This window comes from Pradoshia sp. Z6_59, assembly GCF_058267515.1.
Window position 1 is genome coordinate 1 of sequence record NZ_JBZCPP010000014.1, and the last position, 92285, is coordinate 92285.

The 92285-nt window shown below is 35.5% G+C and carries 83 protein-coding genes, 3 tRNA genes and 2 pseudogenes; 22 read left to right on the forward strand and 66 right to left on the reverse strand.

What is annotated here, in order from left to right; genetic code table 11:
- Positions 1-29 precede the first annotated feature (29 nt).
- The 6 genes and pseudogenes from AC4D4B_RS13950 to AC4D4B_RS13975 all read right to left on the reverse strand — a co-directional run bounded on the left by AC4D4B_RS13950 (position 30) and on the right by AC4D4B_RS13975 (position 2853).
- The gene (locus tag AC4D4B_RS13950; RefSeq protein ID WP_491000282.1) at positions 30-371 is read right to left on the reverse strand and encodes a hypothetical protein; all 342 of its coding nucleotides are present in this window, start codon (positions 369-371) and stop codon (positions 30-32) included.
- A gap of 139 nt (positions 372-510) precedes the next feature.
- Positions 511-861, reverse strand: a complete 351-nt coding sequence (locus tag AC4D4B_RS13955) for an immunity protein CdiI family protein (protein ID WP_491000283.1) — start codon at positions 859-861, stop codon at positions 511-513.
- A 118-nt stretch (positions 862-979) separates the two neighbouring features.
- Complete coding sequence (locus AC4D4B_RS13960) at positions 980-1651, reverse strand: hypothetical protein (RefSeq protein ID WP_491000284.1); 672 nt, start codon at positions 1649-1651, stop codon at positions 980-982.
- 86 nt (positions 1652-1737) lie between these two features.
- Positions 1738-1887: a hypothetical protein gene (locus AC4D4B_RS13965; protein ID WP_491000285.1), complete on the reverse strand. Its 150-nt coding sequence runs from the start codon at positions 1885-1887 to the stop codon at positions 1738-1740.
- 233 nt (positions 1888-2120) lie between these two features.
- A pseudogene (locus tag AC4D4B_RS13970) lies at positions 2121-2415 on the reverse strand (GNAT family N-acetyltransferase); the annotation flags it as partial.
- Between the two features lie 285 nt (positions 2416-2700).
- Positions 2701-2853: a hypothetical protein gene (locus AC4D4B_RS13975; RefSeq protein WP_491000286.1), complete on the reverse strand. Its 153-nt coding sequence runs from the start codon at positions 2851-2853 to the stop codon at positions 2701-2703.
- A 470-nt stretch (positions 2854-3323) separates the two neighbouring features.
- On the opposite strand from AC4D4B_RS13975, the gene AC4D4B_RS13980 reads away from it, so the two are divergent.
- Positions 3324-3935, forward strand: a complete 612-nt coding sequence (locus AC4D4B_RS13980) for a hypothetical protein (protein WP_491000287.1) — start codon at positions 3324-3326, stop codon at positions 3933-3935.
- A 77-nt stretch (positions 3936-4012) separates the two neighbouring features.
- On the opposite strand, the gene AC4D4B_RS13985 is transcribed toward AC4D4B_RS13980, so the two are convergent.
- The gene (locus AC4D4B_RS13985; protein ID WP_491000288.1) at positions 4013-4513 is read right to left on the reverse strand and encodes an NUDIX domain-containing protein; all 501 of its coding nucleotides are present in this window, start codon (positions 4511-4513) and stop codon (positions 4013-4015) included.
- A gap of 241 nt (positions 4514-4754) precedes the next feature.
- On the opposite strand from AC4D4B_RS13985, the gene AC4D4B_RS13990 reads away from it, so the two are divergent.
- Positions 4755-5321, forward strand: a complete 567-nt coding sequence (locus AC4D4B_RS13990; RefSeq protein WP_490994593.1) for an HD domain-containing protein — start codon at positions 4755-4757, stop codon at positions 5319-5321.
- An 85-nt stretch (positions 5322-5406) separates the two neighbouring features.
- Here AC4D4B_RS13990 and AC4D4B_RS13995 read toward each other — a convergent pair whose 3' ends face one another.
- Complete coding sequence (locus AC4D4B_RS13995; RefSeq protein ID WP_490994594.1) at positions 5407-5838, reverse strand: DUF2621 domain-containing protein; 432 nt, start codon at positions 5836-5838, stop codon at positions 5407-5409.
- Between the two features lie 134 nt (positions 5839-5972).
- On the opposite strand from AC4D4B_RS13995, the gene AC4D4B_RS14000 reads away from it, so the two are divergent.
- From AC4D4B_RS14000 to AC4D4B_RS14015, 4 genes are all read left to right on the forward strand, one after another.
- Positions 5973-6095, forward strand: coding sequence for a hypothetical protein (locus tag AC4D4B_RS14000; protein WP_491000289.1), 123 nt, complete (start codon positions 5973-5975; stop codon positions 6093-6095).
- Positions 6096-6744: 649 nt separating this feature from the next.
- On the forward strand, positions 6745-7587 hold the full coding sequence (locus tag AC4D4B_RS14005; protein WP_490994596.1) for a manganese catalase: 843 nt from the start codon (positions 6745-6747) through the stop codon (positions 7585-7587).
- A gap of 457 nt (positions 7588-8044) precedes the next feature.
- Positions 8045-10657, forward strand: a complete 2613-nt coding sequence (locus AC4D4B_RS14010) for a calcium-translocating P-type ATPase, PMCA-type (RefSeq protein WP_491000290.1) — start codon at positions 8045-8047, stop codon at positions 10655-10657.
- An 84-nt stretch (positions 10658-10741) separates the two neighbouring features.
- A protein-coding gene (locus tag AC4D4B_RS14015; protein WP_491000291.1) for an IS3 family transposase occupies positions 10742-12099 on the forward strand; the annotation gives its coding sequence in 2 pieces (ribosomal slippage) (positions 10742-11210 and positions 11210-12099; 1359 coding nt in all).
- A 24-nt stretch (positions 12100-12123) separates the two neighbouring features.
- Here the strand turns inward: AC4D4B_RS14015 and AC4D4B_RS14020 are convergent.
- From AC4D4B_RS14020 to AC4D4B_RS14040, 5 genes are all read right to left on the reverse strand, one after another.
- Positions 12124-12612, reverse strand: coding sequence for a CBS domain-containing protein (locus AC4D4B_RS14020; protein WP_491000292.1), 489 nt, complete (start codon positions 12610-12612; stop codon positions 12124-12126).
- Between the two features lie 40 nt (positions 12613-12652).
- Positions 12653-12808, reverse strand: a complete 156-nt coding sequence (locus tag AC4D4B_RS14025; RefSeq protein WP_490994599.1) for a hypothetical protein — start codon at positions 12806-12808, stop codon at positions 12653-12655.
- 299 nt (positions 12809-13107) lie between these two features.
- Complete coding sequence (locus AC4D4B_RS14030; protein WP_491000293.1) at positions 13108-13605, reverse strand: CcdC family protein; 498 nt, start codon at positions 13603-13605, stop codon at positions 13108-13110.
- Positions 13606-13659: 54 nt separating this feature from the next.
- Positions 13660-14019: a response regulator gene (locus tag AC4D4B_RS14035; protein WP_490994601.1), complete on the reverse strand. Its 360-nt coding sequence runs from the start codon at positions 14017-14019 to the stop codon at positions 13660-13662.
- A 62-nt stretch (positions 14020-14081) separates the two neighbouring features.
- Positions 14082-14789 (reverse strand): cytochrome c biogenesis CcdA family protein, encoded by a 708-nt coding sequence (locus tag AC4D4B_RS14040; protein WP_066103982.1) that lies wholly within the window; start codon positions 14787-14789, stop codon positions 14082-14084.
- Positions 14790-15012: 223 nt separating this feature from the next.
- On the opposite strand from AC4D4B_RS14040, the gene AC4D4B_RS14045 reads away from it, so the two are divergent.
- On the forward strand, positions 15013-15189 hold the full coding sequence (locus tag AC4D4B_RS14045; RefSeq protein ID WP_490994603.1) for a Spo0E family sporulation regulatory protein-aspartic acid phosphatase: 177 nt from the start codon (positions 15013-15015) through the stop codon (positions 15187-15189).
- A 172-nt stretch (positions 15190-15361) separates the two neighbouring features.
- On the opposite strand, the gene AC4D4B_RS14050 is transcribed toward AC4D4B_RS14045, so the two are convergent.
- Both AC4D4B_RS14050 and AC4D4B_RS14055 read right to left on the reverse strand, forming a co-directional pair.
- Complete coding sequence (locus tag AC4D4B_RS14050; RefSeq protein WP_491000294.1) at positions 15362-17155, reverse strand: ABC transporter ATP-binding protein; 1794 nt, start codon at positions 17153-17155, stop codon at positions 15362-15364.
- Positions 17156-17158: 3 nt separating this feature from the next.
- Positions 17159-18904, reverse strand: a complete 1746-nt coding sequence (locus AC4D4B_RS14055; RefSeq protein ID WP_491000295.1) for an ABC transporter ATP-binding protein — start codon at positions 18902-18904, stop codon at positions 17159-17161.
- Positions 18905-19127: 223 nt separating this feature from the next.
- On the opposite strand from AC4D4B_RS14055, the gene AC4D4B_RS14060 reads away from it, so the two are divergent.
- The gene (locus tag AC4D4B_RS14060) at positions 19128-19973 is read left to right on the forward strand and encodes an SPFH domain-containing protein (protein WP_491000296.1); all 846 of its coding nucleotides are present in this window, start codon (positions 19128-19130) and stop codon (positions 19971-19973) included.
- A gap of 9 nt (positions 19974-19982) precedes the next feature.
- Positions 19983-20153 (forward strand): type II toxin-antitoxin system antitoxin, encoded by a 171-nt coding sequence (locus AC4D4B_RS14065; protein WP_490994607.1) that lies wholly within the window; start codon positions 19983-19985, stop codon positions 20151-20153.
- 970 nt (positions 20154-21123) lie between these two features.
- On the opposite strand, the gene AC4D4B_RS14070 is transcribed toward AC4D4B_RS14065, so the two are convergent.
- The 12 genes and pseudogenes from AC4D4B_RS14070 to yneA all read right to left on the reverse strand — a co-directional run bounded on the left by AC4D4B_RS14070 (position 21124) and on the right by yneA (position 30333).
- Positions 21124-21789, reverse strand: coding sequence for a nucleotidyltransferase domain-containing protein (locus AC4D4B_RS14070; RefSeq protein WP_491000297.1), 666 nt, complete (start codon positions 21787-21789; stop codon positions 21124-21126).
- 248 nt (positions 21790-22037) lie between these two features.
- Positions 22038-22538, reverse strand: coding sequence for a GNAT family N-acetyltransferase (locus AC4D4B_RS14075; protein WP_491000298.1), 501 nt, complete (start codon positions 22536-22538; stop codon positions 22038-22040).
- A gap of 91 nt (positions 22539-22629) precedes the next feature.
- Positions 22630-22731 (reverse strand): annotated as a pseudogene (locus AC4D4B_RS14080) (DinB family protein); the annotation flags it as partial.
- A 258-nt stretch (positions 22732-22989) separates the two neighbouring features.
- Positions 22990-23205, reverse strand: a complete 216-nt coding sequence (locus AC4D4B_RS14085; protein ID WP_490994610.1) for a YneF family protein — start codon at positions 23203-23205, stop codon at positions 22990-22992.
- Positions 23206-23371: 166 nt separating this feature from the next.
- Positions 23372-23815 (reverse strand): sporulation inhibitor of replication protein SirA, encoded by a 444-nt coding sequence (sirA, locus tag AC4D4B_RS14090; protein WP_490994611.1) that lies wholly within the window; start codon positions 23813-23815, stop codon positions 23372-23374.
- Between the two features lie 362 nt (positions 23816-24177).
- Positions 24178-25662 (reverse strand): DUF4153 domain-containing protein, encoded by a 1485-nt coding sequence (locus AC4D4B_RS14095; protein ID WP_491000299.1) that lies wholly within the window; start codon positions 25660-25662, stop codon positions 24178-24180.
- An 82-nt stretch (positions 25663-25744) separates the two neighbouring features.
- Complete coding sequence (locus AC4D4B_RS14100; RefSeq protein WP_490994613.1) at positions 25745-26386, reverse strand: HAAS signaling domain-containing protein; 642 nt, start codon at positions 26384-26386, stop codon at positions 25745-25747.
- On the reverse strand, positions 26383-26715 hold the full coding sequence (locus tag AC4D4B_RS14105; protein ID WP_491000300.1) for a PadR family transcriptional regulator: 333 nt from the start codon (positions 26713-26715) through the stop codon (positions 26383-26385). The genes AC4D4B_RS14100 and AC4D4B_RS14105 overlap by 4 nt, the downstream gene beginning before the upstream one ends.
- Positions 26716-26838: 123 nt before the next feature.
- Entirely contained in the window at positions 26839-28845 is a 2007-nt protein-coding gene (tkt, locus tag AC4D4B_RS14110) for a transketolase (protein WP_490994615.1), read from the reverse strand.
- 137 nt (positions 28846-28982) lie between these two features.
- Positions 28983-29213: a DUF896 domain-containing protein gene (locus tag AC4D4B_RS14115; protein WP_139891586.1), complete on the reverse strand. Its 231-nt coding sequence runs from the start codon at positions 29211-29213 to the stop codon at positions 28983-28985.
- A gap of 79 nt (positions 29214-29292) precedes the next feature.
- The gene (locus tag AC4D4B_RS14120; protein ID WP_490994616.1) at positions 29293-29940 is read right to left on the reverse strand and encodes a YneB family resolvase-like protein; all 648 of its coding nucleotides are present in this window, start codon (positions 29938-29940) and stop codon (positions 29293-29295) included.
- A 69-nt stretch (positions 29941-30009) separates the two neighbouring features.
- Positions 30010-30333 (reverse strand): cell division suppressor protein YneA, encoded by a 324-nt coding sequence (yneA, locus tag AC4D4B_RS14125; RefSeq protein WP_491000301.1) that lies wholly within the window; start codon positions 30331-30333, stop codon positions 30010-30012.
- 154 nt (positions 30334-30487) lie between these two features.
- Here yneA and lexA point away from each other — a divergent pair, with 154 nt between their 5' ends.
- Positions 30488-31114 carry a transcriptional repressor LexA gene (lexA, locus tag AC4D4B_RS14130; protein ID WP_066104026.1) on the forward strand — a complete coding sequence of 209 codons (627 nt, stop codon included), beginning with the start codon at positions 30488-30490 and terminating at the stop codon, positions 31112-31114.
- Positions 31115-31317: 203 nt separating this feature from the next.
- Here lexA and AC4D4B_RS14135 read toward each other — a convergent pair whose 3' ends face one another.
- Together AC4D4B_RS14135 and AC4D4B_RS14140 are read right to left on the reverse strand one after the other, a co-directional pair.
- Positions 31318-33789, reverse strand: coding sequence for a helicase-related protein (locus AC4D4B_RS14135; RefSeq protein ID WP_491000302.1), 2472 nt, complete (start codon positions 33787-33789; stop codon positions 31318-31320).
- Positions 33790-34344: 555 nt separating this feature from the next.
- On the reverse strand, positions 34345-34686 hold the full coding sequence (locus AC4D4B_RS14140; RefSeq protein WP_491000303.1) for a winged helix-turn-helix transcriptional regulator: 342 nt from the start codon (positions 34684-34686) through the stop codon (positions 34345-34347).
- Positions 34687-34885: 199 nt separating this feature from the next.
- Here AC4D4B_RS14140 and AC4D4B_RS14145 point away from each other — a divergent pair, with 199 nt between their 5' ends.
- Complete coding sequence (locus AC4D4B_RS14145; protein WP_491000304.1) at positions 34886-35668, forward strand: SDR family NAD(P)-dependent oxidoreductase; 783 nt, start codon at positions 34886-34888, stop codon at positions 35666-35668.
- 207 nt (positions 35669-35875) lie between these two features.
- On the opposite strand, the gene AC4D4B_RS14150 is transcribed toward AC4D4B_RS14145, so the two are convergent.
- Both AC4D4B_RS14150 and AC4D4B_RS14155 read right to left on the reverse strand, forming a co-directional pair.
- Positions 35876-36418: a ribonuclease FAU-1 family protein gene (locus AC4D4B_RS14150; RefSeq protein ID WP_491000305.1), complete on the reverse strand. Its 543-nt coding sequence runs from the start codon at positions 36416-36418 to the stop codon at positions 35876-35878.
- Positions 36419-36665: 247 nt separating this feature from the next.
- Positions 36666-37115, reverse strand: coding sequence for a hypothetical protein (locus AC4D4B_RS14155; RefSeq protein ID WP_491000306.1), 450 nt, complete (start codon positions 37113-37115; stop codon positions 36666-36668).
- 238 nt (positions 37116-37353) lie between these two features.
- On the opposite strand from AC4D4B_RS14155, the gene AC4D4B_RS14160 reads away from it, so the two are divergent.
- A complete protein-coding gene (locus tag AC4D4B_RS14160; RefSeq protein WP_491000307.1) occupies positions 37354-38004 on the forward strand; it encodes a 2OG-Fe(II) oxygenase in 651 nt (216 codons plus the stop codon).
- Positions 38005-38229: 225 nt separating this feature from the next.
- On the opposite strand, the gene AC4D4B_RS14165 is transcribed toward AC4D4B_RS14160, so the two are convergent.
- From AC4D4B_RS14165 to AC4D4B_RS14240, 16 genes are all read right to left on the reverse strand, one after another.
- The gene (locus AC4D4B_RS14165) at positions 38230-40140 is read right to left on the reverse strand and encodes an AMP-binding protein (RefSeq protein ID WP_491000308.1); all 1911 of its coding nucleotides are present in this window, start codon (positions 40138-40140) and stop codon (positions 38230-38232) included.
- A gap of 19 nt (positions 40141-40159) precedes the next feature.
- Positions 40160-41692: an acyl-CoA carboxylase subunit beta gene (locus AC4D4B_RS14170; RefSeq protein ID WP_491000309.1), complete on the reverse strand. Its 1533-nt coding sequence runs from the start codon at positions 41690-41692 to the stop codon at positions 40160-40162.
- A gap of 25 nt (positions 41693-41717) precedes the next feature.
- Positions 41718-42491 (reverse strand): enoyl-CoA hydratase, encoded by a 774-nt coding sequence (locus tag AC4D4B_RS14175; protein WP_491000310.1) that lies wholly within the window; start codon positions 42489-42491, stop codon positions 41718-41720.
- On the reverse strand, positions 42491-43408 hold the full coding sequence (locus AC4D4B_RS14180) for a hydroxymethylglutaryl-CoA lyase (RefSeq protein WP_491000311.1): 918 nt from the start codon (positions 43406-43408) through the stop codon (positions 42491-42493). Before AC4D4B_RS14180 ends, AC4D4B_RS14175 begins: the two co-directional genes overlap by 1 nt.
- Before the next feature lie 16 nt (positions 43409-43424).
- Positions 43425-43640 carry an acetyl-CoA carboxylase biotin carboxyl carrier protein subunit gene (locus AC4D4B_RS14185; RefSeq protein WP_066104050.1) on the reverse strand — a complete coding sequence of 72 codons (216 nt, stop codon included), beginning with the start codon at positions 43638-43640 and terminating at the stop codon, positions 43425-43427.
- An 11-nt stretch (positions 43641-43651) separates the two neighbouring features.
- Positions 43652-45004, reverse strand: coding sequence for an acetyl-CoA carboxylase biotin carboxylase subunit (locus AC4D4B_RS14190; protein WP_491000312.1), 1353 nt, complete (start codon positions 45002-45004; stop codon positions 43652-43654).
- 12 nt (positions 45005-45016) lie between these two features.
- Positions 45017-46645 carry an AMP-binding protein gene (locus AC4D4B_RS14195; RefSeq protein WP_491000338.1) on the reverse strand — a complete coding sequence of 543 codons (1629 nt, stop codon included), beginning with the start codon at positions 46643-46645 and terminating at the stop codon, positions 45017-45019.
- A 43-nt stretch (positions 46646-46688) separates the two neighbouring features.
- A complete protein-coding gene (locus tag AC4D4B_RS14200) occupies positions 46689-47831 on the reverse strand; it encodes an acyl-CoA dehydrogenase family protein (RefSeq protein ID WP_490994631.1) in 1143 nt (380 codons plus the stop codon).
- 67 nt (positions 47832-47898) lie between these two features.
- Complete coding sequence (locus AC4D4B_RS14205; RefSeq protein WP_066104057.1) at positions 47899-48513, reverse strand: TetR/AcrR family transcriptional regulator; 615 nt, start codon at positions 48511-48513, stop codon at positions 47899-47901.
- Positions 48514-48812: 299 nt separating this feature from the next.
- On the reverse strand, positions 48813-50405 hold the full coding sequence (locus AC4D4B_RS14210) for a long-chain-fatty-acid--CoA ligase (protein WP_491000313.1): 1593 nt from the start codon (positions 50403-50405) through the stop codon (positions 48813-48815).
- A gap of 526 nt (positions 50406-50931) precedes the next feature.
- Entirely contained in the window at positions 50932-51648 is a 717-nt protein-coding gene (locus AC4D4B_RS14215; protein ID WP_491000339.1) for a site-specific integrase, read from the reverse strand.
- 5 nt (positions 51649-51653) lie between these two features.
- Positions 51654-52040, reverse strand: coding sequence for an Arm DNA-binding domain-containing protein (locus AC4D4B_RS14220; RefSeq protein ID WP_491000314.1), 387 nt, complete (start codon positions 52038-52040; stop codon positions 51654-51656).
- 362 nt (positions 52041-52402) lie between these two features.
- Complete coding sequence (locus AC4D4B_RS14225; protein WP_491000315.1) at positions 52403-56641, reverse strand: NACHT domain-containing protein; 4239 nt, start codon at positions 56639-56641, stop codon at positions 52403-52405.
- A gap of 872 nt (positions 56642-57513) precedes the next feature.
- On the reverse strand, positions 57514-58245 hold the full coding sequence (locus AC4D4B_RS14230) for a tyrosine-type recombinase/integrase (RefSeq protein ID WP_491000316.1): 732 nt from the start codon (positions 58243-58245) through the stop codon (positions 57514-57516).
- Positions 58238-58624 carry an Arm DNA-binding domain-containing protein gene (locus AC4D4B_RS14235; protein ID WP_491000317.1) on the reverse strand — a complete coding sequence of 129 codons (387 nt, stop codon included), beginning with the start codon at positions 58622-58624 and terminating at the stop codon, positions 58238-58240. The genes AC4D4B_RS14230 and AC4D4B_RS14235 overlap by 8 nt, the downstream gene beginning before the upstream one ends.
- Positions 58625-58636: 12 nt before the next feature.
- The gene (locus AC4D4B_RS14240) at positions 58637-58822 is read right to left on the reverse strand and encodes a helix-turn-helix domain-containing protein (protein WP_491000318.1); all 186 of its coding nucleotides are present in this window, start codon (positions 58820-58822) and stop codon (positions 58637-58639) included.
- Positions 58823-59222: 400 nt separating this feature from the next.
- Here AC4D4B_RS14240 and AC4D4B_RS14245 point away from each other — a divergent pair, with 400 nt between their 5' ends.
- The 5 genes from AC4D4B_RS14245 to AC4D4B_RS14265 all read left to right on the forward strand — a co-directional run bounded on the left by AC4D4B_RS14245 (position 59223) and on the right by AC4D4B_RS14265 (position 62522).
- Positions 59223-59423, forward strand: a complete 201-nt coding sequence (locus AC4D4B_RS14245; RefSeq protein ID WP_491000319.1) for a hypothetical protein — start codon at positions 59223-59225, stop codon at positions 59421-59423.
- Positions 59424-59552 carry a hypothetical protein gene (locus tag AC4D4B_RS14250; protein WP_491000320.1) on the forward strand — a complete coding sequence of 43 codons (129 nt, stop codon included), beginning with the start codon at positions 59424-59426 and terminating at the stop codon, positions 59550-59552.
- 61 nt (positions 59553-59613) lie between these two features.
- Positions 59614-59799, forward strand: a complete 186-nt coding sequence (locus AC4D4B_RS14255; protein WP_491000321.1) for a hypothetical protein — start codon at positions 59614-59616, stop codon at positions 59797-59799.
- The gene (locus AC4D4B_RS14260) at positions 59780-61210 is read left to right on the forward strand and encodes a recombinase family protein (RefSeq protein WP_491000322.1); all 1431 of its coding nucleotides are present in this window, start codon (positions 59780-59782) and stop codon (positions 61208-61210) included. Before AC4D4B_RS14255 ends, AC4D4B_RS14260 begins: the two co-directional genes overlap by 20 nt.
- Positions 61200-62522: a recombinase family protein gene (locus AC4D4B_RS14265; RefSeq protein WP_491000323.1), complete on the forward strand. Its 1323-nt coding sequence runs from the start codon at positions 61200-61202 to the stop codon at positions 62520-62522. The genes AC4D4B_RS14260 and AC4D4B_RS14265 overlap by 11 nt, the downstream gene beginning before the upstream one ends.
- Before the next feature lie 1124 nt (positions 62523-63646).
- Here the strand turns inward: AC4D4B_RS14265 and AC4D4B_RS14270 are convergent.
- From AC4D4B_RS14270 to AC4D4B_RS14280, 3 genes are all read right to left on the reverse strand, one after another.
- Positions 63647-63967, reverse strand: a complete 321-nt coding sequence (locus tag AC4D4B_RS14270; protein WP_491000324.1) for a ribonuclease E inhibitor RraB — start codon at positions 63965-63967, stop codon at positions 63647-63649.
- 84 nt (positions 63968-64051) lie between these two features.
- Positions 64052-64912, reverse strand: a complete 861-nt coding sequence (locus tag AC4D4B_RS14275) for a leucine-rich repeat domain-containing protein (protein WP_491000325.1) — start codon at positions 64910-64912, stop codon at positions 64052-64054.
- An 18-nt stretch (positions 64913-64930) separates the two neighbouring features.
- Positions 64931-71131, reverse strand: coding sequence for a DNRLRE domain-containing protein (locus AC4D4B_RS14280; RefSeq protein WP_491000340.1), 6201 nt, complete (start codon positions 71129-71131; stop codon positions 64931-64933).
- A gap of 1797 nt (positions 71132-72928) precedes the next feature.
- On the opposite strand from AC4D4B_RS14280, the gene AC4D4B_RS14285 reads away from it, so the two are divergent.
- A complete protein-coding gene (locus AC4D4B_RS14285; protein WP_491000326.1) occupies positions 72929-74449 on the forward strand; it encodes a DUF3696 domain-containing protein in 1521 nt (506 codons plus the stop codon).
- The gene (locus AC4D4B_RS14290) at positions 74434-75255 is read left to right on the forward strand and encodes a hypothetical protein (protein WP_491000327.1); all 822 of its coding nucleotides are present in this window, start codon (positions 74434-74436) and stop codon (positions 75253-75255) included. Before AC4D4B_RS14285 ends, AC4D4B_RS14290 begins: the two co-directional genes overlap by 16 nt.
- 763 nt (positions 75256-76018) lie before the next feature.
- Here the strand turns inward: AC4D4B_RS14290 and AC4D4B_RS14295 are convergent.
- The 3 genes from AC4D4B_RS14295 to AC4D4B_RS14305 form a co-directional block, all read right to left on the reverse strand.
- A complete protein-coding gene (locus tag AC4D4B_RS14295; protein ID WP_491000328.1) occupies positions 76019-76741 on the reverse strand; it encodes an NADPH-dependent F420 reductase in 723 nt (240 codons plus the stop codon).
- A gap of 271 nt (positions 76742-77012) precedes the next feature.
- Positions 77013-77783 (reverse strand): SDR family NAD(P)-dependent oxidoreductase, encoded by a 771-nt coding sequence (locus tag AC4D4B_RS14300; protein WP_491000329.1) that lies wholly within the window; start codon positions 77781-77783, stop codon positions 77013-77015.
- Between the two features lie 106 nt (positions 77784-77889).
- Positions 77890-78648 carry an SDR family NAD(P)-dependent oxidoreductase gene (locus AC4D4B_RS14305; RefSeq protein WP_491000330.1) on the reverse strand — a complete coding sequence of 253 codons (759 nt, stop codon included), beginning with the start codon at positions 78646-78648 and terminating at the stop codon, positions 77890-77892.
- 189 nt (positions 78649-78837) lie between these two features.
- Here AC4D4B_RS14305 and AC4D4B_RS14310 point away from each other — a divergent pair, with 189 nt between their 5' ends.
- Positions 78838-79452, forward strand: coding sequence for a TetR/AcrR family transcriptional regulator (locus AC4D4B_RS14310; protein ID WP_491000331.1), 615 nt, complete (start codon positions 78838-78840; stop codon positions 79450-79452).
- A 287-nt stretch (positions 79453-79739) separates the two neighbouring features.
- Here the strand turns inward: AC4D4B_RS14310 and AC4D4B_RS14315 are convergent, their stop codons facing one another.
- The 9 genes from AC4D4B_RS14315 to AC4D4B_RS14355 form a co-directional block, all read right to left on the reverse strand.
- The gene (locus AC4D4B_RS14315; RefSeq protein ID WP_491000332.1) at positions 79740-80111 is read right to left on the reverse strand and encodes a hypothetical protein; all 372 of its coding nucleotides are present in this window, start codon (positions 80109-80111) and stop codon (positions 79740-79742) included.
- Between the two features lie 963 nt (positions 80112-81074).
- The gene (locus AC4D4B_RS14320) at positions 81075-81863 is read right to left on the reverse strand and encodes a 2-keto-4-pentenoate hydratase (RefSeq protein WP_491000333.1); all 789 of its coding nucleotides are present in this window, start codon (positions 81861-81863) and stop codon (positions 81075-81077) included.
- A 19-nt stretch (positions 81864-81882) separates the two neighbouring features.
- Complete coding sequence (locus AC4D4B_RS14325; RefSeq protein WP_066104075.1) at positions 81883-82692, reverse strand: FAD synthase; 810 nt, start codon at positions 82690-82692, stop codon at positions 81883-81885.
- A 45-nt stretch (positions 82693-82737) separates the two neighbouring features.
- Positions 82738-83208, reverse strand: a complete 471-nt coding sequence (locus tag AC4D4B_RS14330) for a flavin reductase family protein (protein ID WP_066104078.1) — start codon at positions 83206-83208, stop codon at positions 82738-82740.
- A gap of 102 nt (positions 83209-83310) precedes the next feature.
- On the reverse strand, positions 83311-84324 hold the full coding sequence (gene dmpG / locus AC4D4B_RS14335) for a 4-hydroxy-2-oxovalerate aldolase (RefSeq protein WP_491000334.1): 1014 nt from the start codon (positions 84322-84324) through the stop codon (positions 83311-83313).
- Positions 84325-84336: 12 nt separating this feature from the next.
- Positions 84337-85212, reverse strand: coding sequence for an acetaldehyde dehydrogenase (acetylating) (locus AC4D4B_RS14340; RefSeq protein WP_140461398.1), 876 nt, complete (start codon positions 85210-85212; stop codon positions 84337-84339).
- 72 nt (positions 85213-85284) lie between these two features.
- Positions 85285-86475 carry an acyl-CoA dehydrogenase family protein gene (locus tag AC4D4B_RS14345; RefSeq protein WP_066104087.1) on the reverse strand — a complete coding sequence of 397 codons (1191 nt, stop codon included), beginning with the start codon at positions 86473-86475 and terminating at the stop codon, positions 85285-85287.
- Positions 86476-86622: 147 nt separating this feature from the next.
- Positions 86623-87450, reverse strand: coding sequence for an alpha/beta fold hydrolase (locus tag AC4D4B_RS14350; protein ID WP_225983690.1), 828 nt, complete (start codon positions 87448-87450; stop codon positions 86623-86625).
- A gap of 11 nt (positions 87451-87461) precedes the next feature.
- Entirely contained in the window at positions 87462-88406 is a 945-nt protein-coding gene (locus AC4D4B_RS14355) for a VOC family protein (protein ID WP_066104092.1), read from the reverse strand.
- 206 nt (positions 88407-88612) lie between these two features.
- Here AC4D4B_RS14355 and AC4D4B_RS14360 point away from each other — a divergent pair, with 206 nt between their 5' ends.
- Entirely contained in the window at positions 88613-90463 is a 1851-nt protein-coding gene (locus AC4D4B_RS14360) for a V4R domain-containing protein (RefSeq protein ID WP_491000335.1), read from the forward strand.
- An 80-nt stretch (positions 90464-90543) separates the two neighbouring features.
- Positions 90544-90846: a hypothetical protein gene (locus AC4D4B_RS14365; protein ID WP_491000336.1), complete on the forward strand. Its 303-nt coding sequence runs from the start codon at positions 90544-90546 to the stop codon at positions 90844-90846.
- A 642-nt stretch (positions 90847-91488) separates the two neighbouring features.
- Here AC4D4B_RS14365 and AC4D4B_RS14370 read toward each other — a convergent pair.
- The 4 genes from AC4D4B_RS14370 to AC4D4B_RS14385 form a co-directional block, all read right to left on the reverse strand.
- Positions 91489-91704 carry a hypothetical protein gene (locus tag AC4D4B_RS14370; protein WP_491000337.1) on the reverse strand — a complete coding sequence of 72 codons (216 nt, stop codon included), beginning with the start codon at positions 91702-91704 and terminating at the stop codon, positions 91489-91491.
- Positions 91705-91817: 113 nt separating this feature from the next.
- Positions 91818-91889, reverse strand: a tRNA-Glu gene (locus AC4D4B_RS14375).
- 3 nt (positions 91890-91892) lie between these two features.
- Positions 91893-91967: transfer RNA gene (locus AC4D4B_RS14380), tRNA-Asn, on the reverse strand.
- 95 nt (positions 91968-92062) lie between these two features.
- Positions 92063-92136 (reverse strand) — tRNA-Gly (locus tag AC4D4B_RS14385).
- Positions 92137-92285: the final 149 nt, after the last annotated feature.

Consider the following 92285-nt stretch of genomic DNA (forward strand, 5'->3'; position numbering starts at 1 on the left):
ACAGGTTCTTTCTGGTTACAACTTAGTTGTTACTGTATTTGCTGGACTTCTTCTGTATTAAAATCAACTGTATATTTCTTTATAACTTTTTCGTTACCATTTACCGTTTCATACACTCTAATGAAATATTTTGTTCCCTCTTCTTTATAATAGTCAATTGTAAGTTTCTTCTTTTCTTCATTATTTAGTTGTTTATATACAAGAACTTCCGCATCATCCTTAGATAATATGTTTTTTTCTTCTGCAATTTGGTCATCAAGCGTATTGTCGCTGTCTATTTCACCGTTATTAGTTGTTGAACCGTTAGAACAAGCTAATAAAATAGTGGTCATAACAATCATTTCTAATAAAAGAATTAAACTTCTATTCAAAAAATCACCCCTGATACTATTCTTTGTTAAAATTCTTAACTCTTATTAAACAATCCTGCCCCTTTAGCGAAAAAAGAAGTCCTATAAAATTGAAACTAATAGAATTTTTTATCAAACTTTATTGAGCCATATTAGAAATTCAATCAGTTTCTAAATCTCTATACATTTGTGCAGAATTGGATGGAACAAATACGATTGGATATCTTTCACCTAATTGTTTTTTTACTTCTTGGAATAATCGCAACCCCTTTTCATTATGCCATTCCTCTAGCTTTACACCATTTTCCTTTAATAAATCAGTTTCTAAATCAATCCATTTACCATATTCCGATACCCATTCTAATAGCTCTTCCTGTATTTTATCTGATATAGGAAATTCATCTATCTCAAGGTTTTCTCCACAATCATTACACCAGAATGGGTCAGCCATAAAATCAGCTTCAAATTTATATGAATTATGTTTGCAATTTCTTTTTTGCTTCCAAAACATTAGGTAATCCCCATTTCAAATTTATAAGTGAACATTGCAAATATGCGATATTACAATCATACTTTTTATATCCATCTTCTTCCACTAACCTGCCCCGTTAGTTCTATAAACAACTGAGTTAATAAATATACCTAAAAGTCTCATACTTTCCCAACCTGATAATAGTCTTAAATTCTTCTCCACCATTTTTATCTTCTAACAAAACATTCACTTTATCATATTTCATATTGTAATGTCTCTTATCCAGAAAGTATGATTTTCTAATCGTTGGATGGTCAATAATTGGTGATAAGTCGCCATCTATCACATTTGTATCTACAAATGAAAATTCAATTAGGTTAGGAAAATTAGTTAAAAAATTCAGATTCTCAAGATTACCACAAGAATGAAGGATTAAAACTCGAAGATTTTTCAAACAGAATAACTCACCACTTGGTACAAACTTCTTAGATTGTTGAATATGTAGATGTTCTAGAGTATCTGCTAATACAGATATACCATCATCACTTTGTAATTTTGTACAATAGTGTAATTCTAACCGTTTTAATTTCTTCATTTTTTCTATACCGAGGAAATTTTGTATATTAGATAAATTCATTTCTAAATAGAGGAGATTTTCTGGAAACCCTATAAAGTTGCCTAATTTATTTTTTCTATGATCCCACAGGGTTAAATACTCAATTTTTTCAAGTTGAATCTCACTAAGCTTATCTTCTTTTAACTTTAAGTAAGCTTGCAGATGATCTGGTATTTGTTCAAACCAAATCGTACTATTTTTCCAGTTATCCAATATGAATCACCTCAAATATTCCAGTTCTCTTTTATTTTATCTTTTGACCTTCTTCAACTAACCTGCCCCGTTAGTAAAAAGACATATTAATGTTTATCACGATTTTCCTTTAAAAGTTCTATGACTATAGCATTTTGTTTTTCAATCGACTTTAAGCTCTTTTCAATTGTACTTGTAGAGATAACTATCACAATTGGAATTGCAATTCCAACAAAGACCAATCCAATCTCCTCCATCCCAACCCACTTTGTAATAGTTTACCATTTAAATCCCTTATAGAGCTAAACTGCCCCGTTTGTTGAACAAGCCATCTTAATTCGACTGTACCACAAATTGGATATTTATATCCTTTTATTCAAGAACAACAATCTATACAAAAACAGCCTTTTTAAATCACTCGTATTTTCTATATCTAAGGGACGTAAAGTGTTCGTTTGTACTTGTGTTTTTTTTATATCTGCAACGTTTAATGAAAAGCTGCTTTCCTGTACTTTTTCAAATCCAAACTTTGGATAAAAATCCAAAACGGTTTCATTGGCAAATAAGTAGATAAAGTCCGTTTCATTTTCATATTTTTCAATGATATGGTCCATCAATTTCTTAGATAATCCATGATTTCGATAATCAGGATGTGTCATAACGGTACCAACTTGAATAGCTTTATAATCTTTACCATTACATACAATTGTCATTTTGCTGATAGAGGTATTAGCAATTACTTGCTCTCCATAAACGTATGAATAACAAATATAATCATCCTCAAACTGCTTCATAAGACCATAAAAAAAGTTACCCAGTAAAATAGTCTTAGCCTTTGATTTATTTAATTTAAATTATATTTTACAAAAGCTGTAAGAAAAACCTTATACTTTATTCATAAATAAAAATAAGCCAATGCGATAACGAAAACGCATTGGCTTACTTTTATCTATTATTCTTTTTTTCATTTAATACGATTCTTTGAATACTCTTTACAGATAAATAATAGTTAGCACTTAATATATTCATATCAATACCAGCTAGATAATCGCTATATATTTTTTTATTCCTTAAATCCAATTCTGTTCTTGTACTTGTGTTGGTTCCCCAGCTTTTTTATTACTTTCTTCCCTTGGGATATAGATGTATTCACCATCGACATATTTTTGAATTTCCTTCAACAGTTCAGACGGTAAAAGATCAATAGCATTAGTATAGCTCATTTTCGCACTCCTAATAATTTATTTAGTTTTATTAGAAAGAGCAAAAGCTATATTATTCATTATCACATAGCCTTTGCTATGCAGCAAAAATATACTTTCTCATACTATATCCTCCCCTTTGGGGAATATATCCTAATCAATCTTTAATAAATCATAACATAAAATAACAGCTATAAATATTAGTAAAACTATAAATCTCGGTATACTTTTGAACTTACCATCACCATTTTTTCAGAAGTTAACTACACATCAATGTACAGGCAAATGGATAAGCAATCCTATGTTATATAAAAGCCATAAACTATACATAAACAGCCTATTAATGACTTGCCCTATTCTCTCCCTGATTGGTTAAAATGGAAGGTTACTCAGTTTTCCGCCTAGTTAACCTACCCTAGGTTCATGTGTAATTATTCCCTTTTGTGGTACGTATATCTATATAGATTATTATTAGGAGGAATTATACAACAATGGATTATGTTTGGTACGCAAGTTACGGATCCAATTTACTAGAGAGCCGCTTTCATTGCTATATAAGCGGAGGGACACCTGAGGGTTCTACAAAAAATGAACGTGGGTGTACGAATCCTGCTTATCCAGCAAAAGTAGCCCCAATTTCACTTCCCTATGAGATGTACTTTGCAGAATATTCAGGTCGCTGGGATGGCGGTGTCGCTTTTATCAATACCGATAAGGATACGAATACGCGAACATACGGCAAGAAATACCTAATTACAAGTGAACAGTTCAAACAAATTGTACAGCAGGAGAATAACAATTATAAGATGGAGATAAATCTTGAATTGGCCAAAAGTGTTCATACCTATTCCTTTAACGATTCTTGGTATGGTAATATTCTCTACTTGGGCGAGGCTGAAGGTTATCCGATTTTCACCTTTACCGATAGTCGAAATATCTCTGAAAAGGTTATAACCTCTCCATCCCTTCCCTATTTAAAAAATATTTATTATGGACTGGCTGATTTGTACAAGGATGATAAAAATTTAATTCATTATTTATATTCCAGAAAAGGTGTATCAGATGCCTATTCTATAGCTGACTTAGAAAACTATTTTAACTAGACCTAAAAAAGCACTCCAATTGTCAATTAAGTGTATAACAATTGGAGTGCAGCATTTAAATGGTGACTTATATTATTTTAAATCAGTTCGTCAGCTTTTAATAAAAATTCCAGATCTCTTTGTTGAATAAATTGTCCTGCATAATTAGAGGGTATGTCTTGCTTCAAAATTTCAATCGCTATTTTGATTGGCACCCATCTTAATACAAATCCGTCGTTAATCTCATCATCTGTATACATTGGGTCTTTAAGTTCACCTGTAGTTTTTGCAATATATCCATAAGATATCTGAAGAAGCTCTTCATTATTACGGTATTCAATAGTAAGTCCCAGTTCCTTAATATCTTCTATTAAGGTTCCTACTTCCTCTTCTACCTCTCTTTTTAATGCATCATAAATAGTTTCATTGCTTTTAATGCCTCCACCAGGCAATTTATGATAGTTTCCATTTGTAACGAACAAGAGAGCAATCTCATCACGGTCGTTAATGACTACAGCTCTGGATGCCTTTCTAATACGGTATGCTTGATCCGTATACTGTTCTGACGCATCATCATAAATTTCCTTGATAAGTTCCATGGTTTATGACCCCTTTTAAATCTTTCTAATAATCCACAGTATGATTATATATAATTTTAGCTTTCTGTGTAATATATATTATACATATTCATAAATAAAACGCATGAGACCTGCCTCAAAGCTAAATATGATATAATACCCATAATTATATGTATATTATATATATTCTTAATGCACAGAATTATTTATTTATAATAAGATAGTAAAATTTTAGTAAATATAGATAAGGTGGCTAAAATGAATGACATTAAAGGAAAAAGCAGTACAATTTGCAACACATGCACATTCCGGACAAGTACGTAAGCTGTCAAATGAACCTTATATTATACATCCTTTGCAGGTGGCTAAAACTCTTGAAGAGGCTGGTTTTTGTGAAGAATTGGTGATTGCGGCATTATTGCACGATACTGTGGAGGACACAGATACAACGATTGAACAGATTGAAAAGGAGTTTGGATCTAAAGTTGCACATTATGTTTCTGCTCATACAGAGGACAAAACAAAAACATGGGAAGAACGTAAGCAACATACACTTGAGCTTGTTAAAGAAGCGCCTCTTGAGGTAAAGGCTCTTATTGTTGCTGATAAATGGGATAATTTAAAATCCATGACTGCCGGACATGAATTATTGGGAAATCAAATTTGGAACTGTTTTAAAAGAGGACTAGATTCTCAGGAATGGTATATCAGAGGGGTTGCAATGAATAGCTTTTATGGTTTAGACGATAAAGAGATCCCAGAGTTTTTCCATCAATACGTAAAAGACGTAAATAGCTTTTTTGATTCTATAAAAGATAACAACAATTAATTTGTCAAACAAGGACCTATCTTAAGGTCCTATTTTCAATCAAACGCTCTCCCATAAAAGAAAACCTCTTCATAAAAAGAAGAGGTCAAACAGAGAAATATTTTTCATACGGACTGACATCTATTTTTTCGATTTCTAATTTTTTTCGAAGAAATTTGTGATCGCGTTTTGGTGTTGCCAGAATATACCCTTTAATAATGAGATCAATCGTTATCTTATTAGCCTTTTCTTTAAGAGCAAGTTCACCGATTCTCCCGGCAATTTTATGCCTCGCTACATCTCGAAATAATTCAGGAACCGGGCTTACTAGTTCTTCTAAAAAATCTTTTTCTTCTTGATTCCATAGATGCCTTGTCTGATTAACAAATTCCACTTCCCAGTCCATATCTGATTTTCCATCTTCTTTCGGCAGTTTTTTTAAGAACTTCCGAAACATAAAAAATCCACCGATAGCCATAAAACCAATCATAAAGACAACCCAAAATAGGATGAACCATAAAAACCATCCTTCTAACATAGTTTATTCACCCCAGTTAAGTAATACACAATTTCCTAATCTAACAATCATTTTCCATATATTATTATAACAAACAGATGGAAACCTTCAACTAAATTGACTGATAATTACTAATCGAAGGATACAAATTTAGTATGAGTGATGCATTATTTCCAACCATGATTTTGAAGAAAAATGAAGAGATTTGCAGAAAAAAGGGGGTATTGCGTAAATATATTAAAGATTTTGGCGTTTTCTCTACTGTTTTCCCTTATTAATCAAAATTATTTTGAATTGTCAGAATTATTAATTTCTGATATAACTAAAGATAACAATCTGACTGTATTAAAGAAGTAATGAATATATTGTATAGTTTCCTCATATCATTCAATCTAGATATTTCTTTAATCTAATCAGGGTTTGTGGTTCAACTGCCTATTTTTGTTAAGGGTCAGATTGGTTTGTTGCATTTCCACTACTTTAAGGAGGTCTTTACTTAATGGGAAAAAAAGTACACAGACGCAGGGAAGTCAGACGATTACTTCGAGAAGAATTAAAGAAGATGGAATCAATAACCAAGCAACAGCCTAATGAACAATTAACGCCAATCGGAAAATGAGAAAATTAATTTAGCGCTATCGCCTATCGAACAAAGGCACCCAAAATACATGTATTCTGGGTGCTTTTCTTATTATGACATTTTTTATGTATAGACCATAAATTTTCGACAACCAAGAAAAAAACATGTAAAAATACACTTGAAAATAAAATTTATTTCTTACTTTCTAAGTCAATATTCCCATAGCATTTCACACCTCTATTACCTAATTTTATATAATTTCTATGTTTCTTCCTAAAAACGCTGGGTATGTAATAGATTGTACGAGCAATCGCTCAAAAAATACTATTATATACGGAGGTATGAATATGTTTTTCCATAAAAAAGAACTTCAATTTGAAGCTAAACCAACTAGACCAGATCCATTGATGGCAAAGAAAATTCAAGAACTGATTGGTGGACAATATGGTGAAATGTCCGTTATGATGCAATATTTGTTCCAAGGCTGGAGCGTACGCGGCAACGAAAAATATAAAGACCTTTTACTTGATATCGGTACTGAAGAAATTGGTCACGTTGAAATGTTAGCAACTATGGTCGCACGTCTTCTTGATGACGCACCACTTAAAGATCAGGAAAAAGCAATGGCTGACCCAGCAATCGCTGCTGTACTAAGCGGTATGAATCCACAACATGCTATTGTTTCCGGATTAGGTCCTCGTCCACAGGACAGTGTTGGTAACCCTTGGATGGGAAGCTATGTAACAGCAAGCGGCAACTTATTGGCTGACTTCCGCTCTAACCTGAACGCTGAATCACAAGGTCGATTAGCAGCAGTACGTATTTATGAAATGACAGATGACCCAGGAATTAAAGATATGCTTGCCGTTCTTATTGCACGTGATTCTTATCACCAAAATCTTTGGGCGAAAGCAATCGCTGAATTAGAAGAACAAGAAGGATTACTTGTTCCAAGCACATTCCCACGTGAAAAAGAACGCTTAGATATCGCTTACTCTTTATATAATTTCTCTGAAGGCGAAGAAAGCAGCATGGGAAGCTGGGCAAGCGGTGAAGCTCCGGATGGACAAGGTGAATTCCGTTATGAGGCTGTGGTTCCACCTGCAGAAGGCGCAAAACCAATGTTAAAACCAGCTCCACTTGAAACACATAACACATTGCCAATGGACACAGATAAATCAATCTTATAAACTTAAATATATTAGATTGGCGTATAAAGGATTTCAGAATAGCAATTATTCTGAAATCCTTTTTTATTCTTTGAATCCCCTGCTCTTCTTATCCTTATTTTCCTACTGCATCCCCTATTATTTATAATCCTACAAATCCTTCGTTGCTCTGTATTAGTTAAAAGTATTTCAAATATTGAAATGTCCATAATTCCGGTGGACAATAGGCGCTCATTCAACTGCCTATCCCCTTCTCCCCATTAAACGCTACTATTTTCTCATCGTATTTATGGAATAAAACAATACTTGTTCAATTGACATCTCAATTCTATCTGCAAATTCTTTGATTGAATAGTCCGATATCAGAAGGAGATTTTGAGAATGGCTGCCCTTCTTTATTAATTTATTATCTAAAGAATCCTTCGCTCTCTTTTGGTTATGCTAAAGGCATATTTAGTGAAAGAATGGAGGTTTCTTCATGAATAATCCACATGTGAAAAAACTTGATGATATCGAAAAGGAATTCAGGACAAATAGTAAGCTTGGCTTAAGCGATGCACAAGTCGCGGAACATCAAGCGAAATACGGACTTAATCAATTGAAAGGTAAAAAACAGAAGTCGCTCGTCCAACGTTTCTTTGAACAATTTAAGGATATCATGGTCTTGATTCTAATCATCGCAGCTGCGGTTTCCTTTTTCGTCGCCCTTAAAGGCCATGATACAAAGGAATATATAGAACCAGTTGTTATCCTAAGTATTGTTATCCTGAATGCGATACTTGGAGTTGTACAGGAGAATAAGGCAGAAAAATCACTAGAGGCACTACAGAACCTTTCCTCTCCACGGGCAAAAGTCATCCGTAATGGAAAATTAACCGAAATTGAAGCAAGCCAGATTGTGCCTGGTGATCTAATCGAATTTGAAGCTGGTGATTTTATACCGGCAGATGGAAGATTAGTTGATGCAGCTTCCTTAAAAATTGAGGAATCAGCTTTAACTGGAGAGTCCGTTCCAGTTGAAAAGGATCAGGATGCTACGGTTAATGAGGATGCACCTCTTGGAGATCGGGTGAATATGGTTTTCTCAGGGAGCAGTGTTTCCTATGGTCGGGGAAAAGCAATTATAACTGGAACCGGAATGGATACACAAATGGGCAAGATTGCCGAATTACTTGAATCTGCAGACCAAGGTCAGACACCGCTGCAGCAAAAACTAGGAAAACTAGGAAAGTACCTCGGCTTACTGGCACTTGCCATCAGTATTGTAATCTTTGCTATCGGATTCTTCTCAGGAATGCCGATACTCGAAATTTTCATGACTGCAGTATCCTTAGCCGTCGCTGCTATTCCAGAAGGTTTGCCAGCAATTGTCACAGTTGTTTTAGCACTCGGCGTCCAGCGCATGGTCAAACGAAATGCTATCATCCGCAGGCTTCCAGCAGTTGAAACCCTAGGAAGTGCCTCTGTTATTTGTTCTGATAAAACAGGTACACTTACACAGAATAAAATGACAGTCATCAAAGCCTGGGTTAAGGATGAACCAGAAGATATAACTGACCATGTTTCCGGTCCAATCAAATCCTTGCTTCGTCTTGGTTCACTTGCATCAAATGGGACCGTTGAAATCGTAGACGGAGAAGAAAAGCACATCGGCGATCCAACAGAGACTGCTATTCTTTCAGCAGCACTTAAAAATCAGATGACAAAGGAAAGCCTTCATGAAGCAGCACCCCGTGTTGGTGAGATTCCTTTTGATTCCGACAGAAAGCTAATGACAACCATCCATGTAATAGAAGGAAAACCTTATGCTCTTACAAAAGGTGCTTTTGATGTATTGATGAACCGCTGTAAGACTGGGGATTTTGAAGCGGCCAAGAGAATAAACAATCAAATGACGGACGAGGCTATGCGTGTTATTGCTGTTGCTTACAAGGAACTTGACAGTGTTCCTCATCACCCAAATAGTGATGAGATTGAGTATGATTTGCACTTTGTCGGCTTGCTTGGAATGATTGATCCTCCACGTGCAGAAGCTAAGGATGCCGTACAGGTTTGTAAAAGAGCTGGTATCCGCCCGGTTATGATTACAGGTGACCATATTGGGACGGCAAATGCTATTGCCAGAGAACTCGGTATCTTAAATGCTGGACAAAAATCTCTTAGTGGAGCAGAACTTGAAAAAATGAGCGATCAAGCATTAAATGACTCAATCGATGAATACTCTGTATATGCACGTGTGTCACCGGAAGATAAAATAAGGATTGTCCGCGCCTGGCAGCAAAAAGGTGCAATCGTTTCAATGACAGGTGACGGAGTTAATGATGCTCCTGCCTTGAAGGCAGCTGATATCGGCTGCGCAATGGGCATAACTGGCACGGATGTCGCAAAAGGAGCATCTGATATGATTTTGACGGATGATAATTTCGCGACAATTGTCGATGCAGTAAAAGAAGGTCGCGGTACCTATGATAATATTCGCAAAGCCATTCAATTCCTGCTTGGCACCAATATGGGTGAGATATTTATTGTTTTCATTGCCATGATTATTTGGCAACAAACACCGCTCCTTGCCATCCATCTTTTGTGGCTGAACTTGGTGACAGACGGACTTCCTGCACTCGCTCTTGGAATGGAACCTGTTGAAGAAGATATTATGAAGAGGAGACCAAAGCCGAAAGCTGAAGGAATTTTTGCAGGCGGACTCCTTTACCGGATCGTCCTTCAGGGGTTGATGTTTGCTGTCCTATCCTTAATCGGTTTCTATCTGGCAGGAGTCAATCTAAACTCGTTAGGCGCGGCCCAAACAATGGCTTTTCTTGTTTTATCACTTTCGCAGCTCTTTCATGTACTAAATGTGAGAACAACTAAATCTATTTTCCAATCCGACATTCGTGAAAATAAATATATGATTCTTGCCCTGCTTGCTTCACTTTTACTTATAGTTGCGATTGTATTTATACCACCGCTTGCTTATATTTTCGAGGTTACTCCTCTTCCTTCTGAATACTATCTGATTGCGCTTGGACTTGGATTTGTACCGATCATTGTAATTGAGATTGAAAAAATGATCAGAAGAACTAAGACAGCATAATTACAGCAGTTAAAAAGCACCCAACTCAATGAACTGCCCCGTAAAAGTTAGACACTAATCTAATTTTTACGGGGGGTTTTTTTTATGGCAAAATTAACTGTTGAACAAAGGATCCAAGCAGTTCAACGTTATGTAAATGGATATGAAACCATGAATGCAATTGCGAAAGATATTAGTGTTACAACACGGGTTATCGGTGACTGGGTTCGCCTTTATCAAGCGAACGGTATAGAGGCATTCTTAAAACCCTATACAAACTATTCTGCTGAGTATAAAATGAGTGTACTAAATTATATGAACGAAACAGGTACATCTTCAATTGACACAGCTGCGATATTTAACATTTCATCTCCAGGCATGATTCGAAATTGGAAGAAGAAGTTTGAAATTGGCGGTTATGAAGCCCTTGTTTCTAAGAAAAAGGGGCAATCATCCATGAAAAAGAACACGAAAAAAACAATGAAGCCTGTACCGGCTGAAGGATCTGTAGAAGAACTTGAAGCACGTATAAAGCAACTGGAAATGGAGAATGCATATTTAAAAAAGTTAAACACTTTAGTTCAAATGCAAGAAAAATTACCAACCAAATCAAAGTGCAAGTAATTTATGAACTAAAGGAAATCTATGAAGTGGTGGAATTAATCAAAGTCGCTGATATTCCACGCAGCACTTATTATTATTGGGAAAAGTGTTTGAGTCGTGCTGATAAATACGCCAGCGTGAAAGCCGCCATTCATTCCATTTATCACGAACATAAAGGGCGTTATGGGTATCGTCGAATTACTAAAGAATTAAAGAAATATGGTTTCCATCATGATCCAAAAACAATTAATAGATTGATGAATGCAATGGGCATTAAATGCGAAGTTCGAATGAAAAAATACCGATCTTATAAGGGGAACGTCGGGAAAATTGCACCAAACATTTTACAACGGGATTTTAAAGCAGAAAACATGAATGAGAAATGGGTAACAGACGTGACAGAATTTCATCTGTTTGGTGAGAAACGTTATTTATCGCCAGTACTAGATTTGTGTAACGGTGAAATTATTGCCTATTCGGTGATGAGCCGACCGGTGTATAAATTAGTTGACGATATGTTAAAACAAGCAATAGCTCGTCTTCAACCTGGTGATGAAGTCATTCTTCATTCGGACCAAGGGTGGCACTATCAAATGAAACAATATCAACGAACATTAAAGCAACATAAGATCACACAGAGTATGTCCCGTAAGGGCAACTGTTTAGATAATGCAGTCATAGAAAATTTCTTTGGCTTATTAAAATCCGAGCTGCTTTATCTACAAGAATTCGACAGTATGGAGCATTTTGAGAAAGAGCTGGCAGAATATGTTTACTATTATAATAACAAACGAATGAAATCAAAATTAAAAGACCTAAGCCCGGTGGAATACCGAACTCAGGTCCTTGAAGTAGCCTAAATACATATGTCTAACTTTCTTGGGTCAGATCAACTGGGTGCTTTTTTCAGTCCTTTTCCCCCTAGGTGTTATTAAAACAGCCTCTAGTCTATTTTTATTTTTATGATCTTCCTCAAAAATATCCTCAATTTCAAATACAGTTGTATTTTTTGAAACAAATTCAACACGATTAACATGCTTCGGGTTATATAAGTCCTTGATTTTAACCTGATCTAAGTTTATTTTGGGATTATCGAATTGACTTGCAAGCCATATGATTATTTCTTTGGTGGTTAGCAGCCATCTGAATTCTTCTTTATCACTATATATGGGGAATCTTGTATGAGATTTTTTCTTAATACAGGCCAATATATCCTTCAATTTGTCTTCTTCGTAAAAATAAAAGACCTCTTTTGATGATATGGATAAGCCTGTTTTTGGTTGTTCAAATTCATCAGCTATCCTCTCAATATCTTCAACAATGTCCTTATGAGGCTCAGCAATATAAAAATCACTGTCTATCTTTTCATGCACCAATGCATTTCTCAGTTTTGCATATTGGCACAAGTCTTTTTCATAATAACGAAGCAGAATGTGGCTTCCCCTTACTCACCAGTTCTGAAAATTTATCTGTATTTGCTTGTTTGACAATATCTTTTAACACTTTATGAATACGGTTAAATGCAGTTTCATAGCGTTCAGCTAATGTTAATTCTGTCTTTGTAACCATGTACTAATTCTCCTCATCATTTTTATATTATGTATTTACCCATTTTTCTTAGTTATGTGCATTTTAACCCTAAAATTCCACAAATTATTCGTTTTTTAAAGTGTTCTTAGATTCATCGAAGAACTCAATACTTTATTGTGTAATAAGAATTTAAAGTTGCTCTACGTCTCTACATTTTACTTTGTTTCGTAACTCTTTAATTTACGTTCTCCTGCTATAAGGTTATTTTTCATAAATAAACTGCAATTTCTTAATAAAACAGACAAAAAAAACCGACCATTCAGTCGATTTTTAATCATTTATACAGAAGTAACCGTATTATTACCTGCCTGTGTATCATTTAGTATGTTTTCAAACTTTTTATATTGGAAGTACATCGCTATTCTCCATGGCACAATCATTGAAAAAGCCAACAGCCAGAACATTCCTCCTGTTTCACCCAAATCAATCGATGAACTTAAGAATACCTTCAGAATGGTTCTGATTAAAATAAGTCCTATAAGAACAATTCCAAATGCTTTAGACCGTTTCATATATATTTGATTATCTTTAATTTCAAATTTGGATGTCTTTATTAAAAATATGGAAAAAAACATGCCCAGTATAATTGCCTCGAGTATTTCCATTCCTGTTAACCGAAAATACGGGAAAATATACATAAGTGCACCAGTACTCATAAAAAACGGTGGCAATATAATCTTTTTGATTGAGGCCGGTTTTTGGGATGCCTTCATCCTAACTGCAAAAACTAAAAGTCCCATTATTACTGCAAGTATAGTAGATACTGCAAACATCATATATCATCATTCCTTTTAGCATACATAAATTTCAACTGTTTATTACGATTTATGTTAATCCAAGACACGATTGATCGCATCTATTACCCTTATCTCTTCAAAGGGTTTTATGATAAAGTCTTTTGCACCCGCTTCTATAGATTCTCTGACAATCTTTTGCTGGCCCATTGCCGAACACATAATGATTTTGGCATCCGGATATTTACTCTTAATTACTTTGGTTGCCTCTAATCCACTCATTAATGGCATCGTTACATCCATAGTAACCAAATCAGGCTTATGCTTTTCATATAGATCAATTGCCTCTATACCTGATTCTGCTTCTCCAACAATGTGATGATTTCCTTTTTTAAGGATAGCTGCCAACGTCAACCGCATAAACTTTGCATCATCCACTATTAGAATATTAGCCATCTTTAGTTCCCCCTGTTACAAAATAAAAGTATAAATTCTGTGTTGAATATGATTAAAACTATTTAAAAACCACTCCACCCTCCGAATAAAGCAATAAAATAGGAGCTTATTTTGGTCATCCAATCAAAAAACAAGACGATTCCCATTAGAATCATTAACATTCCGCCTGCCTTCATAACTTTATCCGAGTTACGCTTGATCCAGCTTAATTTTCCAATAAAAAAAGACATAATAAAAAACGGAATAGCAAATCCTAAAATATATGCTAACATGTAGAACATACCAGATTCCGGGTTGGTCCCGGTCATCCCTATGACAACCATTAAAATAGGTCCAGTACATGGAGTCCAGCCTGCTGCAAAAGCAATACCAATTAAAATTGATCCTATATAACCACCCGGACGATTTTTAAATTCAAAACGGTGTTCTTTCATAAGAAACTTGGGTTGAAAGAACCCAATTATAATTAATCCAAAAAAGACTATAAGAATAGCGCCTAATTGCCGGATAATGTCTCCATAGTTTTCAAAAAAGGTTCCAATATAAGATGCACTGAATCCAAGAGCTATAAAAATAATGGAAAACCCAATTAAGAAAAAGAAAGTATGTAATAGGCTCCTTTTATGCATCATCGCGTTATCATTTTTTAATTCTCCAACCGACATTCCTGTTATATAAGAAAGAAAGGCCGGATAAAGCGGAAGACAGCATGGAGAAATAAAGCTGAGGAAACCTGCTCCAAATGCCAAAAAAATATTTATATCACCCAAATGAAATTACCCCCACTGTTTCTAATTCATTCCATCTTACATTGTACCAAATTACTCCATATAAAGTAACTGTCTGAGCAGATGATAAAGAGTATAGTTTTTATTTTTAAATATATTTTACATTTTTAGTAAAATTTATGTATAATAGTTTTATTCTAATTCTTTTATGTAAAAATATTGTAAAATTAAACATTATCAACTAAACGAGGAAGGATCTGCAACCATGGATAATCAAGAGTTGTTAGATAAAATAGAAATCAAGCGTGCAGAACTAGTTGCTGTCGTCTCTCAGAACGGATTATCATCTCAAACAACCATTCAATATAGCCAGGAACTCGATAATCTGTTAAACAACTATCAACCTGAAAAAACATATAATAGATCAAAAATATCGTGTTAAGCGAAAAGATAAGGTAAACCCAAACAGTTAAGGGTAGAGCCATGAAACCACTCTTTATACACTAACACACTTTTAAAACAGGTTCAGGGATCGACTAAAAGTATATATCGGTAAATTCAATAAATCGCACCCGATGAATCGGATGCGATTTATTTAGTTAGATATCCTTATTTTAGCTTACATCTTTGTTGAAACTTGAGCGGATACCATTTTGGAGTAAATACATTTTATAATAAAGCCCTTGCTTAACCAGCAGTTCCTGATGTGTTCCCTGTTCAACAATTTGGCCTTGATGTAATACAAGTATAAGGTTAGCATCCTGGATCGTAGAAAGACGGTGGGCAATTGCAATGGTCGTTCTGCCCTTTCTCATTTTTGCCAGGCTTTTTTGAATAGCCTCTTCTGTTTCTGAGTCAATATTGGCTGTCGCTTCATCGAGAATAAGAATTTTAGGATCCCTTACGATTGTTCGTGCGAAGCCAATCAACTGCCTTTGACCGCTCGAAAATGTTGCTCCCCGTTCCACTACTAAATGATTGTATTGATCCGGTAACTTTTCAATGAAGGATTCCGCCTGAACAAATTTTGCTGCTTCTTCTATTTCATTGTCCGTTATTGTTTGATCATGCAAACTAATATTATCTTTAACAGACCCATAGAATAAGAAAGCATCCTGTAATACAAGTCCCATCTTCACCCGCAGTTCTTCATTTGAATAACCTTTTATGGATTTCCCATCAATTAAAATATCTCCTCTATTAAATTCATAGAAACGCATAATCAAATTTATAATGGAACTTTTTCCGCTACCCGTATGTCCTACAAGCGCAACTGTTTCACCCTCATTGACTTTAAAGGAGATGTTTTTTAGTACATCTCTCTTTCCATCATAAGAAAAACTAACATTTTTAAATTCAACGACACCCTGCTCGATTTTATACGTTTGAATGCTATCTGCCCCGGGGGCTAACTCTTCTTCATCCAAAACAGCAAATACTCTTGATCCAGCCACAATTGCCTGCTGATATAAGGATAATCTTTGCATCACTTGGTTAACTGGTTCAAAAAAACGATCAATATAGTTTACAAACGCATACAGAACACCTATTTCAACTACTGAATTCATCGAATTGATCCCAAAGTAACTGAGCACAAGAACGATTGCAAATATATAAACTAGATCTATGGCTGGCCTTAGCAATAACCCATCTATCTTAATACTCCTCATTCCTGCTTCATAATGTTTTTGATTAATCTTCTCAAACTCATCCTTTAAGCGTTTCTGCTGTCGAAACACCTGAATAATAGACATCCCTTGGAGAGATTCATTTAAATTGGCATTCAACTGACTTAGTCTTTCCCTGAGTTCTTGATAAAAAACACTGCTGAATTTACGATAAAATCTCATAAGCAAATATAAAATGGGCAGGATGAATAAACAAAACACAGCAAGCCTGACATTTAAAATAAACATCGCAACAACCGTCCCTATCACGAAAAATCCACTCGATATAAAAGCTGCAATCACAGTCACAAACATATCCTTAATTGCTTCTGTATCATTAGTAACCCTGGATACAATCGCTCCTGCAGGTGTTTTATCAAAATATCTCAATCCAAGGCTCTGTACTTTACTGAATACATCAACCCTAAGCTGCTGAATAATTTTTAAAGCGACAAGCTGGAACGAGAATTCTTGAAAATAAGTGATAAACATTTTGGCAAACAGGAGTATCAAATACCCGATTGCCAATATAGCTATTGGCTTATACTCCATATTCATAGGTGTTAAATAATCATCAATGAATATCTTCACTAAAATAGGACCTGTGATGTCAGCCACTGTCGCAAGAAATAATAAGAAAAATGCTCCTATTAATCTCTTTTTATATGGTTTGGCATAGGATAAGAGTCGGAAGAGAATGGCTCGCTGTTCTTTTCCTGTTATTGATTTAAGTTCATCCATCCCTTATCCCCCCTGTTCCACTAATTCTTCTAATTGTTGCTGTTGGTACATCTCTTTATACCAGCCTTCCAAGTCCATTAACTCCCTATGCGTACCTCTTTGAATGATTTTACCCTCCTTGAGAACAATGATTAGATTGGCATGCTGGATAGCACTCAACCGATGGGATGTGATAATCGTTGTTTTGTGTACTCTGTTTTCCTTTAAATTCTGGAGGATCGTTGCCTCTGTTTTGGCATCGACTGCCGATAGTGAGTCATCCAAAATTAAGATTTCAGGATCAAGCATCAATGCCCTTGCTATACTGATTCTTTGCTTTTGACCGCCAGAAAGTGAGACTCCACGCTCACCTACAACCGTATGATATCCTTCCGTAAAGGCTTCAATATCAGAGTGAATATATGAAAGTATTGCTGCCTCTTCAATTTCTTCTTGTGTAGCATTCGGTCTAGCAAAAGCGATATTCTCACCTACCGTTGCTGAAAATAAAAAAGGATCCTGCGGTACATATCCAATTGCTTCTCGTAAGGATCTCAACGTATAACTTTGGTTTTCATGTCCTCCAATCCTTATACACCCTTCTGTTGTCTCAAATTCCCTAATCAACAATTTTAATAAGGTCGTTTTACCTGCACCCGTTTTCCCAACTATTCCAAGAGTTTCACCTTTTTTTATTGTAAATGAGAGATCCTCCAGTACAGGATTCTTTTCATCAGGATAAGTAAAGGATGAAATCTCAAATTCTATATCACCACTGGCTCGTTCGTTAAGAGCACCAACTTTATCTAAAACATCAGTTTTCTCAGCTAGGAGTTCAGCAATCCTATCATAAGAGGCGTTCCCACGTTGCACGATATTAAATAAGAACCCAAAAGCAAGCATCGGCCAAATCAATAATCCCAGATAGGTTGAAAAGGAAACAAGTTCACCAATCGTCAAACTGCCCTCCATCACATATTTTGCGCCAACAGCGATTGAAATAAAATAAGAAAGCCCCGCCATTACACTGATCGTTGGATCAAACAAGGCATCTATACGGGCCACAGATATGTTTTTATCTACTACATCATTAGAGGAAGAACGGAAGGATTCAATATCCTCTCTTTCCTGGCCAAAGGTCTTGATCACTTTAATCCCATTTATGCTTTCCTGGGTCTTATCATTCAATTCAGAAAAGGCGGCTTGAGCAGACCTAAATCTTTTATGTAATAGCTTCCCATAATAGCTTGTTGAGACGGCAATAACCGGCATAGGAAGCAATGCAAACAAGGTTAAACGCCAATCAATAAAGGCCATAGCCAGGACAACAAACCCGCCGGTTGTTAGCGAATCAACCAAGGATAGGACACCGCTGCCTGCGGTTTGCTGGATTGCATTTAAGTCATTGGTCGCATGTGCCATCAAATCCCCGGTGCGCTTACGCTGGTAAAAGGATGACGACATATTCGTAAAATGATCAAATAATCGATAACGAAGTTCTCTTGCTAACTTCACGGCTGAACCAAAAATTTGGATTCGCCAAAAATATCTCAATATGTACATCCCAACACCCGAAGCAATTAAAATAGTCATCCATTTCGAAAGACCTGTACCTGTCAGGGAATCATTGTTAATTTGATCAACTACAATCCCTATAATTCTAGGTGGAATCAGTTGCAAAATAGCAACGAATAATAACATAATGATCCCAATTATGTACGCTTTTTTTTCTTTCTTAAAAAACCATTTTAATTTTACAAAGATTTTCACAAACGCCCTCCTTTTCTCTTTTATAAGGCCTCCTTATTTTAGCAAATCAAATAAACCAAAGAAAGATTATTTCAAACTTTCTAAATAATTATATAGGTGTGCTTTATCAGTTGCTCTACACAGTTAAACAGAATGTTTTGTATATTTTTTACAAAAATGCTAACTGTCTAACTAAATAAGTGATATAATTGTGATATCACTTTGATATATAGGAGGCGTTAAGATGGGTGAAAAAAATGCAGTTAAAATGAATGGTTATTTAGGTGTCCTTGCAGGGTTGGTCATTATCGGCATTAGTGCTTATCTATTGGTAAATGGATCAACTGTACTTCCAATCGTATTATTAATAGCTGTTGCCGTATTATTATCTGGCATCACCATTGTCCAACCAAACGAAGCAAAAGTATTAACATTTTTCGGAACATATGTAGGAGTTATACGGGATCAAGGTCTATGGTTGGCAATACCTTTTACTATCAAATCCAGCGTTTCACTGCGTGTCATAAACTTCAATAGCGATACTCTAAAGGTAAATGATTTAGAAGGTAATCCGATTGAAATTGCTGCCGTGGTGGTATACCGCGTCAATGATAGTGCGAAGGCAACTTTTGATGTGAAGGATTATAAAGAATTTGTCCAAATTCAAAGTGAAACGGGAATTCGTCATATCGCAAGCCAATACGCCTATGACCACTTTGACAAAGAAACCGATCTATCATTAAGGAGAAATAGTGATGAAATTGCTGTTTTTTTAGCAGAGGATTTACAAAAACGTTTAGAAGTAGCTGGTGTGGATGTGCTTGAAGCACGAATCATGCATCTAGCCTATTCTTCTGAGATTGCTTCCGCTATGTTACAAAGACAACAGGCCCAGGCTGTGCTGGCTGCCCGTAAGGTAATTGTTGATGGTGCCATAGGAATGGTAAAAAGTGCGATTGACCAATTGGCGGATGAAGATATTGTTGAACTTGATGAAGACAAGAAAGCACAAATGGTCAATAACTTAATGGTTGCAATTGTTTCAGAAAAGGGTTCGCAGCCAATTATTAATACAGGAAGCATTCACTAGGTTTTTAAGATGGCCAAAAGAAAAGCATATCCGCTAAGAATAGATCCTAAACTTTATGACGCAATTGAAAAATGGGCAGATGATGAACTTCGCAGCGTAAATGCTCAAATAGAAATCCTCTTAAAAGAAGCCGTAAAAAAAGCAGGCCGATTGAAGGATGATCAAGATCGAAAAAATTAATCTCTTTAGATTTTTAAATATCTTATTAATCTCTATCTATGTTTGAGGATGGGACATAACTTATAAACGTTCCTGAAGAGACAAACGATATCTATTTTCGACTTTGTTACTTATTAAAGAGTTAAAAAAGTTCGTTCCATTGCGCGCTTACTCCACTCGCTTTCCATGGGAGGAAGGCTTTAGCCTCCTCGGCTGTGCCTTGCTCAGGTCTCAGCCTTTCCTCTATTTCCCGCAGGAGTCGGTGGCTTCCGCTCCATTCCACTAAGTTTAATAATGGTATATAGAAGTAACTAATCTATTGAAAACAAATAAAAATCCGAACTATTAGGCGAAATATAAATATCACCTAGTAGTTCGGATTTATCATTGACTGAAATACGTATGTCCCAGCCTCTCTTTATTAGATGTAATTGTAATGTCTTGAACTTATTACAAAAAAACGGTATTCAACTGGCTTAATATAGGGTGAATAGTATAATAAAATAAAACTATACCTTATATTTAAAGGTTTTGAGTTTGATTATATATAATCAAACTTTTTATTTGTATAGGGGTACAACCCACATTTCGGAAATGTTGTACGTTAAGGAACTTTAAAAATATGCACAATTTTATTCAACATCATGATGAACACAGCCAGCATCAAAACACGCTGAACCTGTTGCTGGTACTAGCTTTGTGGAAACGTGCATAAAACACCGTATAAATAATGTGACATATGAAAAGCGCTAAACGTTGAAATAACAATACTTAGCGCTTTTTCTTATACCCCCAAACTTTGATTTGGGAACATTATTTTGAATGAAATTGTATAAGTAAGTTAGACTGCTAAGCTCCAAATTAACTGAACTGCTGTTGATTTAAAATAATGTTTAATCAAATTTATGCCGCTAACCTTAATTTTATAATATAGAAAAAGATTGATTAAAACTAATTTAACGCCGTTGTTAATTCAATATTTTCCTAGAGATTAACTCAATGTTTCGTCTTTTACAGCTTGCAATATTTCTTTTGACCAAGCTAATAATAGTTCTGTATCCTTGTCCAAATCGACTTGTGCATTATTTTTTAATGAAATGAGACGAGTTATAACATCAGTGTCGTAACCCTTTGTAACTGTTGATAATTCATTTAGTTGGGAGATGAATTCAGTTTGTTGTAAAAAAACATTTCCTTGAATCGCAAAGCGAGCGTTTTTAAATAAACCATGAATCATTTCAGTAGACTTTCCATGTAAATAATTGTGTAGGGTCATGTGATAAATGTTTCCAGCTGTTGAACGGACAAACTTTTTCACATGAGCTGTTGTAATGGCTGTTTTCGAAATAGCTAGCTGCCCATAGATGGTTTTTGTATCATAGATAAACGTAAATAAATCTGCTTTATCCCAAATATTGAGGTCATCCATCCCCCCTACAAAGCCACAAAGTAAATGACGGTCAGGCATCGTTTGGACGACTACTTCGTATCTTTTTAATTTATCAATAGTTAGTGTATCGAAAATAACAACTACATCAATATCGCTGTTTTCAGTTGCTTCATTGCGAGCGCGACTGCCTTGTAAGCCAATGAATTGGATACTCTCTCCGAATTCATTGAGTAATGTTTCTTTAAATTGTTGTAACCATTTGTTCATTTTGCATCAACCTTTCTTTATTCGCCGCGGTAAATGCAGTAGGTTTTGTTATTCTAGCATAAGATAATGGTTACTGGAAGTAATCTAAAAGGGGGGTATCGCACCCTTTTTATAAATACGTAATATCGTTCCCAAAGCGACGTTTGGTAACTTTAATTATAGTGCATTACAGTCCCCAAAATCGTATTTGGTAACTTTTTTATCTCTTAACGTTGTAGATCAATGCCCTGTTAGCTTAGTACGTGAGATTAAAATATTTTAGACATAAAATACTCGTTATAAAATTCATCATCGATTAGCAATGATTTTCTTTTTATACCTTCTATCACAAATCCACTTTTCTTGTATAAAGAAATACCTGCTTCATTTTGAGTAACAACTGTTAATTCCAATCTTGATATATTAAAGTTTCTTGCCCACTCTTCTAATCTTTGAAATAAACTTGTTCCTATACCGTGAGCTCTGTATTTTTCTAAAATACCAACCACTAGATATGCAGAGTGCTTTGTTCTCTTTACGCTACCGCCAATGGCTATCAAATAGCCAACAAGTTCTCCATCTTCTTTTTCTGCAACAAATATTGTTGAATTACTTTGCTTCTTAATACTTTCTAATTGTTTACGTTGCTGTTCAGGAGTGGTTTTTCTTTCTCCTGCTTCCATAAGCATAAACTTAGCTTCTGATTCAACTTGCTTAATTAAACATATAAATTTTTCGGCATCCAAGGGTTGTATCTCTCTAATTAACATTATTAAATCCCCCACTAAACAATATCCAAAAACCTAATAGGCCAAGACCTTCACTGAAGATAACCTGCATACTAATCATTCTTATTTGTCCTCAATGGTTAATTTCGCCTTCAAATACGTGAAACCAGATGAAATAGTTATTAGATGGGTGGTTATCCCATAGTCGATCTTCATATAACCAATCATCGTTTAGTCCAGCCCCTAAAGAACACATCATTTAAACAACACCATTGATTATTATTCTATAAAAGATTTTATAATCCTTCTTCCGCTATACTTATATGCCGTCTTTAACAACATAAAAAGACCATCTCCTTCTGAACATTTTTCAGAAAAAGACGGTCTAATTGAAGATTAACCAATTTGACTTATGTATCTAAAAAAAGATAAACCAAATTACAAAAATTAATCTATACAGTATGGTGACGACACCTTAGAATCCAGACAAGGCTTATTTCCCTTGTTGTTTGTTCATCGCATTCATCATTTGATTTACTTTCTTTTGGGATGGCTTCATACCCATTTGTGTCATCATCATTTTAATCATTTGTTCATTGATTGGTGGGTTTTTCTTTAAATAGTCCATCATGTATTTACGGGCGATAAAGAATCCTAAAGCCACACCAGCAAGCAAAGCAATCACTGCCGTAAGAATATAATATAGCATACCTAAACTACCTCCTCCGTGCTGTCACAAAGACATTGTACTAAACCAAAGTAATAATACCATAACTATTGTGATATTTCTATCAGATTTTGATACAAACAGACATAATAGAATAAATTCCACGGCATTTATAACGATTTTATAGTGGAATCTGTTTTATTCTGCTTCACACATATAATCTCTGTTTAATAGGCCTGAGCCAAGCGCAACGATCTTTGGTTGTATCCAAGGCTAAAAAATATGGATTCCACTGCCTGAGCCACTCAAAAAATATGGTCTCACATTCATATGTTCCAGTAGCATGCAGAATCAATGAATGATTGCGATATCCTAAGCTTGCTTCGCTTTGGCCGACATTTCGCTTTCTGATATAATATACCCCATTTTCCATATAACAATCTTTATTTTCCAATAATTGATTTTCCATAAAAGAGGTAAAAAGCTGTGCATGAATCTTTTTAGTAACAAAGTTAATTTGCCTGCGAAGTATTTTTTTCTTATCTCCTTCAGATTGTTCGTAATCCTGGAATAAATTAAAAAACATATATTCTCGTCCATAGTAATGACGTGCAAATTCATTCTCTATTAAATAAATAATATAAGTGCGCATACTCTTACCTCCAATTCTCTTTACATATAGTATAAAAAACTATTGTTGCATATTATGTAAAATGAACGTGCAGAGTTGTTCTAATTTTGTCGAGCGGATTAATTTTTTGACTTTTCAAATTAATCTCTTATACCCATTATACATATGATTTACTCTTTTCACTATCAATCATATGTATAATTCTGTAATTTGACTGACTACATATTCAGAACAAAGAAAGACAACACTGGGAAGGATTCCTGGCGTTGTCTTTCTTATTTATCCAATTAGATTGAATTCTGAACACTTCTACTTAAATACTTCGTTGATTACACATTTATTTTTTGGCGAATTTTTCGTTAGGATTATTAAACCATATACTCCTAACTGCCTTGTTCATGTTCCGTGAGGTTAAGATTTTCTAACCTTTCATAAACTTCAACTCTGGAAATATTATAGGACTGCCAAGTATAATCAGTGTTCCTCATTTGCTCATATTGGACTGATAATAGTTGTTTCAATTCACCTGAATCAGGGTCTGATTCATATAAATCAATCAGTCCAGATAATCCTGTATAGGATAGTTCGTTTAAATAATATAGATCAATTTTGCCTGTTTCTTTGTATCTACTTATATTTTTATCAACGATTAGTTGATCCAGTTGAACGATGTGCAATCCAGTGTAAAACAATAAACCGGTTAAAAAATAAAAATGTCTTAATGCAATTCGTTCAAGCCAGATTTTCACTAATGTATAGGTGAAAATGACAACCAGATAAAGCATTACCGTGTGTGCTAGTATTCTTAGAATCGTATATCCATAGGCCTCTTCATACATATAGAGGCGCATAAAAGCCGAGGTTAGCATAACTCCGCTAAATACGATTAAAAGATTGAGAAGGACCTGTATAAGCCTTTTAGCAGCGTTCATTTGAACAGATACATACTTTAAGGTTCCAAGTAGTATGGACCAATTTATGAGGGTAACCAACATTAACTGGGCAAATCCTGTTCTCGCGCTTGAAGCATAAGTCATATCATTGAGAAGCGGACTGCTAAAGAAATATTTAAACTGGACAACTGTAAATAATAAATAGACTCCATTGATTAGGACCAGAATCGTTGTAACAATGGTTGAATCGAACTGGAGATTTCCAGCCTCTTTCATGCTTGAGGACAGTGTTTGCGGTTGTTTTAAATGTAATACATTTAAAAAACCAAAAAACAATAGAGAGAATAGGATAATAATTATCAATCTACCAAAGAATTCACCTATGTGTACAGAAAATAACCAGTCAGGGATGTGCATAAATATCGCTTGAAAATGACTGTCTGCCGATACGAGCAATAGAATGATAATGACGAGCACCGGACAGGCAATTACAATTCCCAAAGCGATACTTTTAGCCATGCCCCCCGTTTCTTCTGCTCCCTCTTTTCGAATTTTTTTTAGGATGTAGGAGATGAATTGCTCATTGTATTTAATACTGTTTACCAGCTTCGTTTTCAATTGTTTAATAAAATTGACTCTGCTCCAATCAATTTTTTGTTGATTTGTCATAAGTGTTAGCTGAGCTGCTACAAGGATAGGTATAACCAACCCATTCGTTAGATAAAAAAGGACGTTAGATTGATAGAAATAAGATAAACCAAGAATCCAAATACAAACCATCAAAAGGCTTCCAATTCGCATATGAGTAAATTTGGTTTTCCGAAATCTCCAAAAAAACAGACCATAAAAAGCAAATAAGAACAACGGATAGGAAATCCCTACTTCTCCATGTAAAAAAGATAACTCAGCCAAAAAGCCTAGGACTATACATAACAATAAAAATACTTTATCTTCTTTTTTAAACTGAATATCCATATTAAGAATCCCCCCTCTACCTAGTTTTTCTAGGTATATAGTGATAAATATACATAGTTATTCTATGTATATAGGCAAATAGTCAAAGCGAGGCTTTCTTCCCCCATAGATACCCAGCAATACTGACTGGATATAAGATAAACGTACAAAATACACAGGCAATAATAAATGGCTTATCCAGTAAGGGGTCAAACCATTGATCTGGTACGAGGTTAAAGATAACCAAATACATTAAGGTAATGTTAGGTATCACCGTAATCAAAAACGTTTTTTTAATAAGCTTTCTGCCCTGATGTCCAAATTCCTTGCCAATTTCATAACCAAGCAAGATCCAAAAACCAATATAGATGGCCATTAAAAGTACAGGAATCGATGTTAGCAACGACCATATTTCCTTGGCCCAATTCCAATCATATGTATGGTTGATAAATGTTAACAAGATTCCGCTTATAAATAAGGACAAGTTAATTCCTGCAAAGATCCACCTTGTTTTTCTTGGTGTAAGGGTTAGTTCCTGTTTCCAGGATAAAGCAACTTCTTCTGGTGTACCTAGCCGCATTGATAGTTCTTTATAGATTAAATCGGGTGACTCATCCTCATAAATGATGTCGCAGGCCATTTCAGAAATATGCAACTTATATTCTTCCATAATAGCCGTTTTATCAGGATGGGCACCCAGTAATCGATCAAGCTGACTTAAATAATCTTCTTCAGCCCGTCTCATGTTTCTGTTCTCCCCATTACCTTGTTCATGACCTGGACATATCGATTCCATTCGTTTGTTTTAATCTCTAGCATCTCTTTGCCAGCCAAGGTAATACGGTAATACTTACGAGCGGGTCCCTTCTCTTGTTCAACCCAGTAGCACTCTATATATTCCTGTTTTTCAAGCTTATGCAAAGCAGGATACAGCGTACCTTCCTTCATCTGAAATCCATGGTCACTGCGGTGATCCATTTCTTTCACTAATTCATACCCATACATATCTCTTTCTTGCAAAAGCTGCAGAACAAGAAGTGATGTACTTCCTTTTACAAGTTCACGATTAAACATTTCTTCACCTACCTAGAAATATTAGGTACATATCAAACATACATCATTTGGAATTGTTTGTAAATATATTCATAAAAAAAATCACCAGAGAAAAACCCCCTGGTGATTTTTAATAAATATATTTTATTTTTGTAGCATTTCTTTTACTAAAGAAACCACATTAGATGGAGTGAATCCGAATTTTTCCATTAACAATTCACCAGGGCCGGAAGCTCCAAAGCGATCCATTGCTAATATTTGTCCTTCATCACCTGTATAACGGTCCCATCCAAAAGATGTACCTAATTCAATTGCTAAGCGTTTCTTAACAGTTGAAGGGATAACAGATTCTTTATATTCAGCAGATTGAGCTTCAAAGCGATCAAATGATGGCATGCTTACAACCGATACATCAATGCCGTCATTCGCTAAAATAGCCTGTGCTTGAACAGCCAATCCTACTTCAGATCCAGATGCTAACAATATAGCATCGGCAGTATCCTTATTGGAAGGTGAAACCACATATCCACCTTTAGCAACGCCTTCTTCAGCTAATTCAGCTGATAGCGGCAACGTAGTTAAGTTTTGGCGGGATAATACTAATGCAGTTGGTGCAGACTTGCTTGTTAATGCCGCTTTCCATGCAGCTGCCACTTCATTGCTGTCAGCCGGACGGATAAGTGAAACATTAGGCATAGCACGCAATGCAGCCAAGTGCTCAATTGGTTCATGAGTTGGACCGTCTTCTCCAACAGCAATACTGTCATGCGTAAATACATATGTGACAGGAAGATTCATTAACGCTGCTAAACGAATAGCTGGACGCAGGTAATCAGAGAATACAAAGAATGTTCCTCCATACACATGCACACCACCGTGAAGTGCCATACCGTTTAATGCAGCACCCATACCAAATTCACGTACTCCAAACCAAATGTTACGGCCATCATAGGAGCCTGGCAAGAAATCTTTTTCGCCCTTCAGCATCGTTTTGTTTGATCCAGCTAAGTCAGCGGATCCACCAAATAAAGATGGAAGATTTTTTGCGATTGCATTTAATACTTCCCCACCTGAATTACGTGTAGCAACGGCTTTTCCTGCTTCATAAACAGGAATATCCTTATCCCAGCCTTCAGGTAATTCGCCTTTGATTGCTGTTTCTAGTTGAGCAGCAAGTTCAGGGTATTCGTTTTTATAGCTTTCAAATAATTGGTTCCATTCTTCTTCTTTTTTAGCACCAGCTTTTACAACAGTTTCTTCGAATGTGTCATAAACTTCCTGTGGTACATAAAAATCTTCTTCGAATGTCCATTTGTAATATTCTTTAGTCAATTTCATTTCGTCTTCGCCAAGCGGAGCACCATGTACAGCTGATTTACCGGATTTATTTGGAGCACCGTATCCGATAACTGTTTTTACTTCAATCATAGTTGGACGGTCAAGATCTGTTTTAGCCTCTTCAAGCGCTTTAGCAATTTCATTCAAATCATTACCGTCTTCTACGCGAATGTATTGCCATCCGTAAGCTTTAAAACGCTCAGCAACACTTTCAGAGAAGCTCATGTTTAATTCGCCGTCAAGAGAGATATCATTGGAATCATATAGGACTACTAAACGTCCCAATTTTAAATGGGCAGCAAGAGAAGCAGCTTCAGCTGATACCCCTTCCATTAAATCTCCATCTCCGCAAATGCTGTATGTAAAATGATCTACAACATCAAAGTTGTCTTTATTGTAAACTGCCGCCAAATGACGTTCCGCCATTGCCATACCTACTGCCATCGCAATACCTTGGCCAAGTGGTCCGGTTGTAGCTTCTACGCCTTTTGTATGACCATATTCAGGATGTCCAGGTGTTTTACTGCCCCATTGTCTGAAGTTCTTAATCTCTTCCATCTCAAGGCCATAACCTGATAAGTGCAACAAGCTGTATAAAAGCATGGAACCATGTCCTGCTGATAATACAAAACGATCACGGTTAAACCAATCCGGATTTTTTGGATTATGGTTCATAAATTTGGTCCAAAGTGTATATGCCATAGGAGCTGCTCCCATAGGCATACCAGGATGACCTGAGTTAGCTTTTTCAATTGCATCGATTGAAAGTGTACGAATAGCTGTGATAGATAAATTATCTTTTTCTGTGAACATTGCCTACATCCTTTCAGATTAACCTTCTAATTTATATTAATGAAGTATAAACAGGTTGACAAGACTTTGTTGGTAAATGCTACAAAATCGTCACTCCTTAAGATATTTTTTGGAGTCTAACCTATTATGCTATACCCTTAATGTAATTTTTTATTACGTAGTTTTTTTATTTTTTCAGGTGTAACATCCTTACCTTCGGGATCGATGATTGTCAGACCTTCAACCGTATTTCGCATTGAGGTACGGAAGGTTTCCAAATACTCTTTCCTTAGGAGAGATTGTTCAGTGGCTTCTTCTTTTGTAAGGCCTACTGTTTTTGATTTCTTAGATAATTCATTAATTCTTTTAATTTTATGCATTGGCAGCATAGTATTGCTCCTTCTATTTAAAATATAAGTAGATATTGTCATCGTATAGAAAAATTGCGTAATTTTCAAGAATGAACTATTAATTAGGATTCTTTTTCATATATTCTGAATATCTCCGGTGAATGGTAGCCTTTGAGAGATCATAGCCTTTTCTGTTTAAATTCTCCGTAATTTCAGCAAATGTTAATCCTTTAATACGCAGCTCAATGACCTCCTGTAATGGTACCTCTGACCTTTCTCTTCCGCCTCCAAGATGTTGATTTGCCAAATTTCTTTGTGGTTTATATCCATTTTCAATTGCTCGTTTCATCCCTCTTCTAATTTTACTGTTTTGTAATTTCCGCTGATATTCCTCTACTATACTGATGATTTGCAAAAGCATGGCATCTGTTTCAGAAACCTCAAGCTCACCATTATGAGTAACCGTATATAATTTTACCCCTTCTTTATAGATGCAATGTAATAGAGCAATCTTGGCATTTCCTCTGCCAAGTCTTGTTTCATCCTGAATCAAGAGCCCCTCGATTTCTCTATTTTTCATTTTTTCCAGCAAGATTAGAATGCCTTCTCGTTCTAAGTCATATCCACTGGCTTGTTCTTTTTCGATTATGACAACCTCGAACCCCTTTATGGCAGCCAGTCTTGTTAACTCCTGCTCCTGCCTTTCCAGTGATGTTTCCTGAGAACTTTTATCTGTGCTGACTCTGCAATAAATTCCAACCTTCATTTTCTCTCACCATTCTTCTTTACATATAGATAAAGCCGGGAAAAATTCCCGACCTTACTGATTATATAGTTATTTATCAGAATCTGCTAAGTGTAGCATTTCTGTATTTTCATTCATTTTCTTTACAGGAATCACAATCGTTTGCCCTTCCTTTAAATGATTAATGTGCAAGTCATTATGTTCCTGAACCCAAGAGACAAATTCAGTCTGTGTCAATTCGCTGCCATCAAAACGTTCAGCCATATCCCAAACTGTATCTCCTTTTTTAACCGTGATTTGTTGATAATCATCTTTCGGTGCTTCAATATTTGTTACTATCATTGTAGTTATTAATAAGAAAAGACCTATAAAAAACAAGATGGAATAATTATAAGAAGTCCATAATTTTTTCATTAATAAAACCCCCATCGAATGTATGTTCGTTTAATATAAACTAAGTATAAACCGAACAAACGTTTTGTGTCAACACAAAAAACGAACTTATGTTTGTACTGTTAAACAGGAAATGATATACTAAAAACAAGAAAAGCTAAAAGAGGTGCGGGAGATGACTACTAAATTATCCAAACGGCAACAGGATATTTTGCTATATATTAAAGAAGAAGTTAAAACGAAGGGCTATCCACCTTCCGTTCGAGAAATCGGAGAAGCAGTCGGACTGGCTTCAAGTTCCACGGTTCATGGTCACTTAGCGCGATTGGAAAGCAAAGGGCTTATTAGACGAGATCCTACTAAACCACGTGCTATTGAAATCCTGGATATGGATCCACATGACCATATTCCAAAAACAAATTCAGTTAATGTACCATTAATCGGGAAAGTAACTGCTGGGCAGCCTATTACAGCTATCGAAAATATAGAAGAATACTTCCCTCTACCTGAGCATATGGCTCCTGCCGATGAAAATGTGTTTATGCTTGAAATTATGGGTGACAGTATGATTGAAGCTGGAATACTTAACGGTGACTATGTAATTGTTCGCCAGCAGCATACAGCAAACAATGGCGAAATTGTCGTAGCCATGACTGAAGATGATGAAGCTACCGTAAAACGTTTCTTTAAAGAAGATACTCATTTCCGTCTGCAGCCGGAAAATTCTATGCTCGAGCCTATCATTCTACAAAATGTCAGTATCTTGGGCAAAGTGATCGGGTTATACAGAAACATTCAATAAGAACGTTGGGACCGGCTTTCAGCCGGTTCTACTTATGTGTTTAAAATCTATTATCTCTATTTTCTCTATTAAACTTATGCATTTAAGGATTGGCATATTCCACTTTATAAATAGATTAATGCTTTTATTTATCTCGTAGTTTACATAATATAATTATGTAATACAAAAAGCTTGCAACCATTATGATTGCAAGCTTAAATGTCCTATATATCCCATCCTTTGTAATAGTATCTTGATCGTTTACTCTCTTCATAACACGATTGGCAAATAGCAAATGGATAATTCCAGCTTAACGGCTTATTGCATGATCGACACTTTGTTTGATATTTTTTAACCCCTTTTCTTAACTGATTATGTGCGTCTGAACTGATTTCTTCTCTTACTCGCTCCCAATAGACCGTTTCACTTCTTCGATCTAATTTATACAAAAACAATAAATGCAGTCCTACTGATTTATAAGATAATTCAAGTTCATCCAAGGAATCTTTCTTTATTAAAGGCTCTCTCAATTCTCTTCTATCCACAATGGCTTTCATATTATAGAGCCATTGATTTACGAGGCTCTCCTCAGTCGCTGAAAAAGGTAAATGCAGAAAACCGTATAAATCAGTTATCGACATTCGTCCTTCTATTTGTTCATGGCGAATTAAATGATATAAAGCTTTTTCCTGAGTAAGCGGCGCTTTTGTTGTCCCGGCAGGATTTTTAAATTCATCCCATAATTCAAAGAATTGATCAAAGCTGGAATGATAACGTTTAAAGCGTTCAAATACACCCTGTGTAGGAGCTATTGTAAATGTACTGATTGGTCGGTCTTCACCATTCAACAATCGTTTCATTAAACCAATTTGATCAGTAAATGCCACTCTTCCTTCATTATATATACCTTTACGGCCGGCACGTCCTGCTAACTGCTTTACTTCCTGAGAGGTCAATAAACGCCTTCTCGTGCCATCAAATTTATCATTTTCGAGAAAAACGACCCGCCTAATCGGTAGATTGAGCCCCATCCCGATAGCATCTGTAGATACAATCACTCGCGTCTCCCTGTTAATGAACCTCTGAATTTGTTTAGCTCTTGTCTCAGGAGGCATACTTCCATAGATTACACTTACTTTATGGCCGTTTCTCTCCAGCTTTGAAGCGGTTTGAAGCACTTTATTTCGAGAAAATACAATCAAAGCATCCCCTGCCTTGGCATGTTCAATCTTAAAAGGTTTTTTCTCTACAATAAGCGGTATATCCCGTTTGTATTCATGAATTTCTATATCATTTCCCTGAAGCAGATTCAAAATCATCCTTTTAGAGTTGTGACTGCCTATGATGTGAACTTCCCGAGCACGCGCTTTATTAATAGCTCTAAACCAAGAAAACCCACGATCTTTATCTGCGATCATTTGCGCTTCGTCTATAACCATGACATCGAATTCATCTTTCTCGGTAAACATTTCAATTGTGCAGGAATAATGCGTGGCATTTGCAATATCCTTTTCTTCTTCACCTGTCTTTAATGCACAGGCAATTCCGTTGTTTTTAAGCGTTTCATATACTTCAAGTGCCAATAATCTTAAAGGTGCCAGGTATATACCAGATGCAGCTTGCCTTAATCTATTTAACGCCTGATAGGTTTTACCGGTATTTGTTTCTCCAATATGCAGAATATATTTAGTGTTACTATAAACGGTCGTCTTGTATTCCACACCAAAGATGTCATCCAGTTTCTTTTGTTTTATTTCTTCCTGTTTCCTCAGCTCTTCTAATTTCTGTTCTCTTTTTTCAATTCTTTCTTTGTGCTGAGTATGGTATAACGGCATTTGTATATCAAATTCATCCGGGTGGGTTCGAACATCAATAAGGTCCTCTATCAATTCCTGTTCTATTTCACTTTCATATTCCCATTGAAATTCACTAATATATCCGCCGATCAGTTGCCTGATCAGCTTATGATTAATCGACCCTTTATACAAATTCTCATATTGGTCTATAATCTGATTCGGCAATTCTGATACTATAAATGGGTATATGGTTTCGTAAACAAAGGTATCAATCAGATTTTGATAAATATATTCGTCAAAAACAGTATCATCCTGGTATACGTCATATCCCCAATATAAGAGATCGTTGAGCGTTTCAAATTGGGCTTGATTGAAACCCTTCACATTTGCTATATCCTTTTGTAATTGATTTGCCACTTTATATCTGAGCTTTAAATAAAAATAAAGCTTATTACTGCTCAAAATACTTAAGGCCTCATCTTTGATAACGGTATTCTCATAATTCCCTTTCAATTTTTTTAGCTTTACTGTTTCAAATAATTCATTCCATCGTTCTTCTGTTTCTCCAAAGTAATCTTGGATCCAACTTTTCATATCAAAGGATTTTAGTCCACTAAGTTCTTGTTCAACCATTTTATTAATTGCTTTCTTGGAGGCTCCTTCTGTTTCTATACCACGCAGCCCCAAAAATTTAATTTTTTCAGTTCTATTCATCCGCTGAAGCGTTCGACTCTTCCATGCTAAATTCCAAATCTGATTCAAATAACGTTCTCTGCTTTCCAAATAATCATGTATAGCAGGCTTTGCTTCGCTTTCTTCCATATATAATGATATATCATTCAGAATATCATTTTTTGCTTTTTCAACTGCTTCTTTATATCCTTTATTCAATATGTCCATTATTTAGTTCTCCTTCAACTGCCATAAAAAATCTCTTATAAAGCTAATATATACGAATAACCGTATATCTATAAATTCAATACATTAGTTTACATAATATTATTATGTGCCATCTCTTATTTATTCTTAATTTTTGTATGAAATCGACTTGGTTCATTGGTTTATATAAATCATACATATAATATCACCGGATCAATCATAATTGTTCCATTTTGTTTGCTTTGATGGCGCATTTTTTGTTTAGCCAGCAAAAGTAAATTAAACAAAATAAACTCCCCATTCATTGAGGAGTTTTGATTTATTCTTTCATATTAAGGTTCTTGTACTTGAATTAAAACAGTTTATGTAGAATTATCAGCTTCCTTACTTTAATTTCCACATAAACAATCTCAGCTAAATTTGATATTGAATGAGTGATTGTTAAGGTTCTTAATTAGTCTATATTTATAGCTATTTTCATAAGGATTGTTACTATTGTTTAATATTAATTTGAGGTGTACAGCCATCTTCAGATAGGAATTTGCTCTACTTGCTATTCAACGAATGCCCCGTTAATTATTTTGTAACTCCATTACAATTCTGTATATACTCGTTTCCCCATTCCGTCAGCATACTAAGCGTAGGATTGAGCTTTATTCCTAGGTCAGTTAAAGAATATTCCACTTTTGGCGGAACTTGATTATAAACCTCACGGTGAATAAGTTGAAAGTTTTCCAGCTGCCTTAATTGTTTAGTCAATGATGAGTGCGTTAAGCCATCAAATCTCCGTAACAGTTCATTGAATCGTACTGGTCCGTCCTTTAGATGAAAAATAATCATCAGAGACCATTTACCCGACAATACTTTCTGAGCAGTAGTGAACGGGCAAGTTAAATCGGCACTATTTAATTCAATCATGAAATCCACCTCTTCCTTTACTCTAAGTTCATATAACCCCTATCAATTAATGCAAAAATAAACCTGTGTCTGAATTGTTGTACTCCCTTATTAGTACACCATTTAATCGTAACGACACAAAAATATCGTACTATTCAGAATAATCATAATCCAATACTATTAATTATGCATTAAAATTATTATAAAAGGGGTAGATGATATGCCGACGAATAAAGGGAAATTCAACGGGAAAGTTGCCTTGGTTACAGGAGCAAGTCGCGGAATAGGGGCTGAAATAGCCAGAAAATTAGCTGCTGGCGGAGCGGAATTTATAGGCGTTCATTACGCCAGCAATAAAGACGCTGCTTCAAAAGTTGTTGATGATATTAAGCAGATAGGCTCAAGGGCTGTGGCCCTGGAAGCAGATTTAACCACCGGCATTTCCGGTGTAAATAAGCTTTGGACTGCATTTGAAAAGACTGTTCGCTCGGAAATCGGAACTATGCGGCTGGACATCTTAATCAATAACGTAGGGATTGGACCTCCAGTTTCTTTTGAAGAAACATCCATCGAAATGTATGAGGATGTCATGAACGTTAACCTTAAAGCTCCTTTCTTCCTTTCTCAAGCTGCCAGCCCGTATATACCGAACGGCGGACGGATTATTAACACTTCTACTGGCTTTACTCGTGTTGCCGCTCCAATGCAAGCCATTTATGCGGCTTCCAAGGGCGCCCTTGAGACACTGACTTTGGCCTTAGCCCCACATTTTGCATCAAAAGGCGTTACAATTAATGCAGTAAGGCCTGGAATTACGGCTACTGATATGAACAAGGAAATGCGATCCACCCCAGAAGGCCTTGCACAAGCAGCTGCATTATCTGCGTTCAATAGAGTGGGTACAACTGAAGATGTTGCTGATGTAGTTATGTTTTTAGCATCCGAGGAAGCACGATGGGTCACGGGGCATTTTATTGATGCCACCGGAGGAAGCAGGCTTTAAAACAAGAAGTTAGAAATTCTAAGCGATTTAATAATAAAGCAGAGACAAACGGAAATATAGAACTAATCGCTATTGAAAAATTAAATTGAGAAGAAGAGAAACATTCATCTAATGGGGTTTCTCTTTACTCTTCATTTAATGGTGATACATAATGGACACCTATCCTTTTTTATTCAAGAGCAAGAATTTATGTGAAAACAGCCATATTTATTGTAGGAAATCTATTAATAGATCTTTATGCTTAGCAGATAGTTTTAACAAATCCAATTCTCCACAGCTTATTAAACGTTTAAGGGTCTTTGCTTCATTCCAAGCTAAATCATAAAGTTGTTTATCAATGATTCCCTTGAATAAAGCATCCTCCAATTCATTAGTGTCTTTCTCAAGCATCTCACCAGAGGGTAGAAGAATGATATCCAGAAATAAATCATCCATCCATGGTCTGCCATTATTTATTCCATTACAAAGACATATATCTATATACCATTGGACGATCTCTCCTCTTTGATTAAACATTGTAGTTACTGAATGGTTCTTATCTGAAGGAAACTGCTGAAGCCACATATATCCATTATCTATGATGCAAAGATTTTTCTCACCATAATTTACATATAAAGGCTTAACTACCTGTACTGCATGCAGCAACGTTATATATCCTTTGAACTCTCTTGTTTCAAGATATGTTTGGGAATATTCTCTTTTTAAAATGCGGTTCCAGTCAAAACGACCACCATATTTTCTTTTTAGCATACACGTATCTCCAATACTATGGACTTTCTTAGACTATTAAAATTCTCAGCATACTCCTATATTTCAACCAATTAATTCGCATAAAACTCAATTGCTATACTTAACTTTTAATATTCTTATCTCTGCTACCTCAATAAAATTTTAATAATAGCTCTGTTAAATATTAAAAACCAAAGCCCTTTTACACGTGTTTACTTATGTTACTGGGGGAAGTCCGTTTGTGGAAACTCCTAAATGTAGAGAGTTATCAATATTTTACAATTGTGGTTACACCACGTTCAGTTAATAATGTTCGATGGCTAAGCTCTTCTACCCATTTTTTAGGGTTAAGCTGAAATAATCCATATTGATTTTGGTAGGTGTAACTACCAACGTTGATCATAATGGGCTCTGGAACTTCAAGAACACGCTGTATATATTCTTCATACCAATGTTGAACAGGTATTTCATAAAGTTCGATAACATCGCCTATATCCATATATTTCTCCAAATAAACGAAAAAGTGATTACCAAGAGCTCCGACTTCATATATATATGGCATTGATAATATTGGTTTAACAATATCACACCACCATTTCTCTGCTTCATACACTGAGAAACACATATCTAATTCATCTATGCCATTAATAGGGTAATCCTCTATTTCTTCAGGCATTATAAATGGCTTAGATGATGCCAAAAATTGAATACGCGACATATACAAGCCCTCCGTTCACTACCATAAACTAGTTTCTATTCAATAAATTTATTTTGAAATCATTACAATTCCACTCTATAACTTTTTCTACTAAACTGCGAATCATTTCAAAATCTCATATATTATTTTTTTGAAATCTACTCTTCCATAAATAATTATATAAATTCTAATCAGCTTTATTAACATACATGATAAAATAACAAATAGAACAGAGAAAAGATGGGAGAGGAAGAAAAAAATGACAACTACCATTCATCCACAAAAAGAAACGCCTATTTTCCCCCACTCAGGCCATTTCATTGAAACAGAGAACAGACGAATTCCTATCTTAGCTCGTCACGGTGAACCACTTGTTGTGGTATTGGGAAACGTGTTAAGCGACGAGGAATGCGATACATTGATAGAGTTAGCGAAGCAAGATATGAAACGCTCAACCATTGGAGCAACCCGTGAAGTAAACGGCATGCGTACGAGTACAGGTGCTTTCATTGAAGATGCCCAAAATGAAACCGTTTTACGCATTGAAAAACGACTAGCTGAAATCACTGACATTCCGTCTGAACATAGTGAAAATCTCCATATCCTTCGCTATACTCCTGGTCAAGAATACAAAGCACATTTTGATTATTTTGCTTCAACAAGTCAAGCAGCTCAAAACAATCGAATCAGTACAATTGTCTTATACCTAAACAATGTGGAAGAAGGCGGAGAAACGTATTTCCCTCATCTAGACTTATCAGTCGCTCCACAAAAAGGAATGGCGGTTTACTTTGAATATTTCTACCAAGACGAATCTCTGAACGAAAAGACCTTACATGGCGGTGCCCCTGTCACGAAAGGTGAAAAATGGATTGCAACTCAATGGATTCGGAAACAGCGTATTCGTTAACAGGACAGTAAAGTGAGGCAATTATGTATGCCTTGCTTTTTCTTTTGTGCCGATACATTCTATTAAATTATTTTTATCAAGTTAAATTTTCAAGAATACAACAATCCAATTATATGAACTATAAACTAATTAAAAAAGCATGGATTTAATCCATGCCAACGGTTAACTATCAGATAGTTGTTTACCAGCAAGTGATTCGCACACATGCTTCCAACTAACTGGTTATCATTTTATTTTTATCTGATTAATTTCATGTACGATCTCCGGATTGACTAAGGAGGATAAATCACCTGCATCCTGGTTAAGGAAGGTAGATTTGATGACTCGGCGCATAATTTTCTGGTTTCTCGTTTTTGGCAGGTCGCTCACGAAGTAAATAGCTGAAGGCTTGAGTGCTTTTCCAAGCTGATTGCCCAAAAGCTTCATGAGCTCAATTTCGAGTTCTGTACTCCCCTTTACATTCGTTTGTAAAACGGCAAAGCATACACAGGATTCTCCTTTAAGCTCATCCGGAATACTGATAGCAGCCGCTTCAATCACATCTTCATGCTTAATAAGAATGGATTCATATTCAGTCGGGCCTATTCTTTTTCCCGCTATATTCAATGTATCATCAGATCGCCCTTTGATCTCCCAAAAAACACCGTCTGTACTTACCCAATCCCCATGGACCCAGGTATTCTTATAGGTGCTCCAGTATGTATCCAAGTATCTTTCCTTCTCATTCCAGAAGCCTTTTGTCATGCCTACCCATGGAGCACGAATACATAGCTCCCCCACTTCGTTCTTAACAGATTCACCGGATGAATTTAAAACCGTAATATCCATGCCTGGCATAGGAGAATTAAATGTAACAGGAGCAATAGGCTTCAATAAAACATTTCCTAAAATGCCGCCGGATATTTCGGTGCCTCCTGAATAATTAATAATCGGGATTTTCTTTTTCCCAACCCTTTCAAACAACCAATTCCATGGATCCGGATTCCAAGGCTCACCCGTTGATCCAAACACTTTAAGAGATGAAAGATCATGAGAACCAATCGAATCATCGGCTCTTGCCATAAGAGAACGAATTAATGTAGGTGAAATTCCCAATTGAGTAACTTTCCACTTTTCAACCAACTTCCATATCTGATTAGCCGTTGGGTAGTCAGGCACCCCATCATAAAGCATGATTGTAGCTCCATTCATTAAACTGGCAAACAACTGAAAGGGTCCCATCATCCAACCCATATCCGTTATCCAGAGGAGCTTATCACTCTTAACCACATCCATTGAGATCCTTGCATCAATCGCTGATTTTATCGGAAAACCGGTATGAGTGTGGACTGTTCCTTTTGGTTTGCCTGTTGTCCCTGAGGTATAAATGAGCATGAATGGGTCATCACTCTTCATTTCAGCAGAGACGTTCACCGGTTCTGTCTCCTCAATTTCACTCCAGGATACAAATGGAGCATGTGACACACTCTCTCCCACTACCACTACTTTCTCCAAAGTATTCATTTCATCTAAAACATTTGTAACCGTATTTAACATATCAACCTTTTTACCACGGCGAGTATAGGACTCTGCCGTTATAATCATTTTGGAACCTGCTGCGTTTACGCGCGTTTTTAGGGCATCCTCTGCAAAACCGGAGAATACAGGCGAGACAACCGCTCCAATTTTTGCAGCAGCCAGAATGGCAACAATGGTTTCCGGAATCATTGGCATATAGATCGTTATTCTGTCTCCACGTACAATCCCCTGTTCCAATAACCCTCCTGCTACACGGCTTACCCAATCATATAATTGCGGAAAGGAGATTTTCCTTGTATGCCCTGCTTCATTTTCATATTCGATTGCATGATGATTAGAATATATCCATTTCTCTATACAAGAATCCACAATATTACAGGTTCCACCAACATACCAATCCGGGAATTCAATCCCATTTGATAAATCCATTACTTTTTTATAAGGTGTTTTCCAACTAAACCCCAATTCTTTTTCGACCTCTCCCCAATACCAATCGGGTTTTTCAATCGATTTAGCATAAAATTGGTCATAATCTTTAAGGCTCAGTTCTTGTATCCATTTTTGAAGACGCAGGTTAGAAATCGTACGATGATCGGGTATCCAGGCTACTTGGCTCATGAAAGAACCCTCCGTTTCCTCAAACCGGGTAAACCGGATGTTTTCGGCATGAAAAGACCTGATATTTACTTTCATATAAGCTAAATCTAGTGATTAATTGACTTCTTAAATCATTAGGTTCAACAATATCATCAATGATCATTTCTGAGGCGAGGCGATAAATATTAATATCTTCCTTGTACTCTTCTCTTTTTTCCATAATGAAGCCTTGGCGCTCTTCTTCAGGGAGGGCGGCAATTTTATTGGCATACACAGCATTCACTGCCGCTTCAGGACCCATCACTGCAATCGAGGCAGTCGGCAAGGCAATACAGCAATCTGGTTCAAAGGCTGGACCGGCCATCGCATAAAGGCCAGCTCCATACGCTTTCCGAACAATAACAGAGATTTTTGGAACGGTTGCTTCACTCATGGCAGCAATCATTTTTGCACCGTGCCTGATAATTCCTGCCTGCTCTACTTTAGTGCCAATCATAAAGCCTGGAATATCGGCCAAAAAGAGTAATGGTATATTGAAGGCGTCACACAGATTAATGAATTTGGCTGCTTTATCAGCTGAATCATGAAAAAGAACTCCACCCTTTACACGCGGCTGATTGGCAATAATTCCAACCGGTTTTCCACCCATTCGGGCAAGGCCAGTAATTAATTCAGGTGCAAACATTTTCTTGATTTCACAAAAGGAATCCTCGTCTATTAATTGATTAATGAGATCATACATATTAAAGGGTGCATTTTGATTCTGAGGGATAAGATCTGCGATTGTTTTGTCTGATACTTGAGGTAGTTTTTCTTCGGTGCTTTTAGTTTTTTCGGCAAAATTGGCCGGGAAGTAGGATAGATATTTCCGGGCATATTCGATTGCCTCTTGTTCACTGCTTACTAGGACATCTCCGCATCCTGATACGGAACAATGCATTTTCGCTCCGCCCATTTGCTCCAATGTGACCTTCTCACCAATCACCATCTCTGCCATCCTAGGAGAACCAAGATACATGGAAGCATTCCCATCCACCATTACAACGATATCGCAAAATGCTGGAATATAAGCACCGCCTGCTGCAGAAGGACCAAATAATAAACAGATTTGCGGGATTTTCCCGGATAGTTTTACCTGATTATAAAAAATTCTGCCAGCCCCTCGGCGCCCAGGGAACATCTCTACCTGATCGGTTATTCTCGCACCAGCTGAGTCTACTAAATAGAGCATAGGGATTTGAAGCTTATCAGCAGTTTCCTGAATACGAATGATTTTTTCAACCGTCCGTGCACCCCATGATCCAGCTTTAATGGTTGAATCATTGGCCATAACAGCAACCGTTTGACCATTTATTTTCCCTAATCCAGTTACCACCCCGTCTGCAGGTAAACCTTCCGCAGAATGATTCGCAAACAGTCCATCCTCCGCTAAAACGCCTTCATCAAACAATAGCTCTAAACGTTCACGAACGAACAATTTGCCTGCTTCTTTATTTTTTTGATGATACCTCTCTTCTCCGCCTCCTTTTATTTTTTCTATTCGTTCTATAAGGTCATTTTGAATTGTATTCATGGTCATCTACCTTTCTATTGAGAGTTTATTCACCGGTATATACAGGCTTACGTTTTTCCTTGAATGCCATGAGCCCCTCCATACGATCCTTCGTTGGAATGGTAACCTGATAGCTCATTTCTTCAATTTGCAAACCATGTACCAAATCTGTTTCCATGCCTCTTTCAATCGCTTTTTTAGCTTCCTTCACTGCGATAGGTGCATTGGCTACGATTTTCCTTGCGATTGATAGGCTCATCGTCTCCAGTTCATCCGGCTTGGAGATTTGATTAACCAGGCCAATTTGCAGTGCCTCTATGGCATCTATCCTGCGAGCGGTGAAAATAAGTTCCTTTGCTTTACTGATTCCAATTAATCTCGGCAGTCTCTGTGTTCCGCCTGCGCCTGGAATGATTCCCAGAGAGGTTTCTGTGAGCCCCATCTTGGCATGATGGCTGGCCACTCTTATATCACAAGCCAATGCAAGCTCAAGCCCTCCGCCAAATGCTGCCCCATTAATCGATGCAATCGTCGGCTGCGGCATTTGGTCAATCATTGAAATGGTCTCCTTGATTAATCTGACCGCTTCTCCTACCTGTGCTGGAGTCATATTTAACCGTTCCTTTAGATCAGCACCAGCACAAAAGGCTTTGTCACCGCTGCCAGTGAAGACTATACAATGAATAGATGGATCTTCTTGCAAGAACTGGAGTGTTTGTTGCAATTCTTTTAACAACTCAATAGATAAAGCGTTGGATTTATAAGGCTGATCTAATACAATCACTGCTATCCCGTCTTCTCGTATGGATCGCTTGATCATCAGTTGACCCTTCTCCCTTCCTTTTTCTCCTGGATAGCCATTTGTTTACTCGACAAAGGGATACCCATCTGTTTTTGAATATAATCTGCAGCTTCAGCTAACATTCTTCCATCAATACCCGTACGAATCCCCATCCTCTCAAGCATATAAACTAAGTCATCAGTGGCTACATTTCCTGAAGCTCCAGGTGCATATGGACAGCCACCTAATCCGCCAAGCGAGGAATCAAAAATCGTGAATCCTTTCTTTAAAGCTACTAATATATTAGCCAGTGCCATGCCGCGTGTGTCATGAAAGTGTAATGCGATACGATCCTTATTAAACCGTTTTGTTACTTCATCCAGTAAAAAATCAACCTGTTTTGGATGGGCAATACCAATTGTATCGCCAAGAGAGATTTCATCTACACCCATCGCAAACAGCTTATCGCATATATGTAAGACAGCGTCAATCTGAACTTCACCCTCGTACGGACAGCCAAACACTGTCGATACATAAGCTCGGGTTGTTTTTCCTTCCTTTGATGCATCCTCTGCAACCTCCTGAAGAATTGGAAAGGTGTCTGCAATGGATTTATTTATATTTTTTTGATTATGTGCTTCACTCGCTGACATGAAAATAGAGACTTCATCGATATTTGCTAACAGCGCATTTTCCAATCCCTTTCGATTTGGCACTAGAGCCGCATAAGTGACCGTATCCTTGCGCTTGATTTTCCTTGATACCTCCAGCGCATCAGCTAGCTGCGGAATCCATTTAGGAGCAACAAAAGATGTAATTTCAATATAAGAAAGACCCGTTTCGCTCAACAGGTCAATCCATTCTATTTTTTGTTCAGTCGGAGCTATATTCATCTCGTTCTGCAAACCGTCCCGGGGGCCAACTTCTTTTATTTGTACAAATTCAGGTATCTCCAAAAAAGTCCTCTCCCTTCTAGTCAATACGGATTAAAACATCGCCCTCATTTACAAAATCCCCTTCGTTTACGACAACCTCTGTGACGAGTCCGTCTCCTTCAGCGGCTATAGGAATTTCCATTTTCATAGATTCCAAAATGACCATGTCCTGACCGTTTTCAACGGTATCTCCCTCTTTTACTTGTATTTTCCATACATTTCCCGCCATACTTGCTTTGATTTCTTCAGCCATTATTACCTCTCCTATCTGTTTTTCATTTTTTTAAGATTTGCTTCAATAAATCCAGTTGTTGTGTCTCCCGCCTTAAATGCTTCATGCTGGATGACCGTTAAAAGCATGGGTAGATTTGTTTTAATTCCCTGAATTTCATAGCTTTGAAGTGCTTTTGTCATACCGATAATAGCTGCTTCCCTGCTTGGTGCCGACACAATTAGTTTTGCAATCATCGGATCATAAAATGGTGTTACCTTTGAGTTACCACTGATTGCAACCTCGTTTCGTACCCCTGGACCTTCCGGTAATTTCAGATGGGTTATTTGCCCGGGTGATGGTAAGAACGTAACGGGATCCTCCGCATAGACTCTAACTTCAATAGCATGACCCTCTAACCGAATATCATCTTGGGTAAAACGTAGATTCTCCCCATAGGCAATCCTAATTTGTTCCTCAACCATATCAATTCCCGTAATTTCCTCTGTTACCGGATGTTCAACCTGCAGGCGTGTGTTCATTTCAAGGAAATAGAAATTCTTTTGTTCATCCATTAAAAATTCAAAGGTACCGGCATTATAGTAGCCTAAATCGCGTACGGCCTTTAATGCTGTTTCGCCCATTCTTTTTCGTAGACTCTCATCAACAAATGAAGATGGTGCTTCTTCTACCACTTTTTGATTACGGCGCTGAATGGAACATTCGCGTTCCCAAAGGTATACAGCGTTGCCATGCTTGTCTGCCAGCACTTGAATTTCAATATGCCTCGGGTTCACAATGACTTTCTCAAGGAACATATCCCCATTTCCAAAAAAACTTTGGGCTCGGTTTTGATTGCCTTCATATGCTTTTGTGAGCTCGATTTCATTTGAGACAGACTGCATGCCAATCCCGCCTCCGCCAGCAGAGGCTTTCAGCATTACAGGATATCCGAGTTTCTCAGCTACCATGACTGCCTCCTCCGCATCAGCAAGCGGGTACGATATTCCAGGCACAACCGGTACACCTGACTTCTCCATGGCCACCCTTGCTTTTGTCTTTTGACCCATTAGTTCAATGACACCCGGAGAGGGACCAATGAAAACAATATTTTCTCTTATGCATTCCCTCGCAAACTCACTGTTTTCACTTAAAAATCCATAACCCGGATGGATAGCTTCCACATCATGCTCTTTCGCAATTTCTAATATTTTCGCGGTATTAACATAGCTTTCATTTACTCTTGGACCACCCAAAAGAAAAGCAAAATCCGCTTCCTTAACAAAAGGTGCCTCATGATCTGCCTCCGAATAGACCGCAACCGTTTCAATATTAAGGCGTTTACAGGTACGGATTATTCTTGAAGCAATTTCCCCTCGATTGGCAATTAATATTTTCTTAAACAATGCTGCTCCTCCTCACGTTCCCAAAATCTGCATGGATTGTTCACGAAGCTTATATTTTTGAATTTTCCCAGAAGCTGTCATCGGATATTCGTCGATAAATTCGATATAGCGTGGTATTTTGTGCCTTGAGATTTTCCCCTGGCAATAATTTCGGATATCCCCGGCTGTTATGGATGTGCCGTCTTTTGGAATAACCCATGCCATTACTTCTTCACCATATTTGGCATCCGGTACACCAATGACCTGGACATCAAGCACGGCAGGATGCTGGTATAAAAACTCTTCTATTTCTCTCGGATAAATATTTTCGCCACCACGGATAATCATGTCCTTAAGCCTGCCAGTAATAGCGCAATACCCATTTTCATCCATGACAGCCAAATCACCGGTATGAAGCCAGCCATCTTTGGAAATCGCAGCTGCAGTTGCTTCTGGATTTTTGTAATAACCCTCCATGACATGGTAACCGCGTGTGATTAACTCGCCATGCTGCCCCCTAGTGACTTCATTCTCAGTGCCAGGCTCGACGATTTTCACCTCAATATTAGGCATCGATCTGCCAATGGAGCTGACTCGCAATTCAAGCGGATCGTCCGTCCTCGTTTGAGTGATACCCGGAGAGGATTCGGTCTGTCCAAATACAATCGTTATTTCATTGGCTCCCATCTTTTCCACTACACCCTTCATGACTTCAATAGGGCAGGTGGAACCAGCCATTATACCTGTACGCAAAGTAGATAAATCGTATTCAGCAAAGTCCTCTAGGTTCATTTCAGCAATAAACATCGTCGGAACACCGTGAAGAGCTGTACATTTTTCTTCTTCGACAACCTGTAAAACACTGCGCGGATTAAACTCCTGTAATGGAATCATGGCTGCACCAACAGAAACGGCTGTTAATGTTCCTAATACACACCCAAAACAATGGAAGAAAGGAACAGGAATACACATTCGGTCTTCATTTGTCAGCTTCATTCCTTCAGCAATATTGATCGCGTTATTGACGATATTGCGGTGGGTCAGCATAACTCCCTTTGGAAAACCAGTTGTTCCAGACGTATACTGCATATTGATGACATCGCCGTCGTGTAAGGAATCCAGCCTTTCAGTCAATTCCTGCTCTGATGTGTGGGAAGCCATTTTCATCACATCATCCCAGCTGTACGTACCAGGATATCGATTCTCACCAAGCACGATAACATTTTTTAAATAAGGCAGTTTCTCTGAGACCAGCTCTCCAGGAGGTGCATCTCTTAGTTCCGGTATGACTTCATAGAGTGTTTCAATATAGGAATGATCCTTCACATTTTCCATTAAAATCAGTGTTTTTGAATCAGACTGCTGCAGAAGGTATTCTAGCTCTTTGGCTCTGTAACTCGTATTTACCGTAACGAGCACCGCTCCCATTTTCCCTGTCGCATATTGGGTAATCAGCCATTCAGGAGTATTAGTCGCCCATATGGCAAGATGATCTCCCTTTTCCATTCCAAGCGACATAAACGCTCGGGCTGCCTCCTTGCAAACATCATTAAACTGTTTATACGTATACCGAAGACCCCGATCTGCATAAACAACTGCTTCTCGCTCCGCATTCTCTTGAGCTATTTCATCCAAAAGAGCACCCACTGTTTTCTGAACCAAATCCGCCATCTCGTTCCTCCTTATCACTTATAAAAATATAAGGCTAGCAACCTAGTTGGCGGGATATAACAAGTCGCTGAATTTCTGAGGTACCCTCGCCAATCTCCAATAATTTCATATCACGCAAGTAACGTTCCACTTCGTATTCACGCATATATCCATATCCACCATGAATTTGAATCGCCTGATTGCATGTACGGAATCCCATTTCAGAAGCAAATAGCTTGGCATAGGCAGATTCCTTTGTGAAATTCTTTTTTTGATCTTTAAGCCAGGCAGCCTTTAATACCATATTTCTCGCCAGCTCAATTTCCATTGCCATGTCAGCCAGCTTAAATTGTATAGCCTGAAACTTAGAGATGGACTGTCCAAACTGGATTCGTTCCTTACTGTAAGCAAGAGCTTTTTCAAAAGCCGCCTGTGCAATCCCAACAGCCAAAGCTGCGATTGAAATTCTTCCGCCGTCCAGTGTATATAAGAATTGTTTAAATCCTCCCTCAGGATCTCCAAGGAGGTTTTCCTTTGGAACTCGTACTTGATCGAGGATAATTTCTGATGTATTCGAAGCTCGAACACCCATTTTGTCGTAATTGCTAGTAATTTTTAGCCCTGGCGTATTGGTTGGTACAAGAAAGGCGGAAATAATATTTTTTCCGGCATTGGTCTTACCAGATACCGCAGTGACCGTAAGCGTTTCTGCAAATCCTGCATTTGTAATCCAGCACTTTTCTCCTGTAATTACGTACTCATCACCTTCTAGCACGGCCTTTGTTCTCGTCCCTCCGGCATCTGATCCGGCATTAGGCTCCGTTAATCCAAATGATGCTAAGGCCTTACCACTTGCCAATGGAGTTAAGTACTGTTGCTTTTGCTCCTCGGTTCCAAAATAATAAATCGGACTCGATCCAAGTGATACAGCAGCTGCATAGCTCAAGCCGGTACCTCCACATGCTTTTCCAATTTCCTCTACAGCAAGCGCATAAGAGATCGTATCTCCACCGGAGCCTCCGTATTCTTCTGGAAAAGGAATTCCGAGCAGACCTAATTCACCCATTTTCTTAAATACTTCTTCAGGGAATCTTGACTCCCGGTCTAATTCAATCGCAATTGGCTTAATTTCCTTTTCCGCAAATTCTCTTGCCATATTGCGGACCATCTTTTGCTCCGTGCTCAATTCAAAGTTCATTTTCATCCTCCTACTCTTTTGTGAAAGACCGACTGGTTGGTCTGTTATAGATATGTAAGCGCTTTAATTATGTGGTAAAAAAATGTCCGTATTTCCTTTTTGCCTCTTCGGTTAATAGAGCATGCATAATAAAGTCAGTAAAATACACAGAAATCTGATCCATCGGCATTGGCCCGTTTCGTTGATACCATTTTGAGGTCCAGTTCACAATTCCCAATATGGCAAGACCACTGATTTCAAAAGGAATCTCTTTTCGAAAATCTCCGGAATCCTGACCTTCTTTAATGACTTCGTATATTAATAGCCTGAACTCATCCCGCTTCAGTTTAATAGTTGAATCCAGTTCCGGTTTTAAATATTTACTTTCCTGATAAAAGACTGATATGTGAGATTGGTAGAGATCAAATACTTTCGTAAACGAGTAAATAATCTGCTGAAGTTTCTCTGGTGGAGTTTGATAATGGTGGATAGCCTCTTTGGCTTTACGTAAGACATAGGAGATAAATGTGTCGTGTATAGAGAAAAGCAATTCATCCTTTGATTGAAAATGGTGATAAAAACCACCCTTTGAAGTATCACTGGCCTGAACAATATCATTTACTGAAACACCATGAAAGCCATGCTTTTCAAACAACTTAACAGATGTATCCAGAATGCGATCCTTTAATTCCGTTTTCTTCACCCCTCTCCATGTTCATTTATTATGATTTAGATTCTAACTTAAACTTCACAAAATTGTCAAATTATTTAATTTATTCAAATATTTAGGTTTGAATTAGCTAGTTGAAATAATGTGATGATTTTTAATGAAATCGAAACATGTAGCACCATTAAATAGATTCTAAGAAAGAGCAAAATCATTTCTTAAATATTAAAGACTCGCTAATCAGATAGCGAGTCTTTAATACATTGATTATACTTATTTTTCCTAATCTAATCATACTAGTTATCCTACCAAAATATTCTTCAGTTGATATTTTATTAATTAACGAATTTCCCGCCTTTTCCGGCTGCCTCCCAGTAATCATTCCGAAGGACTACCTTTTGTATTTTCCCAGAGGCTGTTTTTGGTAGTTCCTTTACAAAGGTTGCTCCTGTTATTGCTTTAAAATGGGCTAACCTCTCTCTTGTAAATGCAATTAATTCCTCTTCAGAAACGTTTCTTCCCTCTCTTTGAACAATAAAAGCATGCGGAGTTTCTCCCCACTTTTCATGAGGAACAGCGATTACCGCTGCTTCTAATACATCGGGGTGGTCATATAACACGCCCTCAACCTCGATGGAAGAGATATTTTCTCCTCCGCTTATGATAACATCTTTCTTCCTATCGACAATATCAATATGTCCATATTCATCTACAGTAGCCATATCTCCCGTATGAAGCCATCCGTTTTTAATCGCCTCCATCGTTGCCTCTTCATTCTTCCAGTATCCTAACATGACTCCATTACTTCTTGTGATGACTTCCCCAATCTCTTTACCGTTATGCTCGACTTCTTCGCCATGCTCAGTCACAACTTTAACTTCACAGCCAACCATCGATATCCCCGCCTTCGATTTAATTCGGTATTGTTCCTCAGTAGATAATTCCTTTAATTCTGAGCGAACAACTGAAATCAAGCTTAAAGGAGAAGATTCAGTCATTCCATATACTTGTATGAAATCCCAGCCCAGCTCTTTTTCCACTCGTCTAACAAAGGCTGGCGGTGGTGCCGAACCGGCAATGACAACTCGAACTGCTTGTTCAATATTAGAACTATTCTGGTCGTAATATTGCAGGAGTGAATTTAACACGGTTGGAGCCATATGCATAACGTTTACTTTATGTTTTTCGAGGGCAGAAAAAATCATCTCAGGCGTCGTTTTTCGAGAGCAGACCTGAGTAGCACCGTTAGCCGTATAATAAAACGGAGAACCCCAACCATTGACATGAAACATCGGTAAGACATGAAGTAAAACATCTTCATCCGTTATGCGAAGATGATGCATAGTACTTAACGCATGAATATAGTTATTCCGATGAGTCAGCATGACTCCCTTTGGATTCCCGGTTGTTCCACTTGTATAAAGAAGGCTGGATACATCATCTTCTTCTAAAGGAAATCTCTCAAATGCCTCGTCACTTTGCTCTTCCAACCAAACATCATATCCTACCTCTTCTGTCTCTGAATCTTTATAATGAACAATAATTTTTTCAATCGTCTTTAGCTTATCTTTAATTGGCAAAATCAAATGGTAAAGGTCTTGATCAACGAATAAGATTTTCGATTCACTATGGTTTAAAATAAATTGATAATCATCTGGCTTTAATCGACTATTTAGTGGTACCATCACACCACCTAATTGGAAAATTCCATAAAAGCCCTCCAACATTTCAACAGAGTTTGGCGCTAAGTAGGCAATGCGATCCCCTTTTTGAACCCCAAAATTCTTTAAACCGTGAGATAACCGATTAACTCTTTCATTTAGTTCATGATATGTAAACACCCTGTCTTCACATATGATAGCCTGCTTGTCCCCATACAAGCTTACGGCCCTGTCTAAGAATTGCGTAAGTATTAATGGTACATTCATTACTGTATCCCCCTTTACTAAAATCAAAATATTCCGAATTAATCAAGCGTAAATATTCTTTCCAAGTGATGGGAGAATCAATTTTAATTCTGATATTCATACGGAACATCAATTTCTTAAAATCTCTTCCCGCTAAAATATTCAACTCTCTCCCAAATAATTAATTCGACAAGCAAGAACTATATTTCCTGCAATAATAATCAAAAAGAAATATAAAAAAAGCAATCCGAAGAATGCTTGAATGAAATAAACCCTTATTGCTTGCGGTCCATATGGAAAAATAAATCAGTCTTACTTTGATGAAATTAAGAAATTTAGACTAGTAAATTGACAGGGTGGGGGTCGCTGGTTCGAACCCAGTCGGGATCATACTTTCCAGAAAGGCTTAAGCCCATGTGTATCAAGGGTTTGAGCCTTTTTTCTATTATTCAGTAAAAACCCGATTTCACCTGTATTTTTATACATTGCACAAATACTGCACAGAAGCTCCACACGACACTGCACGAGCCCAGCCTTTCCAAAGGGTTCAGCTGTCTCCATTGTTTCCGTTAAATCCAAAATGTTCACCAAACCGATTCGCTGTCCGCTTCTGCATTTCCTCATTTGTATGGGAATAGATATCGAGTGTAATCCCAACTCTGGCATGTCCTAGCCGCTCACTAACCACTTTAGGATTCTCTCCCATCCTCATTAATATCGTTGCATGAGTATGTCGGAGATTATGGAAGGGCATGTAAGGAACACCAGCTAGCTTGATTAACCGCCGATATTTTCTTAGCAGATTACGTGGCTCCATATACGTTCCGACAGAAGAAGCGATAACAATTCCCAATTCATTCGGCACTTGAATCTTTTTGAATTCTACTAATGCATCTCGTACATCAGGTGAAAGAAAAACTTCACGTACAGATTGAGCCGATTTGACTGTCTTCACATATAAGCCCTTCTCTTTCGTCCTAACCAACGACTCGATTACATGAATTTCACCTTTATCCAAATCGATGTTATTCCAGCGAAGCGCTAATAATTCACCGCGTCTCATTCCGGTGAAGATAGCCAGTAAGAAGGGAATCAGTTCGCCCTCCCGCTCACAGACTTCTAAGAATGTTTTCGCTTCTTCAACTGTCCAAGTTTGCTTACGCTGTTTATGAACCGTTGGCGGTGTTGCATCGCGAGCAGGATTGTTCTTAATCAGTTCCCATTTCACTGCTTTTTGCAGAGCCTTGGAGAGCAGATTATGCATCTTCCTCACCGTTGCATTCGCCAATCCTTCCTGTAGCTTGGCAGCATAGAACTGACGATATCATAGGTTGTAATCTTGGATAGCGGCGTTGATTTAAAATGTGGAACTAGATGGTACCGGACTATCGGTTCGGCTTTCTCATATGTTGGCAGCTGGACTTCGTGCTTGTATGTCTTATGCAGCCAAGAATTGATATACTCATTAAATATTGTCTTTTCAGGCTCCGTATACTCTCCGGTACTAATTTGTAATTGAAGCTTTGCCATCTCTTCCAGCGCTTCACGTTTGGTTTTAAAACCACTGCGATAAATCTGTTTTCTCTTACCGGTATGCGAGTCTACACCGGCATCAATTCGAAATGACCATACCTTACCAACTTTTTTAACTGACAATAAAAAGACCTCCAAATTTTGTGGATGGAGGTAGGGTTGGTAATAATATGGACAAAAGTTTTAAAATGAAACGTTTTAAAAAGATCTAACAAGAGGAATAACTAATATTCGAGGTAATGTTAAAAATATTCATGCTATTTTTATTAGTTAATGTTACCAGTTAATTATACACGCTACCAGTATCAGATTGTTTTACTACAGCTTAAAGTAGAATATCTTTTAAATTTTTTCTAAATCTTCAGAGTAAAGTGAGAGCATATGATATTAATAAGTGAGAACGCAGCTTTTCACCTGATTGCGTTAGAAATTGCTTAATTGAATTAACAATCCCTCATAATAATTCCTTCCCCTGTAATACCTAATCAGAATCTATCTTTCATTTCTAATTCTTTATACTCATCCAAAATAGTGTATTTTATGTCGGATTCATTATCGAGCCAACATATGAACCATTTCTCTTTTCTACTACGCTCGGATATCTTCTCCATATAAAAATTCCATACTAGAGTTAAATTTTTTCCCCTTAAAAATTTTTCCAAATAATCTGCTCTAAATAATAAGTTGCTTTCATATCCAAAATACTGAGCATCAAATGCAACTAAATTATCTTCACTATCCTTCCAAATACCCTCAGCAATTTGAGTTAGCTCAAAGAATTTAACTAAATTAGCATTCGGCAATAGGTAGCTACAAGAAGTTCTTTCTCCAGAAGCAGGATTGATATTTGCTTCCCAACGATATTCCCGTATTGCATCTTCATATTTATTACCTTCAGATTCACTTTCATAAGAATTATCTATATATGATGGATGCCAAAAATATTCAAATGCAAATACACCATACGGATTTGCCCAAGATATACTTAAATCTCCTTTCTTTTCTGATTTCAAAGCTATATATTTTTCTTTATCTTCATTAGGTAAAAAAATTGCTTTAGAGTTTATGAAAAATTCATCCCTATCAACAAACTTTTTACCATATTCTCTTTTTTGTACCAGTAATTGAGCTAAAGATATATAGTTATTGCCTTCGTACTTAAAAAATATAAATTCATTCAGATTATTAAATTCCTCTTTACTTAGCGCCCATTCTTTATTAGGACTATATGGCAAATAATTTTTAGCTAGATAAAAATTTTCGTTTTTTTTAGGATACTCTAACAAACTTGGGTCAATATTCCGTAAAAATGGTTCCCACGGTCCATTATAATTCTTGTAATATTCCTTTTTAATTTCGAGTATATGTTCTTCTTCTTTTAAAGGTTCTTCAATTTCCTCTACTTCTAACTCTTCATCTTCCTCAGATTGACCTTTTAAAAATTCATTGAAATATAGAAAATCCCTTTCACTTTGTAATTCCTTATATCTTTGAAATTCCGAAGTATATATCTTCCTCTCTTTATATATAGGGTAGTTATCTGTTAATTTGGCTAAAAGCTCATATAACGCAATCCACTGGTACTTTTTCCCGATTCGTTCTATAGGATTTTCATGTCTGCTATAATATCCTAAATTTCTATCATAATGACCATGTATTTTTTCATCATATCCATATTCAATAATTCTCATTGTAGCAATATTACTTAAATCTTGGTCATTAAATTGATTTTTCCATTCATATAAGGCACTACCAAAGACATATCTTCCAAAATCCCCGTAAGCCCCAGTTCCTCTTCCATATTCAGTTGTCATAGAACTAATTATTTGATGAAATCCGCAAAACTCATTGTTACCAATTTGCTGCATTTCTTTTAACTTATTATCAACTTCTTCCAATGTAACAGTTTTTTCATACCAATTACTAGAGTATGGAGGATTAATATTTTCATACTTCTTAGTATCAATAGTGCCTTTATTAGCAGCAAATAAAATAATACCTCTCGCATAATCTCTAATTAGAACATTCGGGTAGACTTCTTCTTGTTCAAATATTTTAGTACAGATAATATCAATTATTTTTTCTAAATGTGGAACATCATTTGTCCTAAGTATTGCACCATATGCACTTGCAAGCAGTCTTTCCAATACATAGGGATCATTAACATCAATGAATAGTTTAATATTCTTTAAAATAATTGATGGTTCATTCATATACAGTTTTACTAAAGCCATAGTAGAAAGATCCCTTAGCTTACGATCTGTAGACGTAAATAGCCAAATAATGCTCAAAGAAAGCAATTCAAAATTTTCATATTTAAAGTGTTTAAAGCTTAAATTTCGATTTAATATGATTTCTACAAGTCGTTTTGGCACTTCTGAATTATTATTTATAGATATAGTCCAGCTTCCATCCCTCTTAGACATTGTCATAGGATAGATGTTATCATGTAAAAAATTCGCATTAAAAGGTGATTCGATAATAAAAGACTGCTTTAATAAGTTTTCATATACTAAACTTTGTAAAACTTCATTTTCCTGTCTAAGGCATATATTTATCCAATACAAAGTTCTCTCATCTATATTTTGTACATTTCTCCAGGAGATTCCTCGAACAAAAGATTCCGCTATAGGAAAAGTTATAAACTTACTATCAACTAAATCTAATAATTCTATGTTTAGTTTTTCAGGAACAAGTATTGAAAGACTCTCATAAACTCCATAATATAGTGGACTATCAGATGATATTATTTCCTCAAAAAGTTTTTTATTTCGGTCATATTTTCCCAATAAAACTAACGATATATATATATCTGCAAATCTTTCATAAGTGAAATATACTAAACTTTCACCACGATAACCTGAATTAATTGATAAAATATTTTCTTCTTCTAATCCTAAAATCAATGATCTATAACCGCTGGTATATGGACTAGCTGTATTATCTAATATTTCATAAAGTTCACTCAACTCTATGGAATAACTTTTATTTTCAATAAATTTTGCAGCAATTTCTTTCAAAATTTTATCAACCAGATTTAATGAGTTGGTGTATGAAAATCTTAGATCGAGTGATAATCTACTATTAATCTTACTTATATACATTTCTAATACCTCAACTATACTCCAACCTCTATACCCTTCATATTCTTCTTGGAATGCTTCACAATAAATGTGTAAAAATAAAGGGTTATAGCACTCATTTTCTAAAGAAGGAAATACTAATGGATTTATCTTATAGTAATTAAAAAAAGGCTCTAATGCATCAAAACCTAAATTCTTAAATCCCTTATGTTCTAATTTTTGTAACGGAAAGTCAGCTTCAATATTTTCAGGTAATACACTTCTTACGTAGTTACTTCTTACAGATAAGACCACAGCAATATTTTCATACTCCTTAATAGAATTCAAAAAATTCACCAAATAATTGTTCCAAAAATACTTTCCTTCTCCTTCATTTAAAGCATCTATTATAATTACAGTTCTCTTATTTTTTTTATTCGCTCTATCATTAAATTCTTTCAGAAAAGACTCTTTAAAACCTTTATATTCAATCAAGCCAAATAATTGTTTGAAAGGATGATCACGTGTGTTTAAATGTTGACCCAAGAATAAGAAAACACTATGTCCTTCTTCCTGCAATCTTTTAGCATTATCAGCTAATAAATGTGATTTACCTATTCCTGCATCTCCATATATCATTAAAAACGGCTCATTAATTAAAATTGGCCTTACCAAATCTATGTAATCATTAAATTCTCTATTATCTTTATTTATTGCGTGAATTAGATTGATTAAATCTTCCCTTATATTCTTTCTTACTTCTTGATATAGCTTGTTTCTCACTCCCTCTACTTCCGCAATAAAACTATTAATCTCTTCAGAAAAATGTTTTAAACTACTTTGTAGATAGAATTCTTTGTCTTCACAGTCAATCTCTTTTAAATACTTTAATATTTTTTCGATAAATTTTATATCATCGTACCCTAACTCTTCTTTATGTTTATTGAAAGTTTCACTAAATTTCATAATACTCAGTTGCAATTTACCCAATAACTCACTAAAATTTTGAAAGAATCGCTTATTTCCTACTAACGAATCAAAGATTGCATTATAATCAGTTTCTACATTCGCCTCTGAAATATATCTTTTACCTAAATCTAATATATTTTGATTCAGTATTTTCTCTAAATGTTCATCCGTGTATTTTTCCAAATAAGCTCTTTCTTGAATTTCTATAACATTTTTTTCAAAGTAGTCCCGTAATTTCACATTACTTTCTACAATGCTATTTTGAATATTAGATAAAATACTCATTTCATTTGACTTAAAATTTTTATCTCTGTAATCTTCAAGATATGTAATTAAATCTTTTAAATATTGATTTACTACAGGATGGCCTTCTATTTCTTTAAGCTGCACTGACTTTCTATAAAGATTTATTTCATTAATTGCAAGTTTAGATAATTGCTCGACAAATGCCGCTTTAGAAACAGAGTTATAAGTAGCTCCGAAAACATAGTTAAATATTAAAAGTCCATTTTTTTCGTCATTTAAAAACTTTTGGAATGCATTTGAGTCGACAAAAGTATCGTTATACTCTTTTTTAAAGGTTTTTATCTTATTAAGTTTCCACTTTATCTTTAATCGTTCTATAAACTTTCCACTTATTAAAACCACTAATTTTCCAATTAAAGGTTTGACAACAAATGAAATATCTACCATTTCCTATACCTCACTATATCTATCTCATCGCATAGCTATGATAAGATTTTTGTTAGAATTAACTTCCTCTTACTAGTAAATTTATCCTTTTATGATCCTGATTACCAAACTAATTCACTTGTTATTCCTTTTAACAAGTTGGACAGTTTCTCAGTATTGTAAATGCAGTAAACACTTTACCCATACCTAGCTTGTCTACGCAAAATATTTCACTTTGGATTTATATCTATGATACTCCTCCTAATATTTATTCTTACTTGGAAAACCAGAGCAGATTAACATTATAAATTTTTAGATTATTCAGATTAAAACAAAGTATTACATATGTACTAATTTATTTAATTTTTATTTTTCAATCAGTAATAAACAATTGAAAAGCAAACTGAATTAAATGTTAAATATAGCATTTCAAATAGACTTGTTTTTCTTTATTGTATAATTTTTCCTCAACCTTTACTACTTAACTTCGCTAATTTATTACAAATTTTCCATATCATTTTAATTCATTTGCCAATCATTTAATTATTAATGTGTTTTCTTTATGTAAAAGATACAAAAATCCAGTTGATTGTATATCACTAAACGGTTATAACCTATTAATTCACGAATTATTAAATTTCTTTCATTACCTTTTCACATTCTCCCTTGAAAATCCAATTTCCAACATAGCCTTTTGAATTTCCGAATGAGATTCCTAGTAAAATTTATTTAGGATAAGGAAGACCTTACTTCATAATTGAGCAAGGTCTTCCAGATATGAAGATTAAATATTGATCAAAAGATAAATTATTTTTCCGCCAATATACTATTGAATACCTACAAATGACATTTACAACTCTATCATTGTCATTCTATGATTTTTATATAGAAGGTTAATTAAACATACCTTCTAACACACATGTTGTTTCCCGCTGCATATCCAAATCAGTATGTGAATAGATGTCCAACGTTATCGCAACATTTGCGTGACCCAATCTTTCACTTACAATCTTAGGATTTATTCCTTCCCTCATTAAGATAGTTGCGTTTGTATGACGTAACCCATGAAAAGAAATTCTTTTCACTCCAGCCTTCTTAACATGATTATCAAAGGTACGGGATAAATTACGAGGATAAATTGGTTTACCATCCACTGTGCTGATTACTAGATTTTTAGAATGGTAAGCTGTCCCCATACGTTTCTTCATGATATCCTGTTCCTTTTTTAATTCAGCCAGAGCGTCTAGCAGGCTTTTGGGTAGAAGCACATCACGTAAGGAATTCGGGGTCTTGGGTGTCGTAATGCTTAATCCTTTCGATTTAGTAGAGACTAAAGTTTCTTTCACGCTGTAAACACCCTTCCCAAAATCAAGGTTCTCCCATTTTAACGCAAGGATTTCTCCCCTTCTCATCCCTGTATGCAGTGCCACTAAAAAGGCAACCTTCCATCTGAATTTTTTACATGATTCTAAGAATTGCTTAGCCTCAGTCGCTGACCAAGTTTCCTTGTCTTCCTTTTCAATTGAAGGTCCCTTCACTTTAGCAACTGGATTCTCCTTAATGATTTCCCAATCGATAGCTGTTTGAAAAGACTTGCTTAACACATTCTTTATATTTTTAACCATTGAGGGAGACAAACCCATCTAGCTTTTGGGAGAAAAATTCTTGGATTTCGTATGGTTTAATCAAACCCACTTCAAACTTTCCAAACTTCGGTAAAAGATGAACCCTGACAATACTTTCAGCTTTTTCATATGTAGAAAGCTTTACTTCATGCTTATACACATTGTGCAACCATTTGGGTAAGAATGATTCCATTAATTCTTTTTTTGGATGGAAGTATCCTTCTCTATTAATCTTTGAAAGCAATTCGGCTTTTGCATATTCTGCCTCTTTTTTTGTCTTAAATCCACCTTGATACTTCTGTTTTCTTTTTCCTGTTTGCGGATCTTTACCGATATCTATTCTAAAGGACCACTTTTTTCCGTTTTTCTGTGTAGACATGTTGTATCCCCCTTATCCTGTCACCTTATTTGTATTCTTCTGTAGCCATGCCATGAACTCATGGGCCATAACGCGCTTATTTCTGCCAATTCGAATGGTTGGGAAGTCGGTATGGTCCATTAGTTCATAAGCAGATGCTCGGGATATTTTAAGCATTTTAGAAATGTCCATTGCTGTTAAGATTTCGAAATCATTCATTTTGTTTCTCCTTCTCTGGATGAAAAAATTTTATTATTTTAGTGAATATATATATCTTTTGAAAAAAATTAAAAAATCCTACTATCAAATTAAAATAATTTCTAAATTCATATTTAACTCTGATAACGTGACTATTACAGAAGTGATGTTAACAAATTATTTTAAAGAAAAAGTCACTTTCCTCAGTTTTTTTCCTCAAAATCGCAAAACAGTTTATTTGTCCTATTTATTTCTTACATTTAATAACATTCATTGATATTTAATGATTCCATCCATAGAGCAACCACAAAATAAATAAATTAAAAAAATTCTTTAAATCAGGTAGGAACTTATAAATAAACAAAAAAAGTATATGGGTAGCTTAATCACATCAAGATATTTATAAGAGGAGGAATCAGGAATGGAATTAAGTAATTCTTTCATTTATTCGCAGAATGAAGTAGATAAAGAAACTGAAGTAACAACCGAAGATTCTACCAATGTATTATTGTTTGATTTATATCTTCGCTCATTAACAATCGCTTGTAACCGACACCAAATCTCAGATGAGGTTTTCGCAAGATTTATGGAACTGTATCAGTTACAAAAGGAGAGAGTTTAAATGTATTTGGGACTCGAGGATTTAAATTTACCCGGTGCAGAAACAGAAATATATCGCTTCAAACGAATCGATGTAAAACAGGACGAGGTATACATCCAATTAGAGCTTATTTTTGAAGAAGACAGTTAACGTTAAAGGTATAGAAAGACCACTTTCCGTCAACTATGTATCTAACTGGAGGTGGTCTTTTATGGAATATAAAGTTAACAAAATAACTGTAATGGAAGAATCTAATGAGTATGGGACGATACTAATCAGCCGACTAATCGAAAAGGTAGTTTTAGCTGAATTAAATCTCCCAATTGGAAGTCAATCTACTATCCTACAAAATCTATATCAACAGAAAGGTGATTTAAATGATTATACAAATAGATAAAATAACCATTTTCCTTAATAAAGTAAGTACTCTCCAACAGAGTTTGGAAATGCAGCTTGCTGCCAACCAGAGGTTCCGAGACATGCTAGATGAAGATGAATACATTGAAATGAATGAAATCGGAGTTTCAGCCAATAAATTAAAATTCTCTGAGCGGAAGAAGATGCAGGATATCATTCATATCATTAAAAAGAACCGAGTAAAATCCCTATATGTGTACGATAGAAGTCGCCTAACCAGGAATTTCTATGAATATTTAGAATTGGTTACGTTGTTTATTGAGCATAATGTTGAGGTTATTTTTACCACTGCTGATACGTCTTATCCAGCTTTTAGTTCTAATTATTTAATTGAAGGATTTAATGGAATCATGATAGAGGAAGAAGGCAGATCCATTAGCCGTCGGGTTCATGATTCCTATAAGAAGTTTCCAGGAAATAAATTTGGTTATAAGCCTAATAAAGATAACGGAAAGACAACCTATCCTATTAACTCACAGTATGTTGAGGTTATCACTGGTTTATACGAAACAGCACTTGCTTGTAAAGATATTATTACTTTCGTTGGTGTACTCAATAGGTATCAATCCATACTTAAAAAAAAGAAACCTACGAAACCTACTGATATAATACGAATTCTTACTGACCCCTTCTATGCTGGAATAGAAATCCAAAATAAAAAAATATACACCTTGAACCATGTCGAGCCCTATATTTCTCAAGAATTATTTCTCAATACTCAAAATGCACTCAATGCTTATGTAAGTAGGATTAATTTAAACCTTTCTCAACGAGCGAACGAAAACTTTTTAATCCCTTATTGCGGTATTTGTCAGTCTAAAATGAAGTACAGAAAAAATAACATCGGGAAATCAGGAATGTACGTATGTTCAAAAGGGCATCCAAATAGAAAAATCACTATTAGTGTAGATGTATATAATACAATGCTCATTCAACATCTATCAGACTATCTGAATAATTTGAACCACGAATCCATCACACTTTTAGTTACAAGGTCCATAACGCATTACCAACAGTTCTTTAACCGTAATTTACTAACAATTATCAATAAAATAGAGCGATTGGAGATGGAAATCGCTACTCTCGACATAGAACTATTTCAATCAGTTGCATTTGTGGAACATAAGCTAGAAGGCCTCAATATCCTAAAAGGTCAACGAAAAGAAATACTTGAAACATTGTCCAGACTAGATACATTTCAAATGAATATCAAGACTTTGACAGAACGAATAAAAATCACCCATGAATTGAGTGAAGATGAATTAGTCAGTATGGCAGACCAATTAGTCAAAAGAATTTTGATTCATGAAAATACGATAAACATGGAGCTATATTTTAATGAATTTATAAATAATACCGAAATCGAAGGGGTAGAATTACATGTCAACTAACAAAAACATTCAATCAACATCTACAAGTGCACCAAAAACCGGAGCCGCTTTGCTTCGACGTTCTTCATTAAAACAATCTGGTAACAATTCTTTTGACATACAATTAGATGCGATTCGTAAATATAGTAAAGAAAAAGGATACTACATACCGGAAAACTTAATATTTGTAGAAGATGGTGTCTCAGCTTTTAAAACACCAGCCAGTAAACGAAAAGCGTTGAATCAGATGAAACAAGCTGTTCTCACCCATAATGTGGATGCTTTATTTTTTTACGATTTTTCGCGTATCGATCGCAAGATTTATTCCTTTGTATCAGAATTCTATTATGAGGTCATTAAAAAGAAGCCCCATATAAAATTCTTTACCACCACTAAGTTAGATAATTGGACACCAGAAGACTTAGATGTAAAGTTACAATTTTTAATTTCCAACTCAGAATCATTAGACAAATCCAGACGAGCCATAGATTCTCAAATAAATGATTTATCACGGCAAGATAGTAAACGTCCAGGATCTACCGCTCCATATGGATATAATCAAATCGATAAAAAATTAATACCAAATGATAAAGCCCCCCTACTATTGTTTATTTTCCATCTAAGTTCTTGGGGCTATTCCACACAAAAGATTTCTGAGATTTTGAATGATGCCGGTATACCTTCCCCTTCCGAGAAAGAGAAGTGGCCTTCAAGTACCGTTGATGAAATCATCAAAAATCCTATCTACTTAGGTGATTTAAAGTGGAAAATCAGACAATCCTATAAGGAAAAGAAAGAGTTTTTAAAAGAGAATTCACATAAACCTATCGTTCCGCTTCTTCTATATGAATTAATAGAACAAAATCGAACGTTGAAAAAAGTTTACAATAAATTGGAGACTCCTTTTCTGTTTGCTGGGCTTTTAACCTGTAAGAAATGTAATCAAAAGCTACAACACAAAAATAGCTCAACAAAAAAGAATGGGATGACTTATCTTTATCAAAAATACCAATGCAAAAATTGTCATTATGACTTAGACCTTAATAAACTTAACCCTATACTTTTAAAGAGTATCCAAGAGCATTTTTCTGTTTCTTTCAGAATAAATACTGAAACAATTTCTAATGTCCTTCAAACCTCAATTGATAACTTGCAGCAAGAAATGGACTTATTAAAAATTACAGAGCAAGAAATATTGAGAAATGAACAAATGGCTGAGTCTACAAAGCTAAATCTAAATAGTCTATTCAGAAATGTAAAAGCTAAAATAGATAGTAAAAAAGAACAATTGGTACAACATATTAATAAACTTCATGTTCACCATCTGAATTAAATGCATTTTTAGCAAATTTACATCAATTAGACTTCTCAAAACTATCCAATACAGAAGTAAGGGTCATTCTCCTCTACTTTATCAAAAGCATTGTCGTAGACTTTACACCAGAACAGGCTAAGTTTGACCCACACTTTAAGATTAACCCTGTTTCTTTTCTAACAAGTTCGATGAAATAGTTAATTCATTTCTAACAAGTTCAATTGGATAGTTAATCGAACTTGTTTTTTTACTAATGGATAGAAAATCGAAACTCTATTCCTGCGTGGTATATGAATAGTTCTTGATATGTATGGAAAGCTACATATATTAAGGAATTGTGTATATTAGTTCGATTTACCATCCAAAAAGGTATACCAATTTGGATGGTAAATCGAACTTTTTTTAATAGTATGGACGGAAAATCGAACCTTTATACAATTAAAAATGTCTATAAACTTATACTCGTTTCCTATATTTTTTAGGAGGTGATATGTTGTACTATTCTTTTCTACGGAATTTTTTGAACTACCAATTATGAAAGCAACACCACACATTTAAAACATCCTAAGTGACGGTAGTTTGCTCGCTTACGTCCTCTTTTAAGAATATATAAATCGCTATTTCAACCTATTCCCGCTCTACATTTCACATATATGTCTTATCTTGTTTTAGATTAACCACATTACAACCAAATTTATCGTATTTCCAAATGCTTTTACAATTGGATAAATGTTTTAGGTTAGTATTAGCGAAAGGTAAATAAAGTCTTTTCTTTCCATTTCTTAAGCAGAGCTAATGCCTTCCTATTCTGTTCCTGCCTTTTCTCACTTAGTTTTAATAATAACCAAGATAAAAAGGGTAATCTATTTTCCTCATTCCGCTTACTGTATTCTTTCAGTTTTTTTGCATAAACATTCCTTAACGCAGAATTTATTCCTGAAATTAAACCATCAAGTTGCAAAAAGTTGATATTAGTAATGCTAACACTTCAGCAATTTCATTGTTCCAGTGTTGGAAAGATCTCGAAAAGTTTTTCATGTATTATATTTTCTCGATCAATTAGTATAGTTTATATTTACAAAAGTCATTTAAAAATATCCACTTACTATTTTAGTAAGTGGATATCTTAGTCGTTTATATTTCTATATTACCATTACTGCCCACCCATCTGAGTATCCATCATGAGGTTTACTCAATTCATCAAGTCTCTTTTGCATACCAATGATGTCATCATAATTCAAAAACATTTGTACAAAACAATAACACGTCCACTCACCTGTTGCATCATCTTTTTCTAATTCGCAATTGAAGCCCTTTTCCTTCAAAGTTTTTAAAACTGCTTTACCTTTTTTATAATCTGGGACTGCAACAAAAAAGTCTACATTTTGTGGTTCTCCAAATTTAATACCTTCTTCATATAGCATTTTTAATACGTTCCCATCATCATCATTAGGAAAAATCATAGCATCTTACTCCTTATGTTTTAAGAATTTAATGTTCTTTATAATAATATTACTGATAATTTTTCTAACCAATGATAAATTTAATTATAACTCTGAATTCAGATCTTTCAATTTATGAGAGTAATGCTTTTTTTGATTAAAATAAACGTAATTTAGCCTCTCGCAATAATGTAAATCACCATCTAGGATTGTTGTTCCAACAAATATTAAAGACTCCAAATTATCTAAACTCTCAATAAAGCTTAAAGAAGAAATACCCCCACAATCAAGTAAGTTAAGCATTTTTAATTTCTTTAATTTTTCTATATAAGTAAAGTCTTCTATATTCCTACAATTTTCCAAAGAAAATCTTGTTATGGATAGAGAAGTAGACCGTAAAGCTGAAATATCTGTTAATTTTCTCAATCCGTACAGATCTACTTCTTTTATATTCCTCATTTTCTCAATACCTATCAATGTTTCAATATTGCCCTGTGATAAAGCTATTGCTTCTAAATTCGGGATTCTTGATAACTCTAATAATGATTTAGAAACAGGTTTATAGCCAAACAACTCTACTCTTGTTAATTTAGATAACTTTTCCAAACCGCTCATATCTGTTGGTATTCCACCATTTAACTGTTTTAGTTCAGCAAGTTCCCCTATGTCAATTTTCACTTTTTGGTTTACATTTAAACTTAGCATTTGAAGATTCTTCAAATGGGTTAGTCCTTCAAAATTTTTAATATTAGTATTAGAAATTTGCAATACTTCTATTAAAGAACAGTTTTCTAAGAAATCAATGTCATTTTTTTTATAATTACCCTCAATTGATACATTTTTGAAACCATTTGTGTTGATAACATCTACTGCTTCTTCTAAATGTTCAGAAGATACAACAATTGTTTCTTCAATATCGTCTGGGTACTTAATTATTTCATGATTACCAATAAACCTAGTTTTCACTGGTCATCCTCCAAACTATTATTCTCTATAATACCTGCCATTATCCTGTTTATAATACTTTCTGCCTGGACTATGGATTTTATTATACAACTTCCCGCCATTTCTAAACTTATACTTTTGCATATATTTATATTCAGTCTTAAAAGCTTCACGGTGATTTTTGGCTGGTATCCATACTTTAGAAACAACCTTGCTATCTCTACCATGTTTCTTAGCAGATTTGTTCATTCTTTTCCTATTACCTTTACCTACATATCGATAACCGTTCTTGTATTTAATAATATAGGTACCTGGCCCCTTTGTAGCTTTCTTGAAATTTTTTACCTTTTTAATTTTTTTATAACCTTTATATACCTTATATCCCCTATATGCCCAGATTGCAAATTGAACATAATGTCCATCCGGATCGACCAACATAACCGGATTATTGTTAGCATAAGTATAACCGTTTTGTGTCAAGATATCATCATCATCACCAGGATCTGGATCTAATGATAGAAATACACCATGAGTTGAATGATAGTATCTTGCCATGAGATAATACATGCCTGTTTCATGGTCATATTGATAACCTGCATATCGATATGGGTTATCCACAACAGTGCTATCTTCTTTTACCTCTAATGGATTTCCCCATGCATCATATTGATAACTTGCAACCACTTCACCTTGTTGATTGGTTAATGCAATGACATCACCATGAGCATTGTAATGATAGTAGAACTTACTATCTCCCTTTTTCATTGAAAGAAGCTGTCCAGATTCTGAATACAGATAGGAACGAACAATCTCACCTTTGTCATTTGTCTCAAATAATACATTAAGACTGTCGCCATCATAGAAATAATTTGTAACTCTGGAATTCACAATCTTTTGAATCCTACGACCATCTTCATCATACTTATATTTGGCAAATGGCGAGGACTCTCCAATCTTTTGAATAGAGACTAATTGATCCTTGGAATTCCATGTATAACTATATTGCCCGTCCTGAGTTCGATTTCCATTTGCATCGTAGGAAATTGATTCATCACCGAACTTTTTCAGTTGGTTTGCTTGATTATACTCACTAGTTGTACTGCTCGTTTGTCCATTAGTTGTTTTCTTAAGGAGTGTTCGGTTTCCAAATCCATCATAGGAGTATTCAATTTGAGTTCCATCTCGTAATAATTCTTTTTCAAGCTGGTCTAAATTTCCATATTCGTACGTAATGGTATCTCCGTTTCGATAGTCTATCTTCGTCCTATTACCATTTTTATCATACGAATAGCTTTCATCAAGAACATCATTTCCATTAGCAAGCCCGACAACTAATTGGGATACTAAACCACGGTCATCGTATTTGAAGGAGGCACCCGCACTATTACCTGTTGTAAATGTTTTAACGTTTCCTCGTTCATCATAATCAAATCGATAGTCAACTTCTCCATCATTCACTATAATATTTTGATCCAACTCATTATATTTATAAGTATTTTTAAGCACAGTACTTCCATAAGACAATATAAATTCATTTAACTTATCAGAAGTTGTTGAATACTTCCATTCCTGAGTTGATCCGTTGTCAGTTTGTTTCGTTACACGATTAGACGTATCAAATACTCTAACTTTTGATCGATTTTCTTTACTGTATACAACCGATAATTCGTTCCCATTCTTATCATAAGTGTACTCATACATTAACTCATCGTTGATTTTTTCATTCTTAATTCGATCTGTTCCATCATATTCCCACGACAGAATTTGATTATTGGGTAATACTGTTTTTATTTTGTTACCGTTAGCATCGTATTCATTACTGGTAACTTCATTGAGAGGTCCTTTTGTTTCAGTCAAATCCCCGTTCATATCATATTGATACGTATATTCTTGTGCTGTCCCCTCGGTCGGTACAATTTTTTTTGAAGTCATACTTCCATTTTTATCATATTCATATTGAATAGTTGTACCGGTGCTAAGCGTTAATTTCTTAAGCTGATTGGAAGAATCATATTGGTATTCCTTTACCTCACCTTTTGGATCAGTTTCAGTGAGCTTATTCCCATAGCTGTCATATGATTTTTTTTCTTTATAGCCAAGTTCATCTTCGCTTTCTGTTTCATAGTTTCCGGCTGAATCATACTTGTTCTTTGTAATAATAAACCCTTTAATAATTCTAAAATCGTCAAACCAGACTGTACCTGTATAGTTACCTTTGAATACAGTAGAGATATCCACCTTCGTAATTGGCTTTTTAGAAGGGATATTTATTGCTGTACGGTTCCACTCCTGAGTACCAATTGGAAATGCAGAAATATATTCTTCTGATGTACCATCTGTATAATATACTTTTCCTGCAATTGAGTAATCTCGATCAGATACCGTTCCTTTCTTAGTAACCGTATCTGCTTTTGATAAACCAGTTAATGTCAAATAAAGCGGTGTATCAGAGACATTTTGTCCAATAGTAATAGTTTGTTTATACTCACTGGCTGCCTGTGTTTGAGAGATTCTTGAGACCTTTAATGATGTGCTATCATCAAATCCATCACTGGTATCGATTGCTCCACCAGAACCTGTCCAACTTGTTAAACTTTTAAAGCTACTATTAATAATTGGGTTATAGCTGGATGATACTTCAGCCTTTTCCAACTGAATCGCATCGAACCATGCACTACCTGAAGCATTTGCATCTGAATGGTCCACTTCCAAATAAATTCGAACTTTAGCTGTTTTTTCTGGAGTCTTAAATGAGAATTGGCGCTCAGTCCATGTTCTTTCCCCAGTAATTTGGCTATAACGATTATCACCCCAGGCAATTCTTTTATTGTCTGCATCTAGAAATTCAACATTAAAGAATGCATGGGCTTTTGTTAAATCTGTTTTAATTACTCCACTAAGTGAGTATTGAGCATTTTCCTCAACTGGTACTTCTTGTGTCGCTGCAATATAACCTTTAGATGAACTTGTTGGTTGTGTTGTCATTTTGACTGATTTATTACCAGAAAAACCACGATAGGTTTTCGTAGTTGAGTCACTCGAAATACTACCTGTATCATTTGATTTTAGTTCAGTCCATCCAGTTAAAGTGTTTTCAAAATTATTGTTTACTAAAAGATTAGAAGCTGTTCCCAATGTGTAGCTTGATTCAATTAAATTCCCATTACTTTTTCCATTGGAATCCTTTTGATATTTTGCAACCGATGATGTCTTTCCAGTTTGGTCTGTTTCGGATACAGCATCTAGTCCTTCATAGGCGATGGTTGTTTCGTCTCCTTCTGTATCAACGGCAGAAGTAACATCGTTGTTGTCATTATATTCATAGGTTTCGGTACCATAGCTATCCGTAGCTGTAATTACATTTCCATTTGAATCATACTCATATTTTTCCGTTGGTTTAGATGCATTTTCATCATTAGGGTCCTTTGATTCTATTAGGTTGTTACCTTCATATTTATAGCTTGTTTTAATTTTCAAGCCATCTACATCTTCAATGACCTCAGTTGGATTTGCTGCATCATTATATGAGTATTTGATTTTTTTACCATTCGGTTGAGTCAATAATAACGATTTGTTCTTTAAGTCATAGTCTAAAGTATGTTTATTCCCTTTCGGATCGGTTGCCTCCGTTAGATGTTTAGTCACTGAATCATATACATACTGATTGGCGACTGGTTTTGTATCCGTATGGGTTGGTTCATAAATCTTGGTTAATAAGCCTCCATTGTATTCATAATTAGTAACCTCACCAGATGTTTGAGTAGTTTTGGCCAAGAAACCATCCTTATATTCATAAGTGACCTTTTTATCAGCTGGACCAGTTAGACTCTTTACGAAACCGTCTTCGTTATAATCTAACTGAAGTTTGCGTCCTGAAGCATCCGTAATGGTTATTACCTTACCATCAGTATTGTAAGTGTATGTCGATGCATTCCCATATCCATCTGTAATTTTTGTTAAACGACCAGTTGCTTTGGCAAAATGAGCATTCGTTTGATCTTTTGTTTTTATGATGAAATATTCACTATCTTCCGTTAATTCTAGATACACCCCAGTAGGAGCCTTAAACGTCCCATCCTCTAATTTTGTAAAAATATGGACAGTTCCATCCTCATCTATTAAGGTTACTTTTTTTCCATCTGATGAAGATGTTACTGACATTTCTACATCTGCCTGCCATCCTGGTCCAAAAATCCCGATAGAATTGGATAAACTGTTATAGGTTCTAGAAATGCCTATAGAAGGTCCTCTGCCTGATATGGATAAATCCTCTTCCTCTATCATTAAGTTCCCGGTGGCCATATTAACGTTACCTGAAGGCACTTCAATAATTGACCAATATTCCTCTGATCCTAAAAGTTCAACAGGCTCACCAAAGGTAGGTGTTAAAGCATTGGAATAAATCGTTTCTCCCTTTTGATCGTATGCACTTATCCTGAACCAATAATTCTTACTGGTTTGATAAGTGCCTCCTGAGTTTTTATAAACTGGTGAAGGATCAATCGCTAATTCTGCTCCTTTACCATCGGTATGAAGAGCATATTTCCCCTCACTAATTTCAGTTGCTGTTGGCCAAATCCCTTTATTTTGTGAAGTCCAGGTTGTTTTAGCACCCACGTCATATGGCTGATAACTCTTTCCATTAAACACCCAAACTTTATACCCTGTAGCGCCTTCTATCTCATTCCAATTTAATACCGTATAGCCCGACTTGCTCGTAAGCATATTAGTATAGGTAAAACCAGTAGGAGCAGCAGGTTTTTTTATGGTAGTGATTGATGGCGTATATGCATTAGAATTTATTGTTTCCCCTTGAGAATTGTAGGCAAGAACTCTTATCCAGTAATTCGTACTTGTCTGATAACTCCCCCCGGAATTTTTATACACAGGTGCTGGATTTACTGGCAATTCGCTTCCGGCATTATCTTTTAAATGTAATTTGTACCGACCAGCGCTAATTTCACTGCTTGTCGGCCAATATTTCTTATCCTTAGTAGTCCAGGAAGTGACATTGCCAACATCTAAATACTCATTTTCCTTACCATTGAAAAGTACAATCTTATATCCGGTAGCGCCACTGACAGCCTTCCATTTAAAATCAATATATCCCGTTCCATTTCCATTTGAATAGCTGGTTCCTGTAGGAGCTGACGGCAGGGCCAGATTCGGTAAGGTTGGTTTATAATACCCCGATTGCGGTCCTTCTCCTTGGCTAAATATAGCACTTACTCTAAACCAGTAATTTTTACTTGTTTGATAACTTCCCCCTGAGTTTTTATAAACCGGTGAAGGATCAATCGCTAATTCTGTTCCATTCCCATCTTGATGTAAGTCGTACTTACCAGCGCTTATTTCTGAGGCAGTCGGCCAGATTTTCTTACCCTTAGTTGACCAGGAAGTTACGTTTCCTACACTAAAAGATTCATAATCTTTACCATTGAATATCCAAACTTTATAACCTGTGGCACCTTTAACAGCTGACCAGGATAGATTTGCATATCCATTACCGTTTCCATTTGAATACAACTTACCTGTCGGAGTACTTGCTGTTGGGATAGTATACGTAACAGATAAATAAGGTTTCAGGCTTGAATTAGATGTTGAGACAACTTTTTTCCAATATGACTGTCCATTTCCATTTGTATGGAGTTTGAATCCATAACTTTGTTTTGCACCACTTGCCCAGTCTTTGACAATATTAGTCACATTAAAATTTGCCCAACTATCTCTCGCAACATCTACTTTACCTATATTGGTAGAAGTAGGTTTATTATTCCAATTCAATGTACTAGCAGTCCAAGAACTGTTTACTGAATCCAGCCACAATCCATTCGCTGCAGAAGAATAGGAATGTGTCACATATACATTAAATGTAGCGCTGGTTACATTCATGTTTTTAAAACTATTAATACTGTGGTTAAGAAAACCATAGGTTGTACCAGTAGTACCATCGTAATAACCAGTTTTTAAGACATATTGTCCCTGTCCTGAATCCCATTTACTAGATGTGGAACTATAGTTAGTGGTAGGATATGCACTCATTACAAAAGTATCTGAAGATGTATTGATTGATGTAGTTGGATCGATATAAATAGGATATTTTCGTTCTTTTGCTTTCAGCCAATTCGGGTTAGCATTCACTGTCAAAAGATAGCCGTTTTTATCTTTTTCTAGTTCATATTCAACCTCATCGGATTTTTGCGATTCCCCTTTGCGGTCATCATAGTTGGAGTCTGTCATGAAGGGTTTAGGCAAATCAAATATTTTTTGATTTTTTTCATCAAAGAAATAGATTGAACCATCTTTTTGTATTTCAGCTTCTAAATCAGTATCTAACTTAAATTTGAATATATGATAGCCATTATATGATTTTAAAACTAAATCTTCTTTGACATTTTGACCGAAAGTTAAATTTTGAAGGTCTATATTAGGAAATACATTTTTATGCGAGATTTTATTAGCTTTTTTCTTATATTGTGCATGGACGTCTCTTGCTGCTATTGTTTCTTTATCTGCTCCAGATGCTGACAAAATAGAGTAATCTATTTTATGACCTTTAATATCAAATTCAGCATATAGACCAGATTCCATTTTCTTTTTAAAGTTTGTATTGATTATAGTGTTTTCTGTATTGATCTCATCTGTATTATTACTATCTTCAACTAAATCTGCAGAAATTTCTTCGAAGTTCTTTTTTCCCTTTACTTTTTTATGAATAGGTTCAAAGTAAATATCTTTTCGATATTTTCCTTTTCCTTCATAAAACACTTTTTCATTTTCTGTTCTTTTTTCAATTACTTCCCCTATTTCAAAATCTTCTATAGTCGGGTTATTTGGATTGCTACTCTCTGCTTTTTTTGATATAGGCTCAGCATTACTATTAATTGGTGGTATACTGCTTACAATTAAAAGCGCAACCAAAAATTGTATTAGGCCTTTTTTCCACGGACTTTTCAACACTTTTCCCCCTTAATGTAAATTAATATAAAAAAACGAACACTTTAGGCATATAAGTAATTTAGCCTCACCTCCTTCAAGACAAAAGTTTTACATATTTTACATTTTTTTCTATAATAATAAGAATATTATAATCACTTAACACGTTTATTTCACCAAGAAAAAAAGACTCTGATAAAAACAGGTAAAATTACCTATTTTTATCAGAGTTTAAGTGAGTTCATTATAATGCTAACTACATCAACCAACATGCTATAATCGTTAGTTTTCAAAAAATCAAGTCATGATTCCTTTTGTCTTTACGAATATCATGATTGAGTGATTAGTTCCAAAAATTTTTTAAAAATTATATAAAAGCAGTCAATCAATATCAAATATTAAGACTAAAATGATGAACACCCTACCTCACCCACCATTTTTAGTACTTGTACACACTGCACAAAAATTGCACAGAATTTCTAGAAACAATGGAATTAAGAGATTCAGCTTGTATAAATAATCACTACCGGCATGATTTAATGGACTGTATGGACTCTATTTATGCATATATTGTGTATAAGATTCGGAATAGTAAATTGACAGGGTGGGTGGCGCTGGTTCGAACCCAGTCGGAATCATATATTTTAATAAGACTTTGTCCTAGTCGCTCACTGACCACTTTGTATTCTCCCAATCCCATAAGAATCGTTGCATGAGTATAAACTTAACAATTGTCACTCCTTATCCTTCTAACTTTGCGGATTCTATTAGTGCCAAGTATCCCTATTTCGTAAAGAATTTTCTAAATAACAACTTAGTTACAAATTAAACACTCCTTTTGGGCTATATTAATTCTGAAATTCAATTCTTTTATTTTCACTCTGATGTTATATTCATGATAATCTCTTTCTTCCATCTGTGTTTCGGTGATTCATTTACACTAATAGCAATAGAATATCTCCTACCACAAATTTAGATTCATTTATAACTTTTTAATTTTTATAAACACAAACATCAGATATAATATACCATTTATGAATAAATATGGTATTTTGTATACATGGTTAAAATTTTTCTCCTTCGGAAAGGGGCAAATCCTATATGTTATTTAACATTAGAAATTTTAAAGGTATTCAAGACCTACTTTATGAAGATTTTAAACCGTTCACGGTATTATCTGGTATTAATAGTGGCGGAAAAACATCTTTTATTCAGTTTATGTTGCTTATCAAACAAACCATTGAATCAAATGAAAATGATTTACCTTTAGTTCTAAATAACACATACACATCATTAGGAAATTTTAAGGATGTAGTAAATAATAAAGACCTTAATAAAAAATTAGGTTTTAAATTTGTATTTAATTCAAATGATAGAATAAAACTTCAACACTCTACCTTAGATAATATTTTCAAAGCATATTTTGGGTTGAAGTTAAAAAATATTACTATAAATATAGATTTTTTTTACAAAAGCAAACAGATTTATATTGAAAATTATGAGCTAACATATGAATTCGAAAAAGATATTATATTTTGGATAAATTTCAAACGTGAATGGGGAAAGCGATATTTAGTCAAAAGTAATAGTGTGATTTTTGACCGCTATGGATATGGGCAAGTATTGCAAAAATGGAGGAGAGAGAAAAACAAAAAAATAGAATTAGATCCATTAATGTCTCAATATTACAATGATAGTAGAATTGAAGGAACAGTCAACTTCGAGCATTTCTTTCCAAACAGTATTGACTATAAAAATAATAATAATTTGAAAGAAACAATGTGGTTTTCTAACGTAATTATTAATACCAAAAAATTATTTACAAGTTTTTTCAATCAAATGTCATACATTGGACCTTTAAGAGAAGAACCTAAAAACTTTTATCTTAACAATAATGATACTGATATTAATATAGGAAATAGAGGTGAGCATGCTACCTATATATTAGCTCGGAAAGCAACGAAAATCGTGAATTACTATAGAATCTATAAAGCAGATGACCAAACTACGATTCAATATGATCTGACAAAAGGAACACTTGAAGAGGCTGTGAATTATTGGTTATGCAAAATTTTTAAATTAGCACATGAAATTAAAGTCAAACCTTATAAAGATGATAGAATATATGAAATCGAAATAACGAATAATTCAAAAATGAAAACTTCTATATCATCGGTAGGCTTTGGTGTTAGTCAAATACTGCCCATAATTGTAGAAGGTCTTAGTTCAAAACCAGGTTCAACACTGATACTAGAGCAACCAGAAATTCATTTACATCCTAGAGTACAAAGCTTATTATTTGATTTTTTATACAGCTTAACCCTTGATAAAAAAAATATAGTCGTAGAAACCCATAGTGATCATTTAATAAATAGACTTAGAAGAAGAATAGCAGAAGATTTAAATAATCAAATTGTACAACGAACAGGATTGATATTTTTCGAAAGTACCGTTGAAAAATCCGACCATATTATCTTAGATTTAAATATATATGGAACTTTAGAATATTGGCCAAATGGATTTTTCGATCAACAGGATGACGATTTAAGAGCAATAGTTAAGGCTCAAAATAAGAAGAGAAAATTACTTAGAAAGGAAAGTCCGGAATGGAAGACCTTCTAGTATTAGATCCATCCTGTTTCATTTGGGATAAAGACGACTTTCTAGAGAATAAATATATATATTATGAGTTAATCGAAAAAATAATAGATACAATAGAAATCCTAGATGTAAATAATGCGCAATTTTTATTAAGTACATTAACTATAGAAGAGATAATTAATTGCTTTCCAATAGGGCTGGTTCTCAATGAACTAAAAACTTCAAATTTGTCAGATTCAGTCAATATAATTTATACATTTTTAAGCAAAATACCAGATAATATGATTGATGTATCATATTTTAATCCAGATATATATTCGGATCCCGAAATCAGTAAAAGCTATTTCAGTGAAGATTTAAATATAGAATTAGAATTTGTTCTTAAAGAAATGACATTAATCACCAAAAAGATTTCTTATATAACGTCCGACGAAATCTGGAAAAAAGGGCATAAACTAAATCTTTATATCAATTCATTAAATCAACTGGTAAAGAGTGTTTTAGTCTTACAAACCCCCAATGAATTGGAAGAGTATATTAAATCTCAGAAAAGAATATTTGAACCGTCACCGAAACATAAAGAAGGAACCGCTTGGGGTACTGTTTTATCAAAGGAACTCGAAATTGAATGTAAAAACTTAATAGAATCTGCAATACCCGATACTTCTAGTAAGACTGAAGCGTTATACGAATATTCATTTCAATATGATCAATATATAATTTTCAGAAAGACAGTTAATACAATATATCATGCTTATCCGATTAGCTCCCATGACGTCCCACATATAGTAAAGAAAGTCCTTGAGGAAAAGTATTCAAAAATTTAACAGGGCTTTTAACTCTAATAAACATTTTGATATATTTACACGCTGAACATAAAATGAACAGAATTACTTTAGAAAATGAAGTTATGAGGTATTAGCTTATAGAATTACTTAATATAGGTTATCCAGTTACCACCACAGATGATGATTATATAATTACTCATGCTCTATTTAACCAGGTTGTTATAAAGTACGTAGTGAATCATAAACTCCTTTAGAAGAAAGTTTTGTTTAAAAGATACACCCTACCCCACCCACTAGTATTAATACTTATACAAACTGCACAAAAATTGCACAGAATTTCTAGAAACAATGGAATTAAGAGAATCAGCTTGTATAAATACTCACTTACATCCTGAATTAATGGACTGTTTGGACTCTATTTATACATATATTGTGTATAAGATTCGGAATAGTAAATTGACAGGGTGGGGGTCGCTGGTCGAACCCAGTCGGGATCATACTTTTTTAAGAAGACTTAAACCTAAGTGTATCAAGGGTTTGAGCTGTTTTTCTGTAAATGACCGATTCCCCCTGTATATTACAAAAATGCAGAAGCATACAGCAGATCTGTTTGGTGAACATTTTGGATATAATGGAGACAGTTGAACACGTTGGAAACACTAGACTCGTGTAGCTTTATAGATTTAAAATATAAAAAAAGTGATCAAAATGACTTTGATCACTTTTTTGTTCCCAATTTCCTATGTCCTCTATTCAATATAAAATCAAATACCATAGTATAATCGATATGAAAATCCCAAAATCAGGAATTATATATTTCTCTGTTTAGATTCACAATATCTTTATGTGACAATCCAGCTGAAAACTTCTCTATAACCTTGTCCCGTAGTAACGGTGCTTTTTCTTTATTGGCTTTTTTCAATGCTTGCATGAGCTCATCTTTTGTTAGTTCTGTGCAATAAGCAGGAGTTCCTGGTTGTTGTCTCCAAGAGTCACTTAAAGAACCACTATCTACCGTGTCGAAGCCTAGCTCGTTTACTACGTACATGACTACTTGTTTTCTTGATGGGTCATCACCAGCAATTGCCATTGCAATTCTACCGCCAGAATCTTCGGATTTTCCTCCATTTTCCAAAGTATAGACTAATAAGTTATTGAATCCTTTAATGATAGGTCTGCCTAATTGATTCGAAACCCAAACACTTTCAACCATTCCATTTTTAATTTCTTCAATTTCGCCGTCTCTATATGGATAATAATTTGAAGTATCTACAATGATTACTTCCTCTCCGACTTGATCGATAATGTTCCGAATACTCGGCAGTACGTGTAAAGGGATGGATATTATAAGAACTTCAATATTTTTAATGACATCCTCTACAAGCACAGGTGTTCCAGCGAGCTCTTTTCCTTCTAATTGTTCAATTCCTCGTGCATCTGCAATTTTGACATCATGTCCATTTTCAACTAATTTTTTAGAAATAATTGTACCTATTGGTCCTGCACCTATAATTCCAAATTTCATTATTGTTCCTCCTAAATATAATACTGATAGTCTGTAAGATTGAGTAAATGCATAGAAGATTTCGCTTACATCAAACAGGGGCCTATTCGGAAGCGCATTATAATACCGGATGGGCTGATTTAATAATGTCCTGTCTTAAAAAACCAAAATACATGCTGGAAAGAGAAAATTCTACTACCTCATCCGCATGTATTTATTGGAATGTTTATCTTAAGTTAAAAGTAATCAAAAACAGCTTTAACAAATCAAATCATTATTACTTAGAAATTAATTACTTTGTTGAGGTGGCTCCTCCATCTACTACAAACTCACTACCTGTAGCAAACTTAGACTCATCAGATGCTAAAAACAACACCATATACGCTAGGTCCTTAGGATCACCTAGATGCGGTGGAAGCGGGAAATTGGTTTCTATTGTTTTTCTCAATTCAGGGTAGTCTTTTAACGAGCTTTCTACCATCGGGGTACTAATTACACCTGGATGTACAGAGTTCACACGAATATTATCTTTTGCTAGTACTTTTGCTGCATGCTTTGTCATCGACCGAACAGCACCTTTAGAAGCGCTATAGGCTACATCATACCCATCAGGAGCTCCACCAACAATGGCACCGATTGAAGACATGTTAATGATTGACCCATGACCGTTTTCCTGCATTTTAGGAATCACCGTTTGCATTCCTAAAAATACACTAGTTGCGTTTATTGCCAAAACTTTATTCCATTCTTCTAGTGTTGCTTCCTTTACACTTTTTCCTATCTGAATAGCAGCGTTATTTACTAACACATCGATCTTACCATATTTTCTAACAGTCTCATCAATAGCAATTTTCCATTCATCAGGAGAGGATACATCTAGTTTTAAAGCAAGGGCATCTCCGCCTTTTGCATTAATTTCATTTACTCCTTCTTGTAGAAGTTCAAATTGTATATCTGCCGCTACTACCTTTGCTCCTTCTTCAGCAAACGTTTGAGCCATTGTTAACCCCATTCCACCTGCTGCACCTGTAATGATTGCAACTTTACCATCTAATCTAGCCATTGTAATTCCTCCTATAAAGTAACTCTAATTCCTTTAAAGATATACTCTCTCTTTTATGAAATTTTGAAAGTAAACCATATCTGCATTTGTTAATTTATACGGCAGATTATTTATTTATAGTTGCTCTTGCTCCGTCTACTACATAGTCTGCTCCACTTATATAACTAGCTTTATCCGATGCTAAAAATGCAACTACTTCAGAAACTTCTTCTGGATTTGCAAAACGTTTCATTGGGAGCAGATTTTGAGACACATCATCAATCTGTTCTTTAGTAAGTGTAGCTTCAGCCATTGGAGTGAGTATTGCACCAGGAAGAATAGCATTGACTCTAATATTTTTATCAGCAAATTCATATGCCGCTTGTTTTGTAAGACCTCTGATAGCAAATTTTGAAGCAGTATAAGCTGGATTAACTGTAATATCATGTCTCAATCCAGCAAGTGAAGAAATATTTATAATAGACCCACTATTATTTTCAAGCATTGTAGGTAAGACAGCTCTCATACCGTAAAATATACCGTTTTGGTTAATATCAATTATTTTTTTATACAAGCTTTCTTCTATATCTAAAAGTCCAGTTATTGCGCCTGCAAGTCCTGCATTATTCACTAAAATATCAATAGTGCCAAATGTATCTTTAGTTATTTGTACTATATTGTTCCAACTCTTGGGATTTGTAACATCTAATTCTACAAAAATAGCCTTATCTTCACCTATGTCTCTTGCTATTTTTTCTCCATTTTCTGTATCAAGATCTCCTATTACAACTCTAGCACCTTCTTCAGAAAGCTTTCTTGAATGAAATTCCCCCATACCTTTGGCCCCGCCAGTAATAATCGCTACTTTTCCATCTAAAAGACCCATTATTATTCCCCCTAAATGTCATTCCCCATTTTAAAAGATTTAAATTCTTAGAGAACGCTGTCATTTATATGTTAGAGTTAATCGACTTAACACTCAATAAGTAGGTATAATGAATTTGTTGAATAATCAACAAATTCATTATATTTGTTTATCTCCAGGCTTGATAAATGGATAAAAGGGTGATCTATATTGAATAATCCAAATCGACAAATACGAAAGAGACAATTAACAAAGAAGTTACTAAAAAATGCTTTTATAGATTTGATATTAGAAAATAATGATGTGCATTCTATCACAATAAGTGAAATTACCGATCGAGCTGATTTTAATAGAGGTACTTTCTATATCCATTACCAAGATAAAATCAATCTCCTAGAAGAGTTATACCAAGATGCTATTGAAGGGATAGACCAGGCTATTAAAAAACCATACAAAAATAAGAGCAAGGTGTTTTTAAATGAGGTTATTCCTTCTAATAAGCTCATATTTGAGTATATCGAAAAGCATAAAATGTTGTTTAAAGCTTTAGATCTTATAGAGGACAATCCAGATATATATAAGCGGCTCGAACTATTTTTATGGAATTTATTTAGTAAAGAAATTTATATTGAACGAGAAACTGACATACAGGAAACAATGTATGATATCTTTCTAAGTTTTCAAGTCTCCGCTACAGTTGGTGTCATAAAGTATTGGATTAAAAATGATTTTATTTTCTCTACAAATGTTATGAGCGAACAATTAACATCTTTTTATTCGGATAAAGTAATTGCGATGAATTTCAGGAATAGGAACCTTGATTGAGAGAAGTTTTTTCTACACTTGGATGTAAAGATTTAATCCCTTCGTTTTACCGTCTATTAATTTCTCGGGCATTAAATAATAAACAACAAATTACCTTTCGATACTTTGAATGGAGAGAGTGGGGGAAAGGCTAAAGGAGAAGGTTTTTTTATTTTATTGGTAATGGTTGAATGATTGGTAAGTAGGTGAAGCTATGGGAGACAGCAAAAAAGCTGTCTTTTTTAGGCGATTAGCAACAATCTTTACGAACAGAGCCAAAATAAAAGACAGCAATAATGCCGTCTTTATTATTGGCCAAGGGATTCCCCTAACATACTTTCCAACTCTTCTTGAATTTCCTCTTGAGTCATTTCATCTACTGGCTTATATTTGCCATCTGCACTGTAATCTGCCGGATTATCAGTCGGGCCACTTTCTGGCACGTATTCACCAACTGTATTGTAATCATCAGGACTAGTGGAAGGTGCGGTTGGATCTGATTCCAACTCATCTTCTGTATAAGGAGATTCATCTGTGCTTGTTGAATCGTCTACTGTGTCTGTTGTATTCACCGGGGATTCGTAATCTAATTCGCTATCTTCGTTATCAGAGTTGCATGCTGATATTAACAATAAGGATAATACCGTCATAAAAACTGTCATCCATCGTTTTAATTTCATATACACACCACCCAATATTTTACTTTAGACCCATTGTACCATGTGACTAACCTACCGGATATCATCAATTAAAATAAAATGAATTGCCTTTCTTTTTTATCAGATCTATATTAATTCCTAGCATTGGATTCAAAACAATTAAAGACTCCTATCAATTGACTTAATAAGATGCACGCCCTACCCCCACTCACCAGTACTCATTCATATACAGACTGAACAAAAATTGCACAGAATTTCTAGATACAATGGAATTAAGAGATTCAGTTTGTATAAATAACCGCCGGCACCTTGAAGCATATAATTCAGAATAGTAAATTGACAGGGTGGGAGTCGCTGGTTCGAAACCAGTCGGGATCATAATTTTTAAGAAGGCTTAAACCTATGTGTATCAAGGGTTTGGGCCTTTTTTCTATTTTAAAGGTTTTGGAGCCGTTTATGATGTAATGCTTTCCATCGTCCGACAGCACTGCAGTGGTTTTCGCACTTAGAGCATCCGACCCCGAGAAAGGCTCCGTTACGCAGTATGCACCGACTTTTTCGCCCGTAGCGATACTGGGCAAATAATCTTCGTTTCTGCTCCGGAGTTCCAAAAGATACGATTGGTAAGTACCGATACCCATCTGTGTACCAGGTTTTACGTCCAAACTAGCCTTTCTCGTACTTTTCTTCAAGGAGCTTAAATATAGTAGTTGAGAGTACAATTAAAGAATTATATGCTACACTCCCTTTTTCAGAATCGGAGACTACTTTTGTTGCTCATGTAATTGATTATATTGAAGATAATATGTCATTCTATAAATAGAAAAAGAAGTGCAATAAAAATCCGCTTTCTAAAGGAAAACGGATTTTTTCTAACCTTATGAAAGGTTGCACTTCATGGAAGTAGCTGCCAATAGGTTTTATTTGCTAATTCAATGCTCTTAGTTGGATAGATATTTTATCAAAGTCATATTGGGTCTAAATTTATTCCACAAAGTGAACATTTACTTCACCAATTTGTGTAAACTTGGCTGTAAACTGATCTCCTTTTTCTACTACTACCGCTGCGGATAAGGCACCTGATAAAATAACCTCCCCGGCTTTAAGTGTGACACCATATTCCGATAATTTATTCGCTAACCAAGCAACACATAGAGCCGGATCTCCTAAAACATCCATCCCTTTTCCTTCATTAATCACTTGGTTATTTTTTAAAAGTTGCATATGAATGCTAATTAAATTTACGTCACTTATGTGAACTTTATTTGATCCAAGAACATAAAGTCCACAAGAGGCATTGTCGGCAACCGTATCTTCAAGTTTTATTTTCCAATCTTTAATACGGCTATCAACAACTTCAAGGGCAGGTACAACATAATCTGTTGCCCGTAGAACATCTTCTACAGTAACATTTGGGCCAACTAAATCTTCCTTAAGTACAAATGCAATTTCGCCTTCAATTTTTGGTTGAAATAATTGACTTAGGGAAATTTCTGCCCCCTCTTCTACATACATCGACTCTAAAAGATGTCCATAGTCCGGTTGATCTACACCTAAGAGATTTTGCATTGCAAATGATGTTAAACCAATTTTTTTGCCTGTGATACGATCACCTAGCATTGTTGCAATTTTAATTCGTTTGACTTGAATGGCATAGGCATCATCAATAGTCATTGTCGGCTCTTGTATTGTAAGTGGTATAATTGATTGATGTTTTTCATGTGCTTTATCAAGCAGTTGAATTACATTAGATATTAATTGCTCTGTTACCATAACTCCCCTCCTCTAAAGATTAAATTCTAGTTAAACTTCTTGATTGGCTAGGCTGCAGCCAGTGAATTTTTACATTTCCCTTTGTTACCTTATTGAACGAATCCATAATTCGTATATTACCATGTTCGTTGACAGAAACAATTGACTTGATTTTATACTGACCGTACTCCAACACAACCTCATAAATCCCCTCATTAGGAAGCATCTTCGGCTCCATAGGTTTGAATTGATTTCCATCCCAAAGCATTTTAACGGTATAGTGCTTTCCAAGAAAATGAGGAATCTCATGCACATCGGTCGATAGTAATCGTTGTCGAATTGCTGTTGAACTAATTTTTTCACCTAAATAGTCTACACGTTGTACCTCGGTTACAGTAATTTGATATTTTGAATCATTGGGAATATGTTTAAGTTTTCCTGCACCTTTAGATCCATAAGAAAAATCAAAACCTGCAATCACATGTGTTACACCAAGATTTAGTAAATAGGCATCAACAAATTGTTTGGGTGACAGTGCTGCAAAATCAAGTGTAAAATCGACAAGATAAAATATGTCCACACCTAAACGATTGAGCATCATTTCTTTTTCAGAAAGTGTCGTTAAATGAGAAATACATCGCTTCCCGCCAGACAAGATATTGATAGGATGTGGTCTAAAACTCATTAGTGCTAATGGAAATCCACGATTATTTGCTTCTTTACGGGCAATTTGTATGACACGCTGGTGTCCCAGATGGACACCATCAAAATAGCCAAGTGCCATAACACAAGGAGTTACCTTAGTATAAATTCCCTGTAAATTTAGAGCATTAATTAAAATCGTTTTCATTAGCATAACTCCTTCTATCATCCTTGTTAGAGATTCCTATTTCCCTTATACTTCAACTAATTCCTCGAGGCTGCGATATTTTCCATTGAAAAATAATAATGGATCACCATCTTCAACCGTAATGTTAGTTACTTTACCAATGAATAATGTGTGGTCACCTTCAACATGTTCAGCAGAAACTTCACAAGCAACTTGCACAATAGCCCCAGGAATAACAGGTACATCTGTTAAACGATTAAATGTTACCTCCTGATCTTTAATTTGACCTGCAAATACTTTAGAAATTTCTTCCTGATTAGAACTTAAAATATTGACTGAAAACTTTTTGGCTTGTTGGATTTTAGGAAGCATACGTGCGTTTTCTTTAATCGAGATCACTACTAATTTTGGATTAAGTGAAACGGACATAAAAGCATTCGCTGTCATTCCATGTGTTACATCCTCTAGGTCTGTTAAAATGACTGTCACACCAGTTGCAAATTTACCCATTGCACTTCTAAATAAACGATCATCCATTTTTAAACCTCCCCTAATGATTTAACTTTTATAGATTTACTGGATAGCCTATTTTTCGTATTTAAACATAAAGGATCTTCAAAACTTGCTTAAAAATAATTTTCAAGCCTTTACTGTTCCACTTTTCAACTCCGCAGCAACCTCTAAAATCATATCCTCTTGACCACCAATTGCTTTACGTTTACCGATCTCTATGAGAATATCACGTGCATCTACACCAAATCTTTCTGCAGCTCTTTGCGCATGTAATAAGAAGCTTGAATAAATACCCGCATACCCCAATACTAAGCTACCGCGTGTAATTTCTTGAGGTGTTGGCAGAATTGGCGCTACAATTTCTTCAGCTACATCCATTATTTTATATAAATCAATTCCTGTAACAATATTCATTTTATCCAATATGCTTACTAGGACTTCGGTTTGTGTATTACCAGCACCAGCTCCTAAACAACGGATACTGCCATCTATACGATCAGCTCCATGTTCAATAGCAGTTAATGAATTTGCCACAGCCAGTGACAAATTATTATGTGCATGAAAACCTAGAGGAACGTTTATTTCTTGTTTCAATGCTTTTATTCGATCCGCTACCTGAATTGGAAGTAGAGCACCTGCAGAATCTACAATATAAATGACATCTGCTCCACCATTTTCCATAATTTTTGCTTGCTCTACAATTTTACTTGGTTCAGCCATATGGGACATCATTAGAAAACCAACTGTTTCTAGACCCAGCTCCTTCGCTAAGCTTAGATGCTGTAATGAAACGTCTGCCTCCGTGACATGTGTAGCGACGCGAACCATAGAAACACCTAAATCTCCTGCAAGTCTAATATCAGGCTTCGTTGCAATTCCTGGTAAGGAAAGTACAGCAATTTTTGAATTTCCGGCAGTTTCTACAGCAGCCTCGATGAGCTTAAACTCATCCGTATGTGAATGGCCGTACTGAACCGTCGATCCCCCAAGACCATCTCCATGAGCAACCTCGATATATGGTACGTTTGCTGAATCTAAGCCAGCAACAACTTTCCTAACCTGTTCAACTGTAAATTGATGACGGACCGCATGACTGCCATCTCTTAAAGCTACTTCTGTTATGATAATATCGCGTTTCATCGTATTCCTCCTTTACACAGTTGTCTTTGCCTTTGCCCATTCCTCAGCAATTTTAATAGCTGCAGCTGTTATAATATCCAAATTACCAGCGTAAGCAGGTAAATAATCAGCAGCACCGGCAACCTCCAGGAATACAGTGATACGATTTCCCTCAATGTATGGACGTGTTTTTAAGCGATACCCTGGAACATATTGCTGAACTGCTTTTTCCATTTTTTTAAGTGCATCAATCAATGCTTCCTCATCTGTTACCGGATGATCTACTAACAGATGAATCGTGTCATTCATCATAATTGGTGGTTCAGCAGGGTTTAAAATTAAAACTGTTTTTCCTTTTTTTGCTTTGCCGACAACCTCAATGGCACGTGAAGTAGTTGCGATAAATTCATCAATGTTCGCACGTGTTGCTGGGCCAGCACTTTTACTTGCAATTGTGGCAACAATTTCCGCATATTCTACCTCATAAAGCTGAGATACTGCATAAATAATTGGAATTGTTGCTTGTCCACCACATGTCACCATATTTACGTTATCTGCTTGTTGATGTTCGTAAAGGTTCACTGTTGGTACTGTAAGTGGTCCAATTGCTGCTGGGGTTAAGTCAATTACTCTCTTACCGTGAGTTTTTAGTAGCTTTGCATGCTTCACATGTGCATAAGCACTAGTTGCGTCAAACACAACATCTGCAAGTCCTGGAGTTTGAAGAAAGCCTTCAATTCCCGTATCGATAGCTTGAAAACCTGCTTCACGTGCTTTTCGTAAGCCCTCGGAGTTGGGATCGATCCCTATAACAGCCGTTAACTCTAGAAAAGAGGACCGCTGAATTTTTTTCATCAAATCGTTACCAATGTTGCCTGACCCTAAAATGGCTACCTTTAATTTTGCCATGTCTAAATCCCCCTTGTTTACTCATATTTCAATTGAATAAACATTCATTTTTTGACTCGTTATTAAGGTGAATTAGCCCATACCAATTCCTTGATAGCCATATAAATTACGACCATATGTGTATAGTGCATCTTCATATAGAGACGTTATATGTGTGGCTACGGCAATGATGTCTCGTACAAACACTTCAATTGTGTCATTTTTTGTTAGAGATGCCCCACCGAGTGAGACCATTACTGTCGTAGCGATTTCTTGACAAATTTTAATAATTTCTGCACGTAGTGAAGAAAACTCCCCTTTTTCGTATGGACCTTCTGTTTCATAAGTTGCTAATAGATCGTAATATTGTTCCATTAAACCATTCGCTTTTTTATATTCCAACATAAGTTTAGCTAGAATTCGCTGACTACGAGGAGAATCTTTTTCATTTTCTCCATGTAGACGAACACGTGCTTCTGTTCTCTTTTTATATTCATCCAGCAAACGCCTAGCTCCACCTAATGCCATATTTGGAAACCCAAGATAGAATGCAGAGAAGTATGGTACATGGTAATAAGGATAATCGGGATCATAATTAGAACCCTCCGGTGGACGGCGTGTATCATTCGCTAATTCAAGTCTTAAAACGCGTCTTCTTGGAATAAATACTTCCGTTGCAATCACTTGGTTACTACCTGAACCACGTAAACCAAATGTATCCCAATTTTCATTTACTTTCACTTCATCTTTACGCATGAAACACATAATTAATTCTGGTTGATTTGATTCAGGTAATTGAGCAATTGCCCCTAAACCAATCCATTCTGCAAAGTTAACACCGCTTGTATAGTTATAAGTACCTGTTAAGCGAACACCGCCATCAACCACGGTTACTTGTCCAACTGGCGCGAAAACATCCACGATCAAACCGTTTGAATTTATAATTTCGTCTCTACCTTCTTGTGGAAGGTGTGCTGTTAAGGAGTTGTGTAAAGGGAAGAAATAACCTAACCATGCAGCTGAGATATTATGGTACGCGATAGTACGTACAATTTCTCCAAGGCCACGTAACGAAATTTGTGGACCACCATATTCTTTCGGTAGATTTGCACGAGTAATTCCTGATTCAATTAACTTATTAACATAGTTTCGAGAAACAGAGGCATTTATTTCGGAAGTTGCTACTTCTGATTCTGCTAGTAGGCCTGCTTCACGTGCTTTTTCAATAAGCTCTAGTTCAACATCTGTAAATCCTTTGGATTTTTGCTTTGTATCAACTGACATTTATAACCCTCCTATTATACGTTTTCAAGTTTATAACAAATCTTAGTTAGGGAAGATGTTATATTCGGAGTTTTAAATACTGGTGAGGCCACTAAAAAACATTAAAATCTCTTCTTTAGTGACCTCACGTTATTGTATTCTAGTTAACTAGAAGAACTCTTTAGCTGCTTTAATGAAATCTTCTCGCTTTTCTACCTGCAGCCAATGTCCGCACTGTGTAAATAAACGAAGCTCTGCATTAGGTAAATGTTCCATCAAATTAATACTGCTCTCTTTTGGAACAAATCGGTCATTAAAACCATGCAGTAGTAAGAATGGTTGTTTCATTTGACGTAATGCATTGGGAGGAATATGACCTTCCCCAGGCATAGGGAACATATTTTGCAAATAGGAATTGCGAATCTCTTCACGTTGAATAGTTTCATATCGAATTTCTAAAATATCTTCTAATGAATCTTGAATCGTTGCAGGATCATAAACAAACCAACTTGTTAAGTTTCGTAGGTTTTCATACGTTGGGTTTTTATAAAAACCAACCATTCGTATTATTTCCGGAGTAGGCGGTGTTTCTCCACCAGCACTGCCCATAAGTAAAACTTTTTTCACTCGTTCAGGTGCATACATAACAACATTTAACGACACATAACCACCCATTGAATTACCTACGAGACTGAATTTCTCTATGTTTTTCTTATCAAGTAGTTCAAGCAGTTGCTCAACGCGTAGCTGAGTCCATTCCCAAAATGATTTTGGGTGTACTTCGGGGTGTTTTGTATTTCCAAATCCATACATATCAGGAGCAATCACATGATAGTTCTTTGCAAGCTCTGGTAAAATATGTTGCCAATTACTTACTGAATTCGCTCCGGGACCTGAACCGTGTAGGAATACGATTACTTCCTCATTTTCTTGTCCTGCTTCACAATAGAACGTTTGAAACCGACCTGTATCTAAAGTTTCTGTTGAATAGCTCATTATAGTCCCTCCTATGCTTCTGTTGAATCAGCATCCATTCCCTGAAGATCTTGTCCCCAATAAGTTAAACCAACTTTTAAATCTTCAGGAGTCCACTTAATAGCCTCCCAATCAGGTTCAAAAATCAAATAACTTCCTGAAAATAGTTCCACACGATGACCACTACCTGGGTCTTTTACATATAAGTAAATTGCCTGTGAAATACCATGTTTACCTGGCCCAATAAGCTCAATTCCATTTTCACTTAAAATATCAGCTGCACGTAATATATCTTGGGCATTATCAAACCAATAAGCTAGGTGGTGTAAACGGTTAGGTGTCTTAGCTTCCGGCTCAGCCATAACAGCTATGTCATGAACCAATGGAGTTACACTTAACCAACCAGCTTGAATAACTCCATTTCCTAAATCTACATATTCACGCATTTTAAATCCCAAATTATCAATTAACCATTTATGAATTACTGATGGATCGTGTGAAGTCGCTAGATTCACGTGGTCAATACGACGAGGTGAAGCACCTTTTCTCCAAGATTTATAAGTTTGGTTCTTTAGCACGGATTTGCGGTCTTGATCTGGTTGCGTTTTTTCCATCTCATAATAAATTTCAAATGGATGCTCACTGGGTAACTCAAAGCGAATTGCTCTTCCTTGACCTGCTTCTTCACCCGATTCAACCCACTTCACTTCTGCTCCAGCCTCAGTTAGTAATTCAGCAAATTTCTCTACATCTTCAGGACGTTTTGTACGCCAACCAATGTGATCTACTTTTGATTTTTCCCCTTGTTTTAGCGATAGTGTATGGTGTTCAAAATCTCCCCATGCACGTAAATAATGTGTACCATTCACTACTTCTGTTTCTTCTAAACCTAAGACTTCAGAGAAGAACCATAGTGATTTTTTTAAATCCGGTGTGATTAAAGCAATATGACCTAGTTTAGCAATCTCTGGTAACATTTTCTTTTCCCCTTTTTTGTTTGTTTTTTATCATTTACACATTCAATATATTAGATATAAAATATTCTGAAAACAGACTAATTGTATTAATTTGAAAGCGTTTTCAGTATATTTCGTTTGGTTTTTTCTTTTTTATGGTATTTTAGTATTAAGAGAGAAATAACAATATTTTTTGAGGCACTTCTTACAATTAAGGGGGGAATAAGTTGGAACAACGTGTTATTTCTTTAAAAAGGACTACTTTTCATCTTGAAAATAGGGAGAAAGATATCGACAATATTGCAATCGTTAAGGCTTTAAGTTTTCTAAAAGCAGATATCATTGAAATAAATGGGATAGAGAAAGCAACAAAATTAATGTTTAATTATGGGTATCAATTAGGGGTTTCAGAAGCTCACCGAATGAGAGAAAAATATTTCGATATACAAGATCTACTTAAACAAGGGCCTACTCTTCATTGTGAAAAAGGACATATAAACGGTTCGATTTTCGAAGGGTATATTGAATTTTATGGTGATAAATCAGTTAAGGCTGTTTATGGTATAGGAACGTGGTTACAGTCTTACGAGGCAAAAGTTCATCTAGATTATTTTGGTCAAAGTGATGTACCAGTTTGTCATACACTTATGGGATTTGCTACTGGCTATATGAGCACCATTTTTCAGTTTGAAGTAAAGGTAGTTGAGAAAACCTGTGTAGCAAGAGGTGACGAAAATTGTACATGGGAGTTTTATACTGTTAACCCTTTACCTGATGAATCAAATGAAAACTCTGAAAATCAAGTATCGTTTGATCTGATTGAACTTGGCAATATTCAAAGTGAAATGATTCAAGCGATTATTGATGGAGCAACAGTAGAGGATATATTTAAAGAAGCTGAAAAATTTTTTGGCAGAACCTTTTTAATAGAAGATATATTTTATAACTTTGTACATTCTACTAATTTATCAGAGATCGATAGACAATTACTTGAGCAGGATATGCAGATATATGACCAAAATGAAAGAAATCAATTAGGTACTTATTTTTTTGAAAAGCGTCAGCAACTTCCTTTTACAAAAAAGGTTGTTCAATTAGATAATCATGTTCGTTTAACAAACACGATTGTCATTAAAAATAAAGTCGTTGCATATTTGTCAGTTATATCGATGCATCCAACAACATTTTCCTCATATGACTATTTAATACTATCTAAATTGACAAATGTAATTTCTGTTCTACTTATGATGAATTCTATTATAGAAAAATCAAAAGCAGAGAGTGAATCCAAGTTTACTAATGATATTTTGCATCAACGTTTAACAGATATAAATCAGATTCTTTCTAGGTCTCGCTACTTTAATATTGATATTAACCAACTATACACCGTTGCTATTGTGAGAAGGAATAATAATATGTATAGGATTCAAAAAGAGTTTGAAAACTTTGTTCGGGAACACTTAAAAAAACAGCGTATACTTATTTCTTTTAAGGAGATGGAACTAGTTATTTTGTTATTTCATCCTCTAAAAGATCATTCTATGGTTCAGAAGGTTTTTAGTAATTTAAGAGAAGCTTTAATGGAACAATTCCCTAATTATCCTGTTCAAATTGGTTACAGCGAGATAGGACATAGCATTTTGGAGGCAAACTCTCACTATAATGAGGCTGCAATTGCTCTCATCTCCAACCCCAACGCATCCATTACTGCATTTAAAGATATTAGTGTTTTATCAATATTTATTAATGATTTAAATATAGAACATATTAAGCAACTTGCGAATAATCGATTTGCAGGAATCTTTTCATTAAAGGAACATAAACGGATTGAGCTCTTAGAAACTTTATATATATATCTAAATAATAATTTAAAAATTGAATCCACGATACGCTTATTAAAGATTTCAAAGAGCGGACTTCTCTATCGACTAGAAAACTTGAAAGAGTATTTGAAGACAGATTTTAAGGATCCTAATGAGAATTTCCAAATCCTTCTTTTGTTGAAAGCGATGGACATATATTCTAAGACTAGCAATACTCAGGACAGTAATTTTATTGTGGATTTTACAAATAGTTAATCGAATGGCGGCTAGAAGTTCATATAGAGGAATATCAAACTAATAATCCGGATGAAACAAACGCACAGATCATTGGTAAATTGTTAAAAAATGAAATATGCCTGGTATTTGAAGACAAGATTTATAATCCTTCGAATGAAAGGATTATAACCAAGGAAGTAAAACAAGCATCTAAACATCCGATTTGGATTAAAGAGAAGGTTAAAATACTTGATCCAAATGCAAATATTATTCCTTTTATGATTACAATTGCAAATTATGCTTCAATTTTTGCACAAAACCTAATGTATTGGAATAATTTAAAACCGGCACATGAAGCCATAGTATCAATTAGAATTCTTAGACAAAAATATAGACCAGAAGATCCCATTTGGAGACCATAAGCTTTACACTGTTATAAATAATACAGTTGGACCAAATCAAATATACAAACTATAGGAAGATAGCTTAGTAAATAAATTACCAAATTGATTCATTATTTTGAATGGATATTTGTGAATTTTAATTGTATAACAATAGAGAGTCCCTACCCCCACCCACCAGGTATTCATTCATATACAGACTGCAAAAAAATTGCACAGAATTTCTAGAAACAACGGAATTAAGAGGTTCAGTTTGTATAAATAATCACTGGCAACCTGAATTAATGGACTGTTTGGACTCTATTTATGCATATGTTGTGTATAAGATTCAGAATAGTAAATTGACGGGGGTCCATACTTTTTAAGAAGGCTTAACCACAAGTGTATCAAGGGGTTGAGCCTTTTTTCTATTTTTCAGTAAAAACCCATTACTCCTGTATTTTTATACATTGGATAAATACTGCACAGAAGCTGCACAAGCCCAGTGTTTCCAATGGATTCAGCTGTCTCCATTATTTCCGTTAAATCCAAAATGTTCACCGAACCGATTCGAGTCCTCAACGAATCTGACTTCTACGTGTGAATCTCCTTCTGTAATCACCTTTGAATCAGGGATTGTCGGGGAATGTTTCTCGTTATCATACGAGTAGGTAATCCACTCCCTTATGGATTCATTGGGATTGGAGTTGTGCTATCGAAATCGCCTACGGTTTTCCTGTGTATTTCTAGAATAGCCTCCTCCTCTTCTCCCTCTCCCATTACATACACGCCTTCCCCGTATTCTTCAAGGGATGACTTGGACCAAGTTTTCTCATACTCTTTATAATCACGGATAACCTTAAAACGCAGGTTATTCACGGTTAATAAATATTCAAACAACTACTGCTTTGCCACTCATCCCTAGGTCCCAGAGATAAAAGATTGTAGGTCCGTAGCTATTAGAAGATTGTGGCAAATAGAAAAAAACCATGTACATCTTGTACATGGTTTTATGACCCCTACGGGATTCGAACCCGTGTTACCGCCGTGAAAGGGCGGTGTCTTAACCGCTTGACCAAGGGGCCAAATGGCTCCGCAGGTAGGATTCGAACCTACGACCGCTCGGTTAACAGCCGAGTGCTCTACCACTGAGCTACTGCGGAATAATAATAATATGGGCGACTCAAACTATCGACCTGAAAAACTTATCAGGCGTGTGCTCTAACCAGCTGAGCTATAGGCCCTTTATGATATTTTTTGGAGCGGGTGAAGGGAATCGAACCCTCATCATCAGCTTGGAAGGCTGAGGTTTTACCACTAAACTACACCCGCATCTATGGGATGGCTGATGAAAATCGAACTCACGAATGTCGGAACCACAATGCGATACGTTAACCACATCGTCACAATCGCCATATTTATTGGCAGGGGCAGTAGGAATTGAACCCACACTGGAGGTTTTGGAGACCTCTGTTCTACCT

What these genes read in the sequence shown, in the direction of transcription:
- tkt (WP_490994615.1), bottom strand. Translation starts at nt 28,845, where the DNA reads ATGTTCACAGAAAAAGATAATTTATCTATCACAGCTATTCGTACACTT.
- dmpG (WP_491000334.1), bottom strand. Translation starts at nt 84,324, where the DNA reads ATGAAACGCGATATTATCATAACAGAAGTAGCTTTAAGAGATGGCAGT.
- AC4D4B_RS14030 (WP_491000293.1), bottom strand. Translation starts at nt 13,605, where the DNA reads ATGATGTTTGCAGTATCTACTATACTTGCAGTAATAATGGGACTTTTA.
- AC4D4B_RS13995 (WP_490994594.1), bottom strand. Translation starts at nt 5,838, where the DNA reads ATGTTAGAAGGATGGTTTTTATGGTTCATCCTATTTTGGGTTGTCTTT.
- AC4D4B_RS14355 (WP_066104092.1), bottom strand. Translation starts at nt 88,406, where the DNA reads ATGTTACCAGAGATTGCTAAACTAGGTCATATTGCTTTAATCACACCG.
- AC4D4B_RS14265 (WP_491000323.1), top strand. Translation starts at nt 61,200, where the DNA reads ATGTCAACTAACAAAAACATTCAATCAACATCTACAAGTGCACCAAAA.
- yneA (WP_491000301.1), bottom strand. Translation starts at nt 30,333, where the DNA reads ATGAAAAAATTATGGACTTCTTATAATTATTCCATCTTGTTTTTTATA.
- AC4D4B_RS14105 (WP_491000300.1), bottom strand. Translation starts at nt 26,715, where the DNA reads ATGTTTAATCGTGAACTTGTAAAAGGAAGTACATCACTTCTTGTTCTG.
- AC4D4B_RS14340 (WP_140461398.1), bottom strand. Translation starts at nt 85,212, where the DNA reads ATGGCAAAATTAAAGGTAGCCATTTTAGGGTCAGGCAACATTGGTAAC.
- AC4D4B_RS14100 (WP_490994613.1), bottom strand. Translation starts at nt 26,386, where the DNA reads ATGAGACGGGCTGAAGAAGATTATTTAAGTCAGCTTGATCGATTACTG.
- AC4D4B_RS14280 (WP_491000340.1), bottom strand. Translation starts at nt 71,131, where the DNA reads ATGACAGACTCCAACTATGATGACCGCAAAGGGGAATCGCAAAAATCC.
- AC4D4B_RS14345 (WP_066104087.1), bottom strand. Translation starts at nt 86,475, where the DNA reads ATGTCAGTTGATACAAAGCAAAAATCCAAAGGATTTACAGATGTTGAA.
- AC4D4B_RS14300 (WP_491000329.1), bottom strand. Translation starts at nt 77,783, where the DNA reads ATGGCTAGATTAGATGGTAAAGTTGCAATCATTACAGGTGCAGCAGGT.
- AC4D4B_RS14235 (WP_491000317.1), bottom strand. Translation starts at nt 58,624, where the DNA reads ATGTCTACACAGAAAAACGGAAAAAAGTGGTCCTTTAGAATAGATATC.
- AC4D4B_RS14005 (WP_490994596.1), top strand. Translation starts at nt 6,745, where the DNA reads ATGTTTTTCCATAAAAAAGAACTTCAATTTGAAGCTAAACCAACTAGA.
- AC4D4B_RS14010 (WP_491000290.1), top strand. Translation starts at nt 8,045, where the DNA reads ATGAATAATCCACATGTGAAAAAACTTGATGATATCGAAAAGGAATTC.
- AC4D4B_RS14350 (WP_225983690.1), bottom strand. Translation starts at nt 87,450, where the DNA reads ATGAGCTATTCAACAGAAACTTTAGATACAGGTCGGTTTCAAACGTTC.
- AC4D4B_RS14175 (WP_491000310.1), bottom strand. Translation starts at nt 42,491, where the DNA reads ATGATCAAGCGATCCATACGAGAAGACGGGATAGCAGTGATTGTATTA.
- AC4D4B_RS14140 (WP_491000303.1), bottom strand. Translation starts at nt 34,686, where the DNA reads ATGATTGAATTAAATAGTGCCGATTTAACTTGCCCGTTCACTACTGCT.
- AC4D4B_RS14065 (WP_490994607.1), top strand. Translation starts at nt 19,983, where the DNA reads ATGGCCAAAAGAAAAGCATATCCGCTAAGAATAGATCCTAAACTTTAT.
- AC4D4B_RS14305 (WP_491000330.1), bottom strand. Translation starts at nt 78,648, where the DNA reads ATGGGTCTTTTAGATGGAAAAGTAGCGATTATTACTGGCGGGGCCAAA.
- AC4D4B_RS14240 (WP_491000318.1), bottom strand. Translation starts at nt 58,822, where the DNA reads ATGAATGATTTCGAAATCTTAACAGCAATGGACATTTCTAAAATGCTT.
- AC4D4B_RS14270 (WP_491000324.1), bottom strand. Translation starts at nt 63,967, where the DNA reads ATGATTTTTCCTAATGATGATGATGGGAACGTATTAAAAATGCTATAT.
- AC4D4B_RS14075 (WP_491000298.1), bottom strand. Translation starts at nt 22,538, where the DNA reads ATGTTAATTAGAGAGATACAACCCTTGGATGCCGAAAAATTTATATGT.
- AC4D4B_RS14295 (WP_491000328.1), bottom strand. Translation starts at nt 76,741, where the DNA reads ATGAAATTTGGAATTATAGGTGCAGGACCAATAGGTACAATTATTTCT.
- AC4D4B_RS14050 (WP_491000294.1), bottom strand. Translation starts at nt 17,155, where the DNA reads ATGGATGAACTTAAATCAATAACAGGAAAAGAACAGCGAGCCATTCTC.
- AC4D4B_RS14290 (WP_491000327.1), top strand. Translation starts at nt 74,434, where the DNA reads ATGGAAGACCTTCTAGTATTAGATCCATCCTGTTTCATTTGGGATAAA.
- AC4D4B_RS14260 (WP_491000322.1), top strand. Translation starts at nt 59,780, where the DNA reads ATGATTATACAAATAGATAAAATAACCATTTTCCTTAATAAAGTAAGT.
- AC4D4B_RS14155 (WP_491000306.1), bottom strand. Translation starts at nt 37,115, where the DNA reads ATGTCGCGTATTCAATTTTTGGCATCATCTAAGCCATTTATAATGCCT.
- AC4D4B_RS14330 (WP_066104078.1), bottom strand. Translation starts at nt 83,208, where the DNA reads ATGGATGATCGTTTATTTAGAAGTGCAATGGGTAAATTTGCAACTGGT.
- AC4D4B_RS14315 (WP_491000332.1), bottom strand. Translation starts at nt 80,111, where the DNA reads ATGAAATTAAAACGATGGATGACAGTTTTTATGACGGTATTATCCTTA.
- AC4D4B_RS14085 (WP_490994610.1), bottom strand. Translation starts at nt 23,205, where the DNA reads ATGCTATATTATATTCTTACGGCAGTGATTGCTTTGCTTGCTGGTGTG.
- AC4D4B_RS13980 (WP_491000287.1), top strand. Translation starts at nt 3,324, where the DNA reads ATGGATTATGTTTGGTACGCAAGTTACGGATCCAATTTACTAGAGAGC.
- AC4D4B_RS13990 (WP_490994593.1), top strand. Translation starts at nt 4,755, where the DNA reads ATGACATTAAAGGAAAAAGCAGTACAATTTGCAACACATGCACATTCC.
- AC4D4B_RS14215 (WP_491000339.1), bottom strand. Translation starts at nt 51,648, where the DNA reads ATGCATAATCTGCTCTCCAAGGCTCTGCAAAAAGCAGTGAAATGGGAA.
- lexA (WP_066104026.1), top strand. Translation starts at nt 30,488, where the DNA reads ATGACTACTAAATTATCCAAACGGCAACAGGATATTTTGCTATATATT.
- AC4D4B_RS14070 (WP_491000297.1), bottom strand. Translation starts at nt 21,789, where the DNA reads ATGAACAAATGGTTACAACAATTTAAAGAAACATTACTCAATGAATTC.
- AC4D4B_RS14170 (WP_491000309.1), bottom strand. Translation starts at nt 41,692, where the DNA reads ATGAATACAATTCAAAATGACCTTATAGAACGAATAGAAAAAATAAAA.
- AC4D4B_RS14120 (WP_490994616.1), bottom strand. Translation starts at nt 29,940, where the DNA reads ATGAAGGTTGGAATTTATTGCAGAGTCAGCACAGATAAAAGTTCTCAG.
- AC4D4B_RS14115 (WP_139891586.1), bottom strand. Translation starts at nt 29,213, where the DNA reads ATGCTGCCAATGCATAAAATTAAAAGAATTAATGAATTATCTAAGAAA.
- AC4D4B_RS14025 (WP_490994599.1), bottom strand. Translation starts at nt 12,808, where the DNA reads ATGGTTACAAAGACAGAATTAACATTAGCTGAACGCTATGAAACTGCA.
- AC4D4B_RS14095 (WP_491000299.1), bottom strand. Translation starts at nt 25,662, where the DNA reads ATGGATATTCAGTTTAAAAAAGAAGATAAAGTATTTTTATTGTTATGT.
- AC4D4B_RS14210 (WP_491000313.1), bottom strand. Translation starts at nt 50,405, where the DNA reads ATGAATGTACCATTAATACTTACGCAATTCTTAGACAGGGCCGTAAGC.
- AC4D4B_RS14165 (WP_491000308.1), bottom strand. Translation starts at nt 40,140, where the DNA reads ATGAGCCAAGTAGCCTGGATACCCGATCATCGTACGATTTCTAACCTG.
- AC4D4B_RS14160 (WP_491000307.1), top strand. Translation starts at nt 37,354, where the DNA reads ATGACAACTACCATTCATCCACAAAAAGAAACGCCTATTTTCCCCCAC.
- AC4D4B_RS14250 (WP_491000320.1), top strand. Translation starts at nt 59,424, where the DNA reads ATGTATTTGGGACTCGAGGATTTAAATTTACCCGGTGCAGAAACAGAA.
- AC4D4B_RS13955 (WP_491000283.1), bottom strand. Translation starts at nt 861, where the DNA reads ATGTTTTGGAAGCAAAAAAGAAATTGCAAACATAATTCATATAAATTT.
- AC4D4B_RS13975 (WP_491000286.1), bottom strand. Translation starts at nt 2,853, where the DNA reads ATGAGCTATACTAATGCTATTGATCTTTTACCGTCTGAACTGTTGAAG.
- AC4D4B_RS14135 (WP_491000302.1), bottom strand. Translation starts at nt 33,789, where the DNA reads ATGGACATATTGAATAAAGGATATAAAGAAGCAGTTGAAAAAGCAAAA.
- AC4D4B_RS14000 (WP_491000289.1), top strand. Translation starts at nt 5,973, where the DNA reads ATGAGTGATGCATTATTTCCAACCATGATTTTGAAGAAAAATGAAGAG.
- AC4D4B_RS13985 (WP_491000288.1), bottom strand. Translation starts at nt 4,513, where the DNA reads ATGGAACTTATCAAGGAAATTTATGATGATGCGTCAGAACAGTATACG.
- AC4D4B_RS14325 (WP_066104075.1), bottom strand. Translation starts at nt 82,692, where the DNA reads ATGAAAACGATTTTAATTAATGCTCTAAATTTACAGGGAATTTATACT.
- AC4D4B_RS14255 (WP_491000321.1), top strand. Translation starts at nt 59,614, where the DNA reads ATGGAATATAAAGTTAACAAAATAACTGTAATGGAAGAATCTAATGAG.
- AC4D4B_RS14320 (WP_491000333.1), bottom strand. Translation starts at nt 81,863, where the DNA reads ATGGTAACAGAGCAATTAATATCTAATGTAATTCAACTGCTTGATAAA.
- AC4D4B_RS14185 (WP_066104050.1), bottom strand. Translation starts at nt 43,640, where the DNA reads ATGGCTGAAGAAATCAAAGCAAGTATGGCGGGAAATGTATGGAAAATA.
- AC4D4B_RS14285 (WP_491000326.1), top strand. Translation starts at nt 72,929, where the DNA reads ATGTTATTTAACATTAGAAATTTTAAAGGTATTCAAGACCTACTTTAT.
- AC4D4B_RS14145 (WP_491000304.1), top strand. Translation starts at nt 34,886, where the DNA reads ATGCCGACGAATAAAGGGAAATTCAACGGGAAAGTTGCCTTGGTTACA.
- AC4D4B_RS14060 (WP_491000296.1), top strand. Translation starts at nt 19,128, where the DNA reads ATGGGTGAAAAAAATGCAGTTAAAATGAATGGTTATTTAGGTGTCCTT.
- AC4D4B_RS14225 (WP_491000315.1), bottom strand. Translation starts at nt 56,641, where the DNA reads ATGGTAGATATTTCATTTGTTGTCAAACCTTTAATTGGAAAATTAGTG.
- AC4D4B_RS14150 (WP_491000305.1), bottom strand. Translation starts at nt 36,418, where the DNA reads ATGCTAAAAAGAAAATATGGTGGTCGTTTTGACTGGAACCGCATTTTA.
- AC4D4B_RS14200 (WP_490994631.1), bottom strand. Translation starts at nt 47,831, where the DNA reads ATGAACTTTGAATTGAGCACGGAGCAAAAGATGGTCCGCAATATGGCA.
- sirA (WP_490994611.1), bottom strand. Translation starts at nt 23,815, where the DNA reads ATGCGCACTTATATTATTTATTTAATAGAGAATGAATTTGCACGTCAT.
- AC4D4B_RS14245 (WP_491000319.1), top strand. Translation starts at nt 59,223, where the DNA reads ATGGAATTAAGTAATTCTTTCATTTATTCGCAGAATGAAGTAGATAAA.
- AC4D4B_RS14035 (WP_490994601.1), bottom strand. Translation starts at nt 14,019, where the DNA reads ATGGCTAATATTCTAATAGTGGATGATGCAAAGTTTATGCGGTTGACG.
- AC4D4B_RS13965 (WP_491000285.1), bottom strand. Translation starts at nt 1,887, where the DNA reads ATGGAGGAGATTGGATTGGTCTTTGTTGGAATTGCAATTCCAATTGTG.
- AC4D4B_RS14045 (WP_490994603.1), top strand. Translation starts at nt 15,013, where the DNA reads ATGGATAATCAAGAGTTGTTAGATAAAATAGAAATCAAGCGTGCAGAA.
- AC4D4B_RS14230 (WP_491000316.1), bottom strand. Translation starts at nt 58,245, where the DNA reads ATGGTTAAAAATATAAAGAATGTGTTAAGCAAGTCTTTTCAAACAGCT.